This is a genomic window from Pseudomonas gorinensis, assembly GCF_042015035.1.
In the GTDB taxonomy this organism is placed as follows: Bacteria; Pseudomonadota; Gammaproteobacteria; order Pseudomonadales; family Pseudomonadaceae; genus Aquipseudomonas; species Aquipseudomonas gorinensis.
In genome coordinates, this window is sequence record NZ_CP167125.1 from 4,006,576 (window position 1) to 4,120,284 (window position 113,709).

A 113,709-nucleotide genomic window follows, 5' to 3' on the forward strand; every position below is an offset into this window, starting at 1 on the left:
GATTCCCGTCCTCAACCTTGATGAAAGCGAAGTCCAGCGACAAATGACCGTGTGCAATGCCTGCCGCTATTGCGAAGGCTTCTGCGCGGTCTTCCCGGCCATGACCCGACGCCTGGCGTTTTCGGCGGCGGACATCCACTACCTGGCAAACCTCTGCCACAACTGCGGCGCCTGCCTGCATGCCTGCCAGTACGCCGCCCCTCATGAATTTGCTATCAATGTGCCCAAAGCCATGGCCAAAGTCCGCCTCGACACGTACGCCGAGTACGCCTGGCCGCAGGTGATGGGCACCTTATACCGGCGCAACGGGCTGACCCTGGCGCTGTCATCCGGCGCGGGGCTAGCCCTGTTTCTCTGCCTGACACTGATGGTGATGGGCAATCTGTTCACGCCAATGCCCGGGGGGAATTTCTACGGGATCTTCCCGCATAACACCCTGGCCCTGATGTTCGGCGCAGTGTTTGGTTTCGCGGTCCTCGCGTTGACGATCGGGGTGCGGCGCTTCTGGCGCAATGTCTCGCCGGTCGACGCCTCACCCCGGCAAACAACGTCGGCGGCGCTGGAAGCGACCGCCAATGTTGCCACGCTCAAGTACCTGGATGGCGGCCATGGCGAGGGCTGCAATAACGCCGACGATCAATTCACCTTGTGGCGGCGGCGCATGCACCACTTCACCTTCTACGGCTTCATGCTGTGCTTCGCCGCTACCGGTGTGGCCACGCTCTACCATTTCCTGCTGGGCTGGTCGGCGCCCTACCCCGTCCTGAGCGTGCCGGTGATGCTCGGCATCGCCGGCGGGCTCGGGTTGCTGGTTGGCCCGGCGGGGCTCTTGTGGTTGAACCTGCGTCGCAACGCCGAACAGGGCGACGAACAGCAGAAACCCATGGACCGCGGCTTTATCGCGCTGCTGTTTCTTATCAGCGCCAGCGGCCTCGCGCTCCTGGCGTTTCGCGAAACCGTTGCCCTGGGCCTGTTGCTGGCGATCCATCTCGGCCTAGTCATGGCTTTCTTCCTGACCATGCCCTACAGCAAGTTCGCCCACGGCATCTTCCGCAGCGCCGCGCTGCTCAAATATTCCATCGAAAAACGCCAACCCAACCCGATTAACGCCGCAAGCGACTGATCGCTAACACCGTCATTCCAAAAACAAGACTGATCACCACGGTAGCCATGATGAAAACAACAACGCAAGACACCCCGTCCAAGGGTTCAAAACTGGGCGCCATCCTGCGGGTCACCAGCGGCAATTTTCTCGAACAGTTCGACTTCTTTCTGTTCGGCTTCTACGCGACCTACATTTCCCAGACGTTCTTTCCTGCCACCAGCGAGTTCGCTTCGCTGATGATGACCTTCGCCGTATTCGGTTCCGGGTTCTTGATGCGTCCACTGGGCGCTATCGTGCTCGGGGCTTACATCGACAAGGTTGGACGGCGCAAGGGCCTGATTGTGACGCTTTCGATCATGGCCGCCGGAACAGTATTGATCGCGTTGGTACCCGGCTATGCCAGCATCGGTATCGCGGCGCCCATATTGGTGTTGTTGGGGCGGCTGTTGCAGGGCTTCTCCGCCGGCGCGGAAATGGGCGGCGTTTCAGTGTATCTGGCTGAAATCGCCACACCGGGGCGATGCGGTTTCTACACCAGTTGGCAGTCGGCCAGCCAACAGGTGGCGATCATTCTTGCGGCAGCGCTGGGTTACACCATCAACGCCTCCATGGCAGCTGCCGAGGTCGCTGCCTGGGGATGGCGGATCCCGTTCTTCATCGGTTGCGTGATTATTCCGTTCATCTTCATCATCCGCCGCTCCCTGCAGGAAACCGAGGCGTTCAAAGCGCGCCGGCATCACCCAAGTGCCAATGAAGTGTTTCGCTCCATGCGCGACAACTGGCGCACGGTGCTGGCAGGCGGTCTATTGGCGTCCATGACGACCACTACGTTCTACCTGATTACGGTCTACACCCCCACCTATGGCCGCTCCGTACTCAACCTGAGCACCACCGACAGCCTGGTCGTCACGCTCTTCGTCGGCCTGAGCAACTTCATCTGGTTGCCCATCGGCGGCACACTCTCGGACCGCATCGGCCGTCGCCCCCTATTGTTGGCGATTTCCCTGCTGTGCATATTCACCGCGTATCCGGCCATGCACTGGCTGGCCGCAGCGGCAAGTTTCGAACGGCTGCTCTGCGTACTGCTGTACTTCTCTTTCTTCTTCGGTATTTACAACGGCGCGATGGTCGCTGCGCTGACAGAGGTGATGCCGCAAAACGTACGGGTTGTGGGGTTTTCCCTGGCCTTCAGTTTGGCGACGGCTGTATTTGGAGGGTTTACGCCTGCCGTGTCGACCATGCTCGTGCAGGCGACAGGCGATAAGGCATCGCCGGCCTACTGGCTGATGTTTGCTGCGCTGTGCGGGTTCACCGCGACGACAATCCTGTATCGCAAACAACGCACAGTGGCCGTCAACGCGTGATGAAGGAGCGTTTTCGTTTACCCGGATAGCGCATGAAAGCAATCATCGCCTTGGCCTGCATTGACGCGCGCTGCGTGTCAACGCAGGCCCAGGCCATCAAATTTTGAACTGCCCCAGCAAACCTTGCATACGACTGCCGATAGTATACAACTCATCGACCGTCTTGACCCCCAGTTGAGTCTGGTTGGCCACCGAATCAATGGCTCGCGCGATCTGATGGACCCCACGGTTGATCTCCTCAGCCACCGAGGTCTGCTCCTCGGCGGCACTGGCGATCTGTGCGTTCATCGCATTGATCGTCGCAATCAGCTCGACAGCATTGCCCAGGAACTCACCCGCCTGATCAGCCTGCGCACTCGCGCCTTGCGCGGCTTCGGTCGATTGGTGCATCGCCTTGACCACACCGCCGGTTGCGCTATTGAGACGCTCAACCATCACCTGGATTTCCTGGGTGCTGCGTTGAGTACGACTGGCCAACGCGCGCACTTCGTCAGCAACCACCGCAAAACCGCGCCCCGCCTCACCGGCACGGGCCGCTTCAATGGCCGCATTCAGCGCAAGAAGGTTGGTCTGCTCGGCGATCGAGCGAATAACATCCAGCACAGTGACGATCGACGTCACATCGTTTTGCAGACTCGCCATGGAGACCCCACTCTCATCCAGCTCCCCCCTGAGTGCCTGCATCCGAGTAATGCTGCCATTGACGATTTGCCGCGCGTGCTGGGACTGCTTGTCGGTCTCGACGGCAGCTTCTGCAGCATTTTGCGCGCTGAGCGACACTTCCTGCGCCGCCGATGACATCTGGTTTATCGCCGCCGCCACCTGGTCGGTTTCCTGGCGCTGCTGGTCCATGGCCCGATCAATCTGCCTGCTCTGCTCGGCCACACGACTGACCGACCCCGTCAACTGTTCGCTCATGGCGACGATCTGGCTGACGAGGCTGTGGATTTTTTCGATAAAGGCATTGAACGAACCGGCCAGTTGCCCCAGTTCGTCTCGACTGACCTGCGGTAGCCGCCGCGTCAGGTCCCCCTCCCCCGCGGCGATTTCGTCAAGGTGCGCCCGAATCAAGGTCAAGGGGCCTAGACTGCGTTTGACCAGCACGAGCGCCAGCGCCCCGATAATGCCAATCAGCGCGACGGCGATAAGCACAATGCTGTACATCAGGTTGCTGATGCGCTGGTCAACGGCGGCGCGCACCTTGGCCACCTGAACTTCAATACTGTCCAGGTTGATCGCGGTGACGACGACCATGTCCCACTTGGGCAAATAAAAACTGTAAGCGAGCTTGGGCACGACTTTATCGGTGTTGACGACCCCACCTGAATACGTGACGAAGTGGGTGTCGTTTTTTCCCGCTTCGACCATTTCACGGTTCAAGAACTTCCCGTTGATGTCTTTGCGATCACTCATATTGGTGCCGACGCCTTCGCTGCTGTCACCGCGAAACAGGCGCACAACCTGACTGTCGTAGCCGATGAAATAACCGTCGTCGCCATACTTCACTTTGGACAAGCGGCTGATTGCCAAGGCGCGGCTGGCGAGGTCCCCGGTCGCGGCCCGATCATAGAGTTCGGCGATGGAAGTACGAGCGATGCTCGCGTAGTCCGTGAGTCGAGTGCGGCTTTCCTCGAGCAGCCGCTCGCGAGTCTGTGCGACTTCCTGCTCGGCCTGGGACTGCAACGTGCCACGGGCGCTCAAACCTAAAACAAGCGCAAACAACATCACCGGTAATAAGGTCAGCAGCAGTATTTTAGTTTTGAACGACATCATTTATTTCCTTCGTCTTATCCGATGAAGCCGCCAATGAAAACGCGGCCTGCGAACGTCGCAGAGCCGCGATCGGCGATTTCACCAGAGTGCGATGTCGTAGGTAAAGTAAATACGGTTGCTGTCCCGGCCACGGGAGTAGTCGGCACGGTACACGTAGTTACGCAACCGCACGCCCAACCCCTTGAAGGTGCCTTGTTGCACCACGTAGGCCACTTCGGCGTCCCGCTCCCATTCCTTGACCTTGGTCGAGGACTTGCCGTCGTTACCGCTCAAGTAGCGGGTGGAGAACGTCAGGCCCGGCACGCCGAGGGCGGCAAAGTTATAGCCGTAGCTCAGCATCCAGGTCTTTTCATCTTCCTCGATGAACTTGCCTATCCCGGCATTGCTGAACGAATAAACGGTGGCGCCACTGATATAGGGCAAACCGGCGTCGCCCCTGAGGGCCTGGTACCCGCCGCCGAAGGTGTGACCTGAAATGGCGTAAGACAGTTGGCCGCTGAACATGTCGTTGTCGATCTTGCCCGCGTAGGCAGAACCGCTATCGACACTGTTGAAGTAGCGCAGGTCGCTGGTCAGCACGCCGCCGCCCAACGGCAGATCGTGCTGGATACCGGCGAAGTTCTGGCGGTAGAAATTCTCCAATTCGCCGTAGAAGTAACTCAACCGGATGTTTTTCCCCAGTTTGTATTCGGCACCGGCGTAGCTGAAGTCGCCGGATTTATCGCCACTGTAGCCATCGGGCACGATCGGCATGCTGTTGCTGGAGTCACGCAACTTGAAGCGATCCAGGCGGCCCCCGGTGAGGCTCAGATTCTGGATGTCGAGGCTGCTGATCTGCGCGCCCTGGTAGGTTTGCGGTATCAGGCGTGCATCGTTGTAGATCAGTACCGGTGTCTTGGGTAACAAGGTGCCGTATTTGACGGTGGTCTTGGCCAGTTGGGCTTTGGCCGTCACACCCAGGCTTGCAAATTCGTCAGCCGCACGCCCGTCATCATGGACGGGCAACAACCCGGTACCGCTGCGACCACGGCCGGAGTCGAGCTTGACCCCGAGCAGGCCAAGGGCATCGACCCCGAACCCGAGGGTGCCTGGGGTGTATCCCGATTGGTAGTCCAACAGAAACCCCTGGGCCCATTCAGTCCGCTCGCTCTTCGCCGTCCTCGCGGCTCGGGCACTCATGCCATGCTCGTCACGGAAGTTTTCATTGAAATAGACGTTGCGTAATTGCAGCTTGAGTTTGCTGTCGTCGATAAATCCTTCTGCACTGGCAGTGGCAAGCGGCAACAAACCAATAACTGAAAACAGCGCGCGTCGGGAATGCAAAGTGCTCATGGCAAACTACTCATTGTTGTTATTTGAAGTGCAGGAAGTCGCGCGCCTCGCGGGTGAGGCGCGTCAGAAGAAGAACCCAGTGGCCTGGTTGAATCAGGTGAAGAGGCTGATCGCTCCGGTCAACAGCGCCAGCGCCGTGATGACCAAGGAGGTGAGCACAGCCCATTTGACGGTGGCTTTCTGGAAGTCGCCGATATCGCGATCGACCATGCCGACCAACAACAAGGTTGAAGCAACCAACGGGCTCATCAGGTGGACCGGTTGACCCAGAATCGACGCGCGGGCGATCTCCACCGGATCGATGCCATAGGCGGCGGCAGCGTTAGCCAGGATCGGCACGACCCCGAAGTAATAAGCATCGTTGGACAGCACGAACGTCAGCGGCATGCTGGTAACTGCCACCACCAGCGGAAACAGATGCCCCCAGGAGGGTGGGATCCAGTCAACCAGGGTTTGCGCAAGGGCATCGACCATTTTGGTACCGGAGAAAATCCCGGCGAAAATACCCGCGGCGAACACCAGCAGCACGACGGTCATGGCGTTGCCCGAATGGGCCAGGATGCGTTCCTTCTGAATGTCCAGTTGCGGATAGTTGATCATCAATGCCAGCACGAACCCGATCAGGAACAGGATCGCCGAATGCATGATGCCCATGACCAGGGCAACCATCACCGCGATCACCAGCAACAGGTTGATGTAGGCCAGTTTCGGGCGTTTGTACGGCGTGTCCTCGAGGATCGCTTCGATGTAGCAGTTACCGCCGCCGCTTTGCAATTGCACGTTACCGATGCGCTTGCGCTCGGCACGCCCCAGCAGGAATGTGGTGAACACCACCCACATCGCGCCGCCAATCATGGTCGGCAGCAAGGGCACGAAGTAAGCACCGGCGTCCAGGCCCAACGCTGCGATCGCTCGGGTGGCGGGGCCTCCCCAAGGGGTCATGCCGCTCATGATGCTCAGGGAAAGCATGGCAATGGTGGCCAGAATCATCGGGTTCATGCCGATACGTTTATACAGCGGCAGCATGGCCGCACAGGTAATCATGTAGGTGGTGGTGCCGTCGCCGTCCAATGCCACCACCAGCGAGAGCAACGCGGTGCCGACAGCGATTTTCATCGGGTCGCCGTTGACGCGCTTGAGGATCTTGCGAATCAGCGGGTCAAACAAACCGGCGTCAATCATCAAGCCGAAAAACAGGATCGCGAACAGCAACAGCGCCGCTGAAGGCGCGACCATTTTCAAGCCATCGAGCATCATCTTGCCGGTTGTGCCACCGAACCCACCGATGACGGCGAACACGATAGGCACCACCGTCAGGGCGACAATCGGCGACAAGCGTTTGGTCATTATCAGGAAGGTGAAGACCACCACCATGGCCAAGCCAAGCAATGCGAGCATAGGTAAGTTCTCTTGTTCTTATGAGTAGCGTGGCCGACGCACAGGCGCGCGACCCCGTTCCCGCCAGATGGCACGACCAACGGTGCCTGGCGGGGGGTATTCATTGATTTAATTGGGGGGGCAGGCCTGAGCCGTGACCGGTCAGACGTGTTTGGTGACCTTCACATCATCCCAGTGTGGCGTCAGGACCGGGGGCACGTCAGGCGAAGGCTTGCCTTCCAGAGTCCGCATCAAGACTTCGCGGTCACAGGCATTCTCCGAGAGCGATATCACCACGGTCGCCACCGCGTTGCTGGCCAGGCTGGTCAACGCCCGGGCTTCCGACATGAAGCGGTCGATACCGATCAGCAAGGCAAGGCCGGCCAGGGGAATGTCATGGATCACCGTCAGGGTCGACGCCAGTGCGACAAAACCCGAGCCGGTGACACCCGCCGCGCCCTTCGAGGACAACAGCATGATTGCCAGCATGGTCACGATCTGTGTCAGGCTCAGGTCGATGTTGCAGGCCTGGGCAATGAACACGGCGGCCAGCGAGAGGTAGATCGCCGTGCCGTCGAGGTTGAACGAGTAGCCCGTGGGCAACACCAGCCCCACCACGCTTTTCTTGCAACCCAGGGCCTGGAGCTTTTCCAGCATCCGCGGCATCACCGGCTCGGTAGAAGACGTCCCGAGCACCACCAGGAACTCTTCGCGCAAGTAGCGCAGCAACTTCCAAAGGCTGAAGCCATGGGCGCGGCAGATACTGCCCAGCACCACAAAGACAAAGAACGCACAGGCGATATACAACGTCATGATCAGCTTGGCCAACGAGCCCAGCGAGGTGATGCCGTACTGCCCTACCGTGAACGCCAGGGCACCAAAGGCGCCGATGGGAGCGAAGCGCATCAGGTAGGAGAAGATCTTGAACACCATGTGTGAAGCCGATTCCAGTACATCCAATACCGGCTTGCCACGCTCGCCAATCGACGAAAGCGCAAAACCGCACAGCACCGCAATGAACAGCACCGGCAGCACTTCACCCTTGTTGAAAGCGCCGATGAACGTCTCCGGGATGATGTGCATGAAAAACTCGACCACGCCCAGCTTCGCCGCGGACTCGGTGTACTGCGACAGCCCCTTGGTACTTAATTGCGCAGGGTCGATGTTCATGCCCACGCCGGGCTTGAACAGGTAGACCGACACCAGGCCGATGATCAGGCTGATCACGGTCAGGCCCAGGAACAGCAGCATGGTCTTGCTCAACAAACGCCCGAGGGAGCGTTTGTCGCTCATGCCGGCGATACCGGTGACGATCGTGCAGAACACCACTGGCGCGATCATCATCTTGATCAGCTTGATAAAGGCATCACCCAGCGGCTTCAAGGCAACAGCCTGTTGCGACCAAAAATGCCCGACCAGCACGCCCAACACAACGGCGAAGAGAATCTGGACGTAGAGCGATTTTACAAACTTCATGGCATCACCCATTTTTAGAATTGTTCTGATGCAGAAACGGTACGACTAGGGGGAGTTACCCGGCGAGTCGTCGGGAAGCCGCAGCGTATACATAACCGGAGAACAGCCTGCGCGACGTACGCACGACCGAGGCACGAATTGTCTCACCCTGAGCACCGGTGTAGGACAAGACAACGTCTATTCCACCACTTGGATGTTCAATCCGCACGTGTTTCAAGCGCGGCTCACTCACCCCGCCCAGCAATTGCGCAATCACACTGCCGTCGGTCACACATGCGGTCGCCAGGCCAATGGAGCCTGTAATCGCCAGTGCGCGGTGGCAATTATGCGGCATGAAATAACGCACCTGAATGGTTCCGCCCGCCTTGGCCGTAGACACCAGGACAGGCTTGGGAATCACTTTGTCACTCACATCGCCCAGGCCCATTGCCAGGCCGGCCTGCAGTCGCAGGGACTCCAGACGCCCCAGGAACGCCTTGTCGGCGTCCAGTTCAGCCGGGCTTTCATCACCGCGCTTACCCAATTGGCCCGCCTCGATGATCATCATTGGCATGGCCATGTCGATGCACGTCATCGGGATGCCGTCAATCACGTCCTGTGTCTGCCCCGTCGGGAAAAGCTTGCCGGTTTTGCTGCCCGCGGCATCGAGGAAGGTCAGTTGCACCGGAGCGGCAGTCCCCGGTACGCCGTCAATGGCGGTGTCGCCCTCATAGCTGACGGTTCCTTCGGGGGTGTAGACCTCGGCGTTCACGAACGTCCCGGTGTTGAGGTTGCGAATACGCACGAGCGTGCGGCCTTTAGAGGCCTTGACCAGCCCTTGCTCAACGGCAAACGGGCCTACGGCGCACAGCATATTGCCGCAATTGGGCGCTGTATCGACTCGACGCTGGGACACCATGACCTGAACGAACAAATAGTCGACATCGGCATCCGGGTGCAGGGATGGGCTGACGATCGCGACCTTGCTTGTCTGGGGGCTGCCACCGCCGATCCCGTCAATCTCCAGCTCGTGGCCAGAGCCCATCAGGTTGAGCAACAGCTCATCACGCTGCTCGATCGAATCAGGGAGGTCCCAGGCGAGAAATACCGGCCCCTTGGACGTACCACCGCGCATAAGCACACAAGGAATTCGTTGCATGAAAACTAACTCTTATTGATCAATCGGGGTGATTAATGCTCTTGAAGCAAGAGTCGCAGGCTTTGAAAAATGTTTCCAATGCAAAAATCGGCCGGATTATTGCGTTTGGCGAATGATAAAATTAGGATGAGCGAGCGCCGCCGCCCCCTCTGGTTGAGGTATAAAAAATGCAATATGAGCTAAACGACATCCGATCTTTCGTGAAAATCGCAGAACTCGGCAGCTTCCACGAAGCGGCTGAAGCCTTGCACCTGTCCCAGCCCGCGCTGAGCAGACGCATGAAAAAACTTGAGGAAGGCTTGGGTACAGCCCTACTCGACCGCACCACAAGAAGAGTGAGCCTCACCAGCGTGGGGCGGGACTTTCTACCCAAGGCTCGCCGCCTGCTGGACGACTTCGACGACTCCATACTCAATATCCGCGAGTTGGCCGAACGCCAAAGCGGGCGCGTGACCCTGGCCTGTATCCCCACCGCAGCCTTTTATTTCCTGCCTTCGGTCATACGCCTCTACAACGAGCGCTATCCACAGATCCGGATCCGCCTGCTTGATCTGAGCGCGAACGAAGGGCTGGAGGCGGTACTGCGCGGCGAAGCCGACTTCGGCATCAACATGATGAGCGGCCAGCACCCCGACATAGAGTTCGTCCCCTTGGTCGACGAGCCTTTTGTCTTAGCGTGTCGACGCGATCATGAATTGGCCGAACGCAGTGCGGTGACCTGGTCGGAACTCAGCAATTATCGTCTGATCGGTGTCGGACGCCTGAGCGGCAACCGGATGTTGCTCGATCATGCCTTGTCGGGGTTGAGTTGGCGCCCGCAGTGGTTCTATGAGGTGCAGCATCTTTCGACGTCCCTGGGCCTGGTGGAAGCGGGCCTCGGGGTATCAGCCGTCCCCAGCCTGGCGATGCCGGCCGTGGATCACCCAACGTTGGTCAGCATCCCGTTGGTAGAGCCCGTGGTGAACCGCTCACTGGGGCTGGTTTACCGACGCGGCGCTTCGTTATCTCCAGCCGCAGAGAAGTTTGTTTCGATTCTGCTTGAACAATGGGAGAAGTGAGTTCGTCCCGTTTACCCTTCACTGGGCATGGCCCTCATGAGAGGGCGCTCGGTCCGCGAATGCCGGCCAACTGACGTAGCGGACTTCCCTGTCCAGTCATCAAACGTGCTGACGTACGGTCTGAACGCGACGGCCTCAAGTCAGTGTCAGGAACAGCGCCGAGGTCCAGACCCGGGACTGATCGCGCTGGCGCGCACAGATGAACAACGGATGCTCACGGCCCGCTTGCAGGTTGAGTCGGGCCAGCTCGATCGTGCCTTGCAGCTCGCGCGGCAGCGGCGCAGCGGTGGTTCGTTCAAGTGAGACTTTCAATTCGGCGCCCGGCAACTCTTCGATCACCTGGGACTGCGCCAGCAGTTCTTCGCCGGACAGCTCCATCAGCACCGTCGGCGCATGCACGTAGGGTTGCGGTTCAGACGGATCGCCGACCTTGATGTAGTTGTCGATGCGGCTACGCACCTGCAACCTCGCGCCGACCAACTGCGACAGGTCGATTTCGATACTGTCGGTGTCGCCGTTGGTGTCAGTGCGAAAGGCCAGGGTCGTGGCGTCCTTGCGCCACACGGTTTGCTCCGGATGATCCAGGCCCAAGGCGCGAAAGCCGTTGATCACCGCCCCGGTTACCCGAACCTCGCCGGTCCAATAGGCACCGCGATAACGATCCTTGATCCGCGCGCCGCCCAGGCGCAGGCGAATACGTTGGGTGGAAAAGCCCAGCTCCTGATGCAGGTTGCGCGACCAGATCAGTTGATCGCCATCGAACAAATCCACCTGCTCCCAGCCCGCCTCGCCCAGCAATCGATAGTCCAACGTTGCGTTCGAATCCGCCGTGAACACCTCACCCATGAAGTGCCGGCCCTGACGCAGGCTGGCAAACGAACGCTCGCCGGTGGTGGCAAACGTGCGCCGGGCACGCAGCGCCTTGCCGACACTCGCGCGGTCGAAGCCGTCGGCGACTACGCCGGTCAGCCCGCCGCGCGAACCGAACACGGCCGTGGCCGGTACACCGCCGCCGCAACGGCCCTGATGCTCATCGCTGTTCGCCGCGGCACCGACCCGATAGCCGCGCTGCAGGGCTTCGGCGTAGACCCAATGGAACTGGCCCCAGGCCGAGCCGACTTCGATCAAGCGCTCCAGCTCCGGGTGGTGCCAGTCGAGGTTGCAGCGGCGCCCGCCGACATGGGGCATCATCAGGTGACCTTCCGGGTCTTTCGCATAGGCCGCGTATAACTCATCCACCGGCCAGGCGCCCGGCTTGATGGTACCGGCAGTGAACTCGTTCCACTCAAAAGAGCGCACCAACCGCCCTTGGTTGTCGAACGGAAACTCGGGCTTGCGATCATGCAGGAATACGACATTGCGGTCGCCGCCCGCACAGGAGTTGCCGCACCACTCGGTGCCGGGGTAGCAGACGAAACGGCCGGGCTCGTTGAGTTCATGAATCAGCTTCACCGCCTGATCCCAGCGTTGCTCGGTGATATTGAAGTCGTTGGCGGTATAGCCGAGCACATCGAGGCCGGCGACATCGCGACCGTAACTGAGGTTGTACAGCGTGTCGTTGGTGCCCACGGTGTCATCGGAGTGCACATGCAGGTCGGCGTACAGCGGACGCAATGCGCCGCCGGCCGGGTCGACGCTGACGAAAGCCTGGGCGCCGCGCACGCCAGGCGTTTCCACCTCGGCGGACAATCGCCACTCGCCCACCGCCCCGAGGTCAAACCCCTCGAGCCGCGCCGTCGCCCACCCTTCATTGGCCAGGGTAAACGCTTGTTGGCGCTCGCCGCCTTCAGGGTCGAGCAGGGTCAGCACACCCTTGAGCGGCAGGTTGCGGCACGTGTTGCCCCAGGCATCATCGACCCGCAGCAGCACGTCGAACGCCTCGCCAGCGCTGACCAGCCGCGGCACGATCAACTGCACGCTCTGCGCTGGCCCCGGCACGATGTTCAGCAACGGATCGCCTGGCACCTCGGCAAACTTCGAGCTGCCCAGGGGGTCGATAAACAGCCGGAAACGGAAGTCTTTCTCGACGAAACTCTGCACCCGCGTGCCCGCCCCGCCCTGGCGACGGTCGCCCAGGCGAATGGTGATTTTGTCACCGGGGTTCAGGTAGCCGTCGATGATGTCGATGATGATCGCTTTCTGGAACGGCCGCTCATGCCCCTTCTGGTCGAAGCGCACTTTCAAATGCTGCACCGTGGCCTGGCTCTGGCCAGGGACCAGCTCGCCCGCCTGATACTCGGCGCTGACGTAGTTGGGCCCGGCCGGATTCGAGGTCTGGAACAGCGCCCAGTCGGAGTAGAACTTGAAGGCCAGTTTCAACCACGCGCCGTCGGCCAGGCCGCTGCCTCCCACCTCGTAGACCAGGGTGATTTCATCCCATTGGCCAGCGACCAGCGTGTCGCGATCACAGTGGATGCTGCCCAGGAACGGGCGTTTCTTGTTGCGTTCGTAGAGGCCTTGCGGGGCAATGTAGTGCCCGGCTTCGCGGGGATCGAAAACGTTACTCACATGACACCTCGTGCAGTGGTCCACTGAAGGTTTGAAGACACATGGCGATGCTCACTGCACGCGCCATTTCTGGTAGTGACGCTCGATGCGCCGGAACACAAAACTCTCCATCAGCCAGGCAATCAGACCGATCAGCACGATGCCCAGCAGCACCTGGCTGCTGTTGCCGATCTGCCCGCCCGTAGAGACCATCCAGCCAATGCCTTGGGAAGCGCCGATCATTTCCGCCGCAACCAATGCCCGCCACCCCTGGCTGAAGCCGATGCGCAAGGCTGCGGTCACGAACGGCAATGAAGCGGGTAGATAAACGTGGGCCAGCAGTTGCCCGGCATTGGCGCCCAAGGTGCGTGCGGCGCGGACTTCGCCACCGCGAATGCTCTGTACGCCCTCCTGGATCGTGACGGCCATGGGGAACACCGCTGCGATGAAAATCACCAGCACAATCGAGACATAGCCCAGGCCGAAAATGATCATGATCAGCGGCGCCCAGGCGATGGGTGGGATCGCCATGAACAGGCTGTTGAGCGGCGAGATGAAATCGCGAAAGCGCGAAGACAGGCCACCGGCGGTGCCCAACCCAATCGCCACGAGCACTGCGGCGCAGAAGCCGCCGACTTCTTCCAGGACACTCGCCCTGAGGTGCTGCCACAGCGAACCGTCGCTGAGCCAGCGCACGGCTTCGCGCGCCACATCCCAGGGCTGCGGCAGGATGTAGGTGGGAAAGCGGCTGGCCAGGGCCATCCAGATCAACAGCAGGAATGGCAGCGAAGCCCATCCCCAATTCGGTTTTGGCAAGGACATGACAGGCTCAGACTCAGCGCGAGGCTTTTTCCAGGTAGGAGGTATCCACGATCTGCTCGGTCTTGAGCGTGGTGTCGATAAAGCCCAGCGCGTGGGAGTAATTCATCAGCCGCTGGATGAATTGGATGTCCGCAGCCTGCAAGTCCGCCGACCAGCCCAATCGCGTCCGTGCCTGGGCGACGATGGCCTGCGGGGCAATGGTCTGGCCGTCGGGCCCTTGTACCGCTTCAAGCTTGAACGCCTCGGCGATGATCCGGTTCGACTCGTCAGGATGCTCATTGAGGAACGCGATGGCCTTGCGGTGCGCGCGCAGCAACTTGACCACATCGTCCGGACGTTCCTGCAAGGTTTTCGGCAGCGCGATCACCACGTACCAGGGGTAATTCGGCAGCGCCTGGTTGACGTCGAGCAGAATCCGGCTCGACCCGCGCAGCAACGATTGGCTGACAAAGGGTTCCCAGGAAAACGCCGCATCGACAATCCCGCGCTCCAGTGCCGCGTTCATGTTGCCCGGTGGCATGTCGATGATGTCCAGGTCCTTGTCCGGGTTGAGCCCGGCTTTTTCTTTCAGCACATAGCCGCGCAACAGCACGTCCATGCCACTGCCCTTCTTGACCCCGGCGAGTTTTTTGCCCTTGAGCTGCTCCAGGCTGTTGATCGGGCTCTTGGCGTCGACAATGACCGCGGCTTGCCCGTAGTTGACCTTGGCCAGGATCCGGCTTTGCAGGCCGCGGGAAAACCATTGGTACACCGGCGGTGTGCCGACATAGGCCACGTCCATTTCACCGGCCGCCAACGCCTGCTGGATCACGGGGCCATCGCCCAGGGCCTTGAGGTCGACATTCAAGCCCTCCTCGCGGTAGTAACCCTGCTTGTCGGCGATCAGCGCCGGGGCGTTGGCCATGGCGAACACATACCCCACGCGCAGGGGTTTCTCTTCGGCAGCCACGGCAAATGTGCTGCTTGCCAAGGCGGCAACAGACAAGGAAAGAGCAAGCAGCGAACGTTTGATCATGCGGTTAACTCAGGTTGACGGGGGGTGGGATCAGCGATGGCGTCGGCCGCTTCCATGACGTGGGAAATGCGCTCCATCAGCTCATTGCGGTAATCAAGAAAGGCCGGCAGGCGACGGGTTTTCAGGTTGGAACGCGGACGTGGCAGATGAATGTCCAATTCGCTGTGGATGCCGCCCGGGGCGATGTTGAGCACGATGACCCGGTCGGCCAGGAACACCGCCTCGTCGATGTCGTGGGTGATGAACAGCACCGTCTGGCCCAGTTCGGCCCAGATCCGCAGCGTCTCTTCATTCATGCTGTTGCGGCTGATCGCATCCAGCGCGGCGAAGGGTTCGTCCATCAGCAATACACTGGGCTCCAACGCCAAGGTCCTGGCCAGGGAGACGCGCTGCTGCATGCCCCCCGACAGTTGATGGGGCAAGCGTTGCGCCGCGCTTTCCAGACCGACCAGACGCAAGTACTGCAACGCCTGCGCGCGCTGTTGATCCTCGTTGAGCTGTGCCGTCATCCGCAGGCCGAAACGCACGTTTTCCAGCGCGCTCAGCCAGGGAAACAACTGCGGTGCCTGAAACACATAGCCCAACTCCGAGCGCTCCGGCCGCACGGCGGTCTGGTTGATGCTGATCTGGCCGCTCTGGGGTTGTTGAAAACCCGACAACAGATTCAGCAACGTGGTTTTCCCGCAGCCGGACGGCCCGAGGATCGCGACGAATTCGCCCGGCTTGGCGTTCAGGCTGAAAGCGTCGAACACCCGATGCCCGTTGGGGTAGCTGAAACTGATGGCATCGACCGTCAGGGCGTCGGCTTGCAGCGGTGCGTAAGGCAAGGAGTCGGGCATGGCAAGTATCGTCAGGTCGTTTACAATGGGAATGCCTGACATAATACGTATTAATACAAGTTGTCCCAATAACCTATTTTTATAACCTTAGAAGTGAAGGCGCACCGCCCCACTCCGAGGCCCCTGGAAGCCGACCGTGTCTACGTCCATTCTTCGCGACAGCACCACCTCGCTCTACGAACAGATCGCCCATCGTTTGCTGGAGGAGATTCAGCGCGGTGATTTCGAACCCTCCGGCAAACTGCCTTCAGAAGCCGAACTGGGCGAACGCTTTGGGGTCAGCCGCGTCACGGTGCGCCTGGCGGTGGGCAAGCTCAGCGACGACGGCGTGGTAGAGCGCAAGCAAGGCAAAGGCACGTTCGTCGCGGCGAAACAGGTTCGACATGGCCTGGATGCGTTGCGCAGTTTCCATGAAGCCTTGTTATTGCAAGGACTCAAACCGAGCATGCAGGTGATCAGCCACACGCTGCAGCCTGTTCCGGAAGCCTTGAAGGGATTGTTTGAAGCCGCGCACGATTGCCTGCTGTTGGAGCGCCTGCATTTCGTGGATGACGAACCCATCGCCCTGGGCCGCAGCCACCTGCCGGCCGAGTTGGCCAGTGTGGTCTGGACCGACGTTGAGCATCAACCGATCTATTCGATCCTGGAGTCGATCACCGGCCAGGCCGTCACCCGTGCCGACCTGGCCATTCGTGCGCAAGCCGCCGACGCGAGCCTGGCCAGCACCTTGCACGTCAAACGCGGCGCGGCGCTGCTGGTGATGGAGCGCACCTCGTACTTTGCCGACGGCCGCTGCTGCGACCGCACCACGTTCTTTATCCGTCCGGAACGCTACGCCTTTGTCCTCAGTGGCGTGTTCAAGTCCAGCCCGGCGAAATAGTCGATGTACAGCGCACACCTAGGGCTGGCGCGCCGTTTCCAGGCGTATCGGGGGGCTCATCGAGTGGCGAAGTACATCGTCACTTCAAAGCCAATGCGCATATCGGTATAGGCGGGTTTGGTCCACATGATCATGTCCTCTTATGGGGGGGGCGGTAAGTCAGCTTATTAGAGGCCAGGCCAGAGCGCGGCACTTGACTGGACGTGACAAACCTTCTTGTCATTGCCTGCCAGGCAAGACCACTAAGGCTTCAGGCTCTTGAGCTTGTTAAGCAGCTCGAGCAATTGCGCCAACGACTCTTCACCAAACTGCTCCTGAATCTTCAGGTAGTTGCTTTCCATCCCTGCGCTCATGTCGACGAAGCACTGCTGCCCCTGTTCAGTGAGGGCGATGAACACGCGGCGCTGATCTTCGGATGATTTCCGGCGCCGGACGATACCGTCCCGCTCCAGACGGCTCAGCACGCCGGTCAGACTGGGTTTGAGGATGCACGCCAGGTGCGCCAGTTGATGGCTCTCCAACTCGCCCTGCTGGCGCAGGATCCGAATGACTCGCCACTGCTGTTCGGTCAGGTCATGTTCATTGAGCAACGGCCGAAAGAACGCCATGGTCGCCTCGCGGGCCTGGAGCAAAGTCAGCGTAAGGGACGGTCTAGGGGTTGACATGGTTCCACGCACAGTTGAGGTCGAAGCGTCGAAGCTTAGAGTCGGCGCTACTCCCATGCAATAAGGCCGCCCCGAAAAAACGTTAACCTAGAAACATTTTTCCAAAATATTGCAAAACCACCTACCGCGCACAACGATAACATGTTAACAATATGCCAGCCCTGAGCTGACAGGGGCCATACCCACAAAAACAACAAAAGGAACGTCCCTCATGCATTCGTGCTTCTTACGCACGGCGGCAAGCGCTGGCCTGTGCGCCGCGTTTACCCCTCTGGTTGCCCACGCCGACTTTATCCAGGACAGCAAGGCCAACCTGGACCTGCGCAACTTCTATATGAACCGCGACTTTCGCCAGAGCAACGCGCCGCAGAACCAGGCGCAAGAATGGGCACAGGGCTTTGTGTTGCGCCTGGAGTCAGGCTACACCCAGGGCGTGGTCGGTTTTGGCGTGGATGCCTTGGGTGAGCTTGGGCTCAAACTCGACTCCAGCCGTGACCGTCGAGGTACCGGCCTGCTGCCGGCGGGTGCCAGCGGCGAGCCGGCCGACAGCTACAGCGAACTCGGCCTGACCGGCAAACTACGCGTCTCCAAAACCGTCCTTAAGCTCGGCACCCTGCAACCGTTGTTGCCGGTGGCCGCCTACAACGACACCCGCTTGCTACCGTCGACCTATAACGGTGAGCTGGTGACCTCCCAGGAGATCGACGGCCTGACCCTCAACGTCGGCCGCCTGGAGAAACAGAACCTGCGCGACTCCTCCAACAATGAATCGATGAGTTACGGCGGCGTCACCAGCAGCCACCTGGACCTGGCCGGTGGCACCTACGCCATCAACCCTCATCTGGCGGCGACCTACTACTACGCGCAAATGCAGGACATTTACCGGCAGAATTTTATCGGCCTGGTGCATGACCTGCCGCTGGCCGAAGGCGTGAGCCTGCGCAGCGACCTGCGTTATTTCGACACCCGTGAACAAGGCAGCGCACGGCTGCGCAGCCCTTCCAGGGTCGATGGCGGGCGAATCGACAACCGCTTTTTCAACGGCATGTTCAGCCTGTCGGTGGGGGCCCACAAATTCGGCCTGGGCTATCAGAACCTGTCCGGTGACGGCGACTTTGCCTTCCCGGGCCAAGACCCCTATTCGGTCAACCTGGTGACCATCAACATCTTCACCAAGGCCAACACCGATGCCTGGCAGGCGCGATACGACTACAACTTCGCCGCCCTCGGCGTGCCTGGGCTGACCTTCATGACGCGCTATGTCGACGGCTCGCATGCGCAAACCGCCACCGTGCGCAATGGCCGCGAATGGGAGCGCGACACCGACCTGGTCTACACCGTACAAAGCGGGCCGTTGAAGAACGTCAACGTGCGGCTGCGCAATGCCACCCTGCGATCGAGCAATGGCTTGACCAGCGACATCGACGAAAGCCGCATCATCGTCGGCTACAGCGTGGCGCTGTGGTGATCCCAGGGCTGTGAAATGTGCAAGCCGTTCGCCGTAAAAGCCATTTTTCGGCGACAGCGCTGCAATGATCATGAGTGCAATGACGCCCTGGGAGAAGTCACGATGACGGCCTCACCGCAAACCCGATTGCCGCTGGCGATATTCCCCCGGCGTCATCTGCGCGTAACGCTGAAAGAACCGGCTGAAATAGGCTGGGTCCTTGAAGCCCAGTTGGTAGCAGATTTCGCTGGCGGAACTGCCCGTGAACAGCAGGAGCCGCTTGGCCTCCTGCATCACCCGCTCCAGGATCAAGCGCTTGGACGGCAAATCGGCGATCCGTCGACACACGTCATTGAGGCGTGCCTCCGTGACGCCGATACGGTCAGCGTAATGCGACAGCGGCCAATGTTGCAGGTAATGGTCCTCGATCAACTCATTGAAGCGATGGAAGATCCGCAGGTCTTCATGACGCGCAGGCCGGGCTTGCAGCGAGTTGGCGCAGAGCCGCAGCAGGCTGATCATGATCAAGCGGGTCAAGCTGTCCAACGCCGCACTGCGCCCGGCGCCGGCCATGTTGATTTCATTGCTCAGTTCCTCGAACAGAAACTCCAGCCGCCTGACTTCAGGCGGGAACTGGGCCAGCGCAACGCAGGCCGCCGGCAATTGCGAACCGGGCACCAGCGTCGGGTCAGCATCGACCAGGCCCCAGACCAGTTGCTGGCGCACCGTCAGCACATGCCCGTCAGCGTCCGCTTCGGTGACAAAAGCGTGGGCTACCGTCGGTGGTGTCAGGAAAAACATTGGCCCCGACTCCAGGTATTGCTGGTCATCCAGGTAAACGCGCACCGCGCCGCTCTTGACGTAATGCACCTGGAAAAAACGGTCGTGCCGATGCACGGGCATGTTGCGGCCGAAAAACTCCGCCAGGTTGCCCAGCTTGTCGTAATGCACTTCGGCATCGCTGTAGCGCTGGTCGTACACCTGGCCGATGTTGATGTTGGGGATCGGCTTACGATCGATCATCGCGACGTTCTCTTTTTTATTGGGGGCTCAGCCGGCCTGAAACGCTCATCCTGCGCCGGATTCTAGCCCTGCACCACGCTCGGAAGAGTTTGCCACGCTTGACGATAGTTAACATATTAATTATAACGTTAACAGGTTAACAATAATTCCAGGAGCCGGCCTTGATCCGCTCCGTCACTGCCAGGAGAAAAGCATGAGCCGTGCCCTGCACGATGTTGCGAACGGCACCCTGTTCGGCGTTGCGCTGAACTACCAGGGGTTGCTGAACCAACGTCTCGCCGAATTCGAACAAGCGCCTTACCAGAAGCCACCGGTCAAGCCGGTGCTGTTCATCAAGACGCCCAACACCCGTAATGGCCATGACGGCAGCGTTGTGTATCCCACCGGTGAACGCCTGCAGGCCGGCCCTGCGCTTGGCGTGGTGATCGGTAAAAGCGCCAGTCGCGTCAGCGTTGAGAGCGCCATGGCGCATGTGGCCGGCTACACCATCGTCAATGAGTTCAGCCTGCCCGAAGACAGCTACTACCGCCCGGCCGTGAAGGCCAAATGTCGCGACGGCTTCTGTGCGCTCGGCCCGGAACTGGTCGGCCGCGACCAGATCGGCAATCCCAACCAATTGAGCCTGAAACTGTTCGTCAACGGCGAACTGCGCCAGCAGAACTCTACCGCCAATTGGGTGCGCGACATTCCCCAACTGATCGCCGAAATCAGCGAGTTCATGACCCTGCATGAAGGCGATGTGCTGATCACCGGCACGCCCGAAGGCCGCGTGGATGTGCAACCCGGCGACACGGTTGAAGTCGAGATCAGCGGCCTGGGCCGGCTGGTCAACCACATCAAGGCAGAGGAGCTGTCATGAAACATGCCCGTATTCGCTTTGAAGGCGCCACGCACCAGGTGCAGGTCGAAGCCCAAAACGCCGTGCGCCTGGCAGACGGTCGCCTGCTCGCCGAAGACCAGGTCGAGTGGCTGCCACCGGCCACCGGCAGCATGTTCGCCCTCGGCCTGAACTACGCCGACCACGCCGCCGAACTGGCCTTCAAGCCGCCGACCGAACCGCTGGCCTTCATCAAGTCCCCCGGCACCTACACCGGCCACAACCAGGTGACCTGGCGCCCGGACAACGTCGCCTACATGCACTACGAGTGCGAGCTGGTAGCGGTGATCGGCAAGCCGGCGCGCAACGTCAAGCGCGCAGACGCCCTGGACTACCTGGCCGGCTACACGGTGTGCAACGACTACGCGATCCGCGACTACCTGGAAAACTACTACCGCCCCAACCTGCGGGTGAAAAACCGCGATGCGACCACGCCGGTGGGCCCGTGGATCGTCGATGTCGCCGATGTGCCAGACCCCGGCAACCTGAAACTGCGCACCTGGATCAACGGCGAACTGCGCCAGGAAGGCAGCACGAAAGACATGATTTTCGACATCCCGTACTTGATCGAATACCTGTCCAGCTTCATGACCCTGCAACCCGGCGACATGATCGCCACCGGTACGCCCGAAGGCCTGGCCGATGTGGTGCCAGGGGACGAAGTGATCGTGGAAGTGGAAGGCGTGGGTCGCCTGGTTAATCGAATTGTCAGCGAGGCGGACTTTTTCGCCGCCCGTAAAGAGGCTTGAGCAATATGATCAAACACTGGATCAACGGCCGTGAGGTCGAAAGCAAAGACACCTTCGTCAACTACAACCCGGCCACCGGCGAAGCCATCGGTGAAGTCGCCAGCGGCGGCGCCGAGGAAGTCGCGCAAGCGGTCGCGGCGGCCAAGGAAGCCTTTCCGAAGTGGGCAGGCACACCGGCCAAGGAACGTGCGCGCTTGATGCGCAAGCTCGGTGAGCTGATCGAACAGAACGTGCCGCATCTGGCCGAGCTGGAAACCCTCGACACCGGCCTGCCGATCCATCAGACCAAGAATGTGTTGATTCCCCGGGCGTCCCACAACTTCGATTTCTTCGCCGAAGTCTGCACCCGCATGGACGGCCACAGTTACCCGGTGGACGACCAGATGCTCAACTACACCCTGTACCAGCCGGTGGGTGTCTGCGCGCTGGTATCGCCTTGGAATGTGCCGTTCATGACGGCCACCTGGAAGACCGCGCCTTGCCTGGCACTGGGCAATACCGCGGTGCTGAAGATGTCCGAGCTGTCGCCGCTGACGGCCAATGAACTGGGGCGCCTGGCGCTCGAGGCCGGCATTCCCAAGGGGGTGCTGAACGTGATCCAGGGCTACGGCGCCACCGCCGGGGATGCGCTGGTACGCCATTCGGACGTGCGGGCGATTTCGTTCACCGGCGGCACCGCCACCGGCAAGAAAATCATGCAGACCGCCGGCCTGAAAAAATACTCGATGGAACTGGGCGGCAAGTCGCCGGTGCTGATCTTCGAAGATGCCGACCTGGAACGCGCCCTCGACGCCGCGCTGTTCACGATCTTCTCGCTCAACGGTGAACGCTGCACCGCCGGCAGCCGGATCTTCATTCAGGAGAGCGTGTATCCACAGTTCGTCGCCGAGTTTGCCGCGCGCGCCAAGCGCCTGATCGTCGGCGACCCGCAAGACCCGAAAACCCAGGTCGGCTCGATGATCACCCAGGCCCACTACGACAAGGTCACCGGCTACATCAAGATTGGGATCGAGGAAGGCGCCACCCTCCTCGCCGGCGGCCTGGAACGTCCGGCCAACCTGCCGGCGCACTTGAGCCGCGGGCAGTTCATCCAGCCGACAGTGTTTAGCGACGTGAACAACCAGATGCGCATCGCCCAGGAAGAGATCTTTGGCCCGGTGGTATGCCTGATCCCGTTCAAGGACGAAGCCGAAGCACTGCAACTGGCCAACGAGACCGAGTACGGCCTGGCGTCCTACATCTGGACCCAGGACATCGGCAAGGCGCATCGTCTGGCCTACGGCATCGAAGCCGGCATGGTGTTCATCAACAGCCAGAACGTGCGGGACTTGCGCCAGCCATTTGGTGGGGTAAAAGGTTCCGGCACCGGCCGTGAAGGCGGCCAGTACAGCTTCGAAGTGTTCGCCGAGATCAAGAACGTGTGCATTTCCATGGGCAGTCATCACATTCCACGCTGGGGTGTGTGACCCGGATACAACACCGCTTCCGGTAGGAGCGAGCTTGCTCGCGAAGAATCCGCAGGCACCGCTGGCTAACAGAAGTGCTGCGTTATCGTTGACGTTTTTCGCGAGCAAGCTCGCTCCTACAAAAGAATAAATATTCAGGAGAATCATCATGGGCGAAGTCGTCCTGGCCGCAAAGATCTGCCACGTCCCCTCGATGTACCTGTCGGAACTGCCCGGCAAGCACCATGGTTGCCGCGAAGCGGCCATCGCCGGGCACAAGGAAATCGGGCGCCGTGCCCGTGAACTGGGGGCCGACACGGCGGTGGTGTTTGACGTGCATTGGTTGGTCAACAGTGGTTACCACGTCAATTGCGGCGAGCACTTCAAGGGGACGTACACCAGCAACGAGCTGCCGCACTTCATCAAGAACATGGCATACGACTACCCCGGCTGCCCCGAGCTGGGCGAGTTGATCGCCGCCGAAGCCAACCTGGCGGGCGTGCGCACCATGGCCCACAACATCCCGAGCCTGGAACTCGAATACGGCACCCTGGTACCGATGCGCTACATGCACATGGACGTGCCGGACGCGCAGAAATTCGACGTCATCTCGATTGCCGCCTGGTGCGCCTGGCACCGCCTGGAAGACAGCTTCACGTTTGGCGCCGCGGTGCGCCGGGCCATCGAGAAGAGCGACCGCAAAGTCCTGGTGCTGGCCTCGGGTTCCCTCTCCCACCGCTTCTCGGACGACCGCGAAGCCGAAGCCAATATCCACAATTGGACCCGTGAATTCGACAAGCAGATGGACCTGCACGTCGTAGAGATGTGGAAGCAAGGCCGCTTCAAGGAGTTCTGCGCGATGCTCCCGGACTACGCCGAACACTGTTTCGGCGAAGGCAAGATGCACGATACCGCGATGCTCCTGGGCCTGCTGGGCGGGCCGGACTACCACCAGCCGGCAGAGATCATCACCCAGCCGTTCGGCAGTTCCGGCACCGGCCAGATCAATGCCATTTTCCCCCTCTGATCCGGGAGCCGCACATGCCGCACTTCATTGCTGAATACACCGACAACATCGAGCAGCACGCCGACCTGCCCGCCCTGTTCCAGAAGGTCCACACCGTGCTGGGCGACAGCGGCGTATTTCCCCTCGGCGGCATCCGCAGCCGTGGCGTGCGCCTGGACACCTGGCGCATGGCCGACGGCAAGCACGACTACGCCTTCGTCCACATGACCCTCAAGGTCGGCCACGGACGCGACCTGGCGACACGCAAGGCGGTCGCCGAAAGCCTGTTCGAGGTGATCACCCAGCACTTCGCCGAGCTGCAATCACAACGCTTGCTGGCGTTGTCGTTCGAGATGATCGAGCTGCACCCCGAGCTCAACTTCAAGCAAAACAACGTGCATGCCTTCTTGAAAAACCAGGCGAGCTGAACAGCGCTCGCCTTCCGCCAACGGCCACTCAAAAAAAAGTACAACATCATGAGCACAGCCAATACCGCCGACAGCACCACCCTGCTCGAACACCAGCGCACCCACAGCGTCGTCACCTGGCGCCTGATGCCGTTGTTGCTGATCTGTTATCTGTTTGCCCATTTGGACCGGATCAACATCGGCTTCGCCAAGATGCAGATGAGTGCCGACCTGCATTTCAGCGACACCGTGTACGGCCTCGGGGCCGGACTGTTCTTCATCGCTTACGCGCTGTTTGGCGTGCCCAGCAACATCGCCCTCGACCGGGTCGGGCCACGGCGCTGGATCGCCTGCCTGATGGTGGTCTGGGGGGTGCTCTCCACCAGCATGCTGTGGATCGAAAGCTCCACCGGTTTCTACGTGCTGCGCTTTTTGCTGGGGGTGGCCGAAGCGGGCTTCTTCCCAGGGATTCTGGTGTTTCTCAACCGTTGGTACCCGGCGCGTCGTCGGGCGCAAGTCACCGCGCTGTTTGCGATTGCGGTGCCCATGGCCGGTGTCATCGGCGGGCCATTGTCGGGGGCGATCCTGGAGCACTTCCATGACTTCGGCGGCTTGCGCGGCTGGCAGTGGATGTTCCTGATCGAAGGCGCCCCCGTGATCCTCCTCGGCCTGGTGGTGCTCAAGTGCCTGCCGGACACCTTCGAGACGGTGACGTGGCTCAATCCGCTGCAAAAGCAGCAACTGCGCACGCAACTGAGCAGTGAGGAGCAGCGTAAGTCGATCACCTCGTTTGGCGGCATTCTGCGCGACCCGCAGGTCTGGTTGCTGGTGGCGATCTATTTCGCCGTGATGCTCGCAGTCAACACCCTCGCGTTCTGGATGCCGACCCTGATCCACGGCGCCGGTATCGGCCGCGACAGCCAGGTCGGCCTGCTCAGTGCGGTGCCCTACCTGGCCGGGTGTTTCTTCATGATCGGGTGCGGACGCTCATCCGACCGCAACCGTGAACGGCGCTGGCACCTGTGCGTGCCCCTGCTGATGTCGGCGATCGGTATCGCCGTGGCCGGGCTGTCGCCGACCAATCCGACCTGGGTACTGAGCGGCCTGGTGATCGCCGGCATGGGGGCCAGCGCCGCCCTGCCGATGTTCTGGCAGTTGCCGCCGGCCTTCCTGTCCAACAGCACCCAGGCGGCGGGGATTGCCCTGATCAGTTCGTTTGGCAGCATCGCCTCGTTCCTCGCGCCCTACCTGATCGGCTGGATGCGGGACACCACCCAGAGCGCCAGTCTGGCCTTGTATGTGCTGGCCCTGTTTATCGCCCTGGGCGGTTTTTTGGTCCTGCGCACCGACGCGGCCATCGTCAATCCACAGTAAGAGAACTTCGTCATGCTCGATCAACAGCAGATTCTGCAAGCCGCCGCACAACTGGACCGGGCCGAGCGCTCCAGGGAACAGGTGCGGCAATTTTCGCTGGATTACCCGGCGATCACGATTGACGACGCCTACGCGATACAACGCGCCTGGGTCGCGCAGAAGATCAAGGACGGACGCAAGCTGGTCGGGCACAAGATCGGCTTGACCTCCCGCGCGATGCAAGTGTCGTCGAACATCACCGAGCCGGATTACGGCGCCCTGCTCGACGACATGTTCTTCGACGAAGGCACCGACATTCCCTTCGAACGCTTTATCGTGCCGCGCGTCGAGGTGGAGCTGGCGTTCATTCTCGGCAAGCCGCTCAAGGGCCCGAACTGCACGATTTTCGATGTGCTCGACGCCACCGAATGGGTCATCCCGGCGCTGGAAATCATCGATGCGCGCATCCAGCAGGTCGACCCGCAGACCCAGGCCACGCGCAAGGTGTTCGACACCATTTCCGACAACGCCGCCAATGCCGGTGTGGTCATGGGGGGCCGCGCCGTGCGCCCGACCGAGATCGACCTGCGCAAGGTGCCTGCGGTGCTGTACCGCAACGGCGTGATCGAAGAATCCGGCGTATCCGCCGCCGTGCTCAACCACCCGGCCAAGGGGGTGGCCTGGCTGGCGAACAAGCTGGCGCCCTATGACGTGACCTTGCAGCCTGGGCAGATCATCCTCGGCGGCTCATTTACCCGTCCGGTGGCGGCCAACCCCGGCGACACCTTCCATGTCGACTACGACATGCTGGGCTCGATTGCCTGCCGATTTGTCTGACCCTGGAGGACCGTTCATGGAGATGCCCATCAACCGCTTCAAGCAGCGCCTGTGCAGCGGCGAAACCCAGATCGGCCTGTGGCTCGGCCTGGCCGATGCCTATTGCGCGGAGCTGGCAGCCAATGCCGGGTTTGACTGGCTGCTGATCGACGGCGAACACGCCCCCAATGACCTGCGTGGCATGCTCGGCCAGTTGCAAGCCATTGCGCCTTACGCCAGCCAAGCGATCATTCGCCCGGTGGTCGGCGATAGCGCACTGATCAAGCAACTGCTGGATATCGGCGCGCAAACGCTGCTGGTGCCGATGGTCGAAAGCGCCGACCAGGCACGGGAGCTGGTACGCGCGATGCACTATCCGTCCCAGGGTATTCGTGGGGTGGGCAGCGCCCTCGCCCGTGCGTCGCGCTGGAACAGCATTCCCGGCTACCTGGACCAGGCCGACGCACAGATGTGCCTGCTGGTACAAATCGAGAACCTCGAAGGCCTGGCCAACCTGGACGCGATTGCGCAGGTCGACGGCGTCGACGGGGTGTTCATTGGCCCGGCGGATTTGAGTGCGTCGATGGGTTACCGCGGCAACCCAGGGCATCCCGCCGTGCAGGCGGCGATCGAAGACGCCATCGCGCGAGTTCGCCAGGCGGGCAAGGCCGCGGGTATTCTCAGTGCGGACCCGACCCTGGCCAGGCGCTATATCGAACTGGGCGCTGCGTTCGTGGCGGTGGGGGTCGACACCACCGTGCTGATGCGCGGCCTGCAAAGCCTGGCAGCCACGTTCAAGGATAGCGTGGCGCCGCTCAAGGCCGGCGGTGTGTACTGACCCCGCGTCGTCGTTTCAACACGCCCACCCGGACGCAACAGGTGGGCTGACACTCAACGCTTGATGGTCTTCAACTCATCGAGCAACCCCAGCAGCGTCTGCAATTTCTCTTCGCCGAACTGCGCTTGCAGGCGCTGGTAGTTCTCTTCCATGCACTGGCTCATGGAGTCGAAGCTGGCCCAGCCTTTGTCTGCCAGGGTCACCAGCACCCGCCGCTGGTCCTGCTCGGCCTTGCGACGATGAACCAGGCCGGCGGCCTCCATGCGTACCAACACACCGGTCATGCTCGGCTTGAGAATGCAGGCCAACTCGGCCAATTGGTAGATTTCCAGTTCCTCGTGCTGGCTGAGAATGCGGATAACCCGCCATTGTTGCTCGGTCAGGCCGTGCTCATTGAGCGAGGGGCGGAAAAAACTCATGGCCGCTTCGCGGGCCTGCAACAGGGTCAATGTCAGGGATTGTCGAGGTTTGAGCATGGGTCTGGGCATCAGGCTTCAGTTAGTTAATGTTTTAACGAAACTCTACCACTGTCCTCTTCGCCACGCGCGATAACTTGTTTCACTGCCCCCGCCACTGGCGCGCCGGGCCAACCCGTAATTTTGTAGGAGCGAGCTTGCTCGCGAAAAACTCACAGGCGCCGCGTTGATTCAGGAAACACGCGCTTGTTGTGGCGAGCGGGCTTGCCCCGCGTTGGGCTGCGAAGCAGCCCCAGAACCAACCGCTGAGGAGTGCCTGATACTCCGCGTTCCGATTGAGTGGGGCTGCTGCGCAGCCCAACGCGGGGCAAGCCCGCTCGCCACAACAAGCCCCTCACCACAACAAGCCCGCTCGCCACAGTTATCGTGTTCTTCCTTAACTGACTGGCATCACCAGGATGCAGGCTCGACGACCACTGCTTCCCTGCCCGTTGCGCACTCACACCACCTCGGCCATCTGCTGCAAATGGCTGGAGCGAAAATCCTTGGGCGACACCTCGAACTGCTTCTTGAACGAGCGGCTGAAGTGGGCTGAATCGGTGAAACCCCACTTGTAGGCAATCGAGGTGATCGACTCGCCACGCAGGAACGGATTGGCCAGGTCATCGGCACTGCGCTTGAGCCGTGCCCGCTGGATGTAGCGGCACACACTGTCGTCCTCGGCTTCGAACAGTCGGTACAAATGCCGCACCGAGATATTCAGGCGATTGGCCAGGCCCACCGGGCTCAACCCCGGCTGGTTGAGCGACTCATCAATGACCTTCTGCACGTAGCTGCGCAGGTTCACGCCCTGTAACGCGCCGCAGTCGTCACTCGCCTCCTCCTGCTGCGCAAAGGCCGAACCCAGCAGCGCGACCAACGCCGACTGCAATGCCAGGCCCTCTGCCTCTGCCGCCTCGCCTTCCAGGGCGTCCGTACACAGTTGGTCCATCAGCACATGCAGCATGCGCCCGCAGGCTTTGCTCGATGAGATCTTGCCGAAGGTGCGCGGCCGCGCGCCAAGTTGCTTGCACACTTCATGACGGGACAGGCACAGGGAGGCGTGCTCGATCAGCCCGAACGGGGTGATCTCGATGGAGCCCACCGAGTCCATCAACAACAATTCGCCTGGGCCCAGGCGAATGACCTGGCCGTCCTGGGCAATCTGGCTATAGCCGCTGCGTTGGCTGACCAGAAAACATTGCTGGTCGTCATCGTGGTCAGCGCAGACCTTGGGGCGCTTGATCAGGCCCGCGTTGGTGCGCAAGTGAGCCAGGGGCAGCCCGCCACGGTAACCGGACGAGATACTGCCGATAAACAGCGAGCGATTGAAGGCCAGTTCGGTATTGAAGTGACCGCAGATCGCGCGCAGATCGCGGGTCCAGGTGTCGAGCCCCTCTTGTCCAGCCGACTGCATGATCATGGTTATGTCCACCTTGGTTTTTGTTGTTGTTGTCGCGCAATAGTTAACATGTTATCTAAGTGCGCGCAACACATCCGTCTTAACCAAAGCGATTGCACTAATGGTGCCAAAACCTGCGATCAGAGCGCGGCCAGCACGCGTTGGAAATGCAGCAAGGTCGCGACTAACCCATTGCGCTGATCGGCGCTCAGCGGGATGTAGCGACGAAACGCGGGCATGCGGTTGACCACCTCGCTGCCGCCCATATGCTCCAGGCGTACGCACCACTGGCCGGCCCGCAACTCAATGCGCAGGCGCTTGAAATCCAGAGGCATCAACGCCCGCAGCAAGTCCCCGTCAGGCTGCAACAGCGCCAGCAGTGCAGGGTCGCCGCTGCGTTGCCGACAACGAATACCGGTACGCCGGACGGCCCCGGTGTGGTGCAGTTCAAAACTCGCGGTGCCCTCTCGCGAAGCAGGCACGCGCAGCAGGAACTCGGTCATCACCAGGTGCATCAGCAACTGGGACTCGGTGCGTTCGACAATCTCCACGTGCAACTGGCCATCCTGCAACACGGCCTCGGCCGTGGCCGACGCGGTGTGCTGGAAATGCGCCAGGCCGAGGTTACGGCGCAGGTGCTCCAGGGTCACCCCAGGGCGATACCCCGCCGGGGTATGCCGGGCGCTGAACCGCTCAAACAGTTTTTGCAGCATGGCGCTGATACTCGGCATGAGGCTGGGTCGGTTCATGGGCGAACTCGTTGGTCAACACCTCTTCCACCGAGGCCGGTTTGAACGGATTGACCTTCTGCACCACCAGGGTCCAGAACAAGGCATACGCCGCGGTGCCGACCAGCATTACGCCAAACGGAATGTAGATGTCCGCCGGGTTCATCCCCGGTGGCGTGATAAACCACATGCCCAGCAGGATGCCGAGGCTGGATAGGATCTGCGGCAACGGAAACCACGGCGAACGATAGGCGCGCGGCAGATCCGGGCGGCGGATACGCAGGCTCACCACCGAGATCGTCACCAACAGGTAGGCAAAGCTCCAGGCACACACGGCGGCCAGCACCAGGTGCATGATGTTGTCGGTGTTGCCGCCCAGGTACAGCGCGTGCAGGCAAGGAATCAGCATCGCCACCAGGATGCACAACAGCGGGGTCTTGAAGCGTGGGTGCAGGTAGGTGAAGACCTTGGGCAACGCGCCATCCACCGCCATGCCGTAGAGAATGCGCGGGACCCCGGCCATCAAGGTGTTGATGGTCGCGGCCCCGGCAAACAGAAAGCCGATCCCCAGCCACATCGGGCCGATGCTGCCCATCACCTGCTCCGCGAATTTCGGGATCGCCATCGGTGTATCCAACAGGTGCACGCCCGTGGTGGCGTCGAGCAGCACGTTCTCCACCTGGCGCTTCATCGCCGCGCCATAAATGAACATGCAACTGGCGACGCCGAGCAGCCCCAGCATCATCGCCTTGGGCATGACCCTGGCCGAATTGCGCAGGTCCGGCGCCAACGGCGTGACGAACTCGCAGCCGACGAACATGAACATGGCCATGCCCACCAACGACAGGATGGTGGTCATGTCGGTGCCCACCTGCGATACCCCGAACCAGCCCTCCAGTGGCACCACCGGCGCCGCGATCAGCCCCAGCACACCAAACACCATCAAGGTGGTCCACATGCCGAAGGTGAGGATGATCTCGGCCTTGCCAAACACACTCACGCCAAAGGCATTGAGAATACCGAACACCAGCACGAAACCCACCCCGAGCAACCACGAGCCGCCGGCCGACTCCGCCAAGGTATTGAGGTGTTCGAAGTTCACCAGCGCCATGACCCCGGAAAGGATGGTTTCCGCCGTGCCGGCAAACACATGCACGATCAGGTAGGCCGACAAGGTGCCGGTGATGGCGAAGAACCGGCCCATGCCGCAATTGATGTAGTCGTAGACCGAACCGGTGGTCGGCAGGATCGACGCCGCTTCAGCGAAGGTCGTCGCCTGGGCCAGCATCATGACCACCGCAATCAGCATGGCCACCGCAAAAGCGCTGCCGCCGATACCAAACCCCATGGTGGCGGTGAGAATCACCGGGCTGGCCATGATCAGGCCGATGGTACTGGCGAGCGCCGTGGGAAAGCCCACCGTGCCCTGTTTCAAATGCTGTGTGAGCCGGTCATTGATCGACATGGTGCGGATCCTCGAAAGCGGATTTCTTGGTGGATGTATCGAACCGTTCAAGGCGCCGGCGATGAAGCCTTCCCCAGCCAGTCCCTGATCGAAACGGGATCGAGTACACCATCACTGTGCGCCCCTCCCATCCTGGTCGTCTTGCCCATGTCTGCCTTTGGTTTTGTTGCTGTCTGCCAAGGTGCACGGCTTGGCTGGCAGGGTCAATTGCGTGGCACGCAGGTGAAAGACTTGCCCCGCTCGCGGTTGCCCTAATGCGCCATCGCTGTCCAACCCTGCAGGGGAACGTAACAATGGAGCAAACGCTGAAAACTCGCTCACTGTCCAAGGCCGTTGGTCTGGGTATAGCCCTTTTGATCGCTGATTCATCGGCCCAGGCCTATGAGCTGTATGCCGATGACGACACCCATCTGAATGCTGATTTCCTTTCGGTATACGGGATGTTCAACAGCCGTAACAACTACGACGGTACGCCCGGGGGTTCAACCTGGCGGGAGGGTTTCATCAAGTATGGCGTGAGCGGCGACCAAGGCCTGGCCGGGTTCGGCACCGGCTACGGCGCACTCAACTGGGTCAGTTCCGGCACCTGGGGTGACGGCGATGCGGCGGGGAATACCGACGGTTCGGAACGCACGACCAAAATCGAAGATGCGTACCTCGGATGGCGCTCCGCCGATCTGTTCCCGGCGCTTGGCAAGGACGGCATCGATTTTTCCGCCGGTCGCCAGGTGGTCAAGGTCGGCAGAGGGTTCCTGATCAACGACGACGGTCCTAATCTGGGGAAAGGCCCGGCCGACGGCGCGTTGAATCGCGGAGGCGCCTACTACCTCGCGGCGCGGCACGCCTTCGATCGCACCGCAGTCCTGCGCCTGGGCGGGCAGGATGGCCTGCATGGCTCGGTGTTGTGGCTCAAGTCCGATAACCGCGCCCAGGCGGAAACCGAGCTGGCGGCGGGCACCCTCGACTACACGGCTGCCGCCGGTACGCTCGGCCTGACCTGGGTCCACGGCATTGATGTCACGGACCAATGGGCCAGCGACTTCCAGAAACAACGCGAAGGCCTGAATACCTACAGTCTGCGCGGCGAAGGCAACGCGGGCATGGAAAACGCCAGTTTCGCGTTTGAATACGCCTGGCAAGACAAGGATGCCGGCCCTCAAAAAGCCTGGTATGCCGAAGCCGGCTATACCTTCGCGGACGTGACCTGGTCACCGAAACTGACCTACCGCTACACCCGTTACTCGCAAAAATGGGACCCACTGTTCACTGGGCTAAGCAGCGGTTACGGCACCTGGTTCCAGGGTGAAGTGGCCTCCAATTACGCAGGTCCCTTCAACAGCAACACCGGTATCCAACATGTCGGCCTGAAGGCGACCCCATTGGAAAACCTGACGGTCGGCGCGTTGTACTTCGACTTCAATACCCTACGCAAAAGCGATGCACTGAATCTCGATGCGAGGGAGCTGGATCTGTATGTGGAATGGGCGGTCAACAGCCACCTGATCATCAGCCCTTTGGTCGGCATTTATCAGCCAAAAAAGGATGAGACCACGGGTGGGAACCAGGTGGGCGGCAACGCTACCAACGTCTACAGCCAGCTAACGGTGGCCGTACCGTTCTGATCCCATTCAGGCGCTGCCGGGTGCAGCGCCTGAACAGGCTTACTGTTTGTGCTGATGCAACATCGTCTGAATCTGATGCGTCGCCTGGCGGGTATTTTCCGCCAGCTTGCGGACTTCATCGGCCACCACTGAAAACCCGCGCCCGACCTCTCCTGCCCTGGCCGCTTCGATAGCGGCATTCAAGGCCAACAGGTTGGTCTGGTCGGCGATGCCCTTGATGACGCTGACCACCGTCGCAATCTGGCCATAAGTCGCCTGACTCTGCTCAAGCAACTGGTGATGGGTGGCCTTGGCTGACTGCTCATCGCTGATATCCCGTACCGCGCCGATCACCCGGGTCAAGCGTCCCTGCTGATCGCGTACCGCTCGACCCCGCTCTCGACACCAGATGTAGCCACGCGTCTTGTGGCGCATCCGGTATTCAAACACGTACTCACCACTGCCGTGCATGCCGAGAATCTCACGGTCAAAGATCGCCATGATCTTCGGCAAATCGTCAGGATGAGTGATGCTGACTTGAGCATCCCAGCCGTCGGGCAACTCATGCGGGGAATACCCCATGAGGAGGCGAAATTGATTGAAAATCCGCATCCGGCTGCCGGGGTCCTGAACGTCACCGTTGACCACGGTGATGTCCCAGCAGCCCTCGGTGAGGGTTGACTGCAACAGTTCCCAGATTTGCGCCTCCTGCAGATGCTGACGTGACAGCTGAATGTGCTGTTTCAGCTCGGCCTCCAGTGCCTCCTCGCGTTGCCGGCTTTGCTCGACTTGCTGGCGAAAGGCTTCAAGCGCTTGTTCACCGCATTCCAATCGAGCGGCCTGATCCATGGCTCGTTCATCGGCCGCAAGAAGCCGTTGGTTGGCATGGGCTCTCTGCTGCGCGAGCTGTTCCAGACATGCCTGCACGCTCGGATAAGCGGCCAGCGCCTGCATCTCATCCGCCTCACCGGCAAGCAACCGGTTGAGGGTTTCAGCGAGCGCCTGCATCGGTTTACTTTTCTTGAAGAACATCAGTCTGTCCTTTGCCAATCGAGTCGATACTCAGAATCTGATAGCAAACCGATGCGGATTACTTGTACGAGACTGCTAAGGCATTTGCTCCTGTCTGCCATAAAAAATCTATGGTCCCCCCCATTTTTGCAATACTGATTAACGGGCGATGTGGTTGGCTTGCTTAAATCTATCCGGCGTCTGTTTGGGGCTTGCCCCAGCGCCACGATGAGAGTCGCGCCTGACGATCCTTAAAAGCCCGTCGGCTTCTGAAGCCGATTTTTATGTCAGGATCTTCGCCAGGCCGGTAGGCCGTTCACGTCATCCGTTGTTCAGCTATCGCAAAACCTGAAGGGTGAATTGTGGTACTGCAACAACCGCAGGGTCAGGCGTTCAAGGCGTCTGGCCCTGCTTCATATTGCGCATGGTGAGCCGCTATCGCCCAAGCGATACGCGCCAGTTTGTTGGCCAGGGCACAGGCCACCACATTCGAGTGTCGTCGGCGCAGCAGCGCTCGCACCCAGTCGGCCAAAGCCCCCTTCTGATGATCCAGCCTCTGCATGTAAACCCTGGAGCATTGCACCAGCAGTTGCCGCAGGTGCTTGTCACCCCGCTTGCTGATCCCCAACAAATTGGCTTTGCCGCCCGTGCTGTACTGTCGCGGCACCAAGCCCACTGAAGCCGCAAAATCGCGACTGCATCGGTATTGCTTGCCATCGCCCATTTCTACAGCCAGAAGGCTGGCGGTGATCGGACCGACACACGGCATGCTAAGCAAACGGCTCCCCAGATCATCGTCGGCCAGCTGGCAAGCCAGTTGTTTGTCCAGTTCCTTGATCTGTTCATCCAGGTAAACGAAGTGATCGTGCAGGCGTTGCAACAGCACTGTCAGCCGCACAGGCAGCTCATGCTCGGCCAAAACAGCTGCCAAACGCTTCATGATGGCTGAGCCTTTGGGCAGGCTGATGCCAAATTCCAGCAGGAAACCGTGCATCTGATTGGCTGTCTTGGTGCGGTCATGCACCAACGACTCGCGCATGCGATGCAGGACAGACAGGGTTTGCTGAGACTCGGTTTTAGGCGTAACGAAGCGCATGGACGGACGGGAAGCCGCCTCGCAAATGGCCTCTGCGTCGATAAAGTCATTTTTGTTGCCCTTGACGAAAGGGCGGACAAACTGCGGTGAAATCAACTTGGTCGTATGCCCCATCGCCGCAAGCTGACGGGCGATGAAGTGAGAGCCGGCACAGGCTTCCGTTACCACGACGCAGCTCGGCAAGTTGCCGAAGAACCGCATCATCTGCGCTCGCGAGAGCTTTTTGCGAAACACCTCGCGGCCCGATTTGTCTTGGCCCAGAAGGTGGAAATTATGTTTGCCGAGATCGATCCCGATCAGTGCTGACTCGCTCATGATGATGGCCTCCAAAAACAAAACACCCTGCGAAAGCGTAGCCCTCGCAGGGTGTGGGGGTGACCATCTCATTAGCCCGGCGCGGTCACGCCAGGGCCAGGCTTCTTTTATCGGATTCAAGGGGCGGCGGGTTCACGCGGCTTAGCCGGAAATGCACTCTTCACCGGCCTTCTTGACGTCACCCGGACGGATAGGCACGTTGGACATGCTCTCGTAGAGCTTGATGCTGCTGCCACTGGAACGCTCTTCGATCTCGAAAATCGCAGAAGGGTCGGCGGAGAACTTCTGTGGCACGATGACTTGTACCCCCTCCTTATGAGGTTCGATCTGCGGCGGCCGGCGCGTCGTGGACAGTTTACGCACCACACAGGCAGCATATTCCTGTGGTTTCTTCCCGGATATAACCGCCAACGTCGGCGGGGTCTGCTTGATGTCTGCAACCGAAGCACACCCACCTAGCGCCAGGGCCAGAACCAACACACTCCACTTCATAAAAAACCTCCGATAAAGACCCTACGACAGCGGGGATGGTAATTTTCTCCCGCCAAAGTAGGATTTATCCCTGATAACTCGGTAGATAACTGTTTTAAATTGTCAAAGTCGTCGACGACGGCCCGATAATAAACGCGCTGGGGCTGATAAACTCCATCTTAACCTACGTATCGTTCTGATTTTTCAGAAAAAGCCCTTCTGGAGACACCCCCATGAAATTCATCCACCAGCGCGAGCACCTCAACGAAGGAGACATCGTTGTTATCGAATGCTCGCAAACCTGCAACATTCGCCTGATGAGCGACGCCAACTTTCGCAGCTTCAAAAATGGCGGGCGCCACACCTACCACGGCGGCGCTTTCGACAAATTCCCGGCAAAAATCACCGCGCCGAGCACCGGGTTCTGGAACATCACCCTGGACGTCGTGACCCGCCGCGCCATCAGCGTCACCCGTAAACCCACCTTGTCCCACAAGATCCGCATCGTTCGTCGCACCAGCTCCAAACTGAGCTGATCCGGACTCTCGACAGGAAAAAAGCTGTGACCACCACCAAATACGTCATCAAGTACAAGCTCAACGGCGAGCGTCGTTTTGAATTTGCCCAGTTGCACACCAACAGCGTTGAAGAAGCCAAGCAAGCCCTGGCAAAAATTCACAATGCCAACGACGAAATCACCGACATCAATGTGAGCAAGGCGCTGTAAGGACATGACCGGCCCTACCGCTGACCTGTTTGCCGATGATGCGCTGCAACAACCGCAGAAGCGCGAGCAGATTGGCGAACAGTCCTACGTCCTCAGAGGTTATGCCCTGCCCTGGACTGAGCGCCTCCTACCCGAATTGCGCCGTGTACTGGCGCAATCGCCATTTCGCAAGATGGTCACCCCAGGCGGATTTACCATGTCGGCGGCCTTGAGCAGCTGCGGCGAATTGGGCTGGAACACGGATGCCAACGGCTACCGCTACAGCGCGCTGGACCCGCGCAACCAGCAGCCTTGGCCGGCACTGCCCGACGCGATGCGCCAACTGGCGGTGCAGGCGGCCGCGCAAGCCGGGTTCAACGACTTTGTGCCCGACGCCTGCCTGATCAACCGTTACGTGCCAGGGGCAAAGATGTCATTGCATCAGGACAAAAACGAGCGCCGCTACTCGGCGCCCGTCGTGAGTGTGTCCCTGGGGCTACCGGCGATCTTCCTGTTTGGTGGCCATGAACGCAGCGACAAGGCGCAAAAAGTCTCGTTGTTCCACGGCGATGTGGTGGTGTGGGGCGGTGTCGATCGCTTGCGTTTCCATGGGGTGATGCCGATCAAGGATGGCGTGCATCCCATCATGGGCCCGCAACGTATCAACCTGACCTTTCGCACCGCCGGCTGATTTGACCGCAAGCTTCAGAGTGCCAGGCCGAGGCGTCCCGACTAATCTGGCGGTGACCCGTCAGGAGTGCAGGCAATGATCAATCCACAAGACCCCCGCTGGGCAGCCATCCTGGCCCGTGACCCCGAGGCCGACGCGCTGTTTGTCTACGGCGTGAAGACCACCGGCGTGTATTGCCGCCCCAGCAGCGCTTCGCGTTTGCCGCGCCCGGAAAACGTCGAATTCTTTGACACCGCGCAACAGGCCGAAGCGGCAGGCTACCGGCCCAGCAAGCGTGCCGCCGGCGATCAGACGCTACGGGCCGCGCATCACGCCCGCCTGGTGGCCGACGCCTGCCGGCAGATCGAGCAGGCCGACACCGCGCCAGGCCTGCAGCAACTGGCCCAGCACGCCGGGTTGAGCCCCTTTCACTTCCACCGGGTATTCAAGTCCGTCACCGGCCTGACCCCGAAGGGCTACGCCAGCGCCCATCGCTCGCGCAAAATCCGCGATGGGCTCAAGGATCAGCGTTCGGTCACCGACGCCCTGTATGACGCCGGCTTCAACTCCAACAGCCGCTTCTATGAATCGGCCAATCAGTTACTCGGCATGACGCCAAGCGACTACAAGGGCGGCGGCACCAACAACACGATTCGTTTTGCCGTTGGCCAATGTTCGCTGGGCGCGATTCTGGTTGCGCAGAGTCATCGCGGCGTCTGCGCGATCCTGCTGGGCGACGACCCAGACAAGCTGGTACGCGACCTGCAGGATCAATTTCCTAAAGCCGACATCATCGGCGCCGATCGCGATTTCGAACAATTGATCGCGCAAGTAGTGGGTTTTATCGAAGCGCCGGCCCTGGGCCTCGACCTGCCATTGGACCTGCGCGGCACGGCGTTCCAGGAACGGGTATGGCGGGCCTTGCGCGACATTCCGCCGGGCAGTACCGCCAGCTACGCGCAGATCGCCCAGCGGATTGGCGCGCCCCAGTCGTTTCGGGCGGTGGCCCAGGCCTGTGGGGCCAACAGCCTCGCGGTGGCCATTCCCTGCCACCGCGTGGTGCGCAGTGATGGCGAACTGTCGGGCTACCGCTGGGGCGTGGAGCGCAAGCGGCAACTGCTGGAACGGGAAAGCCCGACAAAAGCCTGACGGATGCCGATGTAGGTCAACGCCAGGTCCTGCGCCAGGCAAGCCTCGACCTTGCCGGCCACTTCGCCCCGCAGATCTACGCCATCGACTGATGACCGCGCACGAAATACCCGCTTCGTCCAGTGAATAAAACAGACTGGCCGGGTGCCAAGGGCCCTGCTAAAACAGCGCACAGTCTTACTAACGCTGGAGACGCATCCTATGAGCACCTGGCCAGACACCCGTATTCTCGACCTGTTGGGCATTGACGTGCCCATCATCCAGGCACCCATGGCCGGTGCCACCACCCCGGCCATGGTCATTGCCGCCAACCAAGCCGGTGCGCTGGGCTCGATGCCTGCCGCGGCGCTGAGCACCGAGCAACTGCGCGAAGCTTTGGCCACTATCCGGCAGGGCAGCACGCGGCCGATCAACGTGAACTTTTTCTGCCATCAGCCGCCATTGGTCGACGACGAGCGTGACCGTCAATGGAAGCATCTGCTGGAACCCTACTACCGCGAACTGGGCGCCGACTTCGATGCGCCGACTCCCGTGTCCAACCGTGCGCCGTTCGACGACGCGGCGTGCCAGGTCGTGGAAGCATTTCGCCCCGAGGTGGTGAGTTTTCACTTCGGCCTGCCGGAAAAAGCGTTGCTTGACCGGGTAAAAGCCACGGGGGCCAAGGTGCTTTCCTCGGCCACCACCGTCGAAGAAGCCGTGTGGCTGGAACAGCAGGGCTGCGATGCAATCATTGCCATGGGCCTTGAAGCGGGCGGGCACCGTGGGATTTTCCTGAGCGACGACCTCAACACCCAGATTGGCTTGATGGCACTGGTGCCGCAGATTGTCGATGCGGTCAGCGTGCCGGTGATTGCGGCCGGGGGTATTGGTGACGCGCGTGGCATTGTGGCGGCGTTCGCCCTGGGTGCTTCTGCCGTGCAAATGGGCACCGCCTACCTGTTCACGCCCGAAGCGAACGTCAGTGCGTCCCACCATTATGCGTTACGTCATGCCCAGGCCAGCGAAACTGCACTGACCAACTTGTTCACCGGCCGACCGGCGCGTGGCATTGTCAACCGCGTCATGCGTGAACTGGGGGCGATCAACCCGCTGGCTCCGGCGTTTCCGCGGGCTGGTGGGGCCTTGATGCCACTCAAGGCCAAGGACGAAGCGGGCTTCAGCAACCTGTGGTCAGGCCAAGCGCTGCGGCTGGGCAAGGATATCGGAACCTTTGAGCTGACCCGCGAACTGGCCAGGCAAACCCTGGCGAAGCTTAAGTAGAAGCAGGCCTGTGGCAACTTTGCACTGTACCGGCAATGGCCAACCGCTATATATTCCCATACATAGCGGTTAAGCCTTCAACCTATAACAAGCCGTACACGTCCCAAGGAGCTGCTTCATGATGATTCGCGCCGCACGCCTGGCCCCAACCGCCCTGGCCACCCTGATGGCTGCCTTCGCCGTGGGTTCGGCCCATGCCGATGAAGTGCAGGTGGCCGTGGCCGCCAACTTCACCGCACCGATCCAGGCAATTGCCGCTGACTTCGAAAAAGACACTGGCCATAAACTGGTCGCGGCCTATGGCGCCACCGGGCAGTTCTACACCCAGATCAAGAACGGCGCGCCGTTCGAGGTGTTCCTGAGCGCCGACGACACCACCCCGAAAAAACTCGAAGACGAAGGCGCCACCGTCAAGGGCTCGCGCTTCACCTACGCGGTGGGCACCCTGGCGCTGTGGTCGGCCAAAGCAGGCTATGTGGACGCCAAGGGCGAGGTCCTGAACAAGAACGACTTCAAGCACCTCTCCATTGCCAACCCGAAAGCCGCGCCGTACGGCCTCGCTGCCACCCAGGTGCTGGCCAAAGAAGGCTTGACCGAGAAGGTCAAGGACAAGATCGTTGAAGGCCAAAACATCACCCAGGCCTACCAGTTTGTCTCCACCGGCAACGCCGAGCTGGGATTCGTCGCCTTGTCGCAGATCTATAAAGACGGCAAAGTCACCAGCGGGTCGGCGTGGATTGTCCCCGCGTCGCTGCACGACCCAATCAAGCAGGACGCGGTGATCCTCAACAAAGGCAAAGACAGCGTCGCAGCCAAGGCACTGGTGGAGTACCTGAAAGGGCCAAAAGCCGCTGCCGTTATCAAATCCTACGGTTATGAGCTCTAAATGCCACTTTCGAGTGCCGATTTTTCCGCTATCTGGTTGACCATCAAGCTGGCCTCACTGACCACCGTGATCCTGCTGGTCATCGGCACTCCGATTGCCCTGTGGCTGTCGCGCACCCGCTCCTGGTGGCGCGGCCCCATTGGTGCGATCGTCGCCCTGCCGCTGGTGCTGCCGCCCACGGTCATTGGCTTCTACCTGCTGTTAACCATGGGGCCCAATGGCTATTTCGGCCAGTTCACCCAATGGCTGGGCCTGGGCACCCTGACCTTCAGTTTCGCCGGGTTGGTGATCGGTTCAGTGATCTATTCCATGCCGTTTGTGGTGCAGCCGTTGCAAAACGCCTTCTCCGCCATCGGCACACGCCCGCTGGAAGTGGCTGCGACCTTGCGCGCCAATCCCTGGGACACGTTTTTCACGGTGATCCTGCCCCTGGCACGCCCAGGATTCATCACCGCGTCGATTCTCGGTTTTGCCCATACCGTCGGTGAGTTCGGCGTGGTGCTGATGATCGGCGGCAATATCCCGGACAAGACCCGGGTGGTCTCAGTGCAGATCTACGACCATGTCGAAGCGATGGAGTATGCCCAGGCCCATTGGCTGGCCGGTTCCATGGTGATCTTCGCGTTCCTTGTATTGCTGGCGCTCTACTCCAGCCGTAAAACCAAGATGGGCTGGAGTTGATGTCGATGATTAATGTGCGCCTGCATCTCAAGTACGCCGCGTTTGCGCTGGAGGTGGACCTGCATTTGCCCGGTCGCGGCGTGACAGCCCTGTACGGGCATTCGGGTTCCGGCAAGACCACCTGCCTGCGTTGCATCGCCGGGCTGGAGCGCGCCAAGGACGGGTTTGTCCAGGTCAACGATGAAATCTGGCAGGACAGCCGCAGCGGGCTGTTCGTGCCGCCGCATAAGCGCGCGCTGGGTTATGTGTTCCAGGAGGCGAGCCTGTTTGCGCATTTGTCCGTGCGGGCCAACCTGGAGTTCGGCCTCAAGCGCATCCCTCGCCAGGCACGGCGCGTTGACATGGCCCAGGCCACGGACTTATTGGGTATCGGGCATTTGCTCGAACGTCATCCCCAGCACCTGTCCGGGGGGGAACGCCAGCGCATTGGCATCGCCCGGGCATTACTGACCAGCCCCAAGTTACTGCTGATGGATGAACCGCTCGCGGCGCTCGACAGCAAACGCAAGGGCGAGATCCTGCCGTACCTGGAGCGCCTGCATGACGAACTGGATATCCCGGTGCTCTATGTCAGCCACGCCCAGGACGAGGTGGCACGCCTGGCCGATCACATCGTATTACTCAGCGAAGGCAAAGCCTTGGCCAGTGGCCCCATCGGTGAAACCCTGGCTCGCCTGGACTTGCCCCTGGCGTTGGGCGACGACGCCGGCGTGGTGATCAGCGGCACCGTCAGCGCCTACGATGAGCATTACCAATTGCTCACCCTGCAATTGCCCGGCAGCGCCTTGCGCATGCGTGTGGCCCATGCGCCGCTCGCACTGGGCAAGGCCCTGCGGATCAAGGTGCAGGCGCGGGATGTCAGCCTCAGCCTGCAAGGCGAAGAACCCAGCAGCATCCTCAACCGCCTGCCGGTGACGGTTACCCAGGAAATTTCAGCGGATAACAGCGCCCACGTGTTGGTGCGCCTGGATGCTGGCGGCACGCCGTTGCTGGCGCGGATCACCCGTTTCTCCCGCGACCAATTGCAACTGCACCCTGGGCAGATGCTATGGGCGCAGATCAAGGCGGTTGCCGTATTGGCATGACAAACCTTTTTGGCACGACCGCAAAACCCTGCGGTCAATCAGACATACCGGCCTGACTGATTGCCAAGGACCCTGCGCCATGCCCGATTCTGCGTTGCCCGCCGACCTGCCCCACGACCTGCATTATGTTGATGACACGCAGCCAGGCATTCGCCGTAAAAAGCTGCGTGGCAAATTCCAGTACTTTGATCCCCAGGGCAAGCGCATCACCGATCCCGAAGACATCAAGCGCCTGAACGCCCTGGCCGTACCGCCCGCCTATACCGATGTATGGATCTGCGCCGACCCGCGCGGCCATCTGCAAGCCACCGGCCGCGACGCGCGTGGACGCAAGCAGTACCGCTACCACGCACGCTGGCGTGAAGTGCGCGACACTGACAAATACGCACGCCTGCAAGCGTTCGGCGAAGCCCTGCCCAAACTGCGCAAGCAGCTGCAAGCGCAACTCGCCGAACCGGGGTTCACTCGGGAAAAGGTGCTGGCCACCGTGGTCATGCTGCTGGATGCCACATTGATTCGGGTCGGCAACACCCAATACGCCCGTGCCAACAAATCCTACGGGCTGACCACCCTGCGCAACCGGCATGTGGACATCAAGGGCAGCGAGATCCAGTTCCAGTTTCGCGGCAAGAGTGGTGTCGAGCATCAAGTCAGCGTCAAGGACCGACGCCTGGCCAGCGTGGTCAAGCGCTGCCTGGAGTTGCCGGGGCAGAACCTGTTCCAGTACCTGGACGAAGACGGTGAACGCCGCACTGTCAGCTCCCATGACGTCAACGCTTACCTGCACAGCCTCACCGGCGCCGACTTCACCGCCAAGGACTACCGCACCTGGGCCGGCACCGCCATGGCGCTGGCGGTCCTGCGCGAACTGGAGTGGCAACCGGAGTCCGACGCCAAACGCCATGTGGTGGCGATGGTCAAGGACGTCGCCAAGCAACTGGGCAACACGCCGGCGGTATGCCGCAAGTGTTATATCCACCCGGCGGTGCTTGAGCATTTCAGCCTCGGCCAGCTATCGAAACTGCCCAGGCCGCGGGTACGCAAGGGCCTGAAAGCCGAAGAAGTCGCGCTGGCGATGTTCCTGGAACAACTGGCTGCCGACTTGCCGGACAAGGCCAAGGTAGGCTAGCCTCTGCCTCCCTTCCAACTCATGGGACGACCGCCGACGTGAATCACTAAGCCTTCCAAAATGTATCTGCAACGAGCCGCCTGGCGCGCTTGTTGGCCTGTCGACATTTTTTTGGAGGTGCTGATGACTGACGTCAACCGGCTGCCCGTGCTTGTATCCCTGCAACACCTGTCCTTCCAGTTCGCCCATGGCGAAACCTTGCTGGAAGACCTGAACCTGTCCATCGATCACACCTCCACCGGGATAGTCGGCCGAAATGGCTGCGGCAAAAGCATCCTGGCGCAATTGATCGCCGGGGTTCTGCGCCCCTCCTCCGGGACACTCAAGGCATACGCCAGCGTGGCCTACGTCCCGCAGGCCCTGGCCATCCAGGCCGGAACAACCGTGGCCGATGTCACGGGCACCGCTCCAGTATTGGCCGCGCTTGCACGCATGACCCAAGGCCAGGGGCAAAGCGATGACCTGGAACTGATTGACGAGCGCTGGGGCCTTGCCGAACGCCTGCGTACAGCCCTGGATGCAGCCGGACTGCACGGCCTCGACTTCAACGCCGCAGCGGATCGACTCAGCGGTGGCCAGTTGGCCAGAGTCGCGGTGATCGGCGCCCTCCTGGCGGCGCCGCAGTTGCTGGTACTGGACGAACCGACCAACCACCTCGACAGCGCCGGTCGCGAGTGGCTGCTGCAAGCGCTGCACGACTGGCGCGGCGGCCTGGTGGTGGTCAGCCATGATCGGCAACTGCTCGACAGCCTGGGCCGCATCATCGAACTGTCGCCCCTCGGCGCTCGTGTGTATGGCGGCAATTACCAGGCCTATCGTAAACAGCGCGACACCGAGCAACACGCCGCCGTCTCGGCCTGGGAACACGCCCGCCTGGAACGCAGCCGCGAGCGTCGACGCCTGCAAAATGACCATGACAGCCTGCAGCGCAGCGCCGCCCGTTCACGCAAGCATGCCGAGACCGCCAACGTCGACCGCTTCACCAAGGCCCGCTGGAAAGGCGCGGCGACGCAAATCGTCAGCACGCTGCGCAGTGCCCATCAGGCCTGCAAGAACGAGCTGGATGCGCAGGTGCGCCACGCCTACGAACGGGTGGCGCAACAGACACCAACGTTGCTGGCCTTGCCGGATTCGGCAGTCCCCAATGGCCGGCAAGTCGTGGCCCTGGTCGAGGCCCGCCTGCCGTGGGTGGATCAGCCGGCGATCACGTTCAGCCTGGCGGGCCCCGTGCGCGTCGCCGTGCGCGGGCCGAACGGTTGCGGTAAATCCACCTTGCTCAAGCTGCTGGCGGCTCAATGGCAGCCGGTCAGTGGCGAATGCTCAGTGCCGGTCCCGTGTGCCTACATCGATCAGCACCTGGCATTGCTGGACGACCAGCGCTCCATCATCGAGCAACTCAACCTGCTCGACACACCGCTGGCGGAAGCCGACGTGCGCGCCCGCCTAGCCCTGCTGCAACTGGATGCAGTGCGGGTGACACGACCGACGGGGCAACTCAGCGGCGGCGAACGCTTGAAGGCCGCGATGGCGGTCGCCCTGTGGCGGCAAGTCCCGGCGCAACTGCTGTTATTGGACGAGCCGACCAATCACCTGGACCTGGAGTCGGTGCTCGCCTTCGAACAGGCGTTGAAAGGTTTTAATGGGGCGATCGTCGCGGTGTCACACGACGCAGCCTTTCTGCAGGCCATCGAGCCCACCCACTACTTGACCTGGCGAAACGAGGGTTGGCGACTGGAGGGTGTCTGAGATCATTGCGCGGACGCACAAAGCGTCCTACGGTAGTGGCCGGATAATCTCACCGAGGAACCCGGCCCCATGCTGCCTTCATCCCGCAAGCCTTACACCAACGCCGCACTCGCTCACCGAGAGCGATGGCGCGGCCGAGTCGGCTTGATGCTGGTCGCCAGCCTTTCGGTGCTGGCGGGTATGACGGACGCCATTGGCTTCATGGCCAGCGGCGACTTTGTTTCGTTCATGAGCGGTAACACCACGCGCCTGGCGGTAGCGATCAGCGAGGGTGACCTCGGCCTGACCGGGCGCCTGCTGTTGCTGGTTGCTACCTTTATCGCTGGCAACGCGTTGGGGGTGGTCGTCAGTCGCGTCAGTCAACGCCATGCCCTGCCTTTGCTGTTGTGCATCGCGGCCCTGCTCTGCGGCGGTGCGCTATGGCCGTTTGCGGAAATGTTGCCGGCGTTGCTGGCGGCGATCGTGGCCATGGGCATGCTCAATGCGGCGGTCGAGGAGGTCAACGGCTTGCCGGTGGGTCTCACCTATGTCACCGGGGCGCTTTCACGCTTCGGGCGCGGGCTGGGCCGCTGGATGATGGGAGAACGGCGCAGTGGCTGGCGCGTGCAATTGATCCCGTGGACGGGGATGTTTGTCGGCGCGGTGCTCGGGGCGCTGCTGGAGCACCAGCTGGGCCTGCGTGCGCTGTTGATCAGCGGTGCCCTGGCGGCATTCCTGGGGGTGGTGACGTTGAAGATCCCCCGCCGCTGGCACCTGGGCTATATGCCTCGTTGAAGGGACGCGCCGATGCAAAGGGTGCCCGCCCGACGTTGGGCCTCGACATCCGTGTACTGGTAAAGAGCCATCACGTCGAGCGAGCGAGTGAATCATAAGGCAATGCCCAGTGGCTGTCCCGCCGGGCATTTCCGAAAACGGCTAAGGCAACGGATTACAGACAGGTCGCGAGAGCGGCCAACCGGCGCTTGGCTGGCATATCGTCCTGGGCGGCGAAGTAATTGATGGTGGAGCCGGCACCGGCAGTGCGCACATCCACAAAGTAATCGCCGCCGGTGGTGTAGACCGTGAAACCTCCGGCCTCGGTCGGCTCCTTGAACCCGCCGGCATCGACGCCGAACACGCTCTCGTCCTGCCAGCCGAACTGGATGCATTGAGCAACCACCAGGGCGGCCTTGTCCGAAGCCAGGGTCTTGTAGGGTGTACCGGCGCGCGCCGTGTTCATCTTCGAACCTGCGCAACCGCCGAGCATCGCCAGCACCAATGCGCCCACTACTACCTTCCGCATGCCATTGCCTCCTTGAAAAAAACGCGACTCTACCATTAGCAGGCGACACCCAAGGATTATTACGTCACCCTGTCGCCTACTTGCGAGTTCGCTTCTACCTGGAAAACCGATGACACCCAACGCCGAACACTACAACCCGTCCACCGATTACGCCGACAAGCTGATCAGCCGCATCGGCCAGACACCCACCTGGATCGCCAAGCGCATTGGTGTCACCGACAAGCGCATTCGCTACATTCTCGATGGCGAGCGCACGGTCAAAGGCGAAAGCACGCCAATCCAGATGACTTACACCGAGCAATTCGCCCTGGAGTGCCTGGCTGCCGAGGCGCAGTCCAGGAAGAAATGACCAGGCGCCGGCTTTAGCCTCAAGCGCCGTCGCAGCCCCGCCCAGGGCTGCTTTGCTGTCAGCCGTATGAATTTAGTTTCACTGTAAAGGAAGACCGTGCCACCCATACTGGCCAAGCTCATTTTTAGAAGTCTCCCTTCTGCCCGCCCTCCCGCGGGCTAATGAGATGGTCACCCCCACACCCTGCGAGGGCTACGCTTTCGCAGGGTGTTTTGTTTTTGGAGGCCATCATCATGAGCGAGTCAGCACTGATCGGGATCGATCTCGGCAAACATAATTTCCACCTTCTGGGCCAAGACAAATCGGGCCGCGAGGTGTTTCGCAAAAAGCTCTCGCGAGCGCAGATGATGCGGTTCTTCGGCAACTTGCCGAGCTGCGTCGTGGTAACGGAAGCCTGTGCCGGCTCTCACTTCATCGCCCGTCAGCTTGCGGCGATGGGGCATACGACCAAGTTGATTTCACCGCAGTTTGTCCGCCCTTTCGTCAAGGGCAACAAAAATGACTTTATCGACGCAGAGGCCATTTGCGAGGCGGCTTCCCGTCCGTCCATGCGCTTCGTTACGCCTAAAACCGAGTCTCAGCAAACCCTGTCTGTCCTGCATCGCATGCGCGAGTCGTTGGTGCATGACCGCACCAAGACAGCCAATCAGATGCACGGTTTCCTGCTGGAATTTGGCATCAGCCTGCCCAAAGGCTCAGCCATCATGAAGCGTTTGGCAGCTGTTTTGGCCGAGCATGAGCTGCCTGTGCGGCTGACAGTGCTGTTGCAACGCCTGCACGATCACTTCGTTTACCTGGATGAACAGATCAAGGAACTGGACAAACAACTGGCTTGCCAGCTGGCCGACGATGATCTGGGGAGCCGTTTGCTTAGCATGCCGTGTGTCGGTCCGATCACCGCCAGCCTTCTGGCTGTAGAAATGGGCGATGGCAAGCAATACCGATGCAGTCGCGATTTTGCGGCTTCAGTGGGCTTGGTGCCGCGACAGTACAGCACGGGCGGCAAAGCCAATTTGTTGGGGATCAGCAAGCGGGGTGACAAGCACCTGCGGCAACTGCTGGTGCAATGCTCCAGGGTTTACATGCAGAGGCTGGATCATCAGAAGGGGGCTTTGGCCGACTGGGTGCGAGCGCTGCTGCGCCGACGACACTCGAATGTGGTGGCCTGTGCCCTGGCCAACAAACTGGCGCGTATCGCTTGGGCGATAGCGGCTCACCATGCGCAATATGAAGCAGGGCCAGACGCCTTGAACGCCTGACCCTGCGGTTGTTGCAGTACCACAATTCACCCTTCAGGTTTTGCGATAGCTGAACAACGGATGACGTGAACGGCCTACCGGCCTGGCGAAGATCCTGACATAAAAATCGGCTTCAGAAGCCGACGGGCTTTTAAGGATCGTCAGGCGCGACTCTCATCGTGGCGCTGGGGCAAGCCCCAAACAGACGCCGGATAGATTTAAGCAAGCCAACCACATCGCCCGTTAATCAGTATTGCAAAAATGGGGGGGACCATAGATTTTTTTGCCTGCGTATCAGAGCCACCAGCGAAACAGATAGAACAACGCCATGCTCAGCAGCACCGTGAGCAGCACGTTACGCGTCCAGAACATCAGTGCGACCGCGCAGACTCCGGCCAACAGGTAAGGATTGGCCGGGCTCAGGTTGAGTTGGTGGTCGGCGAGGAAAATAATCGGCCCGCAGATCGCCGTGAGCATGCCCGGCACGGCAAAACCGAGAAACTCCCGTGCGCCACGGTTGAGCCGTACTGGCAGCCGCGGCTCGAGAAACAGGTAGCGGTTGAGAAACACCACCAGCCCCATCGCCACAATCATGAGGTAGATCATCGCTGCCCTACCCCCAATCGCTTGCAGGCAAACCCTGCACTCATACCCAACACACCGGAAACCACCACCGCCGACTCCCAGTGCAAGTAACTCAGCCACACCGAGCACAGCAGCGCAACCGCGACACACACCACCGTCGGCACGTCACGAACCACCGGTGTAATCAAGGCGATGAAGGTGGCGGCGATAGAAAATTCGAGCCCGAGCTGATCAAGCCCGGGAATGCTCTTGCCGAGCACGATGCCGACCAGGGTGAATAGGTTCCAGACGATATAGAACGTCAGGCCCACCCCCAGGGCGTACCAGCGGTTGAACGTCTCACGGTCATAGTGGTTGACCAGCGCGAAGAACTCATCGGTCAGCAAAAAACCCAGGCTCATGCGCCAGCGCGTGTTCAGCGCGGATAACGTCGGGCGCATGTGCATGCCGTAGAGCAAATGCTGGGAGGTCAGCAACAGCGTCGTCAGCACGATCGACACCAGGCTGGCGCCGCTCTTGACCATACCGATGGCCACCAACTGCGCGGCCCCCGCAAAGACAATGGCGGATAAACCCTGGGCTTGCAGCGGCGTAAATTGCGCATCAATGGCCATGGAACCGGCGAGCAGTCCCCACGGCGCACAGGCCAGGGATAACGGAATGACGGCGATCGCGCCACGGGCGAACGCGTAATGAGGCAAGGCAGTAGGCATGAAGGCAGCTCATCGACAGACAGTCGACAAGCATGCCAGCGTACTAATCAGGTTGTCTTGAACGATATTGCACGGGCCCCGCCGTCCTTGCCTCTACGGCGGCCCTAGAGTGCCGGCATCGACGCTGCGGCCACAGCCTGTTTAGGGTTTTCCGACCGTGGAGGAAAATGCACAGGTTCATAACTGAAATTTTTGTATTTTTCGTAATCCTTACTGTCAACGTCGGAAGCATAGGGATTTTTTTTGATCACTCGATGCCGGCGCTCGGCAGGCAGTACATCATCGAACTGCACTAATTTTTTGCTTCGATCCGACGATGCAAAAACAGCCTCGATATCGTCCAGCGTGAACTCAGCATTGACTCTGTTTGCATAAGCCTTAACCGGAACCCCGACGTTCGCCTGAAACTGCGCAGCAAAAGAACGCTCTCCGCCGGCCCCCGAATGGCACATCAACAAACGTATATTTGCGTATTTATCGGTGGGCACGTTGTTATCCCACAGCATCTCCGTCAACTCGTCGGCGTCATAACTCACGTCATTGAGCACCATATTCGCCACCGGCTCTGCGCCGTCGTCTGCGAGCATGCCATGGGCCACGATATTCAGTCGCTCCGCTCCATTATAAGTGTCCACAAAGGTAAAAATCAGGTCGTTTAATTTATTCAGGTCCCTGGGCTGCTCATTCAGCTTGATACGTTTGGCGTCCTCCGAAGGGTGCGATTCATCAAGGCGTACCCGTTTATTATCGCTGGTGGATGGCGCATCCCCGGACAACTCGACAACATCGGTGGTCTGCGCGACTTCATCGCTGTCAAATACCGCCTCGAACGCCAAGAGTTTCTTGTTCTCGCCAGCCGCTTTTTCAATCGCATCCGGTAACTTTCCAAGGCCGCTGACGGAAAGGCCAGGCAAGCGCGCAGAAGCATGAAAAACGCTCGGCACGGCATTGAGCAGACCGAACACTGTGCGATCCGTGGCCGTTGATTTGCCATGCACCGCATCATCAATACCTACGCCGATTTCAGTGGCTCCAGCGGCGACGTAAACGGCCTCAGCGGCAATCGCTACTTCTGGAACGACCATTGCCAGTGGCGTCAGCATGAGCGCGGCCGTGGTCGCGGCCTCGGCAAGCGTGGTCAGCCGGCGCTTGAGCACATCGGCGTTGGTGACAATCTCATGGTCGGCGTCTGCATAGGAGCGTGCCTTTTGTCGCAGCGTCATGGCGCGGAACGGATCATCGCTCACAGGTTCTGTGGTGATATAGGCCTGCGGGTCCCATCCATTGGGTGCTTCAAACCCCCACTTATTGGGCGTTTTTGCCTCGGACCAGCCGCCCAGCCCCTTAAGCGCTTGTTTGACACCGTCCGAAAACACCTTGTCGTCTTGATCGTTTTCTTTGAAATGCGTACTCAACTGCACTCGTTTGTTCGGATCGGCCGCCTGATCCGCCAACCAGCCTTTCATCTGCGCAACGCTGTCAAATCGATGAATCGGTGAGGAGTTTCCGGGGATATACAGCAGCGTGTGATTGATTTTCTGGCCTTTGCCATTCATGCGCGGGCGCTTGTCAGTGACGTAGACGAGATCGGTGGAAGGACTGCCGTCAATGGACAACAGGCCGGTTTCAAGCGTGGCGTCCTGGCGAAACGGCGCCTTCAGGTCAGCCGCCGTCATATCGCTCAGACGGCTGCCGACACCAAACCCTGCGGCGCGCATGGCGAGGCTTGCTTCATAGTTACTGAGGCTGCCTTCTTTATGCTGGATCTGTGCCGCCGCGGCAAAAGCAAACTTGCTGCATTGCGTATATTTATCTTCATGGGCAGGCCAAAACTTATCCAGGTGGGCCTTGTAGGGCTCACTGAGTTCGGTCTGCCGCAACAAGTCCCGGAATGCCTGCGGCGTATGGTGCAGCGTTTCATTCGCATGATAAGTGTGCTGAGCGTTGGGATCGAACAGCGGAATAATATATTCGTGAGCGCCCGCGTAATCCGCAACATGCTGGCGCTGCTGGATGGCCATCGCCAACGGCGAATTCTCTTCTACCAGGTCGATAACTTTACGCCACCATGGCTTTTGCACCTTGGCCGTTTCATCGTCCGGATTTTTGTCGCGCATGTTTGTAAGGGCAGCCTCTGTCAGCGTGATGCTGTTCAGTAACTTACCCCCCGCCGGCTTGGGCTGACCGAGGTGATAATTGAACGTTGCGATACGCGCGACATCGGGGTCTATCTCTATTTTCCACTGACTCTTGAGTGCGGCCGCGATAAGAGCCGAAGTGTTTTGTGCGGGGGTAAGAAAACTCGACGTTATCGCCTTCACATAATCCCTGAGTTCAGGCGTAACAAGGGGAGATTGCAAGCGGACGGTTTTTTTAACACCTTCAGTACGGGGTATCGAACCTGATGCAGGCCCTGGCGGTTGTTGCGCAGGGCTGTTGACTTCGTTGCGACGCACCGTTGCGTCAAAATACGAGCCTATGACTCTCGGCGGTATCATATTAGGGCCTCAGGTTGTCAGGTCTATGATTGCTTCCTGACCCTGAGTAGAGATTCCCCCTTCAGGCGTTCCTTTGAGTTGTTTTCCTCATGTGATCGTCGGCTCAAGCCAGTCTGACCGATACCTGCTCCACCGAATCCCGCGCTTCACGCAGTTCGTGGGCGTCCTGGTTGAGCCGATGGATCGTATTGAGCAGGCGCTGGCGCAGCACTTCATCGCTGAGTTTTTCGACCGCGCGCATCAGGTCGAATGCCGCGGTTTCGTTATTTTCCGCGACGGAATCCAGGGTCTTGCGCAGGTTGCGAGTGGCACGGGTCACGCGAGGTATTCCTTCATCGGCAATAGCAGGCACTTTAGGACATTCATGTTTCATTTTAATTTCAAACACTTGTGGCGCATTTGCGCTGACTTGATCCATATCAATCGAAACAGGATTTGACTGAAACATATGGAAATACGTATATTCGTATATCCATATATATGTGCATCAGTCATGTCGGATCTTTTCTCCCCTCCAGCCCTGTTCAAATGCCTCGCCGACCCAACCCGGGTGCGCTTGACGCTGTTGATCCTGCGCGAAGGCGAACTTTGTGTGTGCGAATTGATCCATGCCTTGGACGACAGCCAGCCAAAGATCTCCCGCCACCTGGCGCAACTGCGCAGTGGCGGGCTGCTGCTGGATCGTCGCCAAGGGCAATGGATTTATTACCGCATCAATCCGGCACTGCCCGACTGGGTGCGTCACGTGCTGGACACCACCTTGCAAGCCAATCAGCCATGGTTGCAAAACGACGCGCTGCGTCTTGATGCAATGGGCGACAGACCACAACGGGCCGGCACCTGCTGCTGAGCCATCGGAGCTTTTATTCATGCTTGTCGCTAGTGCGATTTTCCTGTTCACCATCATTCTGGTCATCTGGCAGCCCAAGGGCCTGGGCGTCGGCTGGAGCGCCAGCCTGGGCGCGATCCTGGCCCTGGCGTGTGGCGTTATCAGCCTGACGGACATCCCGGTGGTGTGGCACATCATCTGGAATGCCACCGGCACCTTTGTCGCCTTGATCATCATCAGCCTGTTGCTGGACGAAGCCGGCTTCTTTGCCTGGGCCGCCCTGCACGTGGCGCGTTGGGGACGCGGCCGGGGCCGTCGGTTGTTCGCCTATATGGTGCTGCTGGGGGCGCTGGTCTCGGCGCTGTTTGCCAATGACGGCGCCGCATTGATCCTCACCCCTATCGTGATGTCGATGCTGCTGGCCCTGCGTTTTTCCCCTGCCGCGACCCTGGCATTTGTCATGGGCGCTGGGTTTATCGCCGACACCGCCAGCCTGCCGCTGGTGGTCTCCAACCTGGTGAACATTGTTTCGGCAGACTATTTCAAGATCGGCTTCAACGAATACGCGGCAGTCATGGTGCCGGTGAACCTGGTCAGCGTCGCCGCGACCCTCGCGGTGCTGTTGTGGTTTTTCCGTCGCGATATTCCCGGTACCTACGACCCGGCCGACCTGGCAGACCCCGCCAGTGCGATCCATGACCGCGCCACCTTTCGCGCCGGTTGGTGGGTGCTGGGCATCCTGCTGGTGGGCTGTTTTGCCCTGGAGCCGCTGGGCATTCCCATCAGCGCGATTTCCGCGGTGTGCGCCGTGCTGCTGTTGGTGATCGCAGCCAAAGGCCACAAGATCTCCACACGCAAAGTGCTCAAGGAAGCCCCCTGGCAGATCGTGGTCTTTTCCCTGGGTATGTACCTGGTGGTCTATGGCCTGCGTAACGCCGGCTTGACCACCTACCTGGCGACCTGGCTCGACAGCTTCGCCACCTATGGCGTATGGGGCGCGGCGATGGGCACCGGGGTGCTCACCGCACTGCTGTCGTCAGCGATGAACAACCTGCCGACCGTATTGATCGGTGCGCTGTCCATCGAGTCCAGCCATGCCGTGGGCGTGGTCAAGGACGCGATGATCTACGCCAACGTCATCGGCAGCGACCTGGGTCCGAAAATCACCCCTATCGGCAGCCTGGCCACGTTGCTGTGGCTGCATATCCTGGCGCGCAAGGGCATCAACATTACCTGGGGCTACTACTTCAAGGTCGGCATCGTACTGACCTTGCCGGTGCTGCTGATCACCCTCGCCGCCCTCGCCTTGCGCCTCACGTTCTGAAGGAACTCTGTGATGAAAGTCCTGTTCATGTGCACCGCCAATAGCTGCCGCAGCATCCTGTCAGAAGCCATGTTCAACCACCTTGCGCCGCCCGGTTTCGTGGCGATCAGCTCCGGCAGCTTCCCCAAGGGCCAGGTCCTGCCCCGTAGCCTGAGCACGTTGCAGGCGGCGGGCATCAGTACCGAGGGTTTGTACAGCAAGGGCAATGACGCCTTTGAAGGCAGCCCGCCAGACGTGGTGATCACGGTCTGCGACAAGGCCGCCGGCGAAGCCTGCCCGGTGTATTTCGGGCCTGCGCTGAAGGCGCACTGGGGGCTGGAAGACCCCTCGGATGTGCAAGGTGACGAGGCACTTGTCGATGCAGCATTCAAGGCCACGCTGGAGACCATCGAGACCCGCTGTCGTGCCTTTTTCGCCCTGCCGTTCGACCGCCTCAGCGCCGCTGAGCTGAAGGCTGAACTCGAGCGCATTGCGCTGTTATAACCGGAGAGCGTCATGACCACCCTGCCCAACCTGGACACCCGCCTCGCACCGCCCCGGCAGACCGGGCTGGCTCACCCTCCGCGTATCCTGCTGCTCTATGGCTCCAACCGACCCCGCTCGTTCAGCCGGTTGCTGGTTGAGGAGTGCGCGCGCTTGCTGCGCCACTTCGGCGCCGACACGCAAATCTTCAACCCCAGCGGCTTGCCATTGCCTGACGATGCACCCAACGACCACCCCAAGGTTCAAGAGCTGTTGGCGCTGATGCAGTGGTCGGAAGGCCAGGTCTGGTGCTCTCCCGAACGCCACGGTTCGATGTCGGCAGTGTTCAAGGCGCAGATCGACTGGGTGCCGCTGGCCCTCGGTGCCGTTCGCCCGACCCAGGGCAAGACGCTGGCGGTGATGCAAGTCTCCGGGGGCTCTCAATCCTTTAACACGGTGAACCAGCTTCGCGTGCTGGGCCGTTGGATGCGCATGTTCACTATCCCCAACCAATCCTCGGTGCCCAAGGCGTTCATGGAGTTCGATGAGCACGACCGCATGAAGCCGTCGGCCCTCTATGACCGCGTCGTGGATGTGATGGAAGAACTGGTCAAGTTCACCGTACTGCTGCGTGAACGCCCGGACCTCGTGGACCGTTACTCGGAGCGCAAGGAAAGCGCCGATGAGCTGTCACAACGTGTCAATCAACGGTCGATCTGAGCCCCTGTGCCAGCGTATGCTCGTGCCCAATCTCTTACCGAGTCGAGTCGATGAGCGTCATGCAACACGCCTGGTTGGGCAACTACGAAGTCAGTTCCACGTCCTGCACCGGCCTGACGTTTGCCCGCCACAGCCATGATGAATGCGTGATCGGCGTGAACCTGGTGGGCGAAGAAAAAGTCTGGCTGGACCGCCGTGAGTTCGAGGCCGGCCCGGGCAGCATTACCTTGTACAACCCAGGGCAGATTCAAGGCGGCGGTGCGGCGGACGGGGCGCCCTGGCAGTTCGTCAGCCTGTACGCCACGGCCGATCAACTGGCGGCTGACCTGGGGCTGGCGCACATGGAGTTCGATCGTTCGCTGTGCTTTCAGCCCGACCTTGCGCAACGATTGGCCGGCGCGGTGAAAGCGGCTTTAAGCGATGACACCCTGGTCCGTGAACTGCAAGAAGAAGCGCTGGTGCTGATGCTGGGGGAAGTGGTCAACGCCAGTGGCGTGCGCCTGCCCGGCAGCACGACACTCGGCCACAACCTGATCGGTCGCGCCCAGGAAGTGCTCGCCGCACAACTGCATCGCTCAGTGTCCCTGGACCTCCTCGGGGATGAGCTGGGCCTGTCCAAATTCCACCTGCTGCGCGCCTTCCAGAAAGAAACCGGGCTCAGCCCCCGGCAATGGGCCATGCAACTGCGCACTCGGCGGGCCAAAGGTCTATTGCGCAACGGCGTGGCGGCCTGCGAGGTCGCCCATCACGTGGGGTTCGCCGACCAAAGCCACCTCAACCGGCATTTCCGCGCGGCCTACGGCATGACGCCGGGGCACTACCAACGCCTCCTGAATCGCTGAACAGCGCAATCTGGTTCAAGACGGCCCCCCGCACACCCCCTCACACTGCCCACCCACATTTGAAGGAACGCGGGCATGCTGACGATCTTTTTCTACGCACTGGTATTCGGTTTTGTGTTTTGCCTTTCTCCCGGCGCGGTATTGGCAGAGACCTTGCGCCGCGGGTTGCTCCACGGCTTCATGCCGGCGCTGCTGGTACAGATAGGTTCACTGGTGGGCGATGCCGTGTGGGCGGTGATCGGCCTGACGGGTATTGCCCTGTTGATCCAGCATGATGCGGTGCGCGTACCGCTGACGATTATCTGCGCGCTGTACCTGGCCTGGCTCGGCATACGCAGCCTGATCGATGCCTGGCACCTGCCCGAAGCAGACAGCGCACCAGCCCGCTCCGGGCCCAATGCGTTGGCCGTGGGCGCGGCGATTTCCCTGGCCAACCCGAAGAACATTGTTTACTGGGGGGCGCTGGGCAGCGCCTTGTCGGGCATCGTCGGGGCCACGCCCAGCCATGGGCAAACGCTGATGTTTTTTGCAGGGTTCATGCTGGCTTCGGTGCTGTCGTGTTTTCTGATTGCGGCGCTGGTGAATCTGTTGCGCCAGAACGCCTCACCGACCTGGCAACGTATCAGTTACGGCGCCTGCGGTTTGGTATTGATCTACCTGGCGGCTTTGGCCGCACGCGGTATATGAAGTTATATATCCAGCAACTTCCGAGCGCGGCTTGCCTGAATGAACTCTGAACGCCGGATACTTTGATTAATTATGCGTTGACATTTTGTAACTGCCTAAGTAGATTGCCCCTGCCCGCAACTGGGGCCTTTTTTAAACCTCACAAAAGAAGCCAATGGACACAGTATCTAGTCGCTGTCCGAGCACCGCGAACGCGGGCATCGGGCGCCCAACCCAGAATATGACAGGACTCGCCTCCCCGGTCCGGTAAGCTGCGCTAGAGCTTGATGCTCCACCGTAACTGCCTCACCGGTCGCCCGTCCGGTCCCGAGGTGTGTTATGACCTTCCAACTCATTGCTCTACCCGATGCACGCATGCTGGCCGCGGCCTTGCGCGCCAAGCTATGCCGTGGGCCCGCGGGCGTTTGCCCTGCCCGCCCTGCCCGCCCTGCCTGTACCACCGCCTCCCCCCCGGTGCGCCCGGCTCACCCGCTGGCGCGCTGGCGTATCTGCCCAGCCAGCGGCCAACGCGTGCTGCACTGGGATCACGCCGACCCGCTGGACCCTCAGAGACCTCTCGTTTCCAGCCTGGCTCAAGCCAGCCTGATGCTCGATCTTTACCTGAGCACTCGCGCTGCCTGAACCGTTTGGAAACAGCAACTTCCTGATTAATAACCTGGTGTTCTTTATGAACAAGCCCAGTCGTAACCCGCTGCGCGTTAGTTAACTAACGCGCTATTGGCGGGCGCAGTAAAAGTTATATCGAGACCTTATTTAAACCGATCGCGAAGTTAGCGACTCGGCATGCTTTCGCTCGCCTGTCATCAGGCCAGTAACGGGTATGTTTTGTCGAGAATTGGCGACAGGAGCACACACCATGAGCGCCGTAAAAAACGCCCCATTGAAGCAAAAAGCGCGCAGCGACGCCGACACCAAACTGTCGATGCGTGCCGCCCGCGAAGCCCACAACGGCCTGTCGGCCACCCTGGCCAACGTACGCGCCACCCAGGATGGCCTGACCGAACTCGACGCCGCCGCGCGTCTGCAACGCGAAGGCTATAACGAAGTCGCCCACGACAAGCCGCCTCACGCCATCGTCCAGTTCCTGCAGGCATTGAACAACCCGTTTATCTACGTACTGCTGACCTTGGGCGCCATCAGCTTCTTCACCGACTGCTGGTTGCCGATGCAGGCAGGAGAAGAGGTCGACCCGACCAAAGTCATCATTATCATGACCATGGTCCTGCTCAGCAGCTTGCTGCGTTTCTGGCAGGAACACCGGTCGGCCAAATCCGCCGAGGCCCTCAAAGCCATGGTGCGCACCACCGCGACGGTGCTGCGCCGCGAACAAGTGGGCAGCCAGCCAACCCTGCGCGAAGTGCCGATGCGCGACCTGGTGGCCGGCGACATTGTGCAACTGTCGGCGGGCGACATGATTCCGGCCGACATCCGCCTGATCGAATCCCGCGACCTGTTTATCAGCCAGGCCGTGCTGACCGGTGAAGCCTTGCCGGTGGAGAAGTACGACACGCTGGGGGATGTGACGCAAAAGTCCGCCCACTCCCCGGCCGCTGACCAGGGCAATTTGCTGGACCTTCCGAACATCTGCTTCATGGGCACCAACGTGGTCAGCGGCCGGGCCAAAGCCGTCGTCGTGGCCACCGGCGCGCGCACCTACTTTGGCTCCCTGGCCAAGGCCATCGTCGGCTCGCGGGTGCAAACCGCCTTTGATCGCGGGGTGAACAGCGTCAGCTGGCTGCTGATTCGCTTTATGTTGGTGATGGTGCCGATCGTGTTCTTCCTCAACGGTTTCTCCAAGGGTGACTGGGGCGATGCCTTCCTGTTTGCCCTGGCGGTCGCGGTGGGCCTCACCCCCGAAATGCTGCCGATGATCGTCAGCGCCAACCTGGCCAAGGGCGCCACGGCGATGGCCAAGCGCAAAGTGGTGGTCAAGCGCCTCAACGCAATCCAGAACTTCGGCTCGATGGATGTGCTGTGCACCGACAAGACCGGCACCCTGACCCAGGACAAGATCATCCTCGAGCACCACGTCAACGCTTTCGGCCAGCGGGATGACGCGGTGTTGTCCCTGGCCTGGCTCAACAGCCATCACCAGAGCGGCATGAAGAACCTGATGGACCAGGCCGTGGTGCAGTTCTCGGAACAGAACCCGAAGTTCCAGCAGCCCTTTGCCTACAGCAAGGTCGATGAATTACCGTTCGATTTTGTCCGCCGTCGCCTGTCGATCGTGGTCAAGGACACCGCCGCCGACCACTTGCTGGTGTGCAAAGGTGCCGTGGAAGAAATGCTCGGCATTTCCACCCATGTGATGGAAGGCGGGGCCGCCGTGCCATTGGATGAGCGTCGCCGTACTGAACTGCTGGCGCTTGCCAACGACTATAACGAGGACGGTTTCCGCGTCCTGGTGGTGGCGACGCGTAATATTCCCAAGGCCTTGGCCCGCCAGCAGTACACCACGGCCGATGAGCGCAATCTGGTGATCCAGGGGTTCCTGACCTTCCTCGATCCACCCAAGGAAACCGCAGGCCCGGCGATTGCCGCACTGCAACAAATTGGCGTGGCGGTGAAAGTGCTGACCGGCGACAACGCGGTGGTCACCAGCAAGATCTGCCGCCAGGTCGGCCTCGAGCCTGGCGAGCCGCTGCTGGGCATGGACATCGAAGCGATGGACGACGCCACCCTGCAACGCCGCGTGGAAGAACGCACGGTGTTCGCCAAGCTGACACCGCTGCAGAAATCACGGGTGCTCAAGGCGCTGCAAGCCAACGGCCACACCGTGGGTTTCCTGGGGGACGGCATCAATGATGCGCCGGCCCTGCGCGATGCCGACGTGGGCATCTCGGTGGACAGCGGCACGGACATCGCCAAGGAATCGGCCGACATCATCCTCCTGGAAAAAAGCCTGATGGTGCTGGAAGAAGGCGTGCTCAAGGGCCGCGAAACCTTCGGCAATATCATGAAGTACCTGAACATGACCGCCAGTTCCAACTTCGGCAACGTGTTCTCGGTGCTGGTGGCCAGTGCGTTCATCCCGTTCCTGCCGATGCTGTCGATCCACCTGCTGCTGCAAAACCTGATGTACGACATCTCCCAGTTGGCCCTGCCGTGGGACAAGATGGACAAGGAATACCTGGCCAAGCCCCGCAAGTGGGACGCGAAGAACATTGGCCGCTTCATGATCTGGATCGGGCCGACCTCGTCGATCTTCGACATCACCACCTTCGCGCTGATGTGGTACGTGTTCGCCGCCAACAGTGTGGAAATGCAGACCTTGTTCCAGTCCGGCTGGTTTATCGAGGGCCTGCTCTCACAAACCCTGGTGGTGCATATGTTGCGCACCCGCAAGATCCCGTTCTTCCAGAGCACCGCCGCCTGGCCGGTACTGCTGATGACCGGCGTGGTCATCGCCCTGGGCATCTACGTGCCGTTCTCGCCGCTGGGCACACTGGTGGGCCTGCAACCGCTGCCGCTGGCGTACTTCCCCTGGCTGGTGGGCACCCTGCTCGCCTACTGCTGCGTGGCTCAACTGATGAAGACGATCTACATCCGCCGCTTCAAGCAGTGGTACTGATCCCCCGCCGTTTAACCGGTGGCGGTCGCCCGACCGCTACCGTGCAATACAAGCGCTACTACAAGGAAAAGGGCCTATGCGCGTCTTGATCTGTGCAGGTCGTCATTACGCCGACACCAAGCTGTCCCGCCAAGTACTGGATGCCTACCACCGCCTGCGCCCGGTGCAGGTGTTGATCCACGGCGGCAACCAGTTCCTGGGCAGCGATATCGAGGAATGGGCGCGGGAACTCGGCATCGACGTGGTGCGCTACCCGCCCAACTGGCAACACCACGGCAAACAGGCGGAACGCCAGCGCAACCATTTCATGCTCACCGACAGCCGCCCCGACGTGGTCATCGCCCTGCCGGGTGGTGATGACACCTCGGAGCTGGTCTGCCAGGCCAAAGCCAGCGGCATTTCGGTGCTGACCGTAGAAAGCTGAATTCAAGCGAGGTGCCTCATGCACAAAAAACACATCCCTCGACGCCCGGACGGGTTTGCCAAATACCGCGCGCGCAACCATCGCGGCCCTCGGGCCACGCTGTTGCTGCTGCCCCCGGCAAAACGCCGTGCGTTGCAACGCAACCTGATCTTTATCGGCATAACCCTGGCGATCCTGTTGCTCATCGCCGTGCTCTCCAAAGCCCAGGCGGCAGGCGGGTCTTATACGGTCGACGATGGCGCGATCAATGCGCCGGGCGAATGCAACGTCGACGCCTGGTACACCGCCAACCGCCACGATGGCGGCACCCACAACGCGACCCTGTCACCCGCCTGCACGTTCAGCGCACTGCCTTCGGTGCAATGGGGCGCGGCACTGTACCGGGCCACCACTGGTGGCCCGGGTGAAACCCAGGTCAACCCGCAACTCAAGGCGCAGCTGTTGTCGAGCGAAGCGTTGGGCCTGGAAATGGCGATTGCCGCCGGGGCGCACTTTGCCCTGGATCGGCGACACGGGTTTGACGGCGCGGACTTCAACGTGCCGCTGACCTGGCAATCTTCGCTGCCCCTGCGCCTGAACCTGAATGCTGGCTGGAGCCATGCCTACAACGACGGCGATCAAACCCACCGCCTGACCTGGGGCGCAGGCTTCGAATACCCGCTGGCGCAGTCCCTGACGCTGATCGCCGAACGCTACGGCCAGGCAGGCGGTGACCAGGCCTGGCAGGCGGGGCCGCGGTTGCATGTCGGGCCGTGGGTCGATGTCGACCTGGTGCTCGGGCGCAGCCTGATCGGTGAGCGTGACCAATGGCTGACCACCGGCGCCACAGTGCGCTTCTAGTCGCTGGCAGCGGCGCTGCTGTCCACCCGCCTGCCGGAACACCATGACCGTCGGGCGGGCACACCTTATGATGGCGCCACCGCGCCGAGGAGGAATCACCCCGTGGACCGTATCGAACAGATTGCCCTGATGGCGACCTACAACCAGTGGATGAACCGCAAGGTGTATGACACCGCCCACCAGCTCAGCCATGCCGCGCTGATGGAAGATCGTCGGGCATTTTTTGGTTCGATCCTGGGCACGCTGAACCACCTGATGTTGGGCGACACCGTGTGGCTCAAGCGCTTCGCCCAGCACCCGGCAGGCTATGGGGCGCTGGCACCGTTAACCGCCATCGCCACCCCCACCGACCTCAAGCAACTGGCCTTCGCCAACCTGGGTGAACTCTGGACGCGCCGCGCCTGGCTGGATCAACTGATCATCGATTGGGCCGGCACCCTGAAAGAAAGCGAGCTTGACCAGCGCCTGCGCTACCACAACATGCGTGGCACCGCCGCCGACAAGCCGTTTTTTGGCCTGCTGGTGCACTTTTTCAATCACCAGACCCATCACCGGGGCCAGGTGACGACACTGCTGACCCAGGCGGGGCACGATGTGGGCGATACAGACCTGCTGGCGCTGATCGACTGAACTCAGCGGGCGCTGAACTCGGCATAGGCTTGCAACAGTCGGGGGAAGTCTTGCGGGGCCGGCAGTTGCGCGAAACTCTCACGCGCCGGGGTAGACGCCCACGGCAGCTTTTCGCTGGCCCAGGTCTCCATGAAGGGTACGTATTCCCGGGCGTTATCCAGCAAGCTGGCGCGCACATTGACGAACTCATCGATGCCGTGGGGCCGGGTAAACAGCCAGCTCATGCAATGGGGGCAAAAGTAATGGCGGTCCACGCCATGCAAGCCGCCGATCACCGGGCAACCCTGGGTCACGGTGAATGCGCTGGCGGGAATCAATGCACTGAGGGAGAACGCGCTGGCGGTCATTTTCTGGCACCCGGTGCAATGGCACGCCATGGTGATCACCGGTGGCTGGCTCACGCTGAAGCGCACCTGGTTACACCGGCAACTGCCTTCCTGGGGCAGGTTGTTGATGCTCATCACTCATTCCTTTTTATGATTGGGACCGCGCCAGGGTAGCGTCCCACCATAGGGTTGAACAGGTGTGCGGCGTAAAACGAACGCTGTTGCGCGCGCTCGCGTGTCCCTCATGGCTCAACGCTGAACGCCCGGCCGATCGGGCTGTTGTGGCGAGCGGGCTTGCCCCGCGTTGGGCTGCGAAGCGGCCCCAATAAGGCCACCGCGTTTATCCAGGTATATTAAATCGCCAGGTTTTGGGGCCGCTGCGCAGCCCAACGCGGGGCAAGCCCGCTCGCCACAACAAGCCTGCCCTCAATGATCGTTGGACACCCGCCTGGTGCGTGCCTTGTACACCGGCAGCGCGGCGGCATACGCCAGTGCCTGTTCGCGGGAATTGAAGGACGCCAACCGGTCCTTATGGGTACAGACCCGCCACGGTCCGAAGTTCACCTGCACGATATCGTAGCCATTCAGATGCAGCTTATTCAGCATTGGAGCGCTCATAGTCACCTCGCTTTCCTGAGATTTCCACGCAGTACGCGCCCTACCTTACACCCACATCCGCGGGCGTGGCCGACCGCATGTCGCAGCGCCCGGCTAGTCCGTGGGCAAACCCCATGCCTTCAAGTCGACGGCCTCCAGGCTGTGCAGGCGCCGGTCGGCGTGGAGGAACTTGTCGTCGGCCATTGCCGGGTCCGGGATGGCCACCGCGTACATGCCCGCCGCTTTCGCCGCGCTGATACCAAACGGTGAGTCCTCGAATACCAGGCAATCGGCCGGCGCAACCCCCAGGCGTTGGGCGGCGACCAGGAAGATATCCGGTGCCGGCTTGGCAGCGCCGACCTGCGGGTCATCCGCCGTGACGACCGCATCGAACAATTCGAACCACTCACGATGCCGGGCAATTTTCAGGTCGAAATAATGCCGCGACGAACTGGTCCCCACCGCAATCGGAATGCCCTTGGCCGACAGGTGACGCACCAAGGCTTCAGCGCCGGCCATGGCCGCAGCCTGGGGGAAACGCTCATTCATCAGGGGCGTGCGCAGTTCCAGGAACGCTTGCGCGCTGATCGGCAGTTCCAGCGCCTGCACGATATAGCTCGCCAGCGCGTATGCGCCCAGACCGATGGTGTGCTGCTTGATACTCCAGTCAAACCGCCGGCCACCGAAGCGGTCGGCAATCAACTGGGTGACTTCGGTGTAGATGCCTTCGGTATCGAGCAGCAAGCCGTCCATATCGAAAATCACCGCCTTGATCTGTGGTGCAGTCATCAGGGCTCTCCTCACGTTCGGCCAGCGTAGTGGTCGATCAGGCGGTTGAGCAGAATCGCCAGCACAATGATCACCCCGGTGATCGCCATCTGATAGAACGAACCCAGCCCGAGCAAATTGAAGATATTGCGCAGCACTTGCAGCAGCATCACCGCCACCGCCGTGCCGACCACGCTACCGCGCCCTCCGAACAGACTGGTGCCGCCCAGCACCACGGCAGCGATGGCGTCCAATTCCAGGCCCTGGGCCGCCGTGGGTTGGCCGACATGCAGGCGCGAGGTCATCAACAGCCCGGCGAACGCAGCCAGCCCCCCGCAAATGGCGAACACCGCAATGGTCACCGCCCGCACCGGGACACCGGACAAGCGCGCCGCTTCCAGGTTACCGCCCGTGGCAAGCACATACTCGCCAAACACCGTGTAGCGCAGCACCAGCCAGGCGATGAGCGTGATCAGGATGAAGATCAGGCCCAGCACCGGAAACGCGATGCCGGCACTCGGCAGGATGTCGATCATCGATGAACCAAACCCGGTGAAGCTTGCCGGCAGCCCGCCAATCGGTGCGCCATCGGAGGCCAGGAAGGTCGCACCGCGCAACGACACCAGGCCGGCCAGGGTGATGATAAAACTCGGCACCTTGCCAAATACCGTCAGGCTGCCCATCAAGGTGCCTATCGCCAGACCCACCAGCAACGTCGCCGGCACTGCCAGCCAACCGCTGACCTGTTGCTGCAACAGCACCGCCACCAGGATGCCGCCAAAGGCGCACAAGCTGCCGACGGACAAATCGATGTTCGCGGTCAGGATGACGAAGGTCATGCCGATGGCCACGATCCCCACGATCGCCCCTTGCTGGAACAGGTTGGCGATATTGCCGAAGGTCAGGAAGTCATCGGACAAAAACGTCGCCACTGTCACGGCGAACAGGAAAATGAACACGAAGTTGTAGCGCATCACCCATTCCAGCACCGCACTGCGTCGGCTGGGCGTCAGGGCCATGGGCTTGTCGAAAACGGGTGTCGGGTTGCTGGCAATAGTCATGGTTCTGCACTCTTTACCGTTCAAGGATGTCGACCAATAAGGATGGCCTGGTCGATCTGGTCACGGCTGGCGCTCAACGGGTCGAAACACACCGCGTTACGCCCTTCGTGCATGACCCAGATCCGGTCACAATTGACGTACAACTCATCCAGCTCACTGCTGGCGACCAACACGGCCGCCCCCTCCTGCGCGAGGCTGCGGGCCAGGGCGTAGAGGTCGGCCTTGGCGCCGACATCCAGGCCACGGCTGGGCTCGTCGAGCAGCAACAACCGCGCACCGTCGATCACCCACTTGGCCATGACCACTTTTTGCTGGTTGCCGCCGGACAACTGGCGTACCGGTTGCTCCAGGTTGTCGAGCTTGGTTTGCAGGCGTTGCAGCACCGGGCCCGCACGGTCCTTGGCCTGGCGATGGGAGAACCAGCCCAGATGCCGCGCATGCACCAGGCAGGCGTTGCGGTAGATCGGCGCGTCCAGCAGCAGGCCTTCGGTCTTGCGGTTTTCCGGGACCAGGCCGACGCCCTGGCGAATAGCCTGGCGTGAGGTCAACGGGCGGTAGGGCTCACCGAACAGTTCGACATCGCTGTCGGTACGGCCCACACCGAACAACGCCTTGAGCAAGGTGCTGCGCCCTGCGCCGTTGAGCCCCGCCAGGCCGACAATTTCACCTTGGCGCACCTGCAATCCACGCACATCCAAGCCCTGGGCACCCTGCAAGCGACGAATATCCAGGGCCAGCGCCTCGCGCGGCGGCTGGCGCGGGCTGCGCTCCAGCAGGTCGCGATGTTCGCCGACCACCGCGGCCACCAGCGCCTGGTCATCGATCTGCGCCAATTCATAGGTGCGCAACGTGCGCCCGGCACGTAGCACGGTGACCCGGTCGCCGATCTCGCGAATCTCATTCAAGCGATGGCTCACGTACAACACCGCGACCCCGGCGGCAGTGATCTCGCGGATCACCCGGAATACCTGCTTGAGTTCGGTTTCGTTCAGCGCGGCGGACGGCTCATCCATCACCACGACCTTGGCCTCACAGGTCAGCGCCCGGGCAATGGCCGCCAGTTGCTGGTTGGCAATCGACAAGCTGCCCACGCAGTCGGTGCTGGAGAACGTGGCGCCGACCCGCACCAGCGCAGCCTTGACCAAGGCACTGCGCTTGCCACGGTCGATCATGCCGAAGCGCCGTGGCGCGTAGCCGAGCATCAGGTTTTCTTCCACGGTCATCTGCGCGATCAGGTCCAGTTCCTGGTAGATCATGGCGATCCCGGCCTGGCGCGCCTGCTGCGGGTTTTTCAACTCGACGCGCCGGCCGCCGATGAACATCTCGCCAGCGTCCGGCCGATGGGCGCCGGCGACGATCTTCAGCAGGGTGCTCTTGCCCGCGCCGTTGGCGCCCAGCAGGCAATGCACTTCACCGGGGCGCACATCGAGGGACGCGTCGGTCAACGCGATGACATTGGGTGGAAAGCGTTTGCTGACATGCTGAATCTCCAGCGCCAAATCATTCATGATCCTGCTCCAGCAAATAGCGCGCGGTGCCAGCGTCGGTCGCCAGCACATTGACGTAACCGGCCTTGACGCTGGCATGCACGATGCGATGTTTGTGGCCCCCCACGCACACGGCTATCGACCAGGCTTTGTCGCGCAGCGCCGACAGGCGCAGGCCAAGGGTACGGGCATCCAGTTCGGGCATGACCGGTTCGCCGTCCATGCCGATAAACCGGCCCATGATGTCGCCCACCGCACCGAGGCGCTCAAGTTCCTGGAGCAAGGGACGGTCGATGTAGCCCGACTCCATCAGCACCGAATGGTCGGACAACTCGCCCAGGCTGAAGCAGGCAACTGGCGCCTGCTCGCCCAAGTGCATGACCTGGGCGATCACCGGGTCTTGTTCCAGCGCTTCCCGGGTATGGGCGTGCCCCAGGATGGCCGGCACGGGCAGCAAGGTGGCCTGGCCACGCGCCGCCTGGGCGAAGCGTTCGGCCACGTTATGGCTGGGTTCGCCGACCGAGCGCGTGTTGATCGCGCCATTGAGCAGCACCACATTGACCCCTTCGTTCCAGCGCGGCACCAACCATTGGGCCATCTTGGTCAGGGTGCGGCCCCACGACACGCCGATCAGGGCAGGCATCGGTTGCAGGGTGCACAGGTAGCGCGCAGCAGCCTGGGTCACGACATTGAGTGCATCGTCATCGTCGACCTCCAACACCAGCGCCTCGCGCAGGCCAAAACGCTTTTGCAACGCCACTTCCAGCGCCGGCACGCGGGCCGAGCGGGCCACAATGTCAATGCGTACGACGCCGCAGTCGCGGGCCTCGCGCAGCAGGCGGCTGACTTGCCAGCGGGTCAGGCCGGTTTCACGGGAGATGTCGCTCTGGGTCTTTTCCAGGTCGTAGTACAGCTTGGCGACTTGCACCATCAGGTCATCACGTTGGGAGTCCGCGGTGAGCTTGGGCGGCAATGAATCGGTGCAGGTTTGGGTGCTCATGCGGCCGGCCTTACGCCGAGCGTGCGGTTCGCCGGCGGTTTGCAACTGATGGGCGCCACGCTGTCCGTGGCGGCGCGGTAACGGCCAAGCAATTCGATGTACTGCTCATGGGCGTAAGGGTCGGGCTCGATCAGGCGGCCGACGGTGGTGAAGGCCGTGGCGGCTTGCTGCAAGTCACTGAATTCACCGAGGGCGCAGGCCGCCGCCGCCGCAGTCCCGATCAACGTCAGGTTGTCATGGGGGACCATCTCGAACGGTACGCCGGTGGCATCGACAGTGGCTTGCAACCACAGCGGGTTTTTCTGGAAACCGCCGGCAGCGACCACGCGGGTGATCTCAATGCCTTCACTGCGCCAGGTGTGGAAGATGTTCGCCGAGCCCAGGGCAATGGCTTCCACCGAGGCGCGATAGAGGTCGTGGCGGTCGTGATTGAGCGACAGGCCCATGATCGCCCCGCGCATGTCCGGCGAGCGATACGGCGTGCGGTTGCCCATCCAGTAATCGAGCACCAGCAGGCCGGTGGAGCCCGGTTGCAGGGCAGCGGCCTGGCGGATCAATTGCTGGTGGCCGGCATCGTCCAGGCCGAACATTTTTTGCGCGAGCCAGTTGAGAATCGAGCCAGCCGAGACTTGCCCGCCTTCCATCAGCCATTGGCCGTCGAGCAAGGCGCCGGGGTAAGGCCCCCAGATACCCGGCACGTCGATACGCTTGGGGGTATGCATCAGTTGCACCACGGAGGTGCCGCCGATAAACAGCACTTCACCCGCGCCCGTGGTGCCGGCGCTGAGCATGGCCATGTGCGCATCGATACCGCCCTGGGCCACCAGGGTGTCGCGGCTCAGGCCCAGGTGATTGGCGGCCTCTGCGGTCAACGGACCGATTCGCCCACCGACCTTGATCACTTCCGGCGGCAGCTTCTGTGCGAGTTCGGGAATGCCCAGGTCGGCGTACAGTTCCACGGGGAAACGCTGCTGCAACGTGTCGTAGTTCCACTTACAACTGGCGTTGAGTTGAGAGGCAACCCAGCGCCCGGTCAGTTGGTAATTGATCCAGTCCACCGCTTCGCAGATTCGCGCCGCGCGGCGGTACACCTCGGGTTCGTGCTCAGCCAGCCACATGGCCTTGGGCACCAGCCACTCCACGGCGTCCCCCCCTTGGTTCATCATCGGGTGGCTGATCCGGGCGCTGCGCGCCGACTCAACGGCCGCGCGGCAATCCATCCATAACAAGGCCGGGGCCAACGGTTCGCCGTCCGCCTGGGCGGCCACTACCGTGGACGCAGTGGTCGCGACACACACCGCGGCCACCGGTAGATGCCCGGCCTGGGCCATCAATTGCCGACAGGCTTTGCCCAGCGCGGTCCACCAGTCAGCCGGCGCTTGTTCAGCCCAACCCAATTGCGGGTACTGCGTGGCGTAGGCGGCCTCGGCCACCTGTATCAGTTTATGGCTGTGCAAGTCATATAGCCCGGCACGCACCCCACCTGTTCCGAAATCCAGTCCCAACAACAACGTCATCGGTAGTCCTCCTGCGTCTTGTGCCGCCGACGCTTTTTGTTTTGAGCCCTGCAACCACCTGCATTGCAGGGCTGGGCGAATCACAGCCTAAGCCTTGGATCAGGGGCGGAAAATCACCTTGGCGGCCACTTCGCTGCGGTCGGCGTAACGCTTGAACATGGTGGGCAACTCTTCCAACGGCAAGTCGTGGGTGATCATGAATTGCCACTGCAATTCACCCGACGCCAGCTTGTCGATCGACGCGGTCCACTCGTCACCGGGGAACGGCGCCGAGAAGGAGTTCCACGCGCCATGCAAGGAAATTTCCTGGCGCAGGAAGTGCGAAAAAGTCGCGGTGCTGATCGGCACTTCGCCCGTTGGAATGCCGATAAATACCACGTGCCCGCCGGCCTTGGTCAGTTGTACCGCCTGGTTGATCGAGCTCGGATGACCCGCGGCTTCAACGACCAGTTGGCAGCGCGGCAACTCGACATCCGAGGCACCGCTGAGCAAGGTGTGGGTCGCACCGGCCTGGCGGGCCATGGCGAGTTTCTCTTCGGCGATATCGATGGCGACGATGTCCTTGGCGCCCATGATGCGCAGCCACTGGATCACAAACAGCCCGATCGGCCCGCACCCCACCACCGCGCCACTCTGCCCGGCCTTGAAATCGGCTTTCCAGATGGCGTGCAGCGCAATCGCCGCCGGGTCGACCAGGGACGCGGCAATCGGGTCCATGCCCTTGGGCACTTTGATCAGGTTGCTCAGCGGCACATTGACGTACTCGGCATAAGCGCCATCGCGGCGGCTGCCAAAGTAGTCGTACTGTTCGGAGCGCGACGGAAAGCCACGGGCATACTGGTCGCTGGTCACGTCCGGGATCATCGGCGGCACAGTGACCAATTCGCCAATGGCGTAGCCTTCGACGCCACTGCCGATTTCTTCGATGAAACCAGCAAACTCATGGCCGCAGATCAGCGGCATCACATGGGCGCCCTTGCTCAGCATCCGCGGGATATCCGAGCCGCAGACCCCACAGGCCGCTACTCGAACCAAGGCGTGGCCGGCCTTGACGGCAGGTTTTGGAACATCTTCGACCCGGATATCACCCGGTTTGTACATGACGGCAGCTTTCACAGTGAAATCCCCTGTTGGATAGGCAATGCAGCGGTGAGCGCTTCAGAGTGCGCCGGGACGGTATTCGCCGAAGGTGGCGTCGTGCTTGATCTGGGCCGCATCGGCCTGGGTCACGACTTTGGTGCCGGCGTCGACGAAGGCCGGGATGGTCTTGCCGGTGACCAGGCCACGCGCCGCTTCAATCGCGACTTCGCCTAGGTAACGCGGATCGTTGAGGGCGGTGGCGACGTATTGGTCACCGTTCTGAATGGCATTGATCGCTTCCGACAGGCCATCGACGCCCGCGACCAGTACGTTTTTCTTGCCGCTTTCATTGAGCACTTGCAGGGCGCCCATGGCCATATCGTCGTTGTGCGCGATCACGGCCTTGAGGTCAGGGTGGGCCTGCAACAGATCCTGCATCGCCGTCACCGCATTGGCGCGCATGTATTCGCTGTAGGGGCCTTCGATAATCTTGAAGTCGGTGCCGGCCAGCGCGGTATGAAAGCCCTTGCGCCGCTCTTGCATCACGGTACCGCCGGCATCGCCCTGGATCTCGATGACCTTGCCGCTGACCACGCCTTTTTGTTTCAGCGCGGCCACCAGGGCTTTGCCGGACAGCTCGCCCATCTCGGCATTGTTGCGACCGATGGTGGCGGCGACAGGCGCGTTGATCGCGCGGTCCACGGCGATCACCGGGACCTTGGCGCGCTTGGCGGCATCCAGCGAGGCGCCGACGGCGTCGGGGTTGACTGCATTGATGATCAGGACGTCGATCTTGCGGGTCAGCAGGTCCTGGATATCGTTGTTTTGCTTGCTGATGTCGCCATTGGCGTCGAGGAAGATCAACTCGTCGCCATCTTTCGCGGCGGCCGCCTTGGCACCGTCACGCAGTTGCACATAGAAAGGCGATTGGAGGGTGACCTGGCTGAAACCGATCTTCAGATCCTTGGCCTGGGCATTCAACGCCAGTACCGAGGCCGCGACAGCCAGTGCAAGGGACAGCACCTGAACAGGTTTACGGGCGATCTGTAGCATGGTGATTCCTATTTTTATTGTTGTCTGGATTCGGGCACTGCCTTCAGCGAGGCAGTGCTCACAAATGTGAACAGCGATCACATTTGAAAAACTATGCCTTGCCCGCCAGGGTGTCAAGGCAATTTTGTTAGAATCCAAACATACGATAAATAAATCACAGCATCAGAATCGCCCCGGCCTCCTCGATGAGCTGCCGCTGCGCCACTGGCAGGCCAACGTCACTGATCACCCGCTGGAAGTCGGCCAGTTCAGCAAAATGCGCCGCACGTACCTGCTCGAACTTGGTGTGGTCGGCCACCAGCACACAACGCTGCGCCCGTGCCATGACCCGGCGCTTGACCTCCACTTCATTGAGGTTGTAACAGGTCACGCCATGCACGGCGCTCACCCCGGCGGCGGAGATAAATGCCCAGGCCACGCGGATCCCCTCAAGGATGCCCAGCTCGGCGCGACTCTCGAAGACCAGGTTGCGCCGATCCAGCATGCCTCCGCACAGGATCACCGTGCAGTGGGGCTTTTGCTGGAGTTTGAGCAGGACATTAAGGGAGTTGCACAGGGCGGTGAACTCCAGGTCATCGGGCAACGCGTCGATGATAAACGGCGTGGTGGTGCCGCAATCGATGAAAACGGTATCGCCCGGGCGCACCAGGCTGGCGGCCACGCTGCCGATGCGACGCTTCTCGACGAGGTTGCGCTGGTCTTGTTCGGCCACCTGGTAATCCGGCTCCGGCGCACCGCTGCGGGTGACATGCCCGCCCAGCAGGCGTAGGCCCTGGGGGCTGTCCACCAGGTCGCGGCGCACCGTCATTTCCGACACGCCGAGCAATGCCGCCATCTCGCGTAAATGCACGGCGGCCTCGCCTTGCAAGGCCCTGTGCATGGCTTTGAATCGTTCGCTTTTCTTTGAATCCACTGCGTTTTCACTCGGTTTGAACGTGGCCGATAGATAACAAGGCTCACAAATCCCATTTACAATGTTATTTATTTAACATTTAATGCATCCAACTTAACACAAACAGGCTTTTCTCAGCACCCTCCCCCACAGGACTCCGACCATGCCCCAAGCCCCCCTGTCCCTCGCTGCCTACATCGACCATACCTTGCTGACCGCAGACGCTTCCCAGACCAGCCTGCGCCAATTGTGCGACGAAGCTCGCCTGTACGGCTTCAAGTCGGTATGCGTCAACAGCGCCAACGTACCGCTGGCGGCCGAATGCCTGCGCGGGTCAGCTGCCCTGGTGTGCGCGGTGGTCGGCTTTCCACTGGGCGCCGGGCTGAGTGCGGCCAAGGCCTGCGAGGCACAACTGGCGATCCAGGCGGGTGCGCGGGAAATCGACATGGTGCTGAACATCGGCTGGTTGAAAGATGGCTTGCTCGACCAGGTGCGTGACGATATTGCCCAGGTGCTCGAGGCCTGTGGAGAGGTGCCATTGAAAGTGATCCTGGAAACCGGTTTGCTCAATGACGAACAGAAGATCAAGGCATGCGAAGTGTGCCGTGAACTCAATGTCGGCTTCGTCAAGACCTCCACCGGCTTCGGCCACGGGGGCGCCACCTTGGAGGATGTGCGCTTGATGCGCAAAGTGGTCGGCGCGGCGATCGGGGTGAAAGCCTCAGGGGGCGTACGCGACCTGGCAACGGCTCAGGCAATGATCGAGGCAGGCGCTACGCGCCTGGGCAGCAGCTCCGGGATAGCGATTGTCAATGGGGCCAGTGCAGTGGCCGACGCCTATTAAGCAAGACCCGCAAGCGCGAACATTCTCGCGCTTGCGGTAACGCGTCGGTTACTTCACTTTGCTGCTCAGGCTTTCAACGCTGCGTTTCAAATCGTCCAGGCTACGCTTCAAGGCGTCGATGTCACTTTTCTGCCGGTCAATCGTGCTTTTCTGATCCTGGATCGTGCTCTTGAGGCTCGACAGTTGGCTATCACCGGCGCTGGCGGCGGAACCGCCCTTACGCTTGAGCTCGTCGAGCTCGCGGCCCTGGCCCTCGACTTTGCTGGTCAGGCTTTGCAGTGCGCTGGTGCTACGCTTCTGCTCCGCTTGCAACGCTTCGATATCGCCCACCGAAAGGCTCGACGACTTCAACACATATTGGTTACCCGCCTCCATCGAAGTCGCCGTCAACCGGTCACCGGCCGACGCACTGAAATCCCCCCCACTTCACCGCACTCCCCGCCTGCATCGGGCCGACCACACCACCCGCCAATACCGCCACGGCGCCTATTGTCATCATCCAAGAACGCTTACGAACACGGAGCATCAATTGATTCCTTTCCGAACTGCCGGGATGGCATATCGCTATGACTGTCATTTATGAGCCTTGTTCCCGGGTCTCGCACGCCTTTTGCGTTGTTCGTGAAGCCTATGTAGATCACTGATCTATCAAGCTTTTTCATCCAGCCCTTTGCACAAGAAAGGTGCCCGGCCACCTTGCGCCCAGGCGCCTGGATCTATATATTCCCAACCCTGTTGCACCGCGCTACCGCCCGAATGGCGAAACTGGTAGACGCATGGGACTTAAAATCCCCCGCTCGTAAGGGCGTCCCGGTTCGATTCCGGGTTCGGGCACCATAGATATCAAGGGCTTGCATGATGAACTTCATGCAGGCCCTTATCTTTTGTGTTCCTCAATTTCAGGATCTGTCCCGCAGTTCCCTTCCCTGGCGTTCTGCCGACTCAAATCAACAGTTTCTGTTCTTCACCCGTACGCTAACGGAATCGCTGCAGGCAAGGCGTTCCTGGAGCGGTCGAATACCCCTCTGTCTCATGGATTGATCTTCCCCTCCCCGTTTTTCCCCATCTCATCAAGGCTGCATCCGCGTAGAAACAACCAGTGAGCCATTCGAGGCCAACGCACCATCCGTATCGAGCGAAGCGAGCGGGTGCACGAGGGGGCGCACTCCGAACACAATAATAAATTCGCGCGAGTCACTTTCATTATGAAATTCACCGTGCAATATTATTATCGTAATACTTAGCAACAAATCCCGGAGATCGTCATGAAGAAAGCCAGCTTCCAGTCCATGCCCTGCCCGGTCGCCCGTGCCCTGGAGCACATCGGCGATGGCTGGAGCCTTTTGATCTTGCGCGATGCGTTCTATGGGCTGCGTCGTTTCGACGAATTTCTCACGAGCCTGGGGATCGCCTCTAACACGCTGACTCGCCGCCTGAACACGCTGGTGGCCAACGGTTTGCTGGAGCGGCGCCCCTACCAGGACAACCCGCCGCGCCACGAATACCACCTCACCGAAGCCGGCCGGGACTTGCGCCAGGTGATTCTCACGCTGATGGCCTGGGGCGCGCGGCATGCCGAGGGGTCATCCAAGGTGTTTCTCGCCGATGAGGACACCGGGCGCCCCGTGAAACTCGCGTTGATGGATGCCAACACCGGCAAGCCCATCACCCGCGAAGACCACCGCGTGCATGTCGCCGCCGACGCCGAACCATTGAGCCTGTGGCGCGCGCGAACCGGTAGGGCCTACACCGCAAAAGATCAACTGGTCAGCCCCTTCCCCCACTAATACGCAATGAGGTCATTTCGTCATGGACGCTCAAGTCAGCGCTTTGCCCGAACCCACGAAAACTTCCCGGCGCAAACACGTACTGCGCGTGGGGCTGCTGACCCTGGCCGTGGTGGGCGGCGTCTGGTACGCCAGCCACTGGTGGCTGGTCAGCCGATTTATCGAGGACACCGACGATGCCTACGTGGGTGCGGACGTAACGGTGATCAGCGCCAAAGTGCCGGGCTATATCAGCGAAGTGGCCGTGCAGGACAACCAGTTCGTGCACGCCGGCGACGTACTGGCCCGCATTGATGTACGCGACTACCGCACCGCCCTGGCCAAGGCCGATGGCGCCGTGGCAGCGCAACAGGCCGCGCTCGCCAACCTCGACGCCACCGAACAATTGCAACTGGCAGTGATCAACCAGGCCAGGGCGCAGATCGACGCTACCGACGCCGAAGCCCAACGGGCCGGCGACGATCAGACGCGCTACCAGCACCTGGTACGCAGCCAGGCCGTGTCGGTGGAAAGTGCGCAACGGGTCAACGCCGTGTGGAAGACCGCCCGCGCCGATCACTCCCGGGCGCAAGCCGGGCTGATGGCGGCACGCCGGCAGATCGACGTGATCGAAACCCAACGCGGTCAGGCCCGCGCCGCACTGCAGCAGGCCCAAGCCGAACGCGACCAGGCACAACTGAACATCAGCTACACCGAACTGCGGGCCCCGGTGGACGGCTACGTGGGCAATCGCCGCGCCCGGGTCGGTGCCTACGCCGCGGCCGGCAGCCAGTTGATCTCGGTGGTGCCGGCAAAAGGGCTGTGGGTGGACGCCAATTTCAAGGAAGACCAACTGGGCCGCCTGCAGATTGGGCAAAGCGTGAGCATCCGCGCCGATATCCTCCCCGGCCGCGAATTCCACGGGCACATCGAGAGCCTCGCCCCCGCCACCGGCGCACAATTCAGTGTGCTGCCGCCGGAAAACGCCACCGGCAACTTCACCAAGATCGTGCAGCGCGTGCCGGTGCGCGTGCGGCTCGACAGCAATGACGCCGACTTTGGCGCCCTGCGCCCAGGCCTGTCGGTGATGGCAAAGGTCAACACCCGTGAGGCGTTCGAAGACCAGGCCAGCGCCCTCAAGGCCCAGCTATGAACAACCCGCTGCCCGCCCTCAGCACTGCGCAAAAGGTCGCAGCCTTCGCCACCATGTGCGTGGGCATGTTCATCGCCTTGATCGATATCCAGATCGTGTCCGCTTCCCTCAAGGACATCGGCGGCGGGCTGTCTGCCGGCGCGGACGATACGGCGTGGGTGCAGACCGCTTATCTGATCGCGGAGATCATCGTGATCCCCATGTCGGGATGGCTCTCGCGGGTAATGAGCACGCGCTGGCTGTTCGCGGCGTCGGCGGCCGGGTTTACCTTGACCAGCCTGTTGTGTGCCATGGCCTGGAACATCCAGAGCATGATCGCGTTTCGTGCCTTGCAGGGGTTCCTGGGAGGCTCGATGATCCCGTTGGTGTTCACCACCGCGTTCATGTACTTCAACGGCAAACAGCGGGTGATCGCCGCGTCCACCATCGGCGCCATCGCGTCCCTTGCGCCCACCCTGGGCCCCGCCGTGGGCGGCTGGATCACTGATATTTCTTCGTGGCACTGGCTGTTCTATATCAACCTGGTGCCTGGCCTGTTCGTGACATTAGCGGTGCCGATGCTGGTGAAAGTCGACCGCCCCAACCCATCGTTGCTCAAGGGCGCCGACTACATCGGCATGGGCCTGATGGCGGTGTTTCTCGGCTGCCTGGAATACACCCTCGAAGAAGGCCCGCGCTGGAACTGGTTCAGTGACAGCACCATCTCCACCACCGCCTGGATCGCCGCTATCAGTGGCGGACTGTTTATCTGGCGCTGCCTGGAAATCAAGGAACCGATTGTCGACCTGCGCGCCCTGCAGGACCGGAACTTCGCCCTGGGCTGCCTGTTTTCATTTATCACCGGCATCGGCATTTTCGCCACCATCTACCTCACGCCGCTGTTCCTCGGCCGGGTGCGCGGGTATGGCTCGCTGGATATCGGCCTGGCGGTGTTTTCCACGGGGGTGTTCCAGTTGCTGGCGATCCCGGTGTACGCGCTGCTGGCCAACCGCTTCGACCTGCGCTGGATCTTGATGTTTGGCTTGTCGCTGTTCGCCCTGTCGATGTGGGACTTCTCCCCCATCACCCACGACTGGGGTGCCAAGGAATTGCTGCTGCCCCAGGCCATACGCGGGTTTGCCCAACAAATGGCAGTGCCACCGGTGGTAACCCTGACCCTCGGCGCACTGGCCCCCGACCGGCTGAAACTCGCCTCCGGCCTGTTCAACCTGATGCGCAACCTCGGCGGCGCCATCGGCATCGCCGCCTGCGCCACGGTGCTCAACGACCGCACCAACCTGCACTTCCTGCGCCTGGCCGAGCACCTGAATATCCAGAACGAATCCATGAATGTCTGGCTTGACCAGCTTTCAGGCAATGCCCAACTGCTCGGGCAAAACAGCCTGGATGCCAACCAGTTTGCACTGCGTCAGCTATGGGCGCTGGCGTGGCGTGAGGCGCAGACGCTGACCTATGCCGATTCGTTCCTGATGATCATGGCGTGCTTCGTCGTCGCCGTGTTACTGGTGCCGTTGATGCGCAAGGTACAACCGCCGAAACAGCGATCCGCGGATGCCCATTGAATTTTACCCACAACAGCCGCCACCCATTTTTACCCTAGCCGACCAGCGATATCGTTCCGGCATAAATGGAGAAATATCAATGAATCTAGTCGATGAAGTTGCACCCGGCCTATCCGGACTTGAGACCCTGCAGGCGCTGATTTCTGCCGGGGGACGGCCACCGATTGGCGAATCTCTGGACTTCACTTTTGTCGAAGCCGGTGACGGCTGGGCGGTCTTCACAGGCACGCCCGGCCTGCATGCCTACAACCCGATCGGCACGATCCACGGAGGGTATGCTGCAACGCTACTCGACTCCGCATGTGGGTGCGCCGTTCACTCCAAGCTTTCAGCAACCCAGGCCTACACAACCCTTGAACTGAAAGTTTCATATTTGCGCCCCATTACCACTGAAACAGGCCCGCTCCGGGCCGAGGGTCGTGTCATCTCGGTGGGTCGGCGCGCAGCGTTTGCCGAGGCGACATTGAAAGGTGCCGACGAGCGCATCTACGCAAGCGCGACCTCCACGTTGTTAGTGATGGAACGCCCACAAAGTACAGAACGTACACCATCATCACGGCGCAATTAATCTAATCGGGAAATCGGGGGTGAAATCCCCCCGGGCCGTAGTGCTGCCCTAAATTTCGCATGACAGCTTCGGGATATGGCTGGCGCCGCGCCGGTTGAACCAGGACAGGTTCCACTGGCCCGGCATTCGCCATGGCTGCGAAGTGGAACTGGATACCGAGCAACACCACAACCCAAGGGAGAAACAACTCCCATGCCAGTGACTACGATACGTTTGCTTTCCAATGACATTGACTCACCTTATGCGAGCTTCGTCATGGCCCCGTTAATCGGGGCCATGATTGGCTGTTGTCTTCGCCAGACTTGAGAGAAGGGCACGCTCACCCTGGCGAATTCATGTCCCCCTCATTCAGGCAGGATGTGCGGGTATCGAGGGTTCCCCTGAAGTGTCTGGCTTGATCTTGAACCAAAGGGCATACATCGCTGGCAGGAACACCAGGGTCAGTACAGTCCCGGCGAACGTACCGCCAATCAGGGTGTAGGCAAGCGTTCCCCAGAACACCGAATGGGTCAGCGGAATGAACGCCAGCATGGCTGCCAGTGCGGTGAGAATCACCGGCCGTGCACGCTGCACAGTGGCTTCTACCACGGCGTCATAGGGAGACAGACCGGCCTGCTTATTGGAGTGAATCTGGCCAATGAGGATCAAGGTGTTGCGCATGAGAATCCCAGACAGGGCAATCAGCCCTACCAACGCGTTGATCCCGAACGGTTGCTGGAACAGCAACAGAATGGGTACCACGCCAATCAGTCCCAGAGGTGCGGTAGCGAACACCATCATCATTGCCGACATCGAACGCACCTGAAGAATGATGGTGAGCAACGTCAGTGCGATCATGATGGGGAACAACGGCAGCAACGCCCTGTTAGCCTTCCCCGACTCCTCGATCGCCCCTGCCAACTCAATGCGATAACCCTTAGGCAACTGTTCAATAAGCGGTTGCAGCTGCTTCATCACGGCGCTGGAAACATCTGGAGGCTGAAGACCTTCAGCCACATCGCCACGTACAGTGATGGTTGGGGTTCGATCACGACGCCGCAGGATGGGCTCTTCCATTCGGATCTCCACTGTCCCGACTTGAGACAACGACACCCTTTGGCCCTGCGCTCCGGTCAAGGTGAAGGCGTCGATTTTCGAGGGGTCCAAACGCGTGTCACCCGCTGAGCGTGCAATCACCTGGACCGAGCGAATGTCCTCGCGCACCTGGGTCACTGGTGCTCCGGTCAGCAGAAACTGAAGCTGCTGAGCAACATCTGCGGAGGTCAAACCAAATGCCTGCAGACGATCCTGATTCAGTGCCAGGTGAAGTGCCGGGGCACGCTCGCCCATGTCCGTATTGACGGTTCTCATCATGGGGCTGGCTTTCATCACCTCGCGCACTTGGCCGGCGATATCGCGTAGCACTTTCAGGTCCGGCCCCATGACGCGGAAGGCCACCGGATAAGGCGAATAAGGACCAAACACCAACTGGGTCACACGTACGCGTGCTTGAGGAGCCAGGCCATCAGCAACGGCTTGCCTCAGCCGGATCTTGAGCGCCTCACGCTCTTCCTGATTTGCCGTTAGCACGACAATTTTGGCAAAGGAAGGATCGGGCAACTCTGGCGCCATCGCCAAATAGAACCGTGGGGCGCCCTGCCCAATGTAGGCGGTGACTATTCGTGCTTCAGGCTGTTTCGCAACCCACGCCTCGACTTCGGATGCCGCTGCATCAGTTTGCTCGATGGATGTGCCATAAGGCATCTGCACCTCAACGAGTACCTCGGGGCGGTCTGATGTTGGGAAAAATTGCTTCTTCACCACGCTCATGCCGAGAATAGCGACAATGAACAAACCAACCACTGAGATCGCTACGAGCCCTTTACGGCGAATCACCACACCCAGTACGCGCCTGAAACGCAAGTAATTGGGCGTCCCGTAAATCGCGGCATGGCCGCCTTCAGGCACCTTGATCTGCGGTAGCAGTTTCACCCCCAGGTAAGGTGTGAACACCACTGCCACCACCCAGGAAGTGATCAGCGCAATGCCGACAATCCAAAACATGTTGGCGGTGTACTCACCTGCGGTTGATTTGGCGAAACCGTTAGGCATAAAGCCGATTGCAGTGACCAACGTGCCTGACAACATAGGGGCGGCGGTGTGACTCCAAGCATAGGCGGAGGCTTTGATGCGGTCATACCCCTCCTCCATCTTCACCACCATCATTTCAATGGCAATGATCGCATCGTCCACCAGTAGCCCCAGTGCCAGAATCAGCGACCCTAGCGTTATGCGGTCAAAGTCCTTACCTGTTGCGGCCATGACAATGAAAACTGCCGCCAGGGTCAACGGCACCGCCGCAGCGACGACGATGCCGACACGCCAACCCATGCTGAGAAAACATACCAGCAGAACCACACCCAGCGCCGCGAAAAACTTGATCATGAATTCGGTGACCGATGCATCTATGTTCACCGCCTGATCGGTGACCTTGCTCAATGTCATACCTAGCGGCAGTTGCTCGTTGATCGACGTTGTCTCGGCTTCAAGCGCCTTACCCAAATCGAGACCGTTCCAGCCGTCGCGCATCACAATACCGAGCAGCAAAGCGGGCTCACCATTGTTGCGCACCATGAACGTGGAGGGCTCCTCGTAACCGCGCTTGACCTCGGCCACATCGGACAATTTGAGGGTTCTACCCTGCACGGCCAGCGGCGTGTCGCGAATCTTCTGGAGGTCATCAAACGCACCATCGAGCCGGATGAACACCTGTGGTCCCTTGGCCTCGACTGAACCGGCCGACGTCATCATGTTTTGCGCGTTCAACGCGCTAAATATGTCTCGGGCGGAAATGCCCAATGTCGCCAGACGCTCGTATGACAGCTCGACATAAATGCGCTCGGACTGCTCACCAATGATATTGACCTTTTTCACACCCGCCACGTGCAGCAGGCGCTGACGCAAGGACTCGGCCTCGCGAACCAGCAGTCGTTGTGGCTCGCCCTTCGCCTTGAGCGCATAAAGGGCAAAGGTGACATCGGCATATTCGTCGTTGACGATCGGGCCGATGACTCCAGGCGGCAAACCCGCCTCTTCATCACGGAGCTTCTTGCGAGCTTGGTAAAACTCCTCGGGAACAGCGGAAGGTGGCGTGCTATCGAGCAAATAGACGGTAGTGAGAGCCACTCCCGGACGTGTGAAGGTCTCGGTCCGGTCATACCAACGCAATTCCTGCATGCGTTTTTCCAGCTTTTCAATCACCTGATCCTGCATCTCCTGAGCCGTCGCACCAGGCCATACCGTTACCACCGTCATCTGTTTGATGGTGAAGGCAGGATCTTCCGCGCGCCCTAGCTTGAAGAACGCATACAGCCCGCCTATGGATATCAGCAGGATCAAGAACAGCGTGATCGAACGCTCACGCACGGCCAATGCGGACAGGTTGAACCCGCTCATCGGCGCACCTCAGCCACCGCTGCCTGAGCGTTGCCTGCCACCTGAGCCCTGACCTGCTCGCCCTCGCTTAAAAGGTGAACGCCCAACGCGACAATACGATCATTGACATTGAGATGACCTGTCACACGTGCAGTTTCAGCATCACTCAAACCGAGAAACGTTACAGGGCGCCAGGTCACCTGCTCAGGCTCCCGACTCACCACCCATACACCCGGACCTTTACCCGCGTCATAGAGAGAGGCGACTGGCACCTGGACTTCACTATTGATGGCTGTTGGCGTGCCGCCGATGGCAACCGAAATGGTCGCCCCCAGTGTGGCATTGGCAAGTGCGCCCTCCAGCACGTAACGCGCCTCAAATGTGCGGGTCAACCTGTCAGCCGAATCGGACAGTTGGCGCAGATGCGCCTTCCCTTCATGCTGGTCCAATCCATAAAGCTGCGCCGTCGCCGAAGAGCCCAGAGCAGGACGTAGCGTTTCAGGTAATTGAATAACGGCCTCACGTTGTCCGGAATGGGCAACACGCACTACCACCTGGCCTGCAACTACTACCTGCCCCGGCTCCGCTAAGGTGTCTACAACAACGCCGTCGGAGTCGGCCAGCAAGGTTGAATAACCGGTGGAGTTTTTCGCCACATCAGCCTGGGCTTTGGCGGCATTCAGTTGAGCCTTGGCCGAGTCGGCGGCTGCTTTGATTCCTGCGTAGGCCGAAGCAGATACAGCACCGACAGACACCAGATCACGGTAGCGCAACTCGTCATCAGAGGCCTGTCGGGATCGAGCCATTGCAGCGAGCACCGCTTCTTGCTGCGCCCGCGCTGTCAGCGTCAGATCGTTCGCATCAATGCGCATAAGCGGCTGTCCACGCTTGACGCTCTGGCCGGTGTCCACGAGGCGTTCCGTCACCTTTCCGGGCACTCGAAAACCAAGGTCACTCTGAACCCGAGCCGCTACGACGCCGGTGTATAGGCGAGCTTCAGGTACAGAAGGCTGAACCAGGCTGACGCGAACCAAAGGAGCCTGGAGACGAGGATCAGGAGGCTGTGCCTCGCTGCATGCAGCCAAGGCAAACGGCAATAGACCGATGAACATAAATGAAGTGGAACGGCGCTGGATCATAGAGACCTCTTGGAAGCGGATGCGCCATGCTCATCCAAGTGACCAAATAAGTCAACAGTCACGAAACGAACAAATGAAAGCCGTCTGCTGATCAAGGTGAGATCAGCAGAGTCGGCCTTAAGTTACGGATACAAGGGAAGTGCGGAGGTGTACAGATCTGCCAGCCAGCGCTTTTTAAGGCATCAGGCTGCGCAGAATAAGGCTGGAAATGAGCCCAGGGGCCTCTTCAACGACGTCAAGGTTGTGCTGCAACAGCAAAGGGTTGATGTAGGGGCGTAGTGCGAGGTGAATCGACTCCACTGTCTCATCCAAAGGCGTCTTGCGCTCAAACTCTCCGAGTTCACGCCCCTCTCGTACAATTTGCAGTACGAAGTGTTTGATTCGCATGTCATAGACCTGCGAGCTGGGCCAGCGCTCCGACGCAGAGAACGCCGCGATGTCATACAGTTTTCGATCATTAAAAAACAGGTCAACCCCTTTGGTTATAAGGCTTTTGACCAATCGTCGAAATCGCTCCGTGGGTGAGATACCCACGGCATTGATAGCTTCCTCCACGGCCGCAATGATTTGCGACAGGCAATTGCTGCAAATGGCTTCACCAATCGCCTGCTTGGAGTCGAAGAACTTGTAGATATACGCCTTGGAAAAACCGATCGCTTTCGCGAGGTCGGAGACTGTTGTCTTGCTGTAACCGTATTGACTGAAATGTTCGTTGGCCGCCGCGACTATCTGGTCTCGGATTTCGTGTTCGGCAGGACCGCGAGTGCTGGACGAGGAAACGGATAATGGGTTCATGCGATTAGCTTACGCACCCGCAGGGCTGTTGACAACTTATGACCAAATCGTAATATGGTCACCAACCGATCATTTCAAAGGTGTCACATGCACCCTTTCCGTTTTGCCGTTTTGCTAAGTTTCGGTATGGTCACAGGCTGCTCGGTGGGCCCTGACTATTCGGAGCCCAAAGTAGAACTGCCCGCGCATTTTTCAGCGCATCCACCTACAACACGAACAGTTGACTCAACCTCCAGCGATCTTACCGTCTGGTGGAAGGCTTTCAATGACCCCGTTCTCAGCCAGTTAATCAATCGAGCCCTTGAGCAGAACCTCGATTTAGCTCAGGCAACCGCCAGGATCGAACAGGCTCACGCGGGCTTGGGAGCAGCTAATGCCGCTCTTTTGCCGTCGGCCACCGTCAGTGGCCAAGCGGCTAGAGCGCGACAATCCTTGGAAACACCGTTGGGCCAAGTGCTGAATTCAGATCCATCCTATAACCGCTACGGTAGTGCTTATGAGGCGAATCTCAATGCTGGCTGGGAACTTGATGTGTTTGGAGGATTACGTCGAGGCAAAGAAGCAGCCGTGGCCGACTACCAGGCGTCCCAAGCAGCAGCAGTTGCCACACGGCTAGCAGTGGTAGCGCAGACTGCTGACCTTTACATCAGCATCCGCGGCCTGCAAGCACGCCTGGAAATTGCCCGAAAGCAAGTAGAGACGCGACAACACCTGCTCGCCACCATCGAACATCTCTACGCCAAAGGACTGGCTGCTGAACTGCAGCTGAATCAGACTCAAGGATCGTTGAACCAAGCGCAAGCAACGGTGCCAGTACTGCAGGCTGGCCTTGATTCGGCAATGAACGCTATGGATGTCATCTTGGGTAAGCCACCGGGTACTTATACTGCGCAGTTGGCTCAATCGACACACATCCCGGATGTACCACAATTCGCCAGCCTGGGCTCTCCAGCGGACCTCCTGCGCCGACGTCCAGATTTGATCGTCGCAGAGCGCCGGCTGGCGGCATCAAACGCTCGCATCGGCGAAGCCATTTCCGAGTACTACCCCAAGTTTTCCGTAGGCGCGCTGATAGGCAGCGCGACGTCGGTCTCCAGCGGAAATCTTTTCTCCAACGATGCCAGTCAGGCATCGGCGGTATTGGGACTACGCTGGAGGCTGTTCGACTTTGGCCGTATTAACGCTCAGATTGACTTGGCCAAGGGGCAAGAAGCTGAAGCGTTAGCCGCCTATCGCCAGTCAGTGCTACGGGCCTCCGAGGATGTCGAAACCGCTTTTTCCGCGCTGATCAACCGCGAGCAGCAGCTTAAACAGCTTGCGCAGGGTGAAATTGCTTTTACAAAAGCCCGAGACAGATCATTCACCGCCTACGAAAAAGGCGTGGTGAGCCTGATCGAAGTACTGGGTGCCGATGAGAACTTGTTAGCCGCATCTGATGGCAGAGCACAAGCCCAAACGGAATCGGCTCGAGCTGCGGTGGCCACATTCAAAGCATTGGGTGGCGGTTGGCAACACGAGTCACAAGACCCGCGATTTCTCTCGAGTGCCCAATAACAGTCGAATACCTCACGAAACGGTTCATCCCACTTTACGGCCTTAACTGGCCGTTTTTTTCTGGAGAAATGAACTCGGGGTCAAATGCAGATGTTCCTGAGGTACTGACGCAGTGGGAAGATGCTCATTCCCCTGCATGTCTGCTGGTGGACGGCAAGCCAGGTGCTCACCCAGAAGAATCAGCCTCGCCATCCATAGACCGGTAAAGAGCGTTCCCTTCTGGGTGAGCGCGGAAAAGATACTCCCGACTGACAATCATTATCAATAATTTCCGATTAGCCGCTGAGTGCGCAGGGGAAGCGGACCGTGGATTTGCAGTAGTCGCTGATGAAGTTACCTCCAGGGGTTCAGACCCAACCCTATCTCCCACTGCCCAGGGCGTGAACCTGCATAACCCTGGGAATCGGAACATCGAGGCCGTGCGATACACGCGGTCCTGAAGACAAAATGCATTAACCAACGTTGTACACTCATCGTGTGTAGCCGGAACCCAAGCGTAAAGCCATGACGCCATTCCCTACGCCCCCTGGTTGATCGGCGGCGCTTTGTGCCGTCCGACGTGGTAAATCCTACTGATCGGAGCATCACCATGAACCCGAGTACAACCGCCCTTGTGTTGATTGAATTCCAGAATGACTTCACCACCCCGGGTGGGGTCTTCCACGACGCCGTCAAAGACGTCATGCATGCCACCGACATGCTTGCCAACACCGCCACCACGGTGCAACAAGCGCGCAAACTCGGCGTGAAGATCATCCACCTGCCCATCCAGTTTGCCGACGGTTATCCAGAGCTGACCCTGCGCTCCTACGGGATTCTCAAAGGCGTGGCAGATGGCAGCGCCTTCCGCGCCGGCAGCTGGGGCGCCGAAATCACCGATGCACTGACCCATGAATCAAGCGACATCGTGGTCGAAGGCAAGCGTGGGCTGGACGGTTTCGCCACCACTGGCCTGGACCTGGTGCTGCGCAACAATGGCATCCAGCATCTGGTGGTGGCGGGTTTTCTCACCAACTGTTGCGTTGAAGGCACCGTCCGGACCGGCTATGAAAAGGGCTATGAGGTGGTGACACTGACCGATTGCACAGCGACCTTCACCGATGAACAACAACACGCCGCCGAGCAATTTACCTTGCCGATGTTTTCGCAAACGCTGAAGCACACACAGTTCCTGGCCGCGTTGAACGCCAAATAACCCAAAAATGCCCAGCGCGAAGGGTTGCCCGTCGTGATGCGGCGGGTAATCCGGCGAGCTTGGCAATCATTGGCAGGCCCGCATCGAACGACGCCGTTGCCGGTTCCGAGTGCAGAGGCGCTGGCCAGTTTCGATTCTTGGTTTGAAATCATAGAGCAGCTGCAGCAACAAATTTCAGAACTCGACGTTCGCTGGAATTAGCGCCTCACTCTTTCGTTCCACCCCTCCCCCTCCCCCTTCAAAGTCAGCCGCTATAGCGGCAAGGACGAGTGTTGCCGTGAGCATCATCGACGACGTAATGACCGACAAGATCACCCTGCACGGCCTGGACTTTGTGCAGGTTCAGCTGGAAGGCGGCCAGCGCCTCCACGTCTGGCACCCTGAGTTGCCCCGCCGCGCATGCGAGGGAGATTTGACGCGGCAAGGATGAAGGCCTGCATGGAAAAATCTGCCTTTCAGATGCGCGACACGCGCGCAAAAACTGCAACAGACAAGAAGGAATCGACAGGCAGCAGTCGGGATGCACGAGATCAGTTGGGTATACAACTGTCAGCATGACATAGAAATATAACCTATTGTTTTATATGGCATTTAAACCAAAAAGATCAGCGACAGGGTATCCGCCAGAGTCGAGAGCCTTGCGCGAGTTACTCACGTCTAGCGCCAATCCAGATTGTGAAACAGTTCGTCCTCCTGATCAAAGTGCAGGCGCACGAGGGTGTCCAGGCGAATCAGCTGATGCTGAATCTCGTCAGCAGGTGCCGTCGCGGGGTCGGAACTGAAGTCGCTGCTCATGCGCGCGAGTAAATGGATAAGGCGAAAGATCTCTCGGTGAGCATGGCTCATCGCTGACATGGGGTCCTCGCCCGGCATGCTCAGCGTCAGCAGCGGGTAGAGTGTGTCTTCGTCGTTGTGTTCGTGCTGCGCCAGTACTGTTTGCAGCTTGTCGACCAGCGCCACCAGGTCGCTCCGTGCTTGCGCAACTGGACGCTGGGCAAAGTCATTGGCCATTTGGTGCAGATCATTCAATACGGCAGTGAGTTGTTGATGCTCATCATGCAGGCGATCGATATGCTCAGCGGTGAGCGTTTGTTTCCTCCTTCCCCACCACGGCCCCAGTGCCCGCAGGGCATTGAGGATGATCACCACGTCTATGCCCTCCTGCACCATGGCGCCGATCAGCGGCTGCAGGTAACCCGAGGCTGCCACGGTCATGGCCAGCAATGACAACCCCATGCCGACCAGCACTCCCTGGCGCGCGATGTAACGGGTGCGCCGGGCGATGTCCAGTGCCTCGACCAGACGATCCAGTCGATCCACCAGCAGCACAACACCAGCGGCTTGTGCAGAAGCGGTGGCGCCGCTGGCTCCGATTGCCACACCGACATCAGCCGCCGCCAGCGCCGGTGCGTCATTGATGCCATCGCCGACCATCAGCGTGCTGGCGTGCTGGCCACCCTGCTGTAGCGCCCGCACTTTATCTTCAGGGGTCAACCCGGCACGCAACTCGTCAATCCCGGCAGACAGCGCAATCATCTCGGCAGTTTCCAGGCGATCCCCGGTGAGCATGACGATCTTTTCGATGCCTCTGTTGCGCAGTCGACGCAGCGTCTGTGGCGTTTCGCGCCGAATGTTGTCCGAGAAAACAAACAGGCCCGCGAGTTTCCCCTCCACGTCGATGAAGCTTCCGCTGCACGCCAGGTGGTCCATGCGGCGCAGCATGGCTACGACCCAGCCGGTTGCCTCGGCGTCTTTGTGCGCAAAAGACAAAGTACCAAAGCGCACCTGCATGCCATCGACGCACCCACAAAGCCCCGCGCCCGGGCTTTCTTCCACGCCCTGCGGGACGCTGAGCGACAACTGCCCCTGATGGGCTGCTTCAACAATTGCCTGGCAGATAGGATGTGTCGAGGCCTGCGCCAGAGACGCGGCCAGGCCAAGCAAGCGTTGCGGATCGTGCAGTCCGTTGACCTCGATCGACTGCAGACGAGCATGGCCGCTGGTCAGAGTACCGGTCTTGTCGAGAAAAACCTGCTTGACCGTGGCCAGTGCTTCCAAGGTCGCGCCATCCTTGATCAGGATCCCGCGTTGCGCTGCCCTTGAAATACCCGAGATAAACGCAATCGGTACCGCCAGAATCAAAGGGCAAGGTGTCGCCACCACCAGAACAGCCAACGCTCGCAAAGGATCGCCGCTCAGTTGCCAGGCCAACCCGGCAATCAACAATGTCAGCGGGATAAAGAACACTGCATAACGGTCAGCCATGCGCACGAAAGGAGCGCGTGAACGGCGCGCTGACTCGGCCATCCGCACGATGCCGGCATAGGTGCTCTGCGCAGCTGTTCGCGTGGAAATCAGCAAGATCGGCGCGCCGACGTTGGAAACACCGCTGTGCAGCAGCTCACCCTCTCGACGGGTGACGGGCAACGACTCACCACTGAGCGCCGATTCGTCCAGAACGGCCGTCGAACTCAGCAAGCGACCATCGACCGGTATCACCTCCCCCAACCGCACCAGCAATGTCTGATTCAGCGTGACCTGCTCGATGGGGATCTTGCGCAGGCTGCCGCCCTCCTGCAACCAGGCAAAGTGTGGCGCGCGGTCGATGAGCGCACGCAACTCACGGTCAGCGCGTTGCTTGGTGAAGTACTCCAGGGCTCGTCCGGTCGCCAGCATCAAGGCGATCACCGCGGACACCAGTGCCTGCCCGAAAAACAGCGCCGAGGTGATGGACAGCAACGCAATCAGGTCCACACCGGCCTCGCGCCGGGCAAGACGCCCCACAATCTCGATGAGCAGCACCGCAACCATCACCAGGCTGCCTGCGGCCCAACACATAGATGCCCAATCAGGCTGCTGCGCGACATGCGCAATGCCCCCGGCCGCCAGCGTCAGTGCCGTGAGCAGCAATAGGAGGGGATCCAGCCACTTAGCGAGCATGGAAGTGAGTTCCTCAAAAAGCGATTTGACCACCTCTGCCGTCACAACAAGGCCGAGCCAGGCCACGAGCAAGCACCTGGTCATGACGTTCCCGCTGTCGGTCCTCGCCTGCAAAGCGCAGCCGTTCGAATAAAATAGCTGGGTTTATCCAGTATTTGCGCTGACATTTATCACATAAACAGCGGGCGATTAACGGCGTGCGCCCCCTGGACCCTTTTTGATTTAGCTCAATATCTGTCGATCGCTCAGGCGTAAAAACAACAACGGATAGAACGAGCAAAGAGTCACTTGTGGCGAGCGTGCTAGCCATAATGCCGTTCAGTTAAGCGTACATCGCCTTCTGTAGGAGCGAGGGGGACGCCTAGTTCTTGCTCGCGAAAAACGTCAACGATAACGCGTGTTTCCTGAGTGAACGCGGCGCCTGTGAGTTCTTCGCGAGCAAGCTCGCTCCTACAAAAAAAGCCTTAACTGAACGGCATTAGGGCTAGCCACAGTTACAGTGTTCGTCATCAACTGACCGGCATCAGGTTGTTGTGCCCCGTGTTTTTTTAATTGAGAAAAGGACACCATCATGAATGACTTAAGTTTGCGAAATACCATTTTGGATGAGCTGGATTTTCAGCCCGATATCGACGCTGCCCACATTGGCGTAAGCGTGGACAACGGTGTCGTCACACTCTCAGGCTACGTGAAAAGCTACGCCCAGAAGATCAGTGCCGAGCGTGCGGTCAAAACTGTCAAAGGCGTACGCGCAGTGGCTGAAGAACTCCAGGTCCGGCTGAACAAAGACGCCGGCACAGAAGATGACGCCATCGCAAAACGCGCCTTGAACATCATCTCGTGGCGATCCGATACACCCGAAGGCGACATCAAGGTGATCGTGCAAAAAGGATGGGTGATCCTTGAAGGCCAGGTGGATTGGCAGTATCAGAAGGAAACCGCCGAGAGTGCCGTGCGCAAACTGTCCGGTGTGGTGGGCATAGACAATCGCCTCACCCTGCGCACGAGAGTCAAGGTCACGGATATTCAGCAGAGCATCGAAGAGGCACTCAAACGCAATGCAGAAGTCGATGCCAAGGGCATACAAATCAAGGTCGTAGGCGGTGTGGTCAAGCTCGAAGGCAAGGTGCATTTCTGGCGCGAACGTCAGATTGCGGAACGGGCCGCCTGGTCGGTGCCAGGTGTCAGTAAGGTGGAGGATTATTTGCTGATCGCCTGAATCAATGCCCCAAGGGTTAGGGAAAGGAGAAGGCAATGACGATCCTACTGGCAACCCAGCGGTTACGCCTGTATGACAGCAATGAGCTTGATAATGTGTTGCAGGCGATGGCGCGTAAGGCCACCCACTTGCTGCCAGCCTCGCACACGGCACTGATTGGCCTCCAACGCCGGGGCGAGCCTTTGGCTCAACGGTTGCGCCAGTGCATTGCGCGTCAGACCGGTCAACCGGAACTCCCTCTTTTCCCCCTTCAGGTCAAGCGTTACACCGATGACCTGCAAGTGCTGCATACCTACACGCAATTGATCGAGAACCCAGGCCTGGGCAACCTGGACGTTGCCAACACGACGTTCCTGGTTGTCGATGACGTGCTGTTTGAAGGTCATTCGCTGCTGCGTACTTGCGCCTATCTGGCACAACTGGGTGCTTGTCGGGTCTACACGGCGGTGCTGGTCGACCGACATGTCTGTCAGCAGCCGATCCGGGCCGACATTGTCGGCGTGCACCTGCAAGTCGCCGCCGATGACGTCGTCGAGTGCAACGTGCCGCCTTTCGAACAGGCGTTTTGCATCGAGGTGGTTCGGCATGGCGCTGCCCATCGGCGCTAGCTGATGGGGGTGTTATCTACGCAGGGTCGAAACCGCGATTACAGCGCTATTGCCGATGGTGCGAAAGCCGCCCTCTTCAACCGTCGGGAATCGCCCGACTGATTTGCAAGCGTTTTTCCGCAGCCAGGACGTGCCGAATCGTGGCGAGCACGGCGTCTGGACTGAGGCTCATCGAGTTGATGCCAATCTCCACTAGATATTCGGCCATCTCGGGATAATCCGACGGAGCCTGTCCACAGATTCCCGAGTGTCGAGTGTTACGCCTGGCGCCTTCTACCGCCAGGCGAATCATCTGTTTTACCCCTGGGTCGCGCTCATCGAAATCGAAAGCGACGACTTCCGAATCACGGTCCACGCCGAGTACCAATTGAGTCAGGTCGTTAGAGCCGATGGAGAAGCCGTCGAACAACTGGGCGAATGCATCGATCTGGATGACGTTGTTGGGTATTTCGCACATGATGTAGATCTCCAGCCCGTTTTCTCCGCGCTGCAGACCATGGCTGGCCATTGCCGCCAATACCTTTTCACCCTCCTTCACGGTGCGACAAAAAGGGATCATCAACTTGATGTTGGTGAGGCCTATGTGTTCACGCGCCCATTTCATGGCCGCGCACTCCAGCGCAAACCCTTCGGCATAGGCAGGATGGCTGTATCGGGACGCCCCCCGAAATCCGAGCATTGGATTATGCTCTTCCGGCTCAAAATACTGCCCGCCCAGCAGGGTTGCATATTCATTGCTTTTGAAGTCGCTCATGCGTACGACGCAAGGCTTTGGATACACCGCCGCGGCAATCGTGGCGACGCCTTCTGCCAAGGTCTTGATAAAAAAATCCGTCGGGTCTTGATAGGCCATACTCAGCACCGCGATTGTTTCACGGGTGGCGTCATCCAGCTTTTCCGGGTGAGCAAGGGCCATTGGATGGACCTTGATGTATTCATTGATGATGAATTCCATACGCGCCAGGCCGATGCCATCTACCGGCAGGGAGGCGAGGCTGAAGGCCTGGTCGGGGTTAGCCAGGTTCATCATGATCTTGGTCGCGGGGCGTCCCAATTGGCTGAGGTCCGTCTCCTGGACATCGAAATCCAGTTCACCGTCATACACAATCCCGCTTTCGCCTTCAGCGCAACTGATAGTCAGCGACGCTCCGGTGTGGATGACCTCTGCCGCGTTCACTGCCCCCACGATCGCAGGAATACCCAACTCACGCGATACGATGGCGGCATGACAGGTACGTCCGCCCCCGCTTGTCACAACCGCCGCAGCGGTCTTGATGACGGGCTCCCAATCCGGCGTGGTGTTATCCGAAACCAGCACTTCGCCAGGCTTGAACTCGCTGAGCTGTTTGACATCGTTGATCACGCGGGCCTTTCCCGCGCCAATCTTGGTGCCGACCGCCTTGCCCTTCAGCAGCACTGTCGATCGTTGCTTGAGCTGATAAATGCGCAGCACGTTGCTGTTTTCTTGGGAGGCCACCGTTTCAGGACGTGCCTGTACCAAATATAACTGGCCGTCGACGCCATCCTTCGCCCACTCCATATCCATGGGTCTGTAAAAACCGGCTTTGCTCGAGTAGTGGTTTTCAACCTTGATGGCATAGTCGGCCAACTGCATGACGTCCTCGTCAGAGAGGCAGAAACGGGCTTGTTGTTCGGTGGATGTATCGGTATTCACGGTGTATTCCAGCGCAATATTTCCGGTATTGAGGGTCTCGGCAAACACCATCTTCTTTTCTTTGCTGCCCAGACTGCGCTTGAGCACGGCGCGGTAGCCGGCGATGAAGCTGGGTTTGTGCACGTAGAAACTGTCGGGCGCGACCGTGCCCTGTACGACATTCTCCCCAAGCCCCCAGGCAGCGTTGATGAACACGACATCCTTGAAACCCGTTTCCATATCCAGGGAAAACATTACCCCGCTGGCACCGAGATCGCTGCGCACCATTTTCATGACGACAACGGCGAGACAGACCTTGAAGCAATCAAAGCCGTGGTCATATTTGTAATGGATAGACCGATCGGTAAAGTTCGACGCCAGGCAACGCTTGTAGGCATCAAGCAGCGCCTCTTCACTGGCGATGTTCAGATAGGTGTCGTTCTGCCCGGCGAACGAGGCCAGTGGAGAGTCTTCGGCGGTCGCCGAGGAGCGCACGGCCAGTGAAATGCTGTCACCGTATTCGTGTTTGAGTTGTGCGTAGCTTTGCCGTATTGCCGCCTGCAGGTCTTCCGGCAGCGTACAGTCATATACGATCGCCCTTGCCTTCTGCCCACGGGCTTGTAAATCCTTGATGTCATTGGCATCGAGACCGTCAAGTGCCTCGTGCAGCCGCGCCCAGGCCTTATTGTGCTCAAGGACATACCGATACGCTTGTGAGGTAATGGCGAACCCATTGGGTACCCGTACGCCCTCACCGGTCAGCTGCTGGTACATCTCGCCCAGCGAGGCGTTCTTGCCGCCGACCTGCGCGACATCGTCGAGGCCCAACTCCTTGAACCAACGAATATATGGCTGTGAGTGCGTCACGACGCCTCTCCTCCATTGAGTGAGGTGACCCGCGGCGGCATTTGGGACTGCAGGGCCCGTGGCAATGCCGCCGATATATCGCCCAAGCGCCCGGTTTTCACCAGGCCAGCCAACAGGGATGAGGCGATTGAGTGAGTATCTGGAGTTGCGACGTGTGGCCTCTGATCTTTATCAACAAATGCGCACGGCCACTTCAATAGCGCGCCAGGCAGTCGTGGGCCACCGACTGGATGCTGAAACAGGCCCACGCCCCCCGGCGCTCCCACTAAAACATCGGCGAGCTGCTGACCACCCGCAACGCCAACCCTTCGTACGCATCCAGCGTAATGGTGAATTCACCCTCAGCGGTCAGGTCGCCCTCCACCCGCTCATTGATGATGTCCACCACCGGCCCCGGTGCAATGTTGGGCAGGTGCAGGGTTTCTGTGATCGGCGTATCGCCGAAGTTCAGCGCGGTGATTTGTATACCTTTGCCGGCCGGCAGTTCGTGGACCATGATCAGCAAGCCAGGGTGCTCGACATCCGGTACCAGGATCTGACGGCTGGCGGCGATGTCGTAGGCGCGGCGCACGGCGAGGATTTTTTGCAGTTGGGAGGCGAACGAGTCGGGGTCCTGCAACTGGCTGTTGAGGCTGCCATACAAGGTTTTCGAGCGGGGCATCTGCCCCGCCGAAAGCTCGGCCTCCGGGTTGAGGTCCACCAGGTCATAGGCACCTCGGTGAATCCAGCGGGTGTCGCCATCCTGCATCAGGTGCGCGACCTCATCGGCCGCGAGTGGCAAGGCCCCCACCAGGTCCCAGCCTGACAGGGCAAACACCCCCGGCTGCATGGCGTTGTACATCACCAGCAGCAGGTGGATCTGGCGAATCTGCGCGATATCGGCCGACGTGATCGCGTCAAGATCGCGGATACCCAGCGCCGCCGTGATGATACTGGCGGTGGTGCAGGACACGCCGTTGGTAACGAACTTGAGGTTGTACGGCGCATGCTCACCCGCCAGGCGCTCATACATCTGTTCGCGGATATGCTCGCGCAGGATATTGCCGGGAAAGGTCTGGCCCTGATAAAGAAAGCTGTCATGGGCGTGCAGGGTCCAGAAGTGCACCAGCTCCAGGGTCAGTTCATCATGGTTTTGCAAGGCGTGGATCAGCGAGCCGGGGTCGATGCCAAGGTTGTGCATCTGGCGCAGCATCAGGCGCAAGAACTCGGTGTCCCCCATCAGCAAGGCATGCTGGTAGGCCGGCCGGGTGATGAAGTCGTAGGACAGGTCAGCGCCGCCGTGGGACATGGAGGCGATATCGTCAACGGTGAGGTTCAACTCCTGGAAACTGAACCCGCCGGCCTTGCGAATCGCGCCACCCAGCAACTGGTTGCCGGTGATCGACAGTGGATGGCTCTCCGACCAGGCGGTGCCATCGAGCTTGCGCTCCACACCGAGAAAGCCATTGGCATCCAGGCGCAGGATTTTTGCGCCCATCACATCGATGGAATGCAACGCGTCGCCGATGATCATCTGCTGCGCCGCAAACGTAGGGTCGAGCCAGTTCAGCGAGGGCTGGCCTTCCTTGAAGTAATGCAGGTACACCCAGCGGCGCGGCTTGCCGTCCACCCCGATGACCACCGGCGTGGTGCTCCAGTCGGTTTCCTTCACGCCGGGCTCAAAGAAGATCACCCGCTGCAACTGGCCGACGATGTAGTGCTTGTCACGCAGGGCGTCCACCTGGAGTGGGCTGAGGTTCTGCGCATCACGCCCCGCGGCGACGTCGGGCAGCAATGGCCAGTCTTCCTCGCGGATTTCGACCATGTGGTAGAGCCCTGGGTAATCCTCGTAGGCCATCTCGGCCAGGCGGAAATCTGCGCCCTTGCCGGTGTGCGAGGGGATCACATCGTCGATGATCACCGCATTGTGCGCCGCCGCCATGCGCGTCAACGCCTGCAACTGCGCCTCGGTGCCCAGTTGCGGGTCGATGTCGAAACTGATGCGGTCGAAATTGCCGTCGATGGTCGGCGTGTGCGTGGTCCCGGACAAGCCGCCGGACTTTTTCAACGGACCGTTGTGAATGCCCTGGATGCCGATTTTCGACAATGCATGCCACAACGTCTCATCGCCGAGCGCCTCCAGCACCGTGCCGTCTTCGCGGGTGACAATCGACGCCGGATAGGCGGTGAACCACACCGACGACAAGGCGCACGCGTCACGCGGGCGGGTCTGTGCATACGGCTGTTGCCACAAGCGGCCCTGCCCCGAATAGAGCTTGGCCCGCTGGCGCGCCGCGTGGAGCATGGATTGCTGCACCAGCCAGTGCACATGAGTGTCGTCAGCCGCCGTCATAAGCCCAATACCTGTAGTCGTGAAAAAGTTACTCGTAAGCATAGGAGCCACGACGGGGGCTATTCGTTGCATTGCAGACCCGCAACTACTGCAATTGGCGATACTGCCTGGGCGTAAACCCGGTCGACGCCTTGAACTGGCGGGTGAACGCACTGTGGTCGGTGTAGCCGCAGTGCAGGGCCACCTCGGTGATCGGCATATCGGTGTGCAACAACCGATGGGCATGGTCCAGGCGCACTTTCTGGATCATCTGGCGCGGCGTCAGGTGGAATACGCGCTTGCAGTAGCGCTCCAACTGCGCCACGGAAATGCCGGCGATACGGGTCAATTCACCCAAGGTGACGCGACGGTTGAAGTGCGCGCGAATGTGCTCGTCCACGGCGGCCAGGCGTTGGTACGCCGGGTGGGTTTCGCTGGCGGATTGCAGGTCGACCGAGATGCCGACGAGGCCAATGATCTGGCCTTCATGGTTGTACAACGGCCATTTGTGGGTCAGGCACCAGCCCGGTTCGCGAGTGCCGTAGAGATGCAGTTCAAGCTGGTCCTCCAGCACAACCCCCTGCTCGAGCACGCGTCGATCCTGTTCGGTGTAGCCCGGCCCCAATTGCTCTGGGAACACTTCGGCGCTGGTCTTGCCCAGCAGCGGTTGCAACTGCTTGAGGCCGCAGCGCTGCACCAGGGTGCGGTTGGCAAGCACGTAGCGGGCGTCGATATCCTTGATGAAGATCGCGGCATTGGGGATCACATCGAGCATCGGCAATAGCTGCGCCACACCGGCCAACACCTGCTCGATGCTGTGCGGACGGCTCGCTTCGCTGCCTTGGCACAGGGTCGAAAACGCGCGCTGCAACATGACTTCCGCACCCCATTCGTGAGCCTGAGACCGAGCAGATTGCCCCATGTCCGGCGCGCTGTCGAGCGTGGGAAATTGTGCCGAATTCGTCATTCCTCGGTGCGCAAAACATCAATCGTCGCGCGGTTGATGGGTTCAGGATAGCGCCACTGCATGCCTATCCAATAACTCACAAGAAGGCGCCGCCATGTCTGCTCAAGGCAAGTTCAAGAAACAACTTTCACTGATGGACCTGACCTTTATCGGGTTGGGCGCCATCTTCGGTTCGGGCTGGTTGTTTGCAGCCAGTCATGTCTCCGCGATTGCAGGGCCTGCCGGGATTATTTCCTGGTTGATCGGCGGCTTCGCCGTTCTGCTGCTGGGCATCGTGTACTGCGAACTCGGCGCGGCCCTGCCCCGTGCAGGCGGGGTGGTGCGTTACCCGGTGTACTCCCACGGCCCGCTGCTGGGCTACCTGATGGGCTTTATTACGCTGATCGCGTTTTCCAGCCTGGTGGCGATTGAAGTGGTTGCCTCGCGCCAATACGCGGCAGCCTGGTTTCCCGAGTTGACCAAGGTCGGTTCCAGCGACCCGACGCCCCTCGGCTGGCTGGTGCAATTTGCCCTGCTGTGCCTGTTCTTCATCCTCAACTACCGCAGCGTAAAGACCTTCGCCATCGCCAATAACCTGGTGAGCGTGTTCAAGTTCATCGTGCCACTGCTGGTGATCGGCGTACTGTTCACCTTCTTCAAGCCAGCGAATTTCCAGATGCACGGGTTTGCGCCGTTCGGCCTGTCGGGCATCGAGATGGCGGTGTCGGCCGGTGGGGTGATCTTTGCGTACCTGGGGCTGACCCCCATCATCTCGGTAGCCAGCGAAGTGAAGAACCCGCAACGCACGATTCCAATCGCGTTGATCCTTTCGGTGCTGCTGTCGACCGCCATCTACGTGCTGCTGCAAACCGCGTTCCTCGGCGGCGTGCCCACACACATGCTCGCCGATGGCTGGGCTGGCATCAGCAAGGAACTGGCGCTGCCGTATCGCGATATCGCCCTGGCGCTGGGCGTGGGATGGCTGGCCTACCTGGTGGTGGCCGACGCGGTGATCTCCCCCAGCGGCTGCGGCAACATCTACATGAACGCCACGCCGCGGGTGGTGTACGGCTGGGCGCAGACCGGCACCTTTTTCAAGATCTTCACGCGGATCGATGAGAAGTCCGGCATCCCCCGCCCGGCGCTGTGGCTGACCTTTGGCTTGTCGGTGTTCTGGACCCTGCCGTTTCCGTCCTGGGAAGCGCTGATCAATGTGGTGTCCGCCGCGCTGATCCTCAGCTACGCCGTGGCACCCGTGACCGTCGCCGCGCTGCGCCGCAATGCGCCGGGCATGGCGCGTCCGTTCCGGGTCAAGGGCATGGCGGTGCTCGGTCCGCTGTCTTTCATCATCGCCGCGCTGATCGTGTACTGGTCGGGCTGGAGCACCGTGTCGTGGCTGCTCGGCCTGCAAATCCTGATGTTTGCGGTGTACCTGCTGTGCGCCCGCTGGGTGCCGACCGCGCATGTGAGCCTCAAGCAACAGGTGCGCTCGTCAGCCTGGCTGATCGGCTTTTACGCAGTGACGATCCTGCTGTCCAAACTCGGCAGCTTTGGCGGCCTGGGCGTAATCAGCCACCCGTTCGACACCGTCGTCGTCGCCGTCAGCGCCCTGGGCATCTATTACTGGGGGGCAGCCACCGGCGTGCCAGCCCACCTGGTGCGCCTGGAGCACGACGCCGATGAGAGCGAAACCGTCGACGATGCCCACGGCAGCGCCACGCCGTCCCCGGCTTATCCCTGAATGGAGCGCGTTATGAAACGACTGCATGTCATCGACTCCCACACCGGCGGTGAACCCACGCGCCTGGTGATGAGCGGTTTCCCGGCACTGGCTGGCGCCACCATCGCCGAGCAACTCAAGCACCTGCGCACCGAGCATGATCAATGGCGCCGCGCCTGCCTGCTGGAACCGCGTGGCAACGACGTACTGGTTGGCGCGCTGTACTGCGAGCCCGTCACGCCGGGCGCCACCTGCGGGGTGATCTTCTTCAACAACGCCGGCTACCTGGGCATGTGCGGCCACGGCACCATCGGCCTGGTCGCCTCGCTTCATCACCTGGGGCGCATCGCACCGGGTGTCCACACCATTGACACCCCCGTCGGCCCGGTAGCGGCCACCCTGCATGAAGACGGCGCCGTGACCCTGCGCAACGTGCCCGCCTACCGCTATCGCCAGCAGGTGCCGGTGGAGGTCCCCGGGCATGGGGTGGTGTATGGCGATATTGCCTGGGGCGGCAACTGGTTCTTCCTGGTGTCGGACCATGGCCAGTCGCTGGAGATGGCCCACGTGGAAGCGCTCACTGACTACACCTGGACGATGCTCAAGGCCCTCGAAGCCCAAGGCATCCACGGTGAACACGGCGCGCTGATCGACCATGTCGAACTGTTCGCCGACGACGCCCACGCCGACAGCCGCAACTTCGTGATGTGCCCCGGCAAAGCCTACGACCGCTCCCCTTGCGGCACCGGCACCAGCGCCAAACTCGCGTGCCTGGCCGCCGACGGCAAGCTGCGCCCCGGCGAACCCTGGGTACAAGCCAGCATTACCGGCAGCCAATTCGAAGGCCACTTCGAATGGGACGGCGAGCGCGTGCGCCCGTTCATCACCGGCCGCGCCTACATGACCGCCGACAGCACCCTGCTGATCGACGAACAGGACCCTTTCGCCTGGGGCATCTGAGCCTGGGCCCCTTTTTACTGAACGCTGCAAGGAGCTAGAACCATGAGCGACAACATCTTCACCGGCTGCATTCCCGCCCTGATGACCCCGTGCACCGCCGCGCGCCAGCCGGACTTCGACGCCCTGGTGGCCAAGGGGCGTGAACTGATCGATATCGGCATGAGCGCAGTGGTGTACTGCGGCTCCATGGGTGACTGGCCGCTGCTTTCTGAAGCCCAGCGCCAGGAAGGCGTGGCGCGCCTGGTGGCTGCGGGCGTGCCGACGATCGTCGGCACCGGCGCGGTCAACAGCCGTGAAGCGGTATCCCACGCGGCGCATGCGGCCAAGGTCGGCGCCCATGGCTTGATGGTGATTCCCCGCGTACTGTCCCGTGGCGCCTCGGCCACCGCGCAAAAAGCCCACTTCGCCGCGATCCTCAACGCCGCGCCCACCTTGCCGGCGGTGATCTACAACAGCCCGTACTACGGCTTCGCCACCCGCGCCGACTTGTTCTTCGAGCTGCGCCGCCAACACCCGAACCTAATCGGCTTCAAGGAATTCGGCGGTGGCGCAGACCTGCGCTACGCGGCCGAAAACATCACCTCCCAGGACGACAACGTCACCCTGATGGTCGGTGTCGACACCCAGGTGGTGCACGGCTTCGTCAACTGCAACGCCACCGGCGCCATCACCGGTATCGGCAACGCCCTGCCACGGGAAGTGCTGCAACTGGTGGCCCTGAGCAAGCAGGCCGCCAAGGGCGATGCCAAGGCCCGTCGCCTGGCCCGTGAGCTGGAGAGCGCGCTGGCGGTGCTGTCGTCGTTCGACGAAGGCTGCGACCTGGTGTTGTACTACAAGCACCTGATGGTACTCAACGGCGACCAGGGCTACGCCTTGCACTTCAACGAAACCGATGCACTCAGCGATGCCCAGCGGCACTATGCCGAGAACCAGTACGCGCTGTTCCGCCAGTGGTACGCCAACTGGTCGGCTGAACAGAACCTCGCATAACCCCCGTGCGCCGCTGCAGTTCCTGCAGCGGCCAACCCTCTGTTTTCCAGGATGATCCCATGACTCTGACGGGCAAGATGCTGATAGGCCGGCAACCCCTTTGCGGCACGCGCGAGGCGATCCGGGCCATCAACCCCGCTACCCACACGCCAATGGAGCCCGCCTACGCCGGCGGTGAACGCCAACAGGTTGAGCAAGCCTGCGCCCTCGCCTGGGCCGCGTTCGACAGCTACCGCGAAACCACCCTGGCCGATCGCGCCACATTTCTCGACACCATCGCCGAGCGCATCGAGGCCCTGGGGGACGAATTGATCGAACGCGCGAGCGCCGAAACCGGCCTGCCGCGCCCGCGCATACAGGGCGAACGCGCGCGCACCTGCGGGCAGCTGCGCACGTTTGCGCGCTGCGTCCGTGCCGGGGAATGGCTGGACGTACGCGTAGACACGGCACAGCCTGAGCGCCAGCCAATGGCCCGCCCCGACCTGCGTCAGCGCCACATCCCACTGGGGCCGGTCGCGGTGTTTGGCGCGAGCAATTTCCCCCTGGCCTTCTCTGTCGCGGGCGGCGACACCGCGTCGGCACTGGCCGCCGGTTGCCCGGTGATCGTCAAGGCCCATGGCGCCCACCCCGGCACCAGTGAGCTGGTCGGCCGCGCGGTTGCCCAGGCGGTTAACGACTGCGGCCTGCCCGAGGGCGTGTTTTCCTTGCTGTACGGCTCCGGTCACGAGGTCGGGATCACGCTGGTGAGCGACCCGCGCATCAAAGCCGTAGGCTTCACCGGTTCGCGCAGTGGCGGTATGGCGCTGACCCAGGCAGCGCAGGCACGGCCGGAACCGATTCCGGTGTATGCGGAAATGAGTTCGATCAACCCGGTGTACCTGTTTCCTGCCGCGCTGCACGCCCGGGGCGAGGCCTTGGCACAGGGGTTTGTTGCGTCGCTGACCCAGGGGGCGGGCCAGTTTTGTACCAACCCCGGCCTGGTGATTGCGGTTCAAGGTGCCGCCCTGGACCGCTTCGTCAACCGGGTCAGCGAGCTACTGCCGCGCAGCCCGGCCCAGACCATGCTCACTGCGGGGATTTTCAGTGCCTATGCAGAGGGCGTCGAGGCATTGACCCGTCACGCCCGGCTCGTCGCGCAGGGCCAGGCGGCGCAAGGTCCGAATCAAGGCCAGGCCCATCTGTTCCTGGCCTCGGCCGACGCGTTCCTGGGCAACGCCCATTTGCAGGCCGAAGTCTTCGGCGCCACTTCGCTGGTGGTGGCGTGCGCCGATGAGGAGCAAGTACGCCGGGTATCCGAACACCTCGAAGGCCAACTCACCGCGACCCTGCACCTGGATGAAGACGACCTGGTGCCTGCACGCACGCTGCTGCCGGTATTGGAGCGCAAGGCCGGTCGCCTGCTGGTCAACGGCTGGCCGACGGGGGTCGAAGTGTGCGACGCCATGGTCCATGGCGGCCCCTTCCCCGCCACCTCGGACTCGCGCAGCACCTCGGTGGGCACAGCGGCAATCCTGCGATTCCTGCGCCCGGTGTGCTACCAGGATTTCCCGGACAGCTTGCTGCCGACCGCACTCCAGCACAGCAACCCGCTGCTGTTGCGGCGCCTGCTCGACGGCCAGAGAGAGGCGTAGACCATGGCCGATTCCAACCCAACGGATATCGCCATCGTCGGCGCTGGCATCATTGGCGTCGCCTGTGCCTTGCAGTTGGCGCGCCAGGGCCGCCAGGTGGTGGTGATCGACCCACAGGACCCCGGCATGGGGGCCTCCTATGGCAATGCCGGCCACCTGGCCACCGAACAAGTGTTCCCCATTGCCGACCTGTCGATCCTCAAGCGCCTGCCCGCCATGCTGCTGGACCCCATGGGCCCACTGCGCCTGGACTGGAAATACCTGCCCCGCGCCCTGCCCTGGTTCGCACGCCTGCTGTTGAACCTGCGCCCGGCCAGCTACCATCGCACCGTGGCCGGTATTCGTGCGCTCAATGAAGGTAGCCTCGGCGCCTGGCAGCGCCTGCTCGACAGCATCGCGCAGCCGCAGTTACTGCGCCAGGACGGCTCTTTGCTGGTGTTCGAGCGGGCCGCTTCGCGCGCGACGCTCGAGGCGCTGCGCCAGCGCATGCAACAACAAGGCGTGCCCGTGGATGTGTGGTCAAGCGCCGATATACGCCGCGCCGCGCCACAGCTGAGCGAGCAGCTCCTGGGCGGGTTGTTTTTTCCGGCGACAGGGCACTTTCTCGACCCTTACCTGGTGGTCTGCGCATTAGTCAGCGCCGCCCAGGCCAGCGGCGTGCAGTTCCTCAAGCGGCGGGTGCTGGATGGACGGGTTGACGCCCAGGGCGTGTCGCTGAGCACCGACCAAGGCCCGTTGGCCGCGCGCCAGGTCTTGATCGCCTGCGGTGCCCACTCGGCAAAACTCACCGCCGCGCTGACCGGTAAAAAAGTCCCGCTGGACACCGAGCGTGGCTATCACCTGATGCTGCCCCAGGAACACGGGCGACTGCCATTCGCCGTCACCTCCCTGGAGCGCAAGTTCATCATGACCCCCATGGCTGGCGGCTTGCGCCTGGCCGGCACCGTAGAATTCGCCGGCCTCGAGCGCCCGGCCAACATGCAGCGCGCCTGGCAATTGCAACGGCTGAGCGAAGGCTTGTTTCGCCAGGCCTTGAACGCGCAGGACGCCACACCCTGGATGGGGTTCAGGCCATCGTTGCCGGATTCGCTGCCCGTGATTGACCGGGTGTGCGATGGCAAGGTGTTGTTGGCGTTTGGGCATCAGCATTTGGGGTTGACGCAGGCCGCGGTAACGGCGGAGTGGGTGGTGCGACTGGCTTCAGCGCCGGCGACACTCTCCGGCATGGACGCCTATCGACTGGATCGCTTTTGAGAACACTCGCCGGGCGGGCGTCTTCCCAGGTGGCGTCGCCGCCTGACTGCACATCGCCTGCGTCAGGCTACTTGACCAAGCGCTTTTCCTTGGAGGGGCGGTATCCAAAATACGCGCTATAACACTTGCTGAAATGACTCGGCGACACAAACCCGCATGCCACCAGCACATCCACCTGGGACAGCTCGGTGTGCTGCAACAAACGCCGTGCCTCGGTCACGCGCAGTTCCATGTAATAGCGCTGCGGCGTGGTGCCCAGTTGCTCCTTGAACAGCCGTTCGAGCTGGCGACGGGAGCGGCCGACATAGACAGCGAGTTGGTCGAGCTCAAGGGGCTCTTCAAGGTTGGCGTCCATCAGCTTGACCACTTCGCGTAGCGGCGCGCTGACGCAGACGTTTTCCGTCGGTTTGATGCGCCGGTAGCGCGATTCTTCAAACGCGAGGATGTCTTCGATACCTTCGACCAGGGCTTTGCCGTGCAGGCCCTTGATCCAGTCGAGGGCCATATGGAAGGCACCGGAGGGGCTGGAAGCGGTGAGGCGGTCGCGGTCGATGACGTAGGGTTCGCTGGTGACATGGGTGGCCTTGGACACTTCCGCAAGCGCCGGGCGATGTTCGGGGTGGGTCGCGCAACGATAGCCCTGCAACAGGCCGGCGCGGCCGAGGAACCAGGCGCCGTTCCACAACCCGGCGAGGCTGACACCCTGCTCGGCGGCGGTGCGCAGCAGGTGGATGAAATCGTCGTTGGCCTTGAGTTCGGTGCGCAAGCCACCGCAGATCACCAACAGCTCCAGCGCCTGCAGCGCCGCGATATCAAGGCACGCGTCGGGGCGGATCACCAGGCCCAGGTCACTGATGACTTCGCCCTCGTCGCAGCCAAAAGTGCGCGAGGCAAACAGTTCAGGGCGCAACAGGTTGGCGGTGACGAAGGTGTCGAGGGTCTGGGTAAATGCCGGCAAAGAGAAGTGTTCCAGCAGCAAGAAGCCGACGCGGGTGACCGACGCCGGCTGCTGGGAGGGATCATCGAGGTAGCGCAAGTTCTTGCCTTTCATACCGCCGCTGAATTGACGTCTTTCCATCGAGGGTTGGCCCACTGTTATTGTTGATGCCGTGGGCGCCATCTTAGGGGCAAATGCGGCGGCTGTCTCAGTCGGTACGCTACGGCCGGCGCTGTACCAAGGTGCGCTGGGTCTCTGATCTTGTTAAAACCGGGCCCTTGGAAAGCCCGTGGCACAGCCTCACAAACGCATCTGATACGGTTTTTTCGTCGTCATCTGGGTCTGTATCGAAAACCGCCCGGGGCGGACAATGGCACACATCCCGACACTTCTGTCGCTCCCCTTCCCTTCGGAGGCCTTATGACCAAGATGGCACTTTTCCTGTTCGGCTTTTTGGTACTGACCATCGGCATCGGCCTGTTGGCGACCATTTCGCCGGTCTGATCAACTGGCAAACAGCATCGGATACAGCGATAGCACCAACAAGCCCGCCATCGACAGGTTGAACAACCGCAACCAGCGTGGCTCGCGCAACACATTGCGCAGGCCCGTGCCGCAGCCCACCCACACGCACACACTGGGCAGGTTGACCACGGCAAAGACCAGCGCAATCACCAGCACGTTGGTGACATAGCCCTCGACCGGCGTGTAGGTGGTGATGGCTCCCAGTGCCATGATCCAAGCCTTGGGGTTGACCCACTGGAACGCCGCCGCCCCCAGGAAGGTCATGGGCGTGCCGTGCTCATCGCTGCTTTCGGACATGCCGCCCGCGGTCGCGATCTTCCACGCCAGGTACAGCAGGTACGCCGCGCCCACATAGCGCAACAGCGTGTAGGCCCAAGGGAATAGCTTGAACACCTCGCCCAGGCCCAGGCCGACCGAAATCACCAGCAGCATGAAGCCGATACTGATCCCCAGCGCATGGGGCATCGAGCGACGAAAGCCGAAGTTGACGCCCGAGGCGAGTAGCATGGTGTTATTCGGACCGGGCGTGATCGAAGAAACGAAGGCAAACAGCACAAAGGCCGATAACAGGCTGGTCGACATAAACATGATGGGCATCCAAACGGGCGGTATGCCTGCGACGATAATGGGTTATGGGGCCCGTTGCCCCGTACAGCCAGGGGTAGATCGAGGCGTACAATTTGATGGCAGCGCTTTCACAAACCTTTCACAGGCAAGCGCCTAAGTTGAACCCAGCTCCTAGTGAACATCCCCTTTAGCCCGCTCTCCCCATCGCGGGCTTTTCTTTGCCTTGGATTTGGCCGATGCAAAAAAAAGAGGCAAGCCATTGGCCTGCCTCCCTTGCCTGCTATCAGCGCAAGCCAGGACCACCAGGCCCTCCAGGACCATGGCCACCGCCATGACCGCCGCCACCGCCCGGAGGCATGAACATCCAGCAACCGGACAAGGTCGACAGCAGCGCGATAACCACAACTGCCTTGGTTAGATAACTTAACTTCATGACCACACTCTCTTACTTGACGAGATTAACTTCTCGCACGGTATGACAGCGCAAAACAAAGTGCGTCACGACTATCGTGTAACCTGATGGTAGGGTTTGTAAGGTGGGCGGTACACACTGCCCACCCACAGCTTGAGTGTCGCTGTATGCGTCACCGGGTAAGAACATGCCTGGAATTCGAGGAACTTGAACGGCACCGACCGGAGAATTAAATGGAAGAACTGATACAGGGGCTCGACGGGCCCAGGACTGCTCAGCAAGAACTGTTTTACGACCTGGAAGATGCGGCAGCGGTGATTGGATGGTCAGTGGTTGAACTGACAGCGATAGCCGCAAGCGGCAAAACCCCGGCTGAGACGCAAGCGCTGATGAGAATATGCGCGCTGCTGGCGGCTCAGCAGGAAAAGCTCAGTGTGTACGCGGATGAAGTAAAAGACCAATGCATCCTCAGGCCCGACGCCTGACTGGGATGCGAGTGCAACTGGGCAGTGCCAGGAGGGGCATGCACCCTTCACTTGTCCAGATTCAATAGTTCGTGCATCCGCTCCCCTATCATCCCCCGCAACCAGGCTGCATGAAACTCCATTTCTTCCAGAGAACTACCTTCAGCCAATCGATATTCGGACACATTGCCCTTCGGTCCCTGGCATACGACGCTGAAATGGCCATGGCGATCAAACATGGCGACCACGTAAGGGCAGATATAAATGATGTCGCTGAATGGCACGCGCACTTCGATGGGTTTACGGACGCGATGGGTGACAGTGAGTGTAAGGAGCTGCTGGTTTTCGTCGAACGTAAAGGCCTGCACTCGAGGCGCGGAGGAAGCCCAGGCAAGCATCACCCCCATGAGCACCGCAGTGCCAAGCAGGGGCAGGATAAGCCACGACTCTGTAAAACTCGTCCCATGGCTGGGCGGCACACCTTGCATGGCTTCAAGGCCGAGAATAACCAACATCACCAGCCCGTAGCCCGGCAACAGCAAAAGCAACCCCACGAAGAAACCAAAAAGGCCCAGACCAGTGCTGCCAACGACCGGTATATTCGGGCCGTAATGCCAGATAGGTGGATGGGCGGCGGGGGTTTTAGTGCCTGGTGCGGCTAAAGGCGTTGCGACGAGGTGAGGCGGGCTTTGACGATTCATCCAGCAGGCTCCAGGAATGCAGCACAGACGGTATCACTGCTGACCCTTGAAAAGGGCGGCGCCACGAAATCGTCAGTGAAAACGTCGCAGGCACACAAACGCGTTGGGCGGCCTCTATCCGTTGTGCGACTTTAATACTCTGATTGCTGAAGCCGCGTTTGAGATTTGAATTGTCGGAGGGAGGAGACTGCCCTTTTGTTCTAGGGCGTTCACTTTGGGTCGTTTATTGCCTGTCGCGACCGGCTACAATCGACGCATAGCGGACATAACTATCGGCATTATCGTTCTTCTAAAACAACCACATAATCGGAGAAGTCGACATCACCAACACCGTCGCTACACTCCAATATCATCTTGCCATCGGGCTCGCAGACGTGAATTCCTGTATTGCCAACCCATGCATTCATGACAAAAGTGCTTTTCCATACGTTCCAGATTTTTAAAGTACTTCCAAATTTGGAAAACACTTCTATCTCCACAGCATCAGGACTGGTATCAGACCACAAAATTATCTCGGGATAGCCATCGCCAGAGCCGTCGACGACGATCTGCCCACTTACCGCCTTTAATGCTAACCCTTGCACTCGACCGTTCGTAGCACCCAATCGGCGAATTGAAAAGACGGTTCTGGGCTTCGTGATCTCGATCTCCATGATCGCAACCACGGTTTTCCCATTGAAATTTATGGGCTTTCCTTTAGTGCGCATAAATATCGAAGAGAGCGTTTCTTCCATTTTCAGTTCCCGGAATTTCTCAGGTCGTTTGAGTCAGCTTGGCCCAGGCGAGGTTAGCATCTCTATAGTTTGCGGGGTCTCATGAGCGGCTACTTTTGGGCGTGAACGCACGCACAACCACAAACAACTCAGATTGACAGGGAAGGCCCATGATACCTTCCGAGACTCATTCATGACACGGAGGTCCCCATGCGCACTCTTTATATCCCTATCATCCTGGCGGCAACTTGTTTGGCATCTGGCTGCAGCATCAAGCAAACCGTGACGCCTGCTGAGCTTTCTTCCGAGATGACGCCAGAGATCTGTCTGATCCCTGCCGAAGGACTGCGAGAAGGGTTCAACACTGCCTATGAAAACCAGCTCAAAAACAAAGGATTTCATACGCGCCAGCTTCCGCCAGGTAGTAACCCTTCCAGCTGCCCTCTTTCAACGACTTATATCGGTACTTGGTCGTGGGACTTAGCTCTTTACATGAGCTATGCGGATATCCGCGTTTATCAGTACGGCCAGCAGGTTGGCCAAGCTGAATATGACTCGCGTTGGGGTGGTGGTCGGGTCATTGATAAATTCATTAATGCTGAGAAAAAAATCACAGAGCTGACTAATCAGCTGTTTCCAAATGGTGCCGCAGTCTTGAAGGGAGTTAAGGATGGTCTGAAGTAGCCATGTATTTCCCCGGCATACCACCTAGCGCAACTTTTAAACTCGCCAAATGATCAAAAAACAATCAATTCGACGAGTATTTCTTACGTTTTCGCCACCCGGACCCCACTCCGGTGGCCATTTCCCGCATTACAGGCGCACCTCTCCTGCATTCGTCAGTAAATGTCGGCGCGCCATCCACAGGTTCGACAGAGCGAACAGTGTCACCAGTTGCGCCGTGTTTTTGGCCAAGCCGCGAAAGCGCACCTTGGTGTAACCGAACTGGCGCTTGATTACCCGGAACGGATGCTCGACCTTGGCGCGCACCTGAGCCTTGGCCTTTTCAATCTTGCGCTTGGCTTTGTACAGCACGCTGCGCTTATCGAGTTTTTTGTAGGTGCTGCGGCGTGCCGCCACCTGCCAGATAACTTCACGTCCTTCATGCTCGGGCCGCTTTTCGACACCGGTGTAGCCTGCATCGGCGCAGACCACGTTTTCGTCGCCATGCAGCAATTTGTCCACCTGGGTGACATCCGCCACATTGGCCGCCGTGCCCACTACGCTGTGCACCAGACCCGATTCGTCATCGGCGCCGATGTGGGCCTTCATGCCAAAATAATACTGGTTTCCCTTCTTGGTCTGGTGCATTTCCGGGTCGCGCTTGCCGTCCTTGTTCTTGGTCGAACTGGGCGCATTGATCAGCGTTGCATCGACGATGGTGCCCTGGCGCAGCGACAGGCCGCGGTCGCCCAGATAGCCATTGATGACAGCGAGGATGCCGGCCGCCAGCTCGTGTTTCTCCAGCAAGCGGCGGAAGTTGAGAATGGTGGTTTCGTCGGGGATGCGCTCCAGGTTCAGCCCGGCAAACTGGCGCAGGATCGTGGTTTCGTACAGCGCTTCCTCCATCGCTGGATCGCTGTAGCCGAACCAGTTCTGCAGCAGATGCACACGCAGCATCGCCATCAACGGGTAGGCCGGACGGCCACCTTCACCTTTCGGATAATGTGGCTCGATCAAAGCAATCAAGCCCTTCCACGGCACCACCCGATCCATCTCGATCAGGAACAACTCCTTGCGGGTTTGCTTGCGCTTGCCAGCGTACTCGGCGTCGGCGAAGGTCATCTGCTTCATCGGGAAACTCGGTGGGTGGGGTCGCGGTATTTTGCCAAATCAGAAAGTCTTTTTCAGAGTTTCCTTAAGGAATCAAACTCTGGGAACGATGCCGTACTCATGACAAAAGACGTGTACCAACAGCAACAGCTTAAACAGCTTGAAAAACAGGGCCTCCCCTATGATGAGTACCAGAAGCGTTACAAGCTGATCATGGCTGAATAGGCTTTGTACCGGTACTGACAGGCAGTTGAGGGTCGTTTTCTGCCTGTTGCGACCGACTCAAAACGGCCAAAAACTGCCGTTGAGCGTCTACGAAGCCGAGGTGACCCACACTTTGGCAACATGGTGATGTAGGAGCGAAATATGTTTTTGCGTTCTCATATCGAAGCCGATACGCCAGAATGCGTTTAACGCCTACCACCAGATCAGCAAGTGCTGACATTTGTGGGGCTAAGCCGAGACCCTGCAAGGAACGCGCATGAATTTCCTAAAGAAACTTCTTACTTTATTGAAAAGCCCTTTAACCCAAGACGCCCAACCCACACCCCAACCCCGTGAATTCCGCGAGCCAGTTACTCCCAGCAATTTGTCTGAGGCTGAAGCGGCAAATCAGGCAGCCCGACAAGCCAGCGAAGCGTGCCTGGATCTTCATTGGGGCTTTATCGGCACAGTCGAGCGGGATGTTCTTTCCTACATCATTAGTCCAAGCTTTTCGGGTGGCCCTTACTGGCCTTCGACCCGGCAGGCCTACCGAGTAGTTCGCCGTGGCGACACAGTAATCATTGCAACCGAAGGCCTGTCGGACCCATTCGATGACGCTGAAGGGATGGGCAATGGTTTTGAGATGGAGTTGTTCATAGAAACAGCAGATATACCCGAGCACGCCCGTGGTCCCTTGGGTGAGGTCGATCCTTTCAAGCGCAGCTGGGCATTCGAGCTGGTGGAACACGTTGCCAAAACGGTGGCAGATGCTGGGGGAATCACCCACCAACTCGAACAGCACGGAGCGCTATCCCTCGAAATTCCGGGGTTCAGCCGGTCGCACCATATGAGTGATCAACTCCCCAAACTCTTCGTTACCGACGACGACTCTACCGGCGTCTTGCTGGGAGCCCCTGAACCGGATTTCCCTACTCGACTGGATGACATGCCTTTATCCCCGGTCAGATTGGTTCCAGTGGTATTGATCACAGCGTCGGAGCTTGAATACGTTCGTGACGGTGGGCGAGGAGCACGCGAGGATCTGGTAAGCCGTTTGAAGGCTGCGGGCATCGGGCATATGAGCAGCCTGCGTCGTGCTAGCGTTGTTTGACACCGCGCAGCTCTCGAAAGCTGGCGAAGCGAGCGACAGTTCTGTAAGTCTCGTGGCAGCTTTGGGTCCAGGCTGTGTGAAAACACCGCCGAGCAGTTCAAGACCTGCGGTTTAAAACAGTATGAGTCGATAGTGGATTTTCACGACCGGCAGCCTTCGTTCGGTCGTTGTCCTTCGAACAGCAATGGCTGGGCTCATTCATAAAATTTACCAGCCAGCAAAATGGCCGCACAGCGTTGCCATACGTTTGATCTACTGGCACTCACAAGGGAACTGCGTGAGCTGGCAGTCGCCCACGCTGCGGCAGCATCAAGAAAGTTATCAATAGAGCCGTTTTCCCACCCCAACGCCCCCGGTCCATAGGGAGACGACGGAGAGGTCTCCTCCAGCAAACGCTCCTCGGCGAAATCCATACCTAGAGCTTCAATGAAGCCGATGAATGATTGTTCGTCGTCTACGGTTTTCAGTAGCTCATCAAGATTTATGGACATCGTGACCTTGGAGGTGCGTGATAGGTGATAGCGAAGGAGTAAATTCTCACTATGCTGCTATGCCACGAGATGAGGGGCAAGCTTAGGTCCTCTTTGGGGCCAGGCTGTGAGAAAGGCTTTTCATCGTCGATGATCGCCCCCGCTACGACTTTCAACGAAAGATGTTTAGACAATCCAATACCATTTCGCCCTGTCTGGTTTGAAAGCGCCTCCTGATGGAGACGCCTTAAAAATCACAGACTCCGAGTCATTCCTGAGGCCAGCACCAACCGTTCGAGTCCGATGCCGAACCCAGCTCCTTCTCGATAGGCACCGCCGCCGACAACTTGTTGTTGCGCGCCCAATACGGGGCAACGCACCTCGAAGCCATTCCCCTCGAGGTAATAACTTAGTCCACGCTTCACTGCGAGACTGAGTTCATATTCCAATCCCAGCGAATCAAGAAAGCCAGTGCAGATTGTTTGGCTACGCTCCAAAGCCTGTGCCGGTGTAGGACTAAGAATTTCGAGTCCCAGTTGAGTGAATTCGCGATAACGACCTGCTTGGGGTCGTTCATACCGGTAACATCGCGCTACGTAGAAAAACATAGCTTCTTGTCGTGACCCGAGAAGCACATCGTTGCGCTCCTGAAAGAGCGCAGTTGCTTCTGGGATGAGGCAACAAGGACGTCCGGCCTTGTCATTGAAGGCCCACATTTGTCCGATAATTTCACTACCGCCAGCTTTCTCAATAAAAGTGTCTTGGCCCCATAGCGCAGGAACTATGGCCTCCTCAGCCCCGGCATCGATGAAGATAGCTCCGAAAACAGCCTTCTATCTCACGCATGATTGCAGCTTCTTTCCCAGTCACTATTCGAGTTCCACGAAGCATAGTCATTTTCAAAATCTCCAATTTACAGGCAATAAAAAAGGCGCCATTGGCGCCTTGGTTTGGTTCACTGAGTAGTCAGAGTCGATGTTTCGAACTCTGACTAATCGATGAGCGTACGCAACCGCGGCACCCTGAGCGAGGTCCGTGATGATGATGGCGATTGCTTGGAATAAATTGAGTCATAGCGAATCCTTGCACAAAAGTGGGAGCGCCTACAAGCCGCCGCATTTTTTGACAAACCGGCGACACGTCCCACCGAAGCCGTTTTCACACAGTCTGGACCCGAAGCGGACAGTCTTACACAAGTGAAGTTGTCATGCATTGTGCATCATCTGTTCGAACTGGCGAGTGAGCTTTTCAAATCGCGATGTATCACACGCTGGACAAAGGAAAGGCATTCTTCGTCCCGTAAACATAGACGTCAGACTGTTGCACTTCATACAACGCAGATGTGTTTTTACGTATGCAGTTAGAGGCTCGGCGAGCTGCTTGTTCAATCGGCTTGCGAGAAAAGCGACCTGAGATCGATCGAACTGGTTCGTCAAGCTCAAGTGGCGTAGATGCGTACAGCGAACGAGGCTAGTGATGTCATCGATCTCGAACTTCGCATTGGCCAGTGAAAGTCTGGTGAGCTTGGAGATACGAGTAACAGGCTCGATGGATTCAAGGCGGAGAGGCGAGCCTCCACCCTGGCTACCAGACAGACGCAGCTCTGTCAGCTCGCTTAGCTTCTCAAGCCCGTCGAGGTGCCGGAGCCTTGGAAAGTCTCCAATTGCCAGATACGTCAAACCACTTAGTCTGGAAACGGGTTCCAGTGTTTCAATTTTTTTTGCCCATTCCAGCGTCAAACGCCGTGTATTAGTTAACCTATCAATTCCCTCAAGTGAAGCAAGCTTAAGATTGTAAAGGCGTAGTTCATTTGCTTTGCACCGAGAGAGCACCGTCGGCCATATATTTGCTGAAACGTTCCGTAGATCGAGTTCGTCCCTTTCGGAAAGTTCTTGTTCAGAAAACTGGCCATCCAAACATAGCATCATGTCTCACATCCTTATAAGTTGTTCCGTGAGGCGAAACAGGAAGCCTCCCCATGGCTTAGGGCGCCGAAGCTATCGAGTGGCAGCAAGGATGTCACAGCGGCTCCTATTAGCCGACTGCTGCCTCTCACGAAGGTCTACAATCGGCCAAAAGCAGTTCCTCAATTCAGGGGCGTTTTCGTCCGAAAAAACACCATTCAGAAATGTCTGAAAGAGGACGCGCAGGCACCTACCTCAAGGACGATGCAGCCCTGTCGCATCCCGCCAGTACAAGGTTTGTTCGAACTGAAAGCTAATAAGAAAGAAGGCCGAACACGAGTGAAATATGGACTGAGCGATTTTATCCAAATCTTCCATAGCCGACTCCCCCTCTGGTTCGGGCCCTTTAATTCTGATGGTGCAACGCACCGCGACAGGGAAGGCGATACCCATTGTATTCTCAGCATAAATCGTAGGGTCATCGAGTACGTCATTGGTACTCAATTTAAGTCCCGAGTTAAATTCAGCGGATAGCCCATTTCCTGCGACCTCTATTTCCCAAGCACCAGCATTCGCAAGTGCTTTGCTCAGCGTCGAAATTGTGAGCGTACTATCAGCTTCCAAGCACAGATCAAGACTCATGAATCCTCCCTTTTCCTTGGCTGCACACTTGCACCAAAATTTTTGAATGCGATCTTCTCGACAGTGTATTTGGCTAGCGGTTTGAATGTCTGCTTTTGGCCGATAGTGTTGAAAAAGTCGCTCCGCTCAAACTGCCCGGAAATCGACCGGGAAAAACGCCATTTTTTTGCACGCAGCTACGTGAAATCTGATCCTGGAAGCCTCAGCCACAAGTAAGAATTTCAATCTCCGATGCGTACTTTTCTGTCGTGGGAACCAAGGCCGACTTTTTCA

Annotated in this window: 106 protein-coding genes, 1 tRNA gene and 2 pseudogenes (1 of these 109 only partly in view); 57 read left to right on the plus strand and 52 right to left on the minus strand. The window is 60.1% G+C overall.

The features are described 5' to 3' along the window. Together tcuB and AB7933_RS18225 are read left to right on the plus strand one after the other, a co-directional pair. Nucleotides 1–1,123, plus strand: the 3' portion of a protein-coding gene (gene tcuB / locus AB7933_RS18220; protein WP_024075615.1) for a tricarballylate utilization 4Fe-4S protein TcuB. Its footprint begins 35 nt before the window's first position; 1,123 of the gene's 1,158 nt are visible here — the last part of the coding sequence; its start codon lies off the left edge, out of view; the stop codon is at nucleotides 1,121–1,123. Between the two features lie 47 nt (nucleotides 1,124–1,170). Then, on the plus strand, nucleotides 1,171–2,469 hold the full coding sequence (locus AB7933_RS18225) for an MFS transporter (protein WP_041160944.1): 1,299 nt from the start codon (nucleotides 1,171–1,173) through the stop codon (nucleotides 2,467–2,469). Nucleotides 2,470–2,565: 96 nt separating this feature from the next. Here the strand turns inward: AB7933_RS18225 and AB7933_RS18230 are convergent, their stop codons facing one another. The 6 genes and pseudogenes from AB7933_RS18230 to AB7933_RS18255 all read right to left on the minus strand — a co-directional run bounded on the left by AB7933_RS18230 (nucleotide 2,566) and on the right by AB7933_RS18255 (nucleotide 9,565). After that, nucleotides 2,566–3,387 (minus strand): methyl-accepting chemotaxis protein, encoded by an 822-nt coding sequence (locus AB7933_RS18230; RefSeq protein ID WP_370694641.1) that lies wholly within the window; start codon nucleotides 3,385–3,387, stop codon nucleotides 2,566–2,568. A 36-nt stretch (nucleotides 3,388–3,423) separates the two neighbouring features. Further along, nucleotides 3,424–4,242: pseudogene (locus AB7933_RS18235) on the minus strand (cache domain-containing protein); the annotation flags it as partial. A gap of 78 nt (nucleotides 4,243–4,320) precedes the next feature. Beyond that, nucleotides 4,321–5,574 carry an OprD family porin gene (locus AB7933_RS18240; RefSeq protein ID WP_024075618.1) on the minus strand — a complete coding sequence of 418 codons (1,254 nt, stop codon included), beginning with the start codon at nucleotides 5,572–5,574 and terminating at the stop codon, nucleotides 4,321–4,323. A 93-nt stretch (nucleotides 5,575–5,667) separates the two neighbouring features. Continuing rightward, on the minus strand, nucleotides 5,668–6,972 hold the full coding sequence (locus AB7933_RS18245) for a CitMHS family transporter (protein ID WP_305452002.1): 1,305 nt from the start codon (nucleotides 6,970–6,972) through the stop codon (nucleotides 5,668–5,670). A 141-nt stretch (nucleotides 6,973–7,113) separates the two neighbouring features. After that, nucleotides 7,114–8,439: a dicarboxylate/amino acid:cation symporter gene (locus AB7933_RS18250; RefSeq protein ID WP_024075620.1), complete on the minus strand. Its 1,326-nt coding sequence runs from the start codon at nucleotides 8,437–8,439 to the stop codon at nucleotides 7,114–7,116. A gap of 43 nt (nucleotides 8,440–8,482) precedes the next feature. Further along, the gene (locus tag AB7933_RS18255) at nucleotides 8,483–9,565 is read right to left on the minus strand and encodes a 4-oxalomesaconate tautomerase (protein WP_024075621.1); all 1,083 of its coding nucleotides are present in this window, start codon (nucleotides 9,563–9,565) and stop codon (nucleotides 8,483–8,485) included. 167 nt (nucleotides 9,566–9,732) lie between these two features. On the opposite strand from AB7933_RS18255, the gene AB7933_RS18260 reads away from it, so the two are divergent. Further along, a complete protein-coding gene (locus AB7933_RS18260) occupies nucleotides 9,733–10,623 on the plus strand; it encodes a LysR family transcriptional regulator (RefSeq protein WP_024075622.1) in 891 nt (296 codons plus the stop codon). Nucleotides 10,624–10,758: 135 nt separating this feature from the next. On the opposite strand, the gene AB7933_RS18265 is transcribed toward AB7933_RS18260, so the two are convergent. From AB7933_RS18265 to AB7933_RS18280, 4 genes are read right to left on the minus strand one after another with little or no spacing between them, the layout of a single operon-like run. After that, a complete protein-coding gene (locus tag AB7933_RS18265; RefSeq protein WP_024075623.1) occupies nucleotides 10,759–13,131 on the minus strand; it encodes a hypothetical protein in 2,373 nt (790 codons plus the stop codon). A gap of 51 nt (nucleotides 13,132–13,182) precedes the next feature. Beyond that, a complete protein-coding gene (locus AB7933_RS18270) occupies nucleotides 13,183–13,932 on the minus strand; it encodes an ABC transporter permease (protein WP_024075624.1) in 750 nt (249 codons plus the stop codon). 13 nt (nucleotides 13,933–13,945) lie between these two features. Next, a complete protein-coding gene (locus AB7933_RS18275) occupies nucleotides 13,946–14,947 on the minus strand; it encodes an ABC transporter substrate-binding protein (RefSeq protein ID WP_024075625.1) in 1,002 nt (333 codons plus the stop codon). After that, nucleotides 14,944–15,786: an ABC transporter ATP-binding protein gene (locus AB7933_RS18280; RefSeq protein WP_041160945.1), complete on the minus strand. Its 843-nt coding sequence runs from the start codon at nucleotides 15,784–15,786 to the stop codon at nucleotides 14,944–14,946. The genes AB7933_RS18275 and AB7933_RS18280 overlap by 4 nt, the downstream gene beginning before the upstream one ends. A 136-nt stretch (nucleotides 15,787–15,922) precedes the next feature. On the opposite strand from AB7933_RS18280, the gene AB7933_RS18285 reads away from it, so the two are divergent. Further along, nucleotides 15,923–16,666 carry a GntR family transcriptional regulator gene (locus tag AB7933_RS18285; protein ID WP_024075627.1) on the plus strand — a complete coding sequence of 248 codons (744 nt, stop codon included), beginning with the start codon at nucleotides 15,923–15,925 and terminating at the stop codon, nucleotides 16,664–16,666. A 56-nt stretch (nucleotides 16,667–16,722) separates the two neighbouring features. On the opposite strand, the gene pqqA is transcribed toward AB7933_RS18285, so the two are convergent. Together pqqA and hpaR (AB7933_RS18295) are read right to left on the minus strand one after the other, a co-directional pair. Next, on the minus strand, nucleotides 16,723–16,794 hold the full coding sequence (gene pqqA / locus AB7933_RS18290) for a pyrroloquinoline quinone precursor peptide PqqA (RefSeq protein WP_081329280.1): 72 nt from the start codon (nucleotides 16,792–16,794) through the stop codon (nucleotides 16,723–16,725). Nucleotides 16,795–16,908: 114 nt separating this feature from the next. Then, nucleotides 16,909–17,331 carry a homoprotocatechuate degradation operon regulator HpaR gene (gene hpaR / locus AB7933_RS18295; RefSeq protein WP_024075628.1) on the minus strand — a complete coding sequence of 141 codons (423 nt, stop codon included), beginning with the start codon at nucleotides 17,329–17,331 and terminating at the stop codon, nucleotides 16,909–16,911. Nucleotides 17,332–17,542: 211 nt separating this feature from the next. On the opposite strand from hpaR (AB7933_RS18295), the gene AB7933_RS18300 reads away from it, so the two are divergent. Further along, entirely contained in the window at nucleotides 17,543–18,799 is a 1,257-nt protein-coding gene (locus AB7933_RS18300) for an OprD family porin (RefSeq protein WP_024075629.1), read from the plus strand. A gap of 111 nt (nucleotides 18,800–18,910) precedes the next feature. On the opposite strand, the gene hpaA is transcribed toward AB7933_RS18300, so the two are convergent. Then, nucleotides 18,911–19,801, minus strand: a complete 891-nt coding sequence (hpaA, locus tag AB7933_RS18305) for a 4-hydroxyphenylacetate catabolism regulatory protein HpaA (RefSeq protein ID WP_024075630.1) — start codon at nucleotides 19,799–19,801, stop codon at nucleotides 18,911–18,913. Between the two features lie 193 nt (nucleotides 19,802–19,994). On the opposite strand from hpaA, the gene AB7933_RS18310 reads away from it, so the two are divergent. The 8 genes from AB7933_RS18310 (at nucleotide 19,995) to hpaI (ending at nucleotide 27,292) form a co-directional block, all read left to right on the plus strand. Beyond that, entirely contained in the window at nucleotides 19,995–20,660 is a 666-nt protein-coding gene (locus tag AB7933_RS18310; RefSeq protein ID WP_024075631.1) for a fumarylacetoacetate hydrolase family protein, read from the plus strand. Continuing rightward, the gene (locus tag AB7933_RS18315; protein ID WP_024075632.1) at nucleotides 20,657–21,427 is read left to right on the plus strand and encodes a fumarylacetoacetate hydrolase family protein; all 771 of its coding nucleotides are present in this window, start codon (nucleotides 20,657–20,659) and stop codon (nucleotides 21,425–21,427) included. Before AB7933_RS18310 ends, AB7933_RS18315 begins: the two co-directional genes overlap by 4 nt. 5 nt (nucleotides 21,428–21,432) lie before the next feature. Next, complete coding sequence (gene hpaE / locus AB7933_RS18320; protein WP_024075633.1) at nucleotides 21,433–22,893, plus strand: 5-carboxymethyl-2-hydroxymuconate semialdehyde dehydrogenase; 1,461 nt, start codon at nucleotides 21,433–21,435, stop codon at nucleotides 22,891–22,893. 148 nt (nucleotides 22,894–23,041) lie between these two features. Next, nucleotides 23,042–23,899: a 3,4-dihydroxyphenylacetate 2,3-dioxygenase gene (hpaD, locus tag AB7933_RS18325; RefSeq protein WP_024075634.1), complete on the plus strand. Its 858-nt coding sequence runs from the start codon at nucleotides 23,042–23,044 to the stop codon at nucleotides 23,897–23,899. Nucleotides 23,900–23,913: 14 nt separating this feature from the next. Next, nucleotides 23,914–24,306: a 5-carboxymethyl-2-hydroxymuconate Delta-isomerase gene (locus AB7933_RS18330; protein WP_024075635.1), complete on the plus strand. Its 393-nt coding sequence runs from the start codon at nucleotides 23,914–23,916 to the stop codon at nucleotides 24,304–24,306. Nucleotides 24,307–24,354: 48 nt separating this feature from the next. Further along, nucleotides 24,355–25,659, plus strand: a complete 1,305-nt coding sequence (locus tag AB7933_RS18335) for an MFS transporter (protein ID WP_024075636.1) — start codon at nucleotides 24,355–24,357, stop codon at nucleotides 25,657–25,659. A gap of 12 nt (nucleotides 25,660–25,671) precedes the next feature. Then, a complete protein-coding gene (gene hpaH, locus AB7933_RS18340; protein ID WP_024075637.1) occupies nucleotides 25,672–26,475 on the plus strand; it encodes a 2-oxo-hept-4-ene-1,7-dioate hydratase in 804 nt (267 codons plus the stop codon). A gap of 16 nt (nucleotides 26,476–26,491) precedes the next feature. Continuing rightward, nucleotides 26,492–27,292, plus strand: coding sequence for a 4-hydroxy-2-oxoheptanedioate aldolase (gene hpaI, locus AB7933_RS18345; RefSeq protein WP_024075638.1), 801 nt, complete (start codon nucleotides 26,492–26,494; stop codon nucleotides 27,290–27,292). Between the two features lie 53 nt (nucleotides 27,293–27,345). On the opposite strand, the gene hpaR (AB7933_RS18350) is transcribed toward hpaI, so the two are convergent. From hpaR (AB7933_RS18350) to AB7933_RS18365, 4 genes are all read right to left on the minus strand, one after another. Beyond that, nucleotides 27,346–27,768: a homoprotocatechuate degradation operon regulator HpaR gene (gene hpaR, locus AB7933_RS18350; protein WP_024075639.1), complete on the minus strand. Its 423-nt coding sequence runs from the start codon at nucleotides 27,766–27,768 to the stop codon at nucleotides 27,346–27,348. A 439-nt stretch (nucleotides 27,769–28,207) separates the two neighbouring features. Continuing rightward, a complete protein-coding gene (gene feaR / locus AB7933_RS18355; RefSeq protein ID WP_024075640.1) occupies nucleotides 28,208–29,170 on the minus strand; it encodes a transcriptional regulator FeaR in 963 nt (320 codons plus the stop codon). A gap of 119 nt (nucleotides 29,171–29,289) precedes the next feature. Further along, nucleotides 29,290–29,862 (minus strand): DUF3156 family protein, encoded by a 573-nt coding sequence (locus AB7933_RS18360; protein ID WP_041161224.1) that lies wholly within the window; start codon nucleotides 29,860–29,862, stop codon nucleotides 29,290–29,292. Beyond that, the gene (locus AB7933_RS18365; protein WP_024075642.1) at nucleotides 29,843–31,342 is read right to left on the minus strand and encodes an APC family permease; all 1,500 of its coding nucleotides are present in this window, start codon (nucleotides 31,340–31,342) and stop codon (nucleotides 29,843–29,845) included. Before AB7933_RS18365 ends, AB7933_RS18360 begins: the two co-directional genes overlap by 20 nt. A 293-nt stretch (nucleotides 31,343–31,635) precedes the next feature. Here AB7933_RS18365 and AB7933_RS18370 point away from each other — a divergent pair, with 293 nt between their 5' ends. Then, entirely contained in the window at nucleotides 31,636–32,964 is a 1,329-nt protein-coding gene (locus AB7933_RS18370; protein WP_024075643.1) for a hypothetical protein, read from the plus strand. 39 nt (nucleotides 32,965–33,003) lie between these two features. Here AB7933_RS18370 and AB7933_RS18375 read toward each other — a convergent pair whose 3' ends face one another. The 3 genes from AB7933_RS18375 to AB7933_RS18385 all read right to left on the minus strand — a co-directional run bounded on the left by AB7933_RS18375 (nucleotide 33,004) and on the right by AB7933_RS18385 (nucleotide 35,857). Next, nucleotides 33,004–33,975: a methyl-accepting chemotaxis protein gene (locus AB7933_RS18375; protein WP_024075644.1), complete on the minus strand. Its 972-nt coding sequence runs from the start codon at nucleotides 33,973–33,975 to the stop codon at nucleotides 33,004–33,006. Nucleotides 33,976–34,339: 364 nt separating this feature from the next. Continuing rightward, nucleotides 34,340–35,365, minus strand: a complete 1,026-nt coding sequence (locus AB7933_RS18380) for an IS110 family transposase (protein WP_024074122.1) — start codon at nucleotides 35,363–35,365, stop codon at nucleotides 34,340–34,342. A gap of 141 nt (nucleotides 35,366–35,506) precedes the next feature. Beyond that, nucleotides 35,507–35,857 carry a hypothetical protein gene (locus AB7933_RS18385; protein WP_024075645.1) on the minus strand — a complete coding sequence of 117 codons (351 nt, stop codon included), beginning with the start codon at nucleotides 35,855–35,857 and terminating at the stop codon, nucleotides 35,507–35,509. A gap of 212 nt (nucleotides 35,858–36,069) precedes the next feature. On the opposite strand from AB7933_RS18385, the gene AB7933_RS18390 reads away from it, so the two are divergent. The 11 genes from AB7933_RS18390 to AB7933_RS18440 all read left to right on the plus strand — a co-directional run bounded on the left by AB7933_RS18390 (nucleotide 36,070) and on the right by AB7933_RS18440 (nucleotide 45,922). After that, the gene (locus AB7933_RS18390; protein ID WP_024075646.1) at nucleotides 36,070–36,372 is read left to right on the plus strand and encodes a DUF1883 domain-containing protein; all 303 of its coding nucleotides are present in this window, start codon (nucleotides 36,070–36,072) and stop codon (nucleotides 36,370–36,372) included. A 26-nt stretch (nucleotides 36,373–36,398) separates the two neighbouring features. Next, on the plus strand, nucleotides 36,399–36,563 hold the full coding sequence (locus AB7933_RS18395; protein ID WP_024075647.1) for a hypothetical protein: 165 nt from the start codon (nucleotides 36,399–36,401) through the stop codon (nucleotides 36,561–36,563). Nucleotides 36,564–36,567: 4 nt separating this feature from the next. Next, nucleotides 36,568–37,233 carry a DNA oxidative demethylase AlkB gene (gene alkB, locus AB7933_RS18400; protein WP_024075648.1) on the plus strand — a complete coding sequence of 222 codons (666 nt, stop codon included), beginning with the start codon at nucleotides 36,568–36,570 and terminating at the stop codon, nucleotides 37,231–37,233. A gap of 75 nt (nucleotides 37,234–37,308) precedes the next feature. Beyond that, a complete protein-coding gene (gene ada, locus AB7933_RS18405) occupies nucleotides 37,309–38,361 on the plus strand; it encodes a bifunctional DNA-binding transcriptional regulator/O6-methylguanine-DNA methyltransferase Ada (protein WP_024075649.1) in 1,053 nt (350 codons plus the stop codon). 201 nt (nucleotides 38,362–38,562) lie between these two features. Further along, nucleotides 38,563–39,621 (plus strand): NAD(P)H-dependent flavin oxidoreductase, encoded by a 1,059-nt coding sequence (locus tag AB7933_RS18410; RefSeq protein WP_024075650.1) that lies wholly within the window; start codon nucleotides 38,563–38,565, stop codon nucleotides 39,619–39,621. Nucleotides 39,622–39,787: 166 nt separating this feature from the next. Then, nucleotides 39,788–40,507 (plus strand): molybdate ABC transporter substrate-binding protein, encoded by a 720-nt coding sequence (modA, locus tag AB7933_RS18415; protein ID WP_370531124.1) that lies wholly within the window; start codon nucleotides 39,788–39,790, stop codon nucleotides 40,505–40,507. After that, nucleotides 40,508–41,188 (plus strand): molybdate ABC transporter permease subunit, encoded by a 681-nt coding sequence (modB, locus tag AB7933_RS18420; protein WP_024075652.1) that lies wholly within the window; start codon nucleotides 40,508–40,510, stop codon nucleotides 41,186–41,188. Continuing rightward, on the plus strand, nucleotides 41,188–42,273 hold the full coding sequence (gene modC, locus AB7933_RS18425; RefSeq protein WP_024075653.1) for a molybdenum ABC transporter ATP-binding protein: 1,086 nt from the start codon (nucleotides 41,188–41,190) through the stop codon (nucleotides 42,271–42,273). The genes modB and modC overlap by 1 nt, the downstream gene beginning before the upstream one ends. Before the next feature lie 79 nt (nucleotides 42,274–42,352). After that, entirely contained in the window at nucleotides 42,353–43,402 is a 1,050-nt protein-coding gene (locus tag AB7933_RS18430; RefSeq protein ID WP_024075654.1) for a DNA topoisomerase IB, read from the plus strand. A gap of 123 nt (nucleotides 43,403–43,525) precedes the next feature. After that, nucleotides 43,526–45,148 (plus strand): ABC-F family ATP-binding cassette domain-containing protein, encoded by a 1,623-nt coding sequence (locus AB7933_RS18435; RefSeq protein ID WP_024075655.1) that lies wholly within the window; start codon nucleotides 43,526–43,528, stop codon nucleotides 45,146–45,148. 69 nt (nucleotides 45,149–45,217) lie between these two features. Beyond that, a complete protein-coding gene (locus tag AB7933_RS18440) occupies nucleotides 45,218–45,922 on the plus strand; it encodes a YoaK family protein (RefSeq protein WP_024075656.1) in 705 nt (234 codons plus the stop codon). Between the two features lie 154 nt (nucleotides 45,923–46,076). Here the strand turns inward: AB7933_RS18440 and AB7933_RS18445 are convergent, their stop codons facing one another. Beyond that, on the minus strand, nucleotides 46,077–46,430 hold the full coding sequence (locus tag AB7933_RS18445) for a hypothetical protein (protein ID WP_024075657.1): 354 nt from the start codon (nucleotides 46,428–46,430) through the stop codon (nucleotides 46,077–46,079). A gap of 109 nt (nucleotides 46,431–46,539) precedes the next feature. Between AB7933_RS18445 and AB7933_RS18450 the strand changes: the two genes are divergently transcribed. Together AB7933_RS18450 and AB7933_RS18455 are read left to right on the plus strand one after the other, a co-directional pair. Further along, entirely contained in the window at nucleotides 46,540–46,779 is a 240-nt protein-coding gene (locus tag AB7933_RS18450) for a hypothetical protein (RefSeq protein WP_024075658.1), read from the plus strand. 233 nt (nucleotides 46,780–47,012) lie between these two features. Next, nucleotides 47,013–48,038 carry an IS110 family transposase gene (locus AB7933_RS18455; protein ID WP_024074122.1) on the plus strand — a complete coding sequence of 342 codons (1,026 nt, stop codon included), beginning with the start codon at nucleotides 47,013–47,015 and terminating at the stop codon, nucleotides 48,036–48,038. A 273-nt stretch (nucleotides 48,039–48,311) separates the two neighbouring features. Here AB7933_RS18455 and AB7933_RS18460 read toward each other — a convergent pair whose 3' ends face one another. The 4 genes from AB7933_RS18460 to AB7933_RS18475 form a co-directional block, all read right to left on the minus strand. Beyond that, entirely contained in the window at nucleotides 48,312–48,623 is a 312-nt protein-coding gene (locus AB7933_RS18460; protein ID WP_024075659.1) for an AzlD domain-containing protein, read from the minus strand. Continuing rightward, nucleotides 48,620–49,315, minus strand: a complete 696-nt coding sequence (locus AB7933_RS18465) for an AzlC family ABC transporter permease (protein WP_024075660.1) — start codon at nucleotides 49,313–49,315, stop codon at nucleotides 48,620–48,622. The genes AB7933_RS18460 and AB7933_RS18465 overlap by 4 nt, the downstream gene beginning before the upstream one ends. Nucleotides 49,316–49,419: 104 nt before the next feature. Then, entirely contained in the window at nucleotides 49,420–51,771 is a 2,352-nt protein-coding gene (locus tag AB7933_RS18470) for a dermonecrotic toxin domain-containing protein (protein WP_143036945.1), read from the minus strand. Nucleotides 51,772–51,916: 145 nt separating this feature from the next. After that, entirely contained in the window at nucleotides 51,917–52,132 is a 216-nt protein-coding gene (locus AB7933_RS18475) for a hypothetical protein (RefSeq protein WP_024075662.1), read from the minus strand. A gap of 174 nt (nucleotides 52,133–52,306) precedes the next feature. Between AB7933_RS18475 and AB7933_RS18480 the strand changes: the two genes are divergently transcribed. From AB7933_RS18480 to AB7933_RS18530, 11 genes are all read left to right on the plus strand, one after another. Continuing rightward, nucleotides 52,307–52,663 carry a metalloregulator ArsR/SmtB family transcription factor gene (locus tag AB7933_RS18480; RefSeq protein WP_024075663.1) on the plus strand — a complete coding sequence of 119 codons (357 nt, stop codon included), beginning with the start codon at nucleotides 52,307–52,309 and terminating at the stop codon, nucleotides 52,661–52,663. Between the two features lie 19 nt (nucleotides 52,664–52,682). Continuing rightward, nucleotides 52,683–53,966: an arsenic transporter gene (locus tag AB7933_RS18485; RefSeq protein ID WP_024075664.1), complete on the plus strand. Its 1,284-nt coding sequence runs from the start codon at nucleotides 52,683–52,685 to the stop codon at nucleotides 53,964–53,966. A 12-nt stretch (nucleotides 53,967–53,978) separates the two neighbouring features. Then, a complete protein-coding gene (locus AB7933_RS18490; RefSeq protein ID WP_024075665.1) occupies nucleotides 53,979–54,449 on the plus strand; it encodes an arsenate reductase ArsC in 471 nt (156 codons plus the stop codon). A 12-nt stretch (nucleotides 54,450–54,461) separates the two neighbouring features. Further along, nucleotides 54,462–55,148: an arsenical resistance protein ArsH gene (arsH, locus tag AB7933_RS18495; protein ID WP_024075666.1), complete on the plus strand. Its 687-nt coding sequence runs from the start codon at nucleotides 54,462–54,464 to the stop codon at nucleotides 55,146–55,148. A 50-nt stretch (nucleotides 55,149–55,198) separates the two neighbouring features. Further along, the gene (locus AB7933_RS18500) at nucleotides 55,199–55,990 is read left to right on the plus strand and encodes a helix-turn-helix transcriptional regulator (RefSeq protein ID WP_024075667.1); all 792 of its coding nucleotides are present in this window, start codon (nucleotides 55,199–55,201) and stop codon (nucleotides 55,988–55,990) included. A gap of 75 nt (nucleotides 55,991–56,065) precedes the next feature. Continuing rightward, nucleotides 56,066–56,677 carry a LysE family transporter gene (locus AB7933_RS18505; protein WP_024075668.1) on the plus strand — a complete coding sequence of 204 codons (612 nt, stop codon included), beginning with the start codon at nucleotides 56,066–56,068 and terminating at the stop codon, nucleotides 56,675–56,677. Nucleotides 56,678–56,995: 318 nt separating this feature from the next. Next, nucleotides 56,996–57,298 carry a hypothetical protein gene (locus AB7933_RS18510; protein ID WP_024075669.1) on the plus strand — a complete coding sequence of 101 codons (303 nt, stop codon included), beginning with the start codon at nucleotides 56,996–56,998 and terminating at the stop codon, nucleotides 57,296–57,298. A 235-nt stretch (nucleotides 57,299–57,533) separates the two neighbouring features. Next, the gene (mgtA, locus tag AB7933_RS18515; protein ID WP_041160946.1) at nucleotides 57,534–60,248 is read left to right on the plus strand and encodes a magnesium-translocating P-type ATPase; all 2,715 of its coding nucleotides are present in this window, start codon (nucleotides 57,534–57,536) and stop codon (nucleotides 60,246–60,248) included. A gap of 76 nt (nucleotides 60,249–60,324) precedes the next feature. Next, entirely contained in the window at nucleotides 60,325–60,672 is a 348-nt protein-coding gene (locus AB7933_RS18520; protein WP_024075671.1) for a DUF2493 domain-containing protein, read from the plus strand. Between the two features lie 18 nt (nucleotides 60,673–60,690). Next, complete coding sequence (locus tag AB7933_RS18525; protein WP_024075672.1) at nucleotides 60,691–61,512, plus strand: hypothetical protein; 822 nt, start codon at nucleotides 60,691–60,693, stop codon at nucleotides 61,510–61,512. 102 nt (nucleotides 61,513–61,614) lie between these two features. Beyond that, the gene (locus tag AB7933_RS18530) at nucleotides 61,615–62,142 is read left to right on the plus strand and encodes a DinB family protein (RefSeq protein ID WP_024075673.1); all 528 of its coding nucleotides are present in this window, start codon (nucleotides 61,615–61,617) and stop codon (nucleotides 62,140–62,142) included. Between the two features lie 2 nt (nucleotides 62,143–62,144). Here AB7933_RS18530 and AB7933_RS18535 read toward each other — a convergent pair whose 3' ends face one another. The 10 genes from AB7933_RS18535 to deoR form a co-directional block, all read right to left on the minus strand. Further along, a complete protein-coding gene (locus tag AB7933_RS18535; RefSeq protein ID WP_024075674.1) occupies nucleotides 62,145–62,603 on the minus strand; it encodes a GFA family protein in 459 nt (152 codons plus the stop codon). A gap of 291 nt (nucleotides 62,604–62,894) precedes the next feature. Beyond that, on the minus strand, nucleotides 62,895–63,086 hold the full coding sequence (locus AB7933_RS18540; RefSeq protein ID WP_041160947.1) for a hypothetical protein: 192 nt from the start codon (nucleotides 63,084–63,086) through the stop codon (nucleotides 62,895–62,897). 93 nt (nucleotides 63,087–63,179) lie between these two features. Further along, on the minus strand, nucleotides 63,180–63,854 hold the full coding sequence (locus AB7933_RS18545) for an HAD-IA family hydrolase (protein WP_024075676.1): 675 nt from the start codon (nucleotides 63,852–63,854) through the stop codon (nucleotides 63,180–63,182). 11 nt (nucleotides 63,855–63,865) lie between these two features. After that, on the minus strand, nucleotides 63,866–64,894 hold the full coding sequence (locus AB7933_RS18550) for an ABC transporter permease (protein WP_024075677.1): 1,029 nt from the start codon (nucleotides 64,892–64,894) through the stop codon (nucleotides 63,866–63,868). 20 nt (nucleotides 64,895–64,914) lie between these two features. Continuing rightward, a complete protein-coding gene (locus AB7933_RS18555; RefSeq protein ID WP_024075678.1) occupies nucleotides 64,915–66,402 on the minus strand; it encodes a sugar ABC transporter ATP-binding protein in 1,488 nt (495 codons plus the stop codon). Further along, nucleotides 66,395–67,381: a sugar-binding transcriptional regulator gene (locus AB7933_RS18560; protein WP_024075679.1), complete on the minus strand. Its 987-nt coding sequence runs from the start codon at nucleotides 67,379–67,381 to the stop codon at nucleotides 66,395–66,397. Before AB7933_RS18560 ends, AB7933_RS18555 begins: the two co-directional genes overlap by 8 nt. Continuing rightward, entirely contained in the window at nucleotides 67,378–68,898 is a 1,521-nt protein-coding gene (locus AB7933_RS18565) for an FGGY-family carbohydrate kinase (protein WP_024075680.1), read from the minus strand. The genes AB7933_RS18560 and AB7933_RS18565 overlap by 4 nt, the downstream gene beginning before the upstream one ends. Before the next feature lie 99 nt (nucleotides 68,899–68,997). Beyond that, on the minus strand, nucleotides 68,998–70,014 hold the full coding sequence (locus AB7933_RS18570) for a galactitol-1-phosphate 5-dehydrogenase (RefSeq protein WP_024075681.1): 1,017 nt from the start codon (nucleotides 70,012–70,014) through the stop codon (nucleotides 68,998–69,000). Nucleotides 70,015–70,056: 42 nt separating this feature from the next. Beyond that, nucleotides 70,057–71,031, minus strand: a complete 975-nt coding sequence (locus AB7933_RS18575; RefSeq protein WP_024075682.1) for a substrate-binding domain-containing protein — start codon at nucleotides 71,029–71,031, stop codon at nucleotides 70,057–70,059. 154 nt (nucleotides 71,032–71,185) lie between these two features. After that, entirely contained in the window at nucleotides 71,186–71,944 is a 759-nt protein-coding gene (deoR, locus tag AB7933_RS18580) for a DNA-binding transcriptional repressor DeoR (RefSeq protein ID WP_041160948.1), read from the minus strand. 142 nt (nucleotides 71,945–72,086) lie between these two features. Between deoR and deoC the strand changes: the two genes are divergently transcribed. Further along, a complete protein-coding gene (gene deoC, locus AB7933_RS18585; RefSeq protein WP_024075684.1) occupies nucleotides 72,087–72,767 on the plus strand; it encodes a deoxyribose-phosphate aldolase in 681 nt (226 codons plus the stop codon). Nucleotides 72,768–72,815: 48 nt separating this feature from the next. On the opposite strand, the gene AB7933_RS18590 is transcribed toward deoC, so the two are convergent. Beyond that, nucleotides 72,816–73,157 (minus strand): hypothetical protein, encoded by a 342-nt coding sequence (locus AB7933_RS18590; protein ID WP_236645984.1) that lies wholly within the window; start codon nucleotides 73,155–73,157, stop codon nucleotides 72,816–72,818. Nucleotides 73,158–73,517: 360 nt separating this feature from the next. On the opposite strand from AB7933_RS18590, the gene AB7933_RS18595 reads away from it, so the two are divergent. The 5 genes from AB7933_RS18595 to AB7933_RS18615 all read left to right on the plus strand — a co-directional run bounded on the left by AB7933_RS18595 (nucleotide 73,518) and on the right by AB7933_RS18615 (nucleotide 77,816). Further along, nucleotides 73,518–73,604 (plus strand) — tRNA-Leu (locus tag AB7933_RS18595). Between the two features lie 428 nt (nucleotides 73,605–74,032). Continuing rightward, nucleotides 74,033–74,554, plus strand: a complete 522-nt coding sequence (locus AB7933_RS18600; RefSeq protein WP_024075685.1) for a winged helix-turn-helix transcriptional regulator — start codon at nucleotides 74,033–74,035, stop codon at nucleotides 74,552–74,554. A gap of 22 nt (nucleotides 74,555–74,576) precedes the next feature. Further along, nucleotides 74,577–75,686, plus strand: coding sequence for an HlyD family secretion protein (locus tag AB7933_RS18605; RefSeq protein ID WP_024075686.1), 1,110 nt, complete (start codon nucleotides 74,577–74,579; stop codon nucleotides 75,684–75,686). Then, nucleotides 75,683–77,248: a DHA2 family efflux MFS transporter permease subunit gene (locus tag AB7933_RS18610; RefSeq protein ID WP_024075687.1), complete on the plus strand. Its 1,566-nt coding sequence runs from the start codon at nucleotides 75,683–75,685 to the stop codon at nucleotides 77,246–77,248. The genes AB7933_RS18605 and AB7933_RS18610 overlap by 4 nt, the downstream gene beginning before the upstream one ends. Nucleotides 77,249–77,327: 79 nt before the next feature. Beyond that, entirely contained in the window at nucleotides 77,328–77,816 is a 489-nt protein-coding gene (locus AB7933_RS18615) for a PaaI family thioesterase (protein WP_024075688.1), read from the plus strand. A 348-nt stretch (nucleotides 77,817–78,164) separates the two neighbouring features. Here AB7933_RS18615 and AB7933_RS18620 read toward each other — a convergent pair whose 3' ends face one another. From AB7933_RS18620 to AB7933_RS18630, 3 genes are all read right to left on the minus strand, one after another. Beyond that, nucleotides 78,165–81,251: an efflux RND transporter permease subunit gene (locus AB7933_RS18620; protein ID WP_024075689.1), complete on the minus strand. Its 3,087-nt coding sequence runs from the start codon at nucleotides 81,249–81,251 to the stop codon at nucleotides 78,165–78,167. Beyond that, nucleotides 81,248–82,369, minus strand: coding sequence for an efflux RND transporter periplasmic adaptor subunit (locus AB7933_RS18625; RefSeq protein ID WP_024075690.1), 1,122 nt, complete (start codon nucleotides 82,367–82,369; stop codon nucleotides 81,248–81,250). Before AB7933_RS18625 ends, AB7933_RS18620 begins: the two co-directional genes overlap by 4 nt. Nucleotides 82,370–82,543: 174 nt before the next feature. Continuing rightward, nucleotides 82,544–83,164: a TetR/AcrR family transcriptional regulator gene (locus tag AB7933_RS18630; protein ID WP_024075691.1), complete on the minus strand. Its 621-nt coding sequence runs from the start codon at nucleotides 83,162–83,164 to the stop codon at nucleotides 82,544–82,546. Nucleotides 83,165–83,251: 87 nt separating this feature from the next. Here AB7933_RS18630 and AB7933_RS18635 point away from each other — a divergent pair, with 87 nt between their 5' ends. The 3 genes from AB7933_RS18635 (at nucleotide 83,252) to AB7933_RS18645 (ending at nucleotide 86,343) form a co-directional block, all read left to right on the plus strand. Then, nucleotides 83,252–84,718: an efflux transporter outer membrane subunit gene (locus AB7933_RS18635; RefSeq protein WP_024075692.1), complete on the plus strand. Its 1,467-nt coding sequence runs from the start codon at nucleotides 83,252–83,254 to the stop codon at nucleotides 84,716–84,718. A gap of 589 nt (nucleotides 84,719–85,307) precedes the next feature. Continuing rightward, nucleotides 85,308–85,913, plus strand: a complete 606-nt coding sequence (locus AB7933_RS18640; RefSeq protein WP_024075693.1) for a cysteine hydrolase family protein — start codon at nucleotides 85,308–85,310, stop codon at nucleotides 85,911–85,913. Nucleotides 85,914–86,190: 277 nt separating this feature from the next. Continuing rightward, nucleotides 86,191–86,343, plus strand: a complete 153-nt coding sequence (locus AB7933_RS18645) for a hypothetical protein (protein WP_024075694.1) — start codon at nucleotides 86,191–86,193, stop codon at nucleotides 86,341–86,343. A gap of 227 nt (nucleotides 86,344–86,570) precedes the next feature. Here the strand turns inward: AB7933_RS18645 and AB7933_RS18650 are convergent, their stop codons facing one another. Beyond that, the gene (locus AB7933_RS18650; RefSeq protein ID WP_375156346.1) at nucleotides 86,571–88,853 is read right to left on the minus strand and encodes a heavy metal translocating P-type ATPase; all 2,283 of its coding nucleotides are present in this window, start codon (nucleotides 88,851–88,853) and stop codon (nucleotides 86,571–86,573) included. A 571-nt stretch (nucleotides 88,854–89,424) separates the two neighbouring features. Between AB7933_RS18650 and AB7933_RS18655 the strand changes: the two genes are divergently transcribed. After that, the gene (locus tag AB7933_RS18655) at nucleotides 89,425–90,072 is read left to right on the plus strand and encodes a BON domain-containing protein (RefSeq protein WP_024075697.1); all 648 of its coding nucleotides are present in this window, start codon (nucleotides 89,425–89,427) and stop codon (nucleotides 90,070–90,072) included. A gap of 35 nt (nucleotides 90,073–90,107) precedes the next feature. Then, entirely contained in the window at nucleotides 90,108–90,680 is a 573-nt protein-coding gene (locus AB7933_RS18660; RefSeq protein ID WP_024075698.1) for a phosphoribosyltransferase family protein, read from the plus strand. 76 nt (nucleotides 90,681–90,756) lie between these two features. Here the strand turns inward: AB7933_RS18660 and ppsA are convergent, their stop codons facing one another. The 3 genes from ppsA to AB7933_RS18675 all read right to left on the minus strand — a co-directional run bounded on the left by ppsA (nucleotide 90,757) and on the right by AB7933_RS18675 (nucleotide 96,386). After that, on the minus strand, nucleotides 90,757–93,201 hold the full coding sequence (gene ppsA / locus AB7933_RS18665; RefSeq protein WP_024075699.1) for a phosphoenolpyruvate synthase: 2,445 nt from the start codon (nucleotides 93,199–93,201) through the stop codon (nucleotides 90,757–90,759). 265 nt (nucleotides 93,202–93,466) lie between these two features. After that, entirely contained in the window at nucleotides 93,467–95,533 is a 2,067-nt protein-coding gene (gene treS, locus AB7933_RS18670) for a maltose alpha-D-glucosyltransferase (RefSeq protein WP_024075700.1), read from the minus strand. An 85-nt stretch (nucleotides 95,534–95,618) separates the two neighbouring features. Then, a complete protein-coding gene (locus AB7933_RS18675) occupies nucleotides 95,619–96,386 on the minus strand; it encodes an AraC family transcriptional regulator (RefSeq protein ID WP_024075701.1) in 768 nt (255 codons plus the stop codon). A 187-nt stretch (nucleotides 96,387–96,573) separates the two neighbouring features. On the opposite strand from AB7933_RS18675, the gene AB7933_RS18680 reads away from it, so the two are divergent. From AB7933_RS18680 to AB7933_RS18700, 5 genes are read left to right on the plus strand one after another with little or no spacing between them, the layout of a single operon-like run. Next, nucleotides 96,574–98,199 (plus strand): APC family permease, encoded by a 1,626-nt coding sequence (locus AB7933_RS18680; RefSeq protein ID WP_024075702.1) that lies wholly within the window; start codon nucleotides 96,574–96,576, stop codon nucleotides 98,197–98,199. A gap of 12 nt (nucleotides 98,200–98,211) precedes the next feature. Beyond that, the gene (locus AB7933_RS18685) at nucleotides 98,212–99,138 is read left to right on the plus strand and encodes a 4-hydroxyproline epimerase (protein WP_024075703.1); all 927 of its coding nucleotides are present in this window, start codon (nucleotides 98,212–98,214) and stop codon (nucleotides 99,136–99,138) included. 42 nt (nucleotides 99,139–99,180) lie between these two features. After that, a complete protein-coding gene (locus tag AB7933_RS18690; protein ID WP_024075704.1) occupies nucleotides 99,181–100,128 on the plus strand; it encodes a dihydrodipicolinate synthase family protein in 948 nt (315 codons plus the stop codon). Between the two features lie 59 nt (nucleotides 100,129–100,187). Further along, complete coding sequence (locus AB7933_RS18695) at nucleotides 100,188–101,759, plus strand: aldehyde dehydrogenase (NADP(+)) (RefSeq protein WP_024075705.1); 1,572 nt, start codon at nucleotides 100,188–100,190, stop codon at nucleotides 101,757–101,759. Nucleotides 101,760–101,762: 3 nt separating this feature from the next. Next, on the plus strand, nucleotides 101,763–103,013 hold the full coding sequence (locus tag AB7933_RS18700) for an NAD(P)/FAD-dependent oxidoreductase (RefSeq protein ID WP_024075706.1): 1,251 nt from the start codon (nucleotides 101,763–101,765) through the stop codon (nucleotides 103,011–103,013). 67 nt (nucleotides 103,014–103,080) lie between these two features. Here AB7933_RS18700 and AB7933_RS18705 read toward each other — a convergent pair whose 3' ends face one another. After that, nucleotides 103,081–104,064: a GlxA family transcriptional regulator gene (locus AB7933_RS18705; RefSeq protein ID WP_024075707.1), complete on the minus strand. Its 984-nt coding sequence runs from the start codon at nucleotides 104,062–104,064 to the stop codon at nucleotides 103,081–103,083. A gap of 390 nt (nucleotides 104,065–104,454) precedes the next feature. Continuing rightward, nucleotides 104,455–105,063, minus strand: coding sequence for a LysE family translocator (locus AB7933_RS18710; protein WP_024075709.1), 609 nt, complete (start codon nucleotides 105,061–105,063; stop codon nucleotides 104,455–104,457). A 624-nt stretch (nucleotides 105,064–105,687) separates the two neighbouring features. Here AB7933_RS18710 and AB7933_RS18715 point away from each other — a divergent pair. Further along, nucleotides 105,688–105,939 carry a hypothetical protein gene (locus AB7933_RS18715; protein ID WP_024075711.1) on the plus strand — a complete coding sequence of 84 codons (252 nt, stop codon included), beginning with the start codon at nucleotides 105,688–105,690 and terminating at the stop codon, nucleotides 105,937–105,939. Between the two features lie 47 nt (nucleotides 105,940–105,986). Here AB7933_RS18715 and AB7933_RS18720 read toward each other — a convergent pair whose 3' ends face one another. After that, nucleotides 105,987–106,619 carry a hypothetical protein gene (locus AB7933_RS18720; RefSeq protein WP_024075712.1) on the minus strand — a complete coding sequence of 211 codons (633 nt, stop codon included), beginning with the start codon at nucleotides 106,617–106,619 and terminating at the stop codon, nucleotides 105,987–105,989. Between the two features lie 278 nt (nucleotides 106,620–106,897). After that, nucleotides 106,898–107,353: a hypothetical protein gene (locus AB7933_RS18725; RefSeq protein ID WP_024075713.1), complete on the minus strand. Its 456-nt coding sequence runs from the start codon at nucleotides 107,351–107,353 to the stop codon at nucleotides 106,898–106,900. Nucleotides 107,354–107,542: 189 nt separating this feature from the next. Here AB7933_RS18725 and AB7933_RS18730 point away from each other — a divergent pair. Further along, nucleotides 107,543–108,001, plus strand: a pseudogene (locus AB7933_RS18730) (Sbal_3080 family lipoprotein); the annotation flags it as partial. A gap of 144 nt (nucleotides 108,002–108,145) precedes the next feature. Here the strand turns inward: AB7933_RS18730 and AB7933_RS18735 are convergent. After that, on the minus strand, nucleotides 108,146–109,126 hold the full coding sequence (locus tag AB7933_RS18735) for an IS5-like element IS1384 family transposase (RefSeq protein WP_010466230.1): 981 nt from the start codon (nucleotides 109,124–109,126) through the stop codon (nucleotides 108,146–108,148). Nucleotides 109,127–109,586: 460 nt separating this feature from the next. Between AB7933_RS18735 and AB7933_RS18740 the strand changes: the two genes are divergently transcribed. Then, a complete protein-coding gene (locus AB7933_RS18740; protein ID WP_024075715.1) occupies nucleotides 109,587–110,420 on the plus strand; it encodes a suppressor of fused domain protein in 834 nt (277 codons plus the stop codon). 194 nt (nucleotides 110,421–110,614) lie between these two features. On the opposite strand, the gene AB7933_RS18745 is transcribed toward AB7933_RS18740, so the two are convergent. The 4 genes from AB7933_RS18745 to AB7933_RS18760 all read right to left on the minus strand — a co-directional run bounded on the left by AB7933_RS18745 (nucleotide 110,615) and on the right by AB7933_RS18760 (nucleotide 113,436). Further along, nucleotides 110,615–110,911, minus strand: coding sequence for a DUF7660 family protein (locus AB7933_RS18745; protein ID WP_024075716.1), 297 nt, complete (start codon nucleotides 110,909–110,911; stop codon nucleotides 110,615–110,617). Nucleotides 110,912–111,144: 233 nt separating this feature from the next. Next, entirely contained in the window at nucleotides 111,145–111,705 is a 561-nt protein-coding gene (locus AB7933_RS18750) for an ATP phosphoribosyltransferase regulatory subunit (RefSeq protein WP_081730339.1), read from the minus strand. 390 nt (nucleotides 111,706–112,095) lie between these two features. Beyond that, entirely contained in the window at nucleotides 112,096–112,818 is a 723-nt protein-coding gene (locus AB7933_RS18755) for a hypothetical protein (protein WP_024075718.1), read from the minus strand. A 231-nt stretch (nucleotides 112,819–113,049) separates the two neighbouring features. Beyond that, nucleotides 113,050–113,436: a hypothetical protein gene (locus AB7933_RS18760; protein ID WP_017737668.1), complete on the minus strand. Its 387-nt coding sequence runs from the start codon at nucleotides 113,434–113,436 to the stop codon at nucleotides 113,050–113,052. Nucleotides 113,437–113,709 lie beyond the last annotated feature (273 nt).

What these genes read in the sequence shown, in the direction of transcription:
- AB7933_RS18225 (WP_041160944.1), top strand. Translation starts at nt 1,171, where the DNA reads ATGATGAAAACAACAACGCAAGACACCCCGTCCAAGGGTTCAAAACTG.
- AB7933_RS18230 (WP_370694641.1), bottom strand. Translation starts at nt 3,387, where the DNA reads ATGAGCGAACAGTTGACGGGGTCGGTCAGTCGTGTGGCCGAGCAGAGC.
- AB7933_RS18240 (WP_024075618.1), bottom strand. Translation starts at nt 5,574, where the DNA reads ATGAGCACTTTGCATTCCCGACGCGCGCTGTTTTCAGTTATTGGTTTG.
- AB7933_RS18245 (WP_305452002.1), bottom strand. Translation starts at nt 6,972, where the DNA reads ATGCTCGCATTGCTTGGCTTGGCCATGGTGGTGGTCTTCACCTTCCTG.
- AB7933_RS18250 (WP_024075620.1), bottom strand. Translation starts at nt 8,439, where the DNA reads ATGGGTGATGCCATGAAGTTTGTAAAATCGCTCTACGTCCAGATTCTC.
- AB7933_RS18255 (WP_024075621.1), bottom strand. Translation starts at nt 9,565, where the DNA reads ATGCAACGAATTCCTTGTGTGCTTATGCGCGGTGGTACGTCCAAGGGG.
- AB7933_RS18260 (WP_024075622.1), top strand. Translation starts at nt 9,733, where the DNA reads ATGCAATATGAGCTAAACGACATCCGATCTTTCGTGAAAATCGCAGAA.
- AB7933_RS18270 (WP_024075624.1), bottom strand. Translation starts at nt 13,932, where the DNA reads ATGTCCTTGCCAAAACCGAATTGGGGATGGGCTTCGCTGCCATTCCTG.
- AB7933_RS18275 (WP_024075625.1), bottom strand. Translation starts at nt 14,947, where the DNA reads ATGATCAAACGTTCGCTGCTTGCTCTTTCCTTGTCTGTTGCCGCCTTG.
- AB7933_RS18280 (WP_041160945.1), bottom strand. Translation starts at nt 15,786, where the DNA reads ATGCCCGACTCCTTGCCTTACGCACCGCTGCAAGCCGACGCCCTGACG.
- hpaR (WP_024075628.1), bottom strand. Translation starts at nt 17,331, where the DNA reads ATGTCAACCCCTAGACCGTCCCTTACGCTGACTTTGCTCCAGGCCCGC.
- AB7933_RS18300 (WP_024075629.1), top strand. Translation starts at nt 17,543, where the DNA reads ATGCATTCGTGCTTCTTACGCACGGCGGCAAGCGCTGGCCTGTGCGCC.
- hpaA (WP_024075630.1), bottom strand. Translation starts at nt 19,801, where the DNA reads ATGATCGATCGTAAGCCGATCCCCAACATCAACATCGGCCAGGTGTAC.
- AB7933_RS18310 (WP_024075631.1), top strand. Translation starts at nt 19,995, where the DNA reads ATGAGCCGTGCCCTGCACGATGTTGCGAACGGCACCCTGTTCGGCGTT.
- AB7933_RS18315 (WP_024075632.1), top strand. Translation starts at nt 20,657, where the DNA reads ATGAAACATGCCCGTATTCGCTTTGAAGGCGCCACGCACCAGGTGCAG.
- hpaE (WP_024075633.1), top strand. Translation starts at nt 21,433, where the DNA reads ATGATCAAACACTGGATCAACGGCCGTGAGGTCGAAAGCAAAGACACC.
- hpaD (WP_024075634.1), top strand. Translation starts at nt 23,042, where the DNA reads ATGGGCGAAGTCGTCCTGGCCGCAAAGATCTGCCACGTCCCCTCGATG.
- AB7933_RS18330 (WP_024075635.1), top strand. Translation starts at nt 23,914, where the DNA reads ATGCCGCACTTCATTGCTGAATACACCGACAACATCGAGCAGCACGCC.
- AB7933_RS18335 (WP_024075636.1), top strand. Translation starts at nt 24,355, where the DNA reads ATGAGCACAGCCAATACCGCCGACAGCACCACCCTGCTCGAACACCAG.
- hpaH (WP_024075637.1), top strand. Translation starts at nt 25,672, where the DNA reads ATGCTCGATCAACAGCAGATTCTGCAAGCCGCCGCACAACTGGACCGG.
- hpaI (WP_024075638.1), top strand. Translation starts at nt 26,492, where the DNA reads ATGGAGATGCCCATCAACCGCTTCAAGCAGCGCCTGTGCAGCGGCGAA.
- hpaR (WP_024075639.1), bottom strand. Translation starts at nt 27,768, where the DNA reads ATGCTCAAACCTCGACAATCCCTGACATTGACCCTGTTGCAGGCCCGC.
- feaR (WP_024075640.1), bottom strand. Translation starts at nt 29,170, where the DNA reads ATGATCATGCAGTCGGCTGGACAAGAGGGGCTCGACACCTGGACCCGC.
- AB7933_RS18360 (WP_041161224.1), bottom strand. Translation starts at nt 29,862, where the DNA reads ATGCTGCAAAAACTGTTTGAGCGGTTCAGCGCCCGGCATACCCCGGCG.
- AB7933_RS18365 (WP_024075642.1), bottom strand. Translation starts at nt 31,342, where the DNA reads ATGTCGATCAATGACCGGCTCACACAGCATTTGAAACAGGGCACGGTG.
- AB7933_RS18370 (WP_024075643.1), top strand. Translation starts at nt 31,636, where the DNA reads ATGGAGCAAACGCTGAAAACTCGCTCACTGTCCAAGGCCGTTGGTCTG.
- AB7933_RS18375 (WP_024075644.1), bottom strand. Translation starts at nt 33,975, where the DNA reads ATGTTCTTCAAGAAAAGTAAACCGATGCAGGCGCTCGCTGAAACCCTC.
- AB7933_RS18380 (WP_024074122.1), bottom strand. Translation starts at nt 35,365, where the DNA reads ATGAGCGAGTCAGCACTGATCGGGATCGATCTCGGCAAACATAATTTC.
- AB7933_RS18385 (WP_024075645.1), bottom strand. Translation starts at nt 35,857, where the DNA reads ATGAAGTGGAGTGTGTTGGTTCTGGCCCTGGCGCTAGGTGGGTGTGCT.
- AB7933_RS18390 (WP_024075646.1), top strand. Translation starts at nt 36,070, where the DNA reads ATGAAATTCATCCACCAGCGCGAGCACCTCAACGAAGGAGACATCGTT.
- alkB (WP_024075648.1), top strand. Translation starts at nt 36,568, where the DNA reads ATGACCGGCCCTACCGCTGACCTGTTTGCCGATGATGCGCTGCAACAA.
- ada (WP_024075649.1), top strand. Translation starts at nt 37,309, where the DNA reads ATGATCAATCCACAAGACCCCCGCTGGGCAGCCATCCTGGCCCGTGAC.
- AB7933_RS18410 (WP_024075650.1), top strand. Translation starts at nt 38,563, where the DNA reads ATGAGCACCTGGCCAGACACCCGTATTCTCGACCTGTTGGGCATTGAC.
- modA (WP_370531124.1), top strand. Translation starts at nt 39,788, where the DNA reads ATGGCTGCCTTCGCCGTGGGTTCGGCCCATGCCGATGAAGTGCAGGTG.
- modB (WP_024075652.1), top strand. Translation starts at nt 40,508, where the DNA reads ATGCCACTTTCGAGTGCCGATTTTTCCGCTATCTGGTTGACCATCAAG.
- modC (WP_024075653.1), top strand. Translation starts at nt 41,188, where the DNA reads ATGTCGATGATTAATGTGCGCCTGCATCTCAAGTACGCCGCGTTTGCG.
- AB7933_RS18430 (WP_024075654.1), top strand. Translation starts at nt 42,353, where the DNA reads ATGCCCGATTCTGCGTTGCCCGCCGACCTGCCCCACGACCTGCATTAT.
- AB7933_RS18435 (WP_024075655.1), top strand. Translation starts at nt 43,526, where the DNA reads ATGACTGACGTCAACCGGCTGCCCGTGCTTGTATCCCTGCAACACCTG.
- AB7933_RS18440 (WP_024075656.1), top strand. Translation starts at nt 45,218, where the DNA reads ATGCTGCCTTCATCCCGCAAGCCTTACACCAACGCCGCACTCGCTCAC.
- AB7933_RS18445 (WP_024075657.1), bottom strand. Translation starts at nt 46,430, where the DNA reads ATGCGGAAGGTAGTAGTGGGCGCATTGGTGCTGGCGATGCTCGGCGGT.
- AB7933_RS18450 (WP_024075658.1), top strand. Translation starts at nt 46,540, where the DNA reads ATGACACCCAACGCCGAACACTACAACCCGTCCACCGATTACGCCGAC.
- AB7933_RS18455 (WP_024074122.1), top strand. Translation starts at nt 47,013, where the DNA reads ATGAGCGAGTCAGCACTGATCGGGATCGATCTCGGCAAACATAATTTC.
- AB7933_RS18460 (WP_024075659.1), bottom strand. Translation starts at nt 48,623, where the DNA reads ATGATCTACCTCATGATTGTGGCGATGGGGCTGGTGGTGTTTCTCAAC.
- AB7933_RS18465 (WP_024075660.1), bottom strand. Translation starts at nt 49,315, where the DNA reads ATGCCTACTGCCTTGCCTCATTACGCGTTCGCCCGTGGCGCGATCGCC.
- AB7933_RS18480 (WP_024075663.1), top strand. Translation starts at nt 52,307, where the DNA reads ATGTCGGATCTTTTCTCCCCTCCAGCCCTGTTCAAATGCCTCGCCGAC.
- AB7933_RS18485 (WP_024075664.1), top strand. Translation starts at nt 52,683, where the DNA reads ATGCTTGTCGCTAGTGCGATTTTCCTGTTCACCATCATTCTGGTCATC.
- AB7933_RS18490 (WP_024075665.1), top strand. Translation starts at nt 53,979, where the DNA reads ATGAAAGTCCTGTTCATGTGCACCGCCAATAGCTGCCGCAGCATCCTG.
- arsH (WP_024075666.1), top strand. Translation starts at nt 54,462, where the DNA reads ATGACCACCCTGCCCAACCTGGACACCCGCCTCGCACCGCCCCGGCAG.
- AB7933_RS18500 (WP_024075667.1), top strand. Translation starts at nt 55,199, where the DNA reads ATGAGCGTCATGCAACACGCCTGGTTGGGCAACTACGAAGTCAGTTCC.
- AB7933_RS18505 (WP_024075668.1), top strand. Translation starts at nt 56,066, where the DNA reads ATGCTGACGATCTTTTTCTACGCACTGGTATTCGGTTTTGTGTTTTGC.
- AB7933_RS18510 (WP_024075669.1), top strand. Translation starts at nt 56,996, where the DNA reads ATGACCTTCCAACTCATTGCTCTACCCGATGCACGCATGCTGGCCGCG.
- mgtA (WP_041160946.1), top strand. Translation starts at nt 57,534, where the DNA reads ATGAGCGCCGTAAAAAACGCCCCATTGAAGCAAAAAGCGCGCAGCGAC.
- AB7933_RS18520 (WP_024075671.1), top strand. Translation starts at nt 60,325, where the DNA reads ATGCGCGTCTTGATCTGTGCAGGTCGTCATTACGCCGACACCAAGCTG.
- AB7933_RS18525 (WP_024075672.1), top strand. Translation starts at nt 60,691, where the DNA reads ATGCACAAAAAACACATCCCTCGACGCCCGGACGGGTTTGCCAAATAC.
- AB7933_RS18535 (WP_024075674.1), bottom strand. Translation starts at nt 62,603, where the DNA reads ATGAGCATCAACAACCTGCCCCAGGAAGGCAGTTGCCGGTGTAACCAG.
- AB7933_RS18540 (WP_041160947.1), bottom strand. Translation starts at nt 63,086, where the DNA reads ATGAGCGCTCCAATGCTGAATAAGCTGCATCTGAATGGCTACGATATC.
- AB7933_RS18545 (WP_024075676.1), bottom strand. Translation starts at nt 63,854, where the DNA reads ATGACTGCACCACAGATCAAGGCGGTGATTTTCGATATGGACGGCTTG.
- AB7933_RS18550 (WP_024075677.1), bottom strand. Translation starts at nt 64,894, where the DNA reads ATGACTATTGCCAGCAACCCGACACCCGTTTTCGACAAGCCCATGGCC.
- AB7933_RS18555 (WP_024075678.1), bottom strand. Translation starts at nt 66,402, where the DNA reads ATGAATGATTTGGCGCTGGAGATTCAGCATGTCAGCAAACGCTTTCCA.
- AB7933_RS18560 (WP_024075679.1), bottom strand. Translation starts at nt 67,381, where the DNA reads ATGAGCACCCAAACCTGCACCGATTCATTGCCGCCCAAGCTCACCGCG.
- AB7933_RS18565 (WP_024075680.1), bottom strand. Translation starts at nt 68,898, where the DNA reads ATGACGTTGTTGTTGGGACTGGATTTCGGAACAGGTGGGGTGCGTGCC.
- AB7933_RS18575 (WP_024075682.1), bottom strand. Translation starts at nt 71,031, where the DNA reads ATGCTACAGATCGCCCGTAAACCTGTTCAGGTGCTGTCCCTTGCACTG.
- deoC (WP_024075684.1), top strand. Translation starts at nt 72,087, where the DNA reads ATGCCCCAAGCCCCCCTGTCCCTCGCTGCCTACATCGACCATACCTTG.
- AB7933_RS18600 (WP_024075685.1), top strand. Translation starts at nt 74,033, where the DNA reads ATGAAGAAAGCCAGCTTCCAGTCCATGCCCTGCCCGGTCGCCCGTGCC.
- AB7933_RS18605 (WP_024075686.1), top strand. Translation starts at nt 74,577, where the DNA reads ATGGACGCTCAAGTCAGCGCTTTGCCCGAACCCACGAAAACTTCCCGG.
- AB7933_RS18610 (WP_024075687.1), top strand. Translation starts at nt 75,683, where the DNA reads ATGAACAACCCGCTGCCCGCCCTCAGCACTGCGCAAAAGGTCGCAGCC.
- AB7933_RS18615 (WP_024075688.1), top strand. Translation starts at nt 77,328, where the DNA reads ATGAATCTAGTCGATGAAGTTGCACCCGGCCTATCCGGACTTGAGACC.
- AB7933_RS18620 (WP_024075689.1), bottom strand. Translation starts at nt 81,251, where the DNA reads ATGAGCGGGTTCAACCTGTCCGCATTGGCCGTGCGTGAGCGTTCGATC.
- AB7933_RS18625 (WP_024075690.1), bottom strand. Translation starts at nt 82,369, where the DNA reads ATGATCCAGCGCCGTTCCACTTCATTTATGTTCATCGGTCTATTGCCG.
- AB7933_RS18630 (WP_024075691.1), bottom strand. Translation starts at nt 83,164, where the DNA reads ATGAACCCATTATCCGTTTCCTCGTCCAGCACTCGCGGTCCTGCCGAA.
- AB7933_RS18635 (WP_024075692.1), top strand. Translation starts at nt 83,252, where the DNA reads ATGCACCCTTTCCGTTTTGCCGTTTTGCTAAGTTTCGGTATGGTCACA.
- AB7933_RS18640 (WP_024075693.1), top strand. Translation starts at nt 85,308, where the DNA reads ATGAACCCGAGTACAACCGCCCTTGTGTTGATTGAATTCCAGAATGAC.
- AB7933_RS18650 (WP_375156346.1), bottom strand. Translation starts at nt 88,853, where the DNA reads ATGCTCGCTAAGTGGCTGGATCCCCTCCTATTGCTGCTCACGGCACTG.
- AB7933_RS18655 (WP_024075697.1), top strand. Translation starts at nt 89,425, where the DNA reads ATGAATGACTTAAGTTTGCGAAATACCATTTTGGATGAGCTGGATTTT.
- AB7933_RS18660 (WP_024075698.1), top strand. Translation starts at nt 90,108, where the DNA reads ATGACGATCCTACTGGCAACCCAGCGGTTACGCCTGTATGACAGCAAT.
- treS (WP_024075700.1), bottom strand. Translation starts at nt 95,533, where the DNA reads ATGACGGCGGCTGACGACACTCATGTGCACTGGCTGGTGCAGCAATCC.
- AB7933_RS18675 (WP_024075701.1), bottom strand. Translation starts at nt 96,386, where the DNA reads ATGTTGCAGCGCGCGTTTTCGACCCTGTGCCAAGGCAGCGAAGCGAGC.
- AB7933_RS18680 (WP_024075702.1), top strand. Translation starts at nt 96,574, where the DNA reads ATGTCTGCTCAAGGCAAGTTCAAGAAACAACTTTCACTGATGGACCTG.
- AB7933_RS18685 (WP_024075703.1), top strand. Translation starts at nt 98,212, where the DNA reads ATGAAACGACTGCATGTCATCGACTCCCACACCGGCGGTGAACCCACG.
- AB7933_RS18690 (WP_024075704.1), top strand. Translation starts at nt 99,181, where the DNA reads ATGAGCGACAACATCTTCACCGGCTGCATTCCCGCCCTGATGACCCCG.
- AB7933_RS18695 (WP_024075705.1), top strand. Translation starts at nt 100,188, where the DNA reads ATGACTCTGACGGGCAAGATGCTGATAGGCCGGCAACCCCTTTGCGGC.
- AB7933_RS18700 (WP_024075706.1), top strand. Translation starts at nt 101,763, where the DNA reads ATGGCCGATTCCAACCCAACGGATATCGCCATCGTCGGCGCTGGCATC.
- AB7933_RS18705 (WP_024075707.1), bottom strand. Translation starts at nt 104,064, where the DNA reads ATGAAAGGCAAGAACTTGCGCTACCTCGATGATCCCTCCCAGCAGCCG.
- AB7933_RS18710 (WP_024075709.1), bottom strand. Translation starts at nt 105,063, where the DNA reads ATGTTTATGTCGACCAGCCTGTTATCGGCCTTTGTGCTGTTTGCCTTC.
- AB7933_RS18715 (WP_024075711.1), top strand. Translation starts at nt 105,688, where the DNA reads ATGGAAGAACTGATACAGGGGCTCGACGGGCCCAGGACTGCTCAGCAA.
- AB7933_RS18720 (WP_024075712.1), bottom strand. Translation starts at nt 106,619, where the DNA reads ATGAATCGTCAAAGCCCGCCTCACCTCGTCGCAACGCCTTTAGCCGCA.
- AB7933_RS18725 (WP_024075713.1), bottom strand. Translation starts at nt 107,353, where the DNA reads ATGGAAGAAACGCTCTCTTCGATATTTATGCGCACTAAAGGAAAGCCC.
- AB7933_RS18735 (WP_010466230.1), bottom strand. Translation starts at nt 109,126, where the DNA reads ATGAAGCAGATGACCTTCGCCGACGCCGAGTACGCTGGCAAGCGCAAG.
- AB7933_RS18740 (WP_024075715.1), top strand. Translation starts at nt 109,587, where the DNA reads ATGAATTTCCTAAAGAAACTTCTTACTTTATTGAAAAGCCCTTTAACC.
- AB7933_RS18745 (WP_024075716.1), bottom strand. Translation starts at nt 110,911, where the DNA reads ATGTCCATAAATCTTGATGAGCTACTGAAAACCGTAGACGACGAACAA.
- AB7933_RS18755 (WP_024075718.1), bottom strand. Translation starts at nt 112,818, where the DNA reads ATGATGCTATGTTTGGATGGCCAGTTTTCTGAACAAGAACTTTCCGAA.
- AB7933_RS18760 (WP_017737668.1), bottom strand. Translation starts at nt 113,436, where the DNA reads ATGAGTCTTGATCTGTGCTTGGAAGCTGATAGTACGCTCACAATTTCG.